General features: G+C 69.8%; 92 protein-coding genes, 2 pseudogenes and 1 riboswitch (1 of these 95 running past the window's edge). Of the genes and pseudogenes, 35 read left to right on the top strand and 59 right to left on the bottom strand.

Annotation, left to right across the window (positions count from 1 at the left end; all coding sequences use genetic code 11):
• On the top strand, positions 1–143 hold the end of the coding sequence (locus tag LXN57_RS12595; RefSeq protein WP_251798240.1) for a P-loop NTPase family protein. Its footprint begins 376 nt before the window's first position; the window shows 143 of its 519 coding nt (coding positions 377–519); its start codon lies off the left edge, out of view; it ends in the stop codon at positions 141–143.
• A 135-nt stretch (positions 144–278) separates the two neighbouring features.
• On the opposite strand, the gene LXN57_RS12590 is transcribed toward LXN57_RS12595, so the two are convergent.
• Genes LXN57_RS12590 through LXN57_RS12580 form a run of 3 tightly spaced genes read right to left on the bottom strand, consistent with a single transcriptional unit; the run spans position 279 to position 2,063 of the window.
• Positions 279–692 (bottom strand): pyridoxamine 5'-phosphate oxidase family protein, encoded by a 414-nt coding sequence (locus LXN57_RS12590; protein WP_251798239.1) that lies wholly within the window; start codon positions 690–692, stop codon positions 279–281.
• A 10-nt stretch (positions 693–702) separates the two neighbouring features.
• Positions 703–1,731, bottom strand: coding sequence for a hypothetical protein (locus LXN57_RS12585; protein WP_251798238.1), 1,029 nt, complete (start codon positions 1,729–1,731; stop codon positions 703–705).
• Positions 1,728–2,063, bottom strand: coding sequence for a PadR family transcriptional regulator (locus LXN57_RS12580; protein WP_251798237.1), 336 nt, complete (start codon positions 2,061–2,063; stop codon positions 1,728–1,730). Before LXN57_RS12580 ends, LXN57_RS12585 begins: the two co-directional genes overlap by 4 nt.
• A gap of 118 nt (positions 2,064–2,181) precedes the next feature.
• Here LXN57_RS12580 and LXN57_RS12575 point away from each other — a divergent pair, with 118 nt between their 5' ends.
• The 4 genes from LXN57_RS12575 (at position 2,182) to LXN57_RS12560 (ending at position 6,611) form a co-directional block, all read left to right on the top strand.
• Complete coding sequence (locus LXN57_RS12575; RefSeq protein ID WP_251798236.1) at positions 2,182–3,237, top strand: DNA glycosylase AlkZ-like family protein; 1,056 nt, start codon at positions 2,182–2,184, stop codon at positions 3,235–3,237.
• Positions 3,238–3,302: 65 nt separating this feature from the next.
• The gene (locus LXN57_RS12570; protein WP_308206614.1) at positions 3,303–3,647 is read left to right on the top strand and encodes an ankyrin repeat domain-containing protein; all 345 of its coding nucleotides are present in this window, start codon (positions 3,303–3,305) and stop codon (positions 3,645–3,647) included.
• Between the two features lie 125 nt (positions 3,648–3,772).
• Positions 3,773–5,815 carry an NAD(+) synthase gene (locus LXN57_RS12565; protein WP_251798234.1) on the top strand — a complete coding sequence of 681 codons (2,043 nt, stop codon included), beginning with the start codon at positions 3,773–3,775 and terminating at the stop codon, positions 5,813–5,815.
• Positions 5,816–5,942: 127 nt separating this feature from the next.
• On the top strand, positions 5,943–6,611 hold the full coding sequence (locus LXN57_RS12560) for a 4a-hydroxytetrahydrobiopterin dehydratase family protein (protein WP_251798233.1): 669 nt from the start codon (positions 5,943–5,945) through the stop codon (positions 6,609–6,611).
• A gap of 245 nt (positions 6,612–6,856) precedes the next feature.
• Here the strand turns inward: LXN57_RS12560 and LXN57_RS12555 are convergent, their stop codons facing one another.
• Positions 6,857–10,099 carry a GH92 family glycosyl hydrolase gene (locus tag LXN57_RS12555; protein ID WP_251798232.1) on the bottom strand — a complete coding sequence of 1,081 codons (3,243 nt, stop codon included), beginning with the start codon at positions 10,097–10,099 and terminating at the stop codon, positions 6,857–6,859.
• 165 nt (positions 10,100–10,264) lie between these two features.
• Between LXN57_RS12555 and LXN57_RS12550 the strand changes: the two genes are divergently transcribed.
• The gene (locus LXN57_RS12550; RefSeq protein ID WP_251798231.1) at positions 10,265–13,015 is read left to right on the top strand and encodes a putative bifunctional diguanylate cyclase/phosphodiesterase; all 2,751 of its coding nucleotides are present in this window, start codon (positions 10,265–10,267) and stop codon (positions 13,013–13,015) included.
• Positions 13,016–13,538: 523 nt separating this feature from the next.
• Complete coding sequence (locus LXN57_RS12545; RefSeq protein WP_251798230.1) at positions 13,539–14,762, top strand: MFS transporter; 1,224 nt, start codon at positions 13,539–13,541, stop codon at positions 14,760–14,762.
• A gap of 88 nt (positions 14,763–14,850) precedes the next feature.
• Here the strand turns inward: LXN57_RS12545 and cobF are convergent, their stop codons facing one another.
• Entirely contained in the window at positions 14,851–15,603 is a 753-nt protein-coding gene (gene cobF, locus LXN57_RS12540) for a precorrin-6A synthase (deacetylating) (protein ID WP_251798229.1), read from the bottom strand.
• Between the two features lie 44 nt (positions 15,604–15,647).
• A complete protein-coding gene (gene dinB, locus LXN57_RS12535) occupies positions 15,648–16,868 on the bottom strand; it encodes a DNA polymerase IV (protein ID WP_251798228.1) in 1,221 nt (406 codons plus the stop codon).
• On the opposite strand from dinB, the gene LXN57_RS12530 reads away from it, so the two are divergent.
• Together LXN57_RS12530 and LXN57_RS12525 are read left to right on the top strand one after the other, a co-directional pair.
• On the top strand, positions 16,858–17,301 hold the full coding sequence (locus LXN57_RS12530) for a cupin domain-containing protein (protein WP_438872866.1): 444 nt from the start codon (positions 16,858–16,860) through the stop codon (positions 17,299–17,301). The genes dinB and LXN57_RS12530 overlap by 11 nt on opposite strands.
• 138 nt (positions 17,302–17,439) lie before the next feature.
• Positions 17,440–17,826: an Hsp20/alpha crystallin family protein gene (locus LXN57_RS12525; RefSeq protein ID WP_251798226.1), complete on the top strand. Its 387-nt coding sequence runs from the start codon at positions 17,440–17,442 to the stop codon at positions 17,824–17,826.
• A gap of 42 nt (positions 17,827–17,868) precedes the next feature.
• Here the strand turns inward: LXN57_RS12525 and LXN57_RS12520 are convergent, their stop codons facing one another.
• The 13 genes from LXN57_RS12520 to LXN57_RS12460 form a co-directional block, all read right to left on the bottom strand.
• On the bottom strand, positions 17,869–18,495 hold the full coding sequence (locus LXN57_RS12520) for a carbohydrate-binding protein (protein WP_251798225.1): 627 nt from the start codon (positions 18,493–18,495) through the stop codon (positions 17,869–17,871).
• A gap of 2 nt (positions 18,496–18,497) precedes the next feature.
• The gene (locus LXN57_RS12515) at positions 18,498–19,556 is read right to left on the bottom strand and encodes an ABC transporter ATP-binding protein (protein WP_251798224.1); all 1,059 of its coding nucleotides are present in this window, start codon (positions 19,554–19,556) and stop codon (positions 18,498–18,500) included.
• Between the two features lie 14 nt (positions 19,557–19,570).
• The gene (locus LXN57_RS12510) at positions 19,571–20,659 is read right to left on the bottom strand and encodes an ABC transporter ATP-binding protein (RefSeq protein WP_251798223.1); all 1,089 of its coding nucleotides are present in this window, start codon (positions 20,657–20,659) and stop codon (positions 19,571–19,573) included.
• A gap of 49 nt (positions 20,660–20,708) precedes the next feature.
• Entirely contained in the window at positions 20,709–21,686 is a 978-nt protein-coding gene (locus LXN57_RS12505; RefSeq protein WP_251798222.1) for an ABC transporter permease, read from the bottom strand.
• Between the two features lie 161 nt (positions 21,687–21,847).
• Positions 21,848–23,590 carry an ABC transporter substrate-binding protein gene (locus LXN57_RS12500; RefSeq protein WP_251798221.1) on the bottom strand — a complete coding sequence of 581 codons (1,743 nt, stop codon included), beginning with the start codon at positions 23,588–23,590 and terminating at the stop codon, positions 21,848–21,850.
• Between the two features lie 31 nt (positions 23,591–23,621).
• Positions 23,622–24,647, bottom strand: coding sequence for an ABC transporter permease (locus LXN57_RS12495; RefSeq protein WP_251798220.1), 1,026 nt, complete (start codon positions 24,645–24,647; stop codon positions 23,622–23,624).
• Positions 24,648–25,257: 610 nt separating this feature from the next.
• Positions 25,258–26,163 carry a TIGR03619 family F420-dependent LLM class oxidoreductase gene (locus LXN57_RS12490; protein ID WP_251798219.1) on the bottom strand — a complete coding sequence of 302 codons (906 nt, stop codon included), beginning with the start codon at positions 26,161–26,163 and terminating at the stop codon, positions 25,258–25,260.
• Between the two features lie 9 nt (positions 26,164–26,172).
• Positions 26,173–27,594: an Hsp70 family protein gene (locus LXN57_RS12485; RefSeq protein ID WP_251798218.1), complete on the bottom strand. Its 1,422-nt coding sequence runs from the start codon at positions 27,592–27,594 to the stop codon at positions 26,173–26,175.
• Positions 27,595–27,700: 106 nt separating this feature from the next.
• Positions 27,701–28,405, bottom strand: coding sequence for a tetratricopeptide repeat protein (locus LXN57_RS12480; RefSeq protein WP_251798217.1), 705 nt, complete (start codon positions 28,403–28,405; stop codon positions 27,701–27,703).
• 21 nt (positions 28,406–28,426) lie between these two features.
• On the bottom strand, positions 28,427–29,077 hold the full coding sequence (locus LXN57_RS12475) for an SDR family oxidoreductase (RefSeq protein ID WP_251798216.1): 651 nt from the start codon (positions 29,075–29,077) through the stop codon (positions 28,427–28,429).
• 9 nt (positions 29,078–29,086) lie between these two features.
• Positions 29,087–30,133: a LacI family DNA-binding transcriptional regulator gene (locus tag LXN57_RS12470; protein ID WP_251798215.1), complete on the bottom strand. Its 1,047-nt coding sequence runs from the start codon at positions 30,131–30,133 to the stop codon at positions 29,087–29,089.
• A gap of 74 nt (positions 30,134–30,207) precedes the next feature.
• The gene (locus LXN57_RS12465) at positions 30,208–31,464 is read right to left on the bottom strand and encodes a DUF1996 domain-containing protein (RefSeq protein WP_251798214.1); all 1,257 of its coding nucleotides are present in this window, start codon (positions 31,462–31,464) and stop codon (positions 30,208–30,210) included.
• A gap of 53 nt (positions 31,465–31,517) precedes the next feature.
• A complete protein-coding gene (locus LXN57_RS12460; protein ID WP_251798213.1) occupies positions 31,518–33,299 on the bottom strand; it encodes a galactose-binding domain-containing protein in 1,782 nt (593 codons plus the stop codon).
• 274 nt (positions 33,300–33,573) lie between these two features.
• Here LXN57_RS12460 and LXN57_RS12455 point away from each other — a divergent pair, with 274 nt between their 5' ends.
• Positions 33,574–33,750 (top strand): hypothetical protein, encoded by a 177-nt coding sequence (locus LXN57_RS12455; protein ID WP_221382397.1) that lies wholly within the window; start codon positions 33,574–33,576, stop codon positions 33,748–33,750.
• A gap of 44 nt (positions 33,751–33,794) precedes the next feature.
• Here LXN57_RS12455 and cobN read toward each other — a convergent pair whose 3' ends face one another.
• A complete protein-coding gene (gene cobN, locus LXN57_RS12450; protein ID WP_251798212.1) occupies positions 33,795–37,370 on the bottom strand; it encodes a cobaltochelatase subunit CobN in 3,576 nt (1,191 codons plus the stop codon).
• 52 nt (positions 37,371–37,422) lie between these two features.
• Positions 37,423–37,496: riboswitch (cobalamin riboswitch) on the bottom strand.
• A 208-nt stretch (positions 37,497–37,704) separates the two neighbouring features.
• Here cobN and LXN57_RS12445 point away from each other — a divergent pair.
• The 4 genes from LXN57_RS12445 (at position 37,705) to LXN57_RS12430 (ending at position 43,071) form a co-directional block, all read left to right on the top strand.
• Positions 37,705–39,048 carry a ferredoxin-like domain-containing protein gene (locus LXN57_RS12445; protein ID WP_251798211.1) on the top strand — a complete coding sequence of 448 codons (1,344 nt, stop codon included), beginning with the start codon at positions 37,705–37,707 and terminating at the stop codon, positions 39,046–39,048.
• On the top strand, positions 39,048–39,665 hold the full coding sequence (locus LXN57_RS12440; RefSeq protein WP_251798210.1) for a precorrin-8X methylmutase: 618 nt from the start codon (positions 39,048–39,050) through the stop codon (positions 39,663–39,665). Before LXN57_RS12445 ends, LXN57_RS12440 begins: the two co-directional genes overlap by 1 nt.
• 94 nt (positions 39,666–39,759) lie before the next feature.
• Positions 39,760–41,346: a precorrin-2 C(20)-methyltransferase gene (locus LXN57_RS12435; RefSeq protein WP_251798209.1), complete on the top strand. Its 1,587-nt coding sequence runs from the start codon at positions 39,760–39,762 to the stop codon at positions 41,344–41,346.
• Between the two features lie 174 nt (positions 41,347–41,520).
• Positions 41,521–43,071, top strand: a complete 1,551-nt coding sequence (locus tag LXN57_RS12430) for a cellulase family glycosylhydrolase (protein WP_251798208.1) — start codon at positions 41,521–41,523, stop codon at positions 43,069–43,071.
• Here the strand turns inward: LXN57_RS12430 and LXN57_RS12425 are convergent.
• The 15 genes from LXN57_RS12425 to LXN57_RS12355 form a co-directional block, all read right to left on the bottom strand.
• Positions 43,005–44,312, bottom strand: a complete 1,308-nt coding sequence (locus LXN57_RS12425; protein WP_251798207.1) for a glycosyltransferase — start codon at positions 44,310–44,312, stop codon at positions 43,005–43,007. The two genes, LXN57_RS12430 and LXN57_RS12425, sit on opposite strands and share 67 nt — an antisense overlap.
• Complete coding sequence (locus LXN57_RS12420) at positions 44,281–45,528, bottom strand: glycosyltransferase family 4 protein (RefSeq protein WP_251798206.1); 1,248 nt, start codon at positions 45,526–45,528, stop codon at positions 44,281–44,283. The genes LXN57_RS12425 and LXN57_RS12420 overlap by 32 nt, the downstream gene beginning before the upstream one ends.
• Positions 45,525–46,778, bottom strand: coding sequence for a lipopolysaccharide biosynthesis protein (locus LXN57_RS12415; RefSeq protein WP_251798205.1), 1,254 nt, complete (start codon positions 46,776–46,778; stop codon positions 45,525–45,527). Before LXN57_RS12415 ends, LXN57_RS12420 begins: the two co-directional genes overlap by 4 nt.
• Positions 46,772–47,536, bottom strand: coding sequence for a hypothetical protein (locus LXN57_RS12410; protein WP_251798204.1), 765 nt, complete (start codon positions 47,534–47,536; stop codon positions 46,772–46,774). Before LXN57_RS12410 ends, LXN57_RS12415 begins: the two co-directional genes overlap by 7 nt.
• Complete coding sequence (locus LXN57_RS12405; RefSeq protein ID WP_251798203.1) at positions 47,533–49,452, bottom strand: putative glycosyltransferase family protein; 1,920 nt, start codon at positions 49,450–49,452, stop codon at positions 47,533–47,535. The genes LXN57_RS12410 and LXN57_RS12405 overlap by 4 nt, the downstream gene beginning before the upstream one ends.
• Positions 49,449–50,573, bottom strand: a complete 1,125-nt coding sequence (locus LXN57_RS12400; RefSeq protein ID WP_251798202.1) for a glycosyltransferase family 4 protein — start codon at positions 50,571–50,573, stop codon at positions 49,449–49,451. Before LXN57_RS12400 ends, LXN57_RS12405 begins: the two co-directional genes overlap by 4 nt.
• A complete protein-coding gene (locus tag LXN57_RS12395) occupies positions 50,570–51,385 on the bottom strand; it encodes a glycosyltransferase family 2 protein (protein WP_251798201.1) in 816 nt (271 codons plus the stop codon). The genes LXN57_RS12400 and LXN57_RS12395 overlap by 4 nt, the downstream gene beginning before the upstream one ends.
• Positions 51,386–51,463: 78 nt before the next feature.
• Complete coding sequence (locus tag LXN57_RS12390) at positions 51,464–52,240, bottom strand: L-type lectin-domain containing protein (RefSeq protein ID WP_251798200.1); 777 nt, start codon at positions 52,238–52,240, stop codon at positions 51,464–51,466.
• 87 nt (positions 52,241–52,327) lie between these two features.
• Positions 52,328–53,446 (bottom strand): aromatic ring-hydroxylating oxygenase subunit alpha, encoded by a 1,119-nt coding sequence (locus tag LXN57_RS12385; protein ID WP_251798199.1) that lies wholly within the window; start codon positions 53,444–53,446, stop codon positions 52,328–52,330.
• On the bottom strand, positions 53,443–54,579 hold the full coding sequence (gene solA, locus LXN57_RS12380) for an N-methyl-L-tryptophan oxidase (protein WP_251798198.1): 1,137 nt from the start codon (positions 54,577–54,579) through the stop codon (positions 53,443–53,445). Before solA ends, LXN57_RS12385 begins: the two co-directional genes overlap by 4 nt.
• A 39-nt stretch (positions 54,580–54,618) precedes the next feature.
• Complete coding sequence (locus tag LXN57_RS12375) at positions 54,619–56,988, bottom strand: GcvT family protein (protein WP_251798197.1); 2,370 nt, start codon at positions 56,986–56,988, stop codon at positions 54,619–54,621.
• Positions 56,989–56,997: 9 nt separating this feature from the next.
• Positions 56,998–57,954: an ABC transporter substrate-binding protein gene (locus LXN57_RS12370; protein WP_251798196.1), complete on the bottom strand. Its 957-nt coding sequence runs from the start codon at positions 57,952–57,954 to the stop codon at positions 56,998–57,000.
• Positions 57,951–59,912: an ABC transporter permease gene (locus LXN57_RS12365; RefSeq protein WP_251798195.1), complete on the bottom strand. Its 1,962-nt coding sequence runs from the start codon at positions 59,910–59,912 to the stop codon at positions 57,951–57,953. Before LXN57_RS12365 ends, LXN57_RS12370 begins: the two co-directional genes overlap by 4 nt.
• Before the next feature lie 55 nt (positions 59,913–59,967).
• The gene (locus LXN57_RS12360) at positions 59,968–61,002 is read right to left on the bottom strand and encodes a quaternary amine ABC transporter ATP-binding protein (RefSeq protein WP_251798194.1); all 1,035 of its coding nucleotides are present in this window, start codon (positions 61,000–61,002) and stop codon (positions 59,968–59,970) included.
• A 16-nt stretch (positions 61,003–61,018) separates the two neighbouring features.
• On the bottom strand, positions 61,019–62,512 hold the full coding sequence (locus LXN57_RS12355; protein ID WP_251798193.1) for a GMC family oxidoreductase: 1,494 nt from the start codon (positions 62,510–62,512) through the stop codon (positions 61,019–61,021).
• Between the two features lie 270 nt (positions 62,513–62,782).
• Here LXN57_RS12355 and LXN57_RS12350 point away from each other — a divergent pair, with 270 nt between their 5' ends.
• The 5 genes from LXN57_RS12350 to LXN57_RS12330 all read left to right on the top strand — a co-directional run bounded on the left by LXN57_RS12350 (position 62,783) and on the right by LXN57_RS12330 (position 68,460).
• The gene (locus tag LXN57_RS12350; RefSeq protein ID WP_251798192.1) at positions 62,783–63,535 is read left to right on the top strand and encodes a glycerophosphodiester phosphodiesterase family protein; all 753 of its coding nucleotides are present in this window, start codon (positions 62,783–62,785) and stop codon (positions 63,533–63,535) included.
• A gap of 403 nt (positions 63,536–63,938) precedes the next feature.
• On the top strand, positions 63,939–65,282 hold the full coding sequence (locus LXN57_RS48170; RefSeq protein WP_308206612.1) for a hypothetical protein: 1,344 nt from the start codon (positions 63,939–63,941) through the stop codon (positions 65,280–65,282).
• Positions 65,283–65,423: 141 nt separating this feature from the next.
• Positions 65,424–66,254 (top strand): siderophore-interacting protein, encoded by an 831-nt coding sequence (locus LXN57_RS12340; RefSeq protein ID WP_251798191.1) that lies wholly within the window; start codon positions 65,424–65,426, stop codon positions 66,252–66,254.
• A 33-nt stretch (positions 66,255–66,287) separates the two neighbouring features.
• Complete coding sequence (locus LXN57_RS12335) at positions 66,288–67,475, top strand: CynX/NimT family MFS transporter (RefSeq protein WP_251798190.1); 1,188 nt, start codon at positions 66,288–66,290, stop codon at positions 67,473–67,475.
• Between the two features lie 196 nt (positions 67,476–67,671).
• Positions 67,672–68,460: a class I SAM-dependent methyltransferase gene (locus LXN57_RS12330; RefSeq protein ID WP_251798189.1), complete on the top strand. Its 789-nt coding sequence runs from the start codon at positions 67,672–67,674 to the stop codon at positions 68,458–68,460.
• Positions 68,461–68,497: 37 nt separating this feature from the next.
• Here the strand turns inward: LXN57_RS12330 and LXN57_RS12325 are convergent, their stop codons facing one another.
• Entirely contained in the window at positions 68,498–69,451 is a 954-nt protein-coding gene (locus LXN57_RS12325) for a helix-turn-helix domain-containing protein (protein ID WP_251798188.1), read from the bottom strand.
• A 286-nt stretch (positions 69,452–69,737) separates the two neighbouring features.
• Here LXN57_RS12325 and LXN57_RS12320 point away from each other — a divergent pair, with 286 nt between their 5' ends.
• Positions 69,738–71,681, top strand: a complete 1,944-nt coding sequence (locus LXN57_RS12320) for a M4 family metallopeptidase (protein WP_438872865.1) — start codon at positions 69,738–69,740, stop codon at positions 71,679–71,681.
• 189 nt (positions 71,682–71,870) lie between these two features.
• Positions 71,871–72,389 carry a CAP domain-containing protein gene (locus LXN57_RS12315; RefSeq protein ID WP_251798187.1) on the top strand — a complete coding sequence of 173 codons (519 nt, stop codon included), beginning with the start codon at positions 71,871–71,873 and terminating at the stop codon, positions 72,387–72,389.
• A 416-nt stretch (positions 72,390–72,805) separates the two neighbouring features.
• Here the strand turns inward: LXN57_RS12315 and LXN57_RS12310 are convergent, their stop codons facing one another.
• Together LXN57_RS12310 and LXN57_RS12305 are read right to left on the bottom strand one after the other, a co-directional pair.
• A complete protein-coding gene (locus LXN57_RS12310) occupies positions 72,806–73,045 on the bottom strand; it encodes a DUF397 domain-containing protein (RefSeq protein WP_251798186.1) in 240 nt (79 codons plus the stop codon).
• 34 nt (positions 73,046–73,079) lie between these two features.
• Complete coding sequence (locus LXN57_RS12305; protein WP_251798185.1) at positions 73,080–73,928, bottom strand: helix-turn-helix domain-containing protein; 849 nt, start codon at positions 73,926–73,928, stop codon at positions 73,080–73,082.
• A gap of 229 nt (positions 73,929–74,157) precedes the next feature.
• On the opposite strand from LXN57_RS12305, the gene LXN57_RS12300 reads away from it, so the two are divergent.
• Positions 74,158–74,799, top strand: coding sequence for a GOLPH3/VPS74 family protein (locus tag LXN57_RS12300; RefSeq protein ID WP_251798184.1), 642 nt, complete (start codon positions 74,158–74,160; stop codon positions 74,797–74,799).
• Between the two features lie 71 nt (positions 74,800–74,870).
• Positions 74,871–76,397 carry an APC family permease gene (locus tag LXN57_RS12295; protein ID WP_251798183.1) on the top strand — a complete coding sequence of 509 codons (1,527 nt, stop codon included), beginning with the start codon at positions 74,871–74,873 and terminating at the stop codon, positions 76,395–76,397.
• Positions 76,398–76,554: 157 nt separating this feature from the next.
• On the opposite strand, the gene LXN57_RS12290 is transcribed toward LXN57_RS12295, so the two are convergent.
• From LXN57_RS12290 to LXN57_RS12280, 3 genes are all read right to left on the bottom strand, one after another.
• Positions 76,555–77,106: a GNAT family N-acetyltransferase gene (locus LXN57_RS12290; RefSeq protein WP_251798182.1), complete on the bottom strand. Its 552-nt coding sequence runs from the start codon at positions 77,104–77,106 to the stop codon at positions 76,555–76,557.
• A gap of 390 nt (positions 77,107–77,496) precedes the next feature.
• Complete coding sequence (locus tag LXN57_RS12285) at positions 77,497–77,973, bottom strand: Lrp/AsnC family transcriptional regulator (RefSeq protein WP_251798181.1); 477 nt, start codon at positions 77,971–77,973, stop codon at positions 77,497–77,499.
• A gap of 89 nt (positions 77,974–78,062) precedes the next feature.
• Positions 78,063–78,680: an NADPH-dependent FMN reductase gene (locus LXN57_RS12280; protein WP_251798180.1), complete on the bottom strand. Its 618-nt coding sequence runs from the start codon at positions 78,678–78,680 to the stop codon at positions 78,063–78,065.
• Between the two features lie 212 nt (positions 78,681–78,892).
• On the opposite strand from LXN57_RS12280, the gene LXN57_RS12275 reads away from it, so the two are divergent.
• A complete protein-coding gene (locus LXN57_RS12275; RefSeq protein WP_251798179.1) occupies positions 78,893–79,291 on the top strand; it encodes a DUF1801 domain-containing protein in 399 nt (132 codons plus the stop codon).
• A 101-nt stretch (positions 79,292–79,392) separates the two neighbouring features.
• On the opposite strand, the gene LXN57_RS12270 is transcribed toward LXN57_RS12275, so the two are convergent.
• From LXN57_RS12270 to LXN57_RS12255, 4 genes are read right to left on the bottom strand one after another with little or no spacing between them, the layout of a single operon-like run.
• Positions 79,393–80,154 carry an ABC transporter permease gene (locus tag LXN57_RS12270; RefSeq protein ID WP_251798178.1) on the bottom strand — a complete coding sequence of 254 codons (762 nt, stop codon included), beginning with the start codon at positions 80,152–80,154 and terminating at the stop codon, positions 79,393–79,395.
• Positions 80,151–80,918, bottom strand: coding sequence for an ABC transporter ATP-binding protein (locus LXN57_RS12265; RefSeq protein ID WP_251798177.1), 768 nt, complete (start codon positions 80,916–80,918; stop codon positions 80,151–80,153). Before LXN57_RS12265 ends, LXN57_RS12270 begins: the two co-directional genes overlap by 4 nt.
• Before the next feature lie 19 nt (positions 80,919–80,937).
• On the bottom strand, positions 80,938–81,780 hold the full coding sequence (locus tag LXN57_RS12260) for a DUF4097 family beta strand repeat-containing protein (protein WP_251798176.1): 843 nt from the start codon (positions 81,778–81,780) through the stop codon (positions 80,938–80,940).
• A gap of 29 nt (positions 81,781–81,809) precedes the next feature.
• Positions 81,810–82,316: a YlcI/YnfO family protein gene (locus LXN57_RS12255; RefSeq protein WP_251798175.1), complete on the bottom strand. Its 507-nt coding sequence runs from the start codon at positions 82,314–82,316 to the stop codon at positions 81,810–81,812.
• 130 nt (positions 82,317–82,446) lie between these two features.
• Between LXN57_RS12255 and LXN57_RS12250 the strand changes: the two genes are divergently transcribed.
• Both LXN57_RS12250 and LXN57_RS12245 read left to right on the top strand, forming a co-directional pair.
• Positions 82,447–82,776, top strand: coding sequence for a YciI family protein (locus tag LXN57_RS12250; protein WP_251798174.1), 330 nt, complete (start codon positions 82,447–82,449; stop codon positions 82,774–82,776).
• Positions 82,777–82,778: 2 nt separating this feature from the next.
• On the top strand, positions 82,779–84,005 hold the full coding sequence (locus tag LXN57_RS12245) for an RNA polymerase sigma factor (RefSeq protein WP_251798173.1): 1,227 nt from the start codon (positions 82,779–82,781) through the stop codon (positions 84,003–84,005).
• Between the two features lie 21 nt (positions 84,006–84,026).
• Here the strand turns inward: LXN57_RS12245 and LXN57_RS12240 are convergent, their stop codons facing one another.
• The 3 genes from LXN57_RS12240 to LXN57_RS12230 form a co-directional block, all read right to left on the bottom strand.
• On the bottom strand, positions 84,027–85,490 hold the full coding sequence (locus tag LXN57_RS12240; protein WP_251798172.1) for a benzaldehyde dehydrogenase: 1,464 nt from the start codon (positions 85,488–85,490) through the stop codon (positions 84,027–84,029).
• 146 nt (positions 85,491–85,636) lie between these two features.
• The gene (argG, locus tag LXN57_RS12235) at positions 85,637–87,049 is read right to left on the bottom strand and encodes an argininosuccinate synthase (RefSeq protein ID WP_221378934.1); all 1,413 of its coding nucleotides are present in this window, start codon (positions 87,047–87,049) and stop codon (positions 85,637–85,639) included.
• A 143-nt stretch (positions 87,050–87,192) separates the two neighbouring features.
• Positions 87,193–87,426: a TM2 domain-containing protein gene (locus LXN57_RS12230; RefSeq protein ID WP_251798171.1), complete on the bottom strand. Its 234-nt coding sequence runs from the start codon at positions 87,424–87,426 to the stop codon at positions 87,193–87,195.
• A gap of 330 nt (positions 87,427–87,756) precedes the next feature.
• On the opposite strand from LXN57_RS12230, the gene LXN57_RS12225 reads away from it, so the two are divergent.
• Positions 87,757–89,889, top strand: coding sequence for a methyl-accepting chemotaxis protein (locus LXN57_RS12225; protein WP_251798170.1), 2,133 nt, complete (start codon positions 87,757–87,759; stop codon positions 89,887–89,889).
• Complete coding sequence (locus LXN57_RS12220) at positions 89,886–91,439, top strand: chemotaxis protein CheW (protein ID WP_251798169.1); 1,554 nt, start codon at positions 89,886–89,888, stop codon at positions 91,437–91,439. Before LXN57_RS12225 ends, LXN57_RS12220 begins: the two co-directional genes overlap by 4 nt.
• A gap of 175 nt (positions 91,440–91,614) precedes the next feature.
• On the opposite strand, the gene LXN57_RS12215 is transcribed toward LXN57_RS12220, so the two are convergent.
• Positions 91,615–92,001, bottom strand: a complete 387-nt coding sequence (locus tag LXN57_RS12215; RefSeq protein WP_251798168.1) for a DUF4345 domain-containing protein — start codon at positions 91,999–92,001, stop codon at positions 91,615–91,617.
• Positions 91,998–92,798 (bottom strand): NAD(P)H-binding protein, encoded by an 801-nt coding sequence (locus LXN57_RS12210; protein ID WP_251798167.1) that lies wholly within the window; start codon positions 92,796–92,798, stop codon positions 91,998–92,000. Before LXN57_RS12210 ends, LXN57_RS12215 begins: the two co-directional genes overlap by 4 nt.
• 90 nt (positions 92,799–92,888) lie before the next feature.
• On the opposite strand from LXN57_RS12210, the gene LXN57_RS12205 reads away from it, so the two are divergent.
• Positions 92,889–93,881: an AraC family transcriptional regulator gene (locus LXN57_RS12205; RefSeq protein WP_251798166.1), complete on the top strand. Its 993-nt coding sequence runs from the start codon at positions 92,889–92,891 to the stop codon at positions 93,879–93,881.
• A 450-nt stretch (positions 93,882–94,331) separates the two neighbouring features.
• A complete protein-coding gene (locus LXN57_RS12200) occupies positions 94,332–95,549 on the top strand; it encodes an alpha/beta hydrolase (protein ID WP_285904615.1) in 1,218 nt (405 codons plus the stop codon).
• On the opposite strand, the gene LXN57_RS12195 is transcribed toward LXN57_RS12200, so the two are convergent.
• Entirely contained in the window at positions 95,525–96,952 is a 1,428-nt protein-coding gene (locus LXN57_RS12195) for an FAD-dependent oxidoreductase (RefSeq protein WP_251798165.1), read from the bottom strand. The genes LXN57_RS12200 and LXN57_RS12195 overlap by 25 nt on opposite strands.
• Before the next feature lie 691 nt (positions 96,953–97,643).
• Here LXN57_RS12195 and LXN57_RS12190 point away from each other — a divergent pair.
• A complete protein-coding gene (locus LXN57_RS12190; RefSeq protein ID WP_251798164.1) occupies positions 97,644–99,152 on the top strand; it encodes a hypothetical protein in 1,509 nt (502 codons plus the stop codon).
• Positions 99,153–99,355: 203 nt separating this feature from the next.
• Here LXN57_RS12190 and LXN57_RS12185 read toward each other — a convergent pair.
• Positions 99,356–99,796, bottom strand: a pseudogene (locus LXN57_RS12185) (DUF2786 domain-containing protein); the annotation flags it as partial.
• A gap of 35 nt (positions 99,797–99,831) precedes the next feature.
• On the bottom strand, positions 99,832–100,689 hold the full coding sequence (locus tag LXN57_RS12180; protein WP_251798162.1) for a DUF1963 domain-containing protein: 858 nt from the start codon (positions 100,687–100,689) through the stop codon (positions 99,832–99,834).
• Between the two features lie 266 nt (positions 100,690–100,955).
• On the opposite strand from LXN57_RS12180, the gene LXN57_RS12175 reads away from it, so the two are divergent.
• A complete protein-coding gene (locus tag LXN57_RS12175; RefSeq protein ID WP_251798161.1) occupies positions 100,956–101,435 on the top strand; it encodes a GGDEF domain-containing protein in 480 nt (159 codons plus the stop codon).
• Here the strand turns inward: LXN57_RS12175 and LXN57_RS12170 are convergent.
• Positions 101,417–101,761, bottom strand: coding sequence for a hypothetical protein (locus LXN57_RS12170; protein WP_251798160.1), 345 nt, complete (start codon positions 101,759–101,761; stop codon positions 101,417–101,419). The genes LXN57_RS12175 and LXN57_RS12170 overlap by 19 nt on opposite strands.
• Positions 101,762–101,827: 66 nt before the next feature.
• Between LXN57_RS12170 and LXN57_RS12165 the strand changes: the two genes are divergently transcribed.
• Positions 101,828–102,103, top strand: coding sequence for a hypothetical protein (locus LXN57_RS12165; RefSeq protein ID WP_251798159.1), 276 nt, complete (start codon positions 101,828–101,830; stop codon positions 102,101–102,103).
• A gap of 39 nt (positions 102,104–102,142) precedes the next feature.
• On the opposite strand, the gene LXN57_RS12160 is transcribed toward LXN57_RS12165, so the two are convergent.
• Complete coding sequence (locus LXN57_RS12160) at positions 102,143–103,663, bottom strand: hypothetical protein (protein WP_251798158.1); 1,521 nt, start codon at positions 103,661–103,663, stop codon at positions 102,143–102,145.
• A 268-nt stretch (positions 103,664–103,931) separates the two neighbouring features.
• On the opposite strand from LXN57_RS12160, the gene LXN57_RS12155 reads away from it, so the two are divergent.
• Positions 103,932–105,104, top strand: a complete 1,173-nt coding sequence (locus LXN57_RS12155) for a plasmid pRiA4b ORF-3 family protein (RefSeq protein WP_251798157.1) — start codon at positions 103,932–103,934, stop codon at positions 105,102–105,104.
• A gap of 108 nt (positions 105,105–105,212) precedes the next feature.
• Here the strand turns inward: LXN57_RS12155 and LXN57_RS12150 are convergent.
• Positions 105,213–105,902 (bottom strand): annotated as a pseudogene (locus LXN57_RS12150) (DUF2786 domain-containing protein); the annotation flags it as partial.
• Between the two features lie 1,029 nt (positions 105,903–106,931).
• Here LXN57_RS12150 and LXN57_RS12145 point away from each other — a divergent pair.
• Complete coding sequence (locus LXN57_RS12145) at positions 106,932–107,129, top strand: helix-turn-helix transcriptional regulator (RefSeq protein WP_251798155.1); 198 nt, start codon at positions 106,932–106,934, stop codon at positions 107,127–107,129.
• 951 nt (positions 107,130–108,080) lie between these two features.
• Here LXN57_RS12145 and LXN57_RS12140 read toward each other — a convergent pair.
• The 3 genes from LXN57_RS12140 to LXN57_RS12130 form a co-directional block, all read right to left on the bottom strand.
• Positions 108,081–110,117 carry a response regulator gene (locus LXN57_RS12140; RefSeq protein ID WP_251798154.1) on the bottom strand — a complete coding sequence of 679 codons (2,037 nt, stop codon included), beginning with the start codon at positions 110,115–110,117 and terminating at the stop codon, positions 108,081–108,083.
• Positions 110,118–110,224: 107 nt separating this feature from the next.
• Positions 110,225–113,104 carry a hybrid sensor histidine kinase/response regulator gene (locus LXN57_RS12135; RefSeq protein ID WP_251798153.1) on the bottom strand — a complete coding sequence of 960 codons (2,880 nt, stop codon included), beginning with the start codon at positions 113,102–113,104 and terminating at the stop codon, positions 110,225–110,227.
• A 1,291-nt stretch (positions 113,105–114,395) separates the two neighbouring features.
• The gene (locus tag LXN57_RS12130; RefSeq protein WP_251798152.1) at positions 114,396–115,001 is read right to left on the bottom strand and encodes a DUF5317 family protein; all 606 of its coding nucleotides are present in this window, start codon (positions 114,999–115,001) and stop codon (positions 114,396–114,398) included.
• Positions 115,002–115,343 lie beyond the last annotated feature (342 nt).

Genomic DNA, 115,343 nt, shown 5'->3' with positions numbered 1-115,343 from the left:
AGTCGTTGCTCTATTTCCACATCGGATCGTTCCGCCGCAAGCAGGCCCGCATGCGCCACTGGCACGCCAGCCCCGGCTTTCCCGAGACGGTGCTGCTGCGCTCCCCAGCCGAGCTGGAACGCTGGGTGGACGGACTCAGGTAGCCGGGCGCGGGTACAGGTCGAGCTCAGCCACCGCCTCGGCCGCGGGCACCCGTCCTGGCCGCCGGCCAGCCAGGCCAAGCGCGGCCGGACGCGGGCTGGTTCGGGTCGACCAGGGGCGTGACGGTCGCGGTCAGGTCAGCCGGCGTATCGGTTGACCGACGAAGGACGCAGCACGATCCGGACCAGGCCGGTCTCGCGCCACTCGTCGAGGAGCCGGCGCTGCTGCTCGTCGAGCGTGCCCCAGTAGCGGTCGGCCAGGCGGGCCGCGAGCTCGGGACCGCCGTCGTCGTGCAGGGTGACCGTGCCCTCGACCGCCACCCAGTGCTCGGGCTCGCCGGTCGGGGCGGCCACGACGACCGAGGCGCGGGGCTGCTCACGCAGGCGGTCGAGCTTCGGTGCGCCCGGCACCGAGAACATCTGCAGGTCGCCGTCGGCGGTCACCTCGAACCACACCGGCCGCGGCGACGGCCACCGTTCACCGCGCGGCGCGACGGTGAGGTAGGCGTACAGCGGCCGGTGAAGCAGCGCAAGATCCCCATCACGGAACATGCGGGTAACCCTATGCGGTCACCGGGGCCGGGGCGGGGTGCCGCCTGAGTAGCAGCACCCAGGCGCCGGCGGCCAGGACGAGACCGACCACCGCGAGCTCGAGCACCATCCACTTCGGACCGTAGGACCAGTACGGGCCGGGGTGGAAAGCGCTGTGCACGGTCCACACCAACCGATCGGTGGGCCTGAGCACCCGCCCCACGTTCACCCACAGCGCCAGCGCGGGCAGGGCCAGGGTGACCAGCGCCAGCCCGGTCAGGACGGCAACGGACCGGCGGCGGCCCGGCGACAGCGCGCGCATCCGGTAGGCCCCGGACGCCGTCAGCAGCCAGCCGGCGATCAGCCCCAGCGCGGCCCCGGCGAGCATCAGCGGGCGCATCGCGCCGGTGTCGGCCGGCCAGAACTCGGCGCTGATGGTGCCGTGCTCGGGTGTGACGTGGCCGCTGACCTGCATGGTCAGCCCGTCGCGGGTGGCCTCGAAGACACTGCCCGACGCGGACAGCTCGATCGTGGCCCCGGTGACCGGGTCTTCGGTGAACGACGACATGGGCACGTTGCGGATCGCGGTCACCGACCAGCCGTCGGCCGTCAGCCGGGCCTGGGCGGCCTCGGGCGTGAAGCTCGGCGCGTCGACCCCGCCGGTCGCCAGGGTCGTCCACCAGGGCGAGGCCGAGCGGTCCATGCCGAACTCGCCGCCGCCACCGCCCGCCGCGTGCCGGGTCAGGGCCTCGATCCCGGCGTCGCCCGGCAGGTCGGTGAACGTCTGCTCGGCCACCCAGGAACCCGCGGCCGCACCGAAGGCCCCCGTGACCACGGTGATCAGCACGGCGGCGACCCACACGAGCGGGCGCCCGGACGGCAGCCGGAAACGCTGTCGCAGCCCGCTGCGGAACAGGTGCCAGACGTCGGACGCGCTGGGCCGGGTCTGGCCCGGTGGCGCCATCTCGAGCAGCGTGGTGACGATCTCGGTGCCGTGGCCACGCCGGTAGGGACCGGGGTAGGCCAGCAGCAGACGGTGGTAGCGGCGTTCGAGCGTCACGCGGCACCCCCGCCGAACGACACCTGCGGGCGGCGGCGCAACTGCTGCTCGGCCGCGGTGGCGTTGCGGCGCAGCCGCTGGATCTCGGCCGAAAGCGCCCCCGCGCCACTGTCGGTGAGCCGGTAGTAGCGCCGCAGCCGGCCGTCGACGGCCTCTTCGCGGTCGACCTCGATGAGGCCCCGCTCGTCGAGCCGGTCGAGCGCGCCGTAGAGCGTGCCCGCCCGCAGTTTCACGTCGCCGCCGGACAGCCCGGCGACCGCCTGGATGACCCCGTAGCCGTGCAACGGCTGCTCGGCCAGCGCGGCGAGGATCAGAAAGGTGGGTTCCTGCATGGCGACGACAGTACGGGCGACGATATATACCGTCAAGCGAGCACTGGACGGACGGCCCGGCCGGCCCGGCCGAGGTGGGAGCTGCTCGGCCGGCGGTAGCTCATCTAGGGTCTGGTGGATGGTCGAGCTGAGCCGTCAGGAGGCGCGCCGCATCGCGGTGCGTGCCCAACTGCTCGACGCGCGCCGCCCGGCCGACCTGTACGACGTGATCAGCCGGCTGACGTTCCTGCAGTACGACCAGACCGCCGCGGTCGCCCCCAGCGCCGACCTCGTGGCGTGGAGCCGGCTCGGCCCGGGTTACCGGATGTCGGAGCTGGCCGAGGGCCTCGCCGACCGCACGTACGTCGAGTTGCGGGGCCTGATCCGCCCGATGGAGGACATTCCGCTCTTCCGCGCCGACATGGCCGCCCACGCGGCGCCCGACTCGCAGTTCGGCCACCCCGGCGCGCAGCACTGGGTGGACGCGAACGACAGGTTCCGGCTCGACATCCTCGACATCCTGGACGTCGACGGCCCGGTGCCGCAGACGTCCATCCCGGACACGGCGCAGGTGCCGTGGGGCTCGTCGGGCTGGAGCAACAACCGCAACGTCAGCATGATGCTCGAATGCCTGATCGTGCGGGGCGAGGTCGCGGTGGCCGACCGCGACGGCCGGGAGCGCCTGTTCGACCTGGCCCGCCGCGTCTACCCCGACGAGATGGTGCCCGGCCCCGAGGCCACCAGGATCCGGGCCGAGCGGCTGCTGCGGTCGCTGGGAATCGTCCGGAAGAGCGAGGCCGGTGAGCCGGCCGTGATCGAGGGCGTGCGCGGCCGCTGGAAGGTCGACCCGGCCTTTCTCTCCGGCGGGTTCGAGGGGCGTACGGCGTTGTTGTCCCCGCTCGACCGGTTGATCTTCGACCGCAAGCGGATGGCCGACCTCTTCGAGTACGACTACAACCTCGAGATGTACAAGCCGGCCGCCCAGCGCCGCTGGGGCTACTTCGCCCTGCCGATCCTCAGCGGCGACCGCCTGATCGGCAAGCTCGACGCCACCACCGACCGCAAGCAGGGCGTCCTGCGGGTCGACGCGATCCACTTCGACCAGCCGGCGCCGCCCGCCGTCGAGGCCGAGGTCCGCCACGAGATCCAGGACCTGGCCCGCTGGCTGCACGTCGGTCTCGACCTGCCCGCCTGAGGCGCGGCCGATAAAGTGCGCCTGTGGCTGAGCTGGATGAAGAGACGATCGCGTACGCCCATCGAATGTTCGACCTGGCCCGCGCCGGCGCCACCGAGGAGCTCGCGGCCAACGTGACCGCGGGCCTGCCGCCCAACCTCACCAACGACAAGGGTGACACCCTGCTCATCCTCGCCGCCTACCACGAGCATCCCGGCACGGTGGCCGCCCTGCTGGAGCGGGGCGCCGACCCCGACCGGGTCAACGACCGGGGCCAGACCGCCCTGTCGGCCGCGGTCTTCCGGCAGAGCGCCGAGACGGTGACGACCCTGCTCGCCGCCGGCGCCGATCCCGACGCCGGCACCCCGTCCGCGGTCGCCACAGCCGAGTTCTTCGAGCTTCCCGAAATGGCCGCGTTGCTGCGAAGCTGACCGGATGGCTCGGTGGCGACCGTCGTGGCCCCTGGTTCGCCTGGTCGCTGCCGCGCTGCGACAAGGTCGACTCGCCCCTGCTCTGACCGGAGGAATTTGCGCGGCCCGTACCGGAGAATGGGGCGGTGAACTTCCGATCTCTCTACCAGCACGGGTTCGCCCGGGTCGCCGCGTGCACCAACCACGCCGCCATCGCCGACCCCGCCGCCAACGCCGAGGCGATCCTGCGTACGGCCCGCGAATGCTCGGACCAGGGCGTGGCCGTCGCGCTCTTCCCCGAGCTGGGGCTCAGCGGCTATTCGATCGAAGACCTGCTCATGCAGGACGCGCTGCTCGACGACGTGCTGGCCGGGCTGCGCACGGTCGTCGCCGGGTCGGCCGAGCTGCTGCCGGTGCTCGTCGTCGGGGCCCCGCTACAGCACCGCAACCGGATCTACAACTGCGCGGTCGTCGTGCACCGCGGCCGGATTCTCGGCATCGCCCCGAAGTCGTACCTGCCCAACTACCGCGAGTTCTACGAGAAGCGGCAGATCGCGGCGGGCGACGACGAGCGCGGTGGCAGCTTCACCCTCGACGGGCAGCAGGTTCCCTTCGGCACGGACCTGCTGTTCGAGGCCGCGGACGTGCCCGGCCTGGTGGTGCACGTCGAGATCTGCGAGGACATGTGGGTCCCGATCCCGCCGAGCGCCGAAGCGGCGCTGGCCGGGGCGACCGTGCTGCTCAACCTCTCGGGCAGCCCGATCACCGTCGGCCGGGCCGAGGACCGCAAGCTGCTGTGCAAGTCGGCGTCGTCGCGCTGCCTGGCCGCGTACGTCTACGCCGCCGCCGGCCTGGGCGAATCGAGCACCGACCTGTCCTGGGACGGGCAGACGATGATCTTCGAGAACGGCGTGCTGCTGGCCGAATCGGAGCGGTTCCCCCTCGACGACCTGGCCTCGGTGGCCGACGTCGACCTCGACCTGCTCCGCCAGGAGCGGCTGCGGATGGGCAGCTTCGACGACAACCGGCGCACCCACGCCGACCGGACTTCTCAATTCCGGCCCGTACGGTTCGAGCTGGACCCGCCGACAGCGGACCTCGGCCTGCGGCGTCGCATCGAGCGCTTCCCGTTCGTGCCCGCGGACGTGCAACGGCTCGCGCTGGACTGCTACGAGGCGTACAACATCCAGGTCGCCGGCCTGCAGCAGCGGCTCGCGGCGATCGGCAACCCCAAGGTGGTCATCGGCGTCTCCGGCGGTCTCGACTCGACGCACGCGCTGATCGTGGCGGCGCGGGCGATGGATCGGGCCGGGCGCCCGCGCAGCGACATCCTGGGTTTCACCATGCCGGGCTTCGCCACCAGCTCCGGTACGAAGGACAATGCGCTCCGCCTGATGCGGGCCCTCGGAGTGACGGCGGCCGAACTGGACATCACGTCGACGGCGAAGCTGATGCTCACCGAGATGGGCCATCCGTTCGCGTCGGGCGAACCCGTCTACGACGTCACTTTCGAGAACGTGCAGGCCGGGCTGCGCACCGACTATCTGTTCCGCCTGGCCAACCAGCGCGGCGGCATCGTGCTGGGCACCGGTGACCTGTCCGAGCTGGCGCTGGGCTGGTGCACCTACGGCGTAGGTGACCAGATGAGCCACTACAACGTCAACGGCGGCGTGCCGAAAACGCTGATCCAACACCTGATCCGCTGGGTGGTCAGCGAGAGGATCTTCGACGCCGAGGTGGGCGAGGTGCTCACGGCGGTGCTCGACACCGAGATCAGCCCCGAACTGGTGCCCGGAGCCGAACTGCAGTCAACGGAAAGCACGATCGGCCCGTACGCCCTGCACGACTTCGCGCTCTTCCACATCCTCCGCTACGGCATGCGCCCCTCCAGAATCGGCTTCCTGGCCTGGCACGCCTGGCACGACGCCAGCACGGGCGCCTGGCCACCCAACTTCCCCGCACCGAAGCGGGTGTCCTACGACCTGCCCGAGATCCGCCACTGGCTCGAACAGTTCTGCCGCCGCTTCTTCGCCTTCGCCCAGTTCAAGCGCTCCGCCATGCCCAACGGCCCCAAGGTCGCAGCGGGCGGTTCCCTCTCCCCGCGGGGGGATTGGCGCGCCCCGTCGGACGGCAACGCGAACGCGTGGCTGCGCGACCTGGAACGCTGGGACAAGGCCACCGACCTCTGACCGGCCGCTACTGTCCTCTCCAGCGGCAGCGGGCGGCAGGCAGCGGCAGCGGCAGCGGCAGCGGCAGCGGCAGCGGCAGCGGCAGCGGCAGCGGAAAATTGTCGTAGGGGCCTGCGAGGATCTCGGCATGGAAAAGAGGCTGAGCCGCCAGGCGGCGTCGGATGCGGTTGACGGCCACGGGTGGCGGCTGGTGCTAGGGGCTTTGCACAGCTCGGTCGGGGTGAGTTCGCTGGCCGAGTCGGTCGAGGTGGCCTCCCGGGCGGTGGCGGCCTGTGGCGGACACGCCGATGGGCATCTGCGGGCCGATGTCCGGGCTGACCGGGTCGTGCTCACGGTGCAGACGCTCGCGATCGGAGCGGTGACCGGGCGAGACGCCGAGCTTGCCCGGGCGATCACGGCGGCCGGGCTGAAGACCGAGCCGGGCGCCGGCCAGAGGTCCGTTCAGCAGCTCGAGATCGCCGTCGACGCGCTCGACATCGCGTCGGTCCGCCCCTTCTGGCAGGCAGTGCTGGGCTACGCCGACGAGCCGGGCGCCGACGCCGACGGCCCGCTGGTCGACCCTCTCGGCCAGGGCCCGGCCCTCTGGTTCCAGCAGATGGACGAACCTCGCCCCCAGCGGAACCGCCTGCACTTCGACATCTCGGTGCCGCACGACGAGGCCCCTCACCGCATCGAGGCCGCTCTCGCCGCGGGCGGCCGGGTGCTGTCCGACGTCCGGGCCCCGTCGTTCTGGGTGCTGGCCGACCCCGAAGGCAACGAGGCCTGCGTGACGACTTGGCAGGGCCGCGACGTGTAACCCCCATGCCGACCTCGCGCAGCGCCCAAGACTGCACCCCATCAGCGGGTCAGACCGCGCCCGCGGACCAAGGCCGCCGCCCCTCGAAATTGCGCGGGGCCGCACGGCGCCCACGCGACGCCGCCGGGGCTATCAGAATCACGCTCAGGGCTCGATGAGAACAACTTGGTCGGTTCGATGCTGCGATCTGGCGTCCGGAGCCGGATCCGCCCGATGGGCCGACCGAGTAACAGTTCGTCGGGCCCTTAGGTCAGAGTCACGGCATAGACGTAGACCCGGGGATCGGCGGGCAGAGTGATCGAGCGAATCTGCTTACCGGCGCTCAACGGAATCCGGGCCCCGAAGAGGGCCACCGGCGGGCCGTCGACCCCTTGACCGGCCTTGATGCGGTGGGGCATCGAGAGGACGGCCGTGGTGCCCGGGGCCGCCGTGCCGCCGCACCAGTCGGCGACGGTCAGTGGCGTCGACGCGTACGTGCCGTCCGTGTAGCCGACGGTGACCGAGGTTCCCACGGGACCGTTGTGGCTCGTGAGCACGAGGTTCGCCGCGGTTCGGGTGGCAGGCGCCAGCAACAGGGTCTGCCCGGTCGCGGGCACAAAATTGGGTGCCGTGCCAGTGGGGTCGGGGGCGTCGTAGGTCACGCCGGACCACGTCACGGGACCAGCCGGGGGCAGCAGGGCGGCGTCGTAGCTCCAGCCGCTGCCGTCGAAGTTGCCCTGGGCGGGGGCGGCCACCGTTGCCGTGCCGTCGCGGGAGCGGGCGGACGCCAGGGTGACCGCGCACTGGCCGGCTGCTGACGATGCGGCGCAGCCGACGGGCGTTGTCACTACCAGGCCGGCCGACTTCTGCAGGGTAGCCCCGGCCCCGGTCACCGTGACCGCGAGGGGGTAGGTGCCCACGGCGGCGCCCGTGGGGGCGGTCACCGTGACCGTCGCTGTGCCGGAAACTGGCATGTTCTGTGACGTCAGCGTGCCGGGCTGGCGAACCGTCGCCGTCCAACCGGCGGGGGCAGCGGCCGATACCCGCGGTGTCAGCGACGTCGGCGCCTGGCCTACCAGGTCGACAGTGAAGTTGGCGGAGCCGCCGGGAGGCAGGGCCGCGGTCGGCGGGCGGAGGGTGGCGTCGAGCCGGGTGCGGTTGTCGGGGGCGGCCTGGTTGACCGACGGCGGCTCGGCGTCGGCGGACGTTCCCCAGGAGGACGGGGCTGAGCCCAGCGTGTGGGCGATCGTGCCGCCCGCGCCGATCGCTGACCACGGCACCCAGTTCCTGGTCAGTTCGGCCCCGTTGACCTGGGCCCGTTGGATGTAGCGGTTCTGGTCGGAAGCGCCGGGGGCGGTGATCGTCAGCGGGCCGCCCTTCAGGGCCAGCGTGGCCGAGGCGAACTGGGGGCTCGAGACGGCCAGGAAGTTCGCCCCGCTCATCGTGGGATAGAGGCCCAGCGACGAGAAGACGTACCAGGCGCTCATCGTGCCCAGGTCGTCGTTGCCGGTCATGCCGTCGGGACCGCTGGTGAACAGCGTCATCGCGGCCCGGACGACCGTGGCCGTCTTGGCGGGGGCGCCGGCCCAGTGGTACATGTACGGCGCGAGCAGGTCGGGCTCGTTGTTCGGGTTGTAGGTGGCCTTGGCGTAGTAGTCGTAGGGGCTGGCGATCCACTCGGTGCGCGCGGTTCCGGCCGGGTCGTTCAGCAGTTTCGCGTACGCGAAGAAGTCGTCCAGGCGGCGCTCGGCTCCCCCGCGGCCGCCCATCAGTCGCACCAGCCCGGCCGGGTCCTGCGGCACCAGCCATTGGTACTGGTAGGCGCCGCCCTCGTGGAACTGCTGGGACGCCGCCACCGGGTCGTACGGGGTGAGCCACGTGCCTTCGACCGTGCGCGGCCGGAACTGCTTGGCCGAGGAGTCCCAGAGGTTGCGGTACCACTGGCCGCGGCCGGCGAAGAGTTGCGCGTCGGCGGTCCGGCCGAGTCCGGCCGCCATCAGGGCGAGCGAGGCGTCGGCGGCCGCGTATTCGAGCGTGGCCGACGCCGGGTGCACGCAGTCGTTGTCGCCGCCCTTGTGCACGCAGTCCGAACCGAGCCGCAGCCCGGACGGGATGTAGCCGCGGTCGCTGTAGTACCGGATCCCCGTACGCCCGTTGTAGGGCGACCCAGCCGGCGGCTCGCTCAGCGCATTGGCTCGCAGCAGCGTGTAGGCCTCAGCCTCATGCCCCGCCAGCAGTCCCTTGGACCAGGCCTCGACGAGGAACGGCGTCACCGGGTCGCCGGTCATGATGTTGGTTTCGCTGTTGACGAGCGCCCAGCGGGGCAGCCAGCCGCCGTCGCGGCCGATCGCCAGCACGCTGAGCGCCACGTCGCGAGCGACGTCCGGAGTGAGCAGTTCGAGCAACTGGTTCTGCGGGCGGTAGGTGTCCCAGAGCGAGAAATTCTGGTACGGCGTGTAGCCCACCGCCTTGTGCACGGCGCGGTCGAAGCCGACGTACGAGCCGTCGACGTCCCCGGCCAGGTTGGGGTGCAGCAGCGAATGGTAGAGCGCCGTGTAGAACGCCGCGCGCCTCTCCTGCGTACCGCCGCCGATCTTGACCTTGTCGAGCGCCGTCACCCACGTGGCGCGCAACGCCGCCCGGGTCGCGTCGAAGTCGTAGCCGCTGGTCTCGGCGGCGAGGTTGGCCCGTGCGCCCGGCAGTCCCGTGTACGACAGTCCCACCTTCACCACGACGTCCCGGTCGGCCGAGGCGTCGAACGTGACGTACGCGCCGTTCGAGCCCGGTCCGGCCGCGTCCCGGCTGCCGTCGGAGCGGGTCGAGCCCCGCCAGGTGCCGAACGCGGCGAACGGCCGGTCGAACGAGGCCGTGAACCAGACGGTGTGGGCGTCCTTGCCGGCGCAGAAGTTGCCCGCCTCGACCCGTCCCTCGATCGTCCGGTCCCCCACCACGTGGATCTCGGAGTCGAACACGGACTGGTTGGCCTTGCCCGTGTTGAACAGGATGTTGGCCGCCCGGGTGGCCGGGAACGTGTGGCGCTGCCAGCCGGTGCGCTCGGTCGCGGTGAGTTCGGCCCGCACGCCGTACGTCGGGAGCCCCACCCGGTAATAGCCGGGCGACGCCTGCTCGTCGTCGTGGCTGTACGCCGACCGGTAGATGTTCGGGTCGACGCTGGTGATCGCGCCGGTGGTCGGCATGATCGGGAGCTCGCCGGCGACACCGCAGCCCACGCCGGACAGGTGCGTCTGGCTGAAGCCGTAGATCGTCGACTGCTTGTAGTCGTACCCGCCCTGGCCGCCGGTGTCGGGGCTGACCTGCACCATGCCGAAGGGCGCGCCGGCCCCGGGGAAGGTGTTGCCGAAGTTCTGGGTGCCGACGAAGTTGCGGACGAGATCCACCGGCGCCTCGGCGGCGGCCGCTGAAGCAGCGGCGGCGGGCGCGGCGGTGGAAGCGGTGGCGGGCGCGGCGGCCAGACCGGCGACGAGAACGGCGCTGAGCAGCAAGTGCATGGATGAACCTCCCGTGACAACGTTGTCACCAGGAAGTTACGTACGTCAATGCCTTAGCTCCGGATTTGCCTTCGAGAACTGCTCAAGGTCGCCCCTGCGTTCCCGATCTAGGCGCTACGACCGCCCACCTCGGGGTGGCTTCTCGGTGGACCGGAGACACGTCTGATGGCAGCCAGCACCTCAGCACGGACCGGGAACCGGCCACCGGCCGGGTGGTACGCGCTCTGCGCCGTGGTCGGGTTCTTCGTCGTGGCGTTCGCGCTCGTCCTGAGCACGGGAGCCGGCGGCGCCGGCTTCGGTCTGCTCGTCTCCAACTTCGGTCTGTGCTTCGCCGCGATCGCCGCGGCCGTGGGGTGCCTGTGGCGGGCCCGGCTGTTCACCGGGCGCATGCGCTGGGGCTGGGCCCTCGTCGGCCTGGGCGTGCTGAGCTGGAGCCTCGGCCAGGCCGCGGCCTGCTGGACCCAGACCGTCCTGGGCCGCGAGGTGCAACTGCCGTCCCAGGCCGATCTCGGCTACCTCGGCATGGTCCTGCTCACCCCGATCGGCCTGCTGGTGCTCCCGAGCCGCACCCAGGCCCTGGCCGGCCGGGTGCGCAGTGTCCTCGACGGCCTCATGGTCGCCGCCTCGCTCGTGCTGATGGCCTGGATCTTCGTGGTGCAGCCGCTGCTCGACGCCGGCCAGAGCGGCCCGCTCGCCCTCTACGTCAGCCTCGCCTATCCGCTGGGCGACGTGGTGATCGTGACGATGGTGCTCTACATGCTGGCCCAGCAGCGCCGCGGCGGCCGCGCCTTCAACGAGCTCGCGCTGGTCGGCGCCGGCATCGCGGCGTTCGTGGTCTCCGACATCGGGTACGCCTACCTCAACCTGCTCGGCAGCTACAGCCCCGGCGGCGTCACCGACGTCGGCTGGTTCACCGGGTTCTCGCTGATCCTGGTGGCCGCGCTGATGCCGGTCCGCCGCAACGACGAGTCCACCGAGGCGGACAGCGGGCAGCCGGTCGGCATCCTGCTGCCGTACGTGGCGGTGCTCGCGGCCCTGTTCACCTCGGTCGTCTGGTACGCGACGACGGGGCACAGCAACGGTTTCGTGGCCTACACCCGGTCGATCCTGATCCTGCTGATCGTCGGCCGCCAGCTGCTCACGCTGCGCGAGAACCGCAACCTCACCCGTACGCTCGAAGCCCGCGTCGCCGCCCGCACGGCCGAGCTCTTCGCCAGCGAGCAGCGCTTCAAGGCGCTGGTGCAGCACAGCTCCGACGTGGTCACCGTGGTCAGCCCCGAGGCCGACCTGCTCTACCAGAGCGAGTCGGTGCAGCGGGTCTTCGGCTACCCGGCCCGTTTCCTGCACGGCCGCCGCCTCACCAAGCTGCTCGACCCCGAGTCCGGCCTCCGGCTGGCCCAGGCGCTGCGGCAGGTCGCGGGCCGGCCGTACGCGACGACCGTGCTGGAGCTGACCGTCCAGCACCGCGACGGCCGGCGCCGGCAGGCCGAGATGACCATCACCAACCTGCTCAGCGACCCCAGCGTGGCCGGCCTGGTGCTCAACACCCGCGACATCAGCGAGCGCAAGGAGCTGCAGGACCAGCTGGTCCACGAGGCGTACCACGACGCGCTGACCCAGCTCGCGAACCGCGCGCTGTTCCGCGAGCGGGTCGGCGACGCGCTGCGCAACCGCCCGGACGCCGGTGAGGTCACCGTGCTCTTCCTCGACCTCGACGGCTTCAAGGAGGTCAACGACAGCCTCGGCCACCTGGCCGGCGACCAGCTGCTCGTGCAGGTGGCGGACCGGCTGCGGGCCTCGGTGCGCGAGGGCGACATCGTGGCGCGCTTCGGCGGCGACGAATTCGCCGTGCTCATCGAGTCGGACCGCGGCGGCGATGACGCCGAGCAGGTCGCGCAGCGCATCATCGACGTCCTCGAGGAGCCGTTCGCCAGCGACAGCCGCGACATCCACGTGCAGGCCAGCATCGGCCTGGCCGCGGCCGGCATGCTCGCCGACGGCGAGGCCGACGGCGCCGAGCAGCTCATGCGCAACGCCGACCTGGCCATGTACAAGGCCAAGTCGGCCGGCGGCAGCGGCTACGCCAGCTACGACCCCGAGATGCTGTCGGGCCTGGTGGCCCGGCTCGAGCTGGAGGCCGACCTGCGGGTGGCCCTCGAACGCGACCAGCTGAAGCTGCACTACCAGCCGACCGTCGACCTGGGCAGCAGCGAGGTCATCGGCTTCGAGGCGCTGGCCCGGTGGATGCACCCGACGCGCGGCCTGATCCCGCCGGCCGAGTTCATCCCGATCGCCGAGGCCACCGGGCTCATCGTCCCGCTCGGCCGCTGGGTGCTGCGCGAGGCGTGCCGCCAGGCCGTCGAGTGGAGCAACGCGGGCGACGGACGCCCGGTCAAGATGGCCGTCAACGTCTCGGTCCGCCAGTTCGACCGCGAGGACCTGGTCGACGTGGTCGCCGAGATCCTCGCCGAGACCGGCATGCCGGCCGACCAGCTGTGCCTCGAGATGACCGAGAGCGTGCTGATGACCGACACCGACGACAACCTCGAGCAGCTCGTCCGGCTCAAGGCGCTCGGCGTCACGCTGGCCATCGACGACTTCGGCACCGGCTACTCGTCGCTGGCCTACCTGCGGCGTTTCCCGGTCGACACGCTCAAGATCGACCGCTCGTTCGTCGAGCGGCTGGGCGCCCTGACCGACGACACCGCGCTGGCCGACACCATCGTGCAGCTCGGCAAGAGCCTCGGCATGGCCACCGTGGCCGAAGGCATCGAGGAGTTCGGGCAGCTCGCCGCGCTCCGCGACATGGGCTGCCACTTCGCCCAGGGCTACTACTTCTCCCGTCCCGTCCCGGCCGCCGAAGCCGGCCGGCTGTTCCTCGAAGGCGCCGACCCCCGGCTGGAGATCCCCGCGTGACCTCGTGGCCCACCCCGCTCGCCCCCGCGACGCTCGGCGGGATCGTCGACATGCCCACCCCGTACCTGGTCACCGACCTGGACACGGTGGCCGCCCGGCACGCTTCGTTCCGCGCCGCGCTGCCCGGCGGCTCGAACTGCGGCCGTCCCCATGCTCTCCATCTTCCTAAGCCAGGAAGCAACAGACACGACTTAGGAAGATGATGCCATCTTCGAGGAAGAAGCGGGTACCACGTGTTTGAGCAGCTCAAGGTGCAGACAGCGGGTTCACCTGACGCCGCCGATCTCCTGACTTCACCGTGGCAGCTCCCGCTTAGGAAGAAGCTTGCGTGTATCGGGAGTGCTGGAAGGCGCGGCAAACCGGTTGACGGGGCGGCTTTCAGGCTCAAGCATGGCGGCATGACAACTGCGTGTGGCATCGCCTCGTTTGTCCGGTGCCCGTCGGCGTCTGCGGGCTGATGACCCTCTAGCAGCAGCGAACCACCCCGGCACCGGGACGACCTTCGATCCCGGAGTAAGCGCGCATGTCCTCGTATCGTCTTTATCTGCTTGTCTGTGGTGTCGGCTCGTTCGCGTCGACCACCGCCTTCACTCTCAATCTCGTCTATCAGGCGACCGTCGTCGGGCTGTCGCCGCTTCAGCTCGTCCTCGTCGGCACGCTCATGGAAGCCGTGTGCTTCGTCGCGCAGGTGCCGACGGGGGTGATCGCCGACCGGTACAGCCGCCGGCTCAGTGTCATCGTCGGCTACCTGCTGATGGGGGCCGGGCTGATCGTCTGGGGCCTGTTCCCGGTGTATGCCGCGATTCTCGCCGGCACCGTGATCTGGTCGATCGGCGTGGTCTGCGTCGACGGTGCCGAGGAGGCCTGGGCCGCCGACGAGATCGGCCCGGACCGGGTGACCAAGGCGTTCGTACGCGGTGGTCAGGCCCAGCAGGCGGGCTCGCTGTTCGGCATCGTCGCCGCCGTCGGGCTCACGGCGATCGCGCCGGCCCTGCCCATCGTGGCCGGCGGGGTCATCACGCTGGGTCTCGGCGTACTGCTGGTGGTTGTCATGACCGAGGACAACTGGCGTCCGGCGCCGGTCGGCTCGTGGCGGTCGATGCACCGTCAGGTGGTCGACGGGGTGCGAACCGTGCGGCACAGCACGGTCCTCGCCGCCATCCTCGGCGCCGCTCTTTTCGCGGGCATGAGCAGCGAGGGCTTCGACCGGCTGAGCCAGCCGTTCCTGCTGCCGTTCCTCGGCGGCCACCCGGTCGAGCTGGTCTTCGGCGGTCTCGCGATGATCGCCGCGCTGGGGTCGATCGTGGTCACCGGCCTGGCGGGCCGATGGATCGACGCCGTACGCCCCCAGCGTGTCGGCCGCGTGCTGGCCGTCGTTCAGGCGCTGACGGCTCTCGGCATGATCGGCCTCGGCGGGGCCGGTCACTGGTGGGTGGCGGTCGGGCTCTATCTGGGCGTACGCCTGATTCGTGACTCGGCCCAGCCGGTGCTCAACGTCTGGCTGGTCTCGGCGACCGCTCCCGGATCCCGGGCGACCATCTTCTCGATCGTGTCGCAGGCCGACGCGCTCGGTCAGGTCGCGGGTGGCCCGCCGGCCGGCTTCGTGGCTCAGCGCCGCACGATCGGCGCCGGCATCTCGGTGGCGGGACTCTTCGTGCTGCCCGCCGTGGCCCTGTTCGCCCTGGCCGCGAAGCGCTCCCCGGCGCCGCGGGCGGAAGTCGTCGCAGAACCGGCGACGACGCCGTAGCCGACGCGGCAGCCGGAGCAGCGCGCCGCAGCCGCAGCGGCGACGGGAAGCAGCACGCCGCAGTGGCGGCCGGAGGAGCGCGCTGCTGCTACTGCGACGGGCGGCGCAACAGGTACGTGTCCATGATCCAGCCGTGCTGGTCGCGTGCGGCGGAGCGGGTCTCGACGATGTCGTCGGCGACCTCGGACACGCGGCCGGAGCGGAGGATCTCGTCGGGCGTGCCCACGTAGGCGCCCCAGAAGATGTCCACGTCGGGGTATGCCGTGAAGGCCTGCTGGGCGTCGAGCATGACGACCACGTCGTCGACGCCCTCGGGCCAGCCCTCGGCCAGCCGGCGGCCGGTCGTCACCTGGTACGGCCGGCCGACTCGGTTCAGCGGCACCCGGTGTTTCGCGGCGAGCGCCGACACGCTGCTGATGCCGGGGATCACCTCGTACTCGAACTCGATGGTCCCCCGGGCGAGCACCTCGTCAAGGATGGCCATCGACGAGTCGTACAGGGAAGGGTCGCCCCACACCAGGAAGGAGCCGGTCTCGCCCTCGCGCAGGTGCTCGACCAGCAGCTCCTCGACGACCAGGGCCCGGCGGCGCCGCCAGTCCCCGACCGTGCCCTCGTAGTCCGCGGGGGTGCGGTCCCGGTCGGGGTCGCGGCCGGTGACCATGCGGCGGGTCGGCTTGGAGTAGCCGCGGATGATCCGCTCCCGCAGGTCGATCATGCTCTGTTTGAGCTCACCCTTGTCGAGCAGGAAGAACACATCGGTACGCCCGATGGCCTTGGCCGCTTGCAGGGTGAGATGGTCCGGGTCGCCCGCGCCGATCCCGATCAGACTGATCTTCCGCACCCGCACCAGTGTGCCCGACACCCCCGGCGACCCCGTCGACGGCCTCAGTCGGGGAGGATCGGGACGGACGGGCCCAGTTCACGGCCGATGGTGGCGGCCCGGCTCAGCGAGGACGAACCGAAACGGTCGCGGACCGCGTCCATCGCCACGTCGAGACGGTCGTCGCCCACCTCGTCGAACAGCGACGGCTGCACGTGGCCGTCGCCGTCCAGGTTGCTCATGGCCACGCCGACCAGGGTCAGCCCGCGCTCCTGGATCAGCGGCAGCGCCTCGTGCAGCAGGTCGCGCGCGGTCGAGGCGATCGCCCGGGTCTGCATGGTCGCCTTGAGCAGCGAGCGCGAGCGGGTCGCCCGGCCGAAGTCGTCGAAGCGCAGGCGCACCGTGACCGTGCGGCCGGCCCGGTGGGCGCTGCGCATGCGGCGGGCCACGCGGTCGACCAGCGCGTCCAGCGTGGCCTCGACCTCGGTGAACGGGCGGGGCCGGCGGCCCAGGGCGCACTGCGCGCCGATCGAGCCGCGCCGGTGCCCCACACGCACCCGCCGGGGGTCTCGGTTCTGCGAGAGCGCGTGCAGGTGGCGGCCCGCGCCGGGGCCCAGCATCGAGACCAGGGCGGCCTCGCCGATGCGGGCCACGTCGGCCACCGTGGTGATGCGGTGTTCGCGCAGTTTGGCCGACGTGACCGGGCCGACACCCCAGAGCCGCTCGACCGGCAGCGGATGCAGGAACGCCAACTCCTGGCCGGCCGGCACCTCGAGCAGGCCGTCCGGCTTGCCGACGGCGCTGGCCACCTTGGCCAGGAACTTCGTGCCCGCTATGCCGACCGTGATGGGCAGGCCGACCCGGGTGCGCACCTCGGCGCGCAGGCGGGCCGCTATCTCGCGCGGGGTGCCGCTGACTCGCAGCAGGCCGCTGACGTCGAGGAACGCCTCGTCGATGGAGATGCCCTCGACCAGCGGGGTGGTGTCGCGGAAGATCTCGAAGACCGCCTTGCTGGCCGTCGTGTAGGCCCTCATGCGGGGCGGCACCACGACGGCCCACGGGCACAGCGCCTTGGCCTGGCTGACGCCCATGGGAGTGCGGACGCCCCGGGCCTTGGCCTCGTAGCTGGCGGCCAGCACCACCCCGCCGCCGACCAGCACCGGACGTCCGCGCAGGGTGGGGTCGTCACGCTGCTCGACCGACGCGTAGAAGGCGTCGAGGTCGGCATGCAGGATGGCCACGGCGACACTATAGAACACCTGTTCGAAAACCAGAATGATCGGCATGACGAGACCACCCCTGGCCGAGCGGTTCGACCTGCAACCCCACCCCGAGGGCGGCTGGTACCGCGAGACGTTCCGCTCCGAACACACCTTCCAACCGGACGGGTACGCCGGTCCGCGCGCCGCCGCGACCGGCATCTACTTCCTGCTGCACCCGGGCGAGCGGTCGGCCTGGCACGTCGTACGGTCGGACGAGCTGTGGTTCTGGCACGCCGGGGGCCCGCTGACGCTGCGCTTCGGCGGTGACGGTGAGCACCCGGCCGAGGAGAAGACCGTCACGCTCGGTGTGGGCGACGGCCACCAGCCGCAGGTGCTGATCCCGGCCGGCGTGTGGCAGGCCGCGGAGCCCGCGAGCACGGACTACGTGCTGGTCAGCTGTGTCGTGGCCCCCGGCTTCGACTTCGGCGACTTCAGGCTCGACGACAACAGATCGTAACGAAGTATTCGTCCGGATCGTGACGCCGGTCATGTACCTCGGGGAATTCGGGGACCACAATCTCCGTTGGTCAGAAGCGGCCCCGGGCCTACCCCGTCCGGGCCGAAGCAGAGAAGAACTCCGCCTGGAGGAACCACCATGTCGCCTCACGGCGCGACGGTTCGGGAGCTCGACCAGCTCACCTGCCGCGTGTTCGACAGCACCCGCAGCTCCGGGGCGCGGCTCGCCGCGTACCGGATCGACGGGACCTTCTACGTCGACATCGACCTGCCGGGAATCGACAAGGCCGGTATCGACATCTCGGTGGACGACGGCGTCCTGACCGTCCGCGCGGAGCGTCGTGCGGGTGCGGCCGGAAGCGCCGCCTCGATCGCGGGCCCGGCGACCCGCGAGGTCGATCTCAGCGAGTCCGAGTCGCTGGACACCGACCGCCTCGAGGCCCTGTGCGACAACGGAGTGGTCACCTTGCACATTCCGGTCGTCCACGAGCCTCGAACGAGCGAGTTGGCGGCCGTAGCCGCCTGAGAGAGAAAAGCCGCCCATCCAGCCCCTGGATGTGCGGCTTTCTCAATGCACCAACTGCAGCCAGTTGAGATTGAGGAACTCGCTGCCGTCGTTACGCACGAAGACCAGAAAGACCGTGTGCTTGCCGGTCGTGGGCGCGATGTCCACCTGGTCGGTGCGCCACTTCTGCCACCCACCCGTGCGCGTGACGTTCAGCGTCCCGATGGCCGGCCGGTCGGCGCCGTCGAGCCGGATCTCCATCCGGCCGCCCTCGGCGTCCGACGCCACCCGCACGTCGAGCTTCGTGGCCGCCACCGGGCCGAAGTCGACCCCGTCGATGCGCAACTGGTCGCCGTCGGCGATCCAGCCGACGTTCTGCCCGCCGCCCTCGTCCTCGGTCGGCTGGGCCTCGATGCCGGTCAGCTGGTCGGCCGCCTCGGCCTCCAGCCTCGGATAGACCGTGGGCGTCGGCGCCTCGCTGGTCGGCGGCGCGGACGGGGCTGACGACGACGGGGGCAGCGACGACGGCACTGCGACGGGGGACGCCACGGCCGGGGCCGGCGTGTCCTGCCAACGGCCGAGGCCGTAGCCGGCGAGCACCAGGCCGAGCCCGGCCAGCGCGATCAGGGAGCGCTGCCGGACCCGGTGGGCCTTGGTGCGATAGACGGAAGGGCTGGGCGGCGGAACCAAGGTCAGGCCGTCTCCGCGAGGATCGACTCGGCCGGCGGCTCGGCGAAGTGGCAGGCCACGCGCTGGGCCGGGGCCCGCTCGATCAGCGCCGGGTCGTCGGTCGCGCAGACGTCCTGGGCCTTCCAGCAGCGGGTGCGGAAGCGGCAGCCGGACGGTGGGTCGACCGGGCTGGGCACGTCGCCGACCAGGCGGATCCGGTTCTTCGCCGGGACGCCGCGGACCACGCCGATGTCCGGCACGGCCGACAGCAGCGCCTGTGTGTACGGGTGCTGCGGCTTCTCGTACAGGGCGTCGCGCGGGCCCTCTTCGACCACGCGGCCGAGGTACATGACGGCGACCCGGTCGCAGAAGTGCCGGACGACGCCGAGGTCGTGCGCGATGAACACGAACGCGATGCCGAACTCCTTGCGCAGGTTCTCGAGCAGGTTCATGACCTGGGCCTGGATCGACACGTCGAGCGCGGACACCGGCTCGTCGGCCACGATGATCTTCGGGCGGGCCGCGAGCGCCCGGGCGATGCCGATGCGCTGCCGCTGGCCGCCGGAGAACTCGTGCGGGTAGCGGTTGTAGTGCTCGGGGTTGAGGCCGACGACCTCAAGCAGCTCCTGCACGCGGGACAGTTCGCCGCTCTTGGGCACAATGCCGTGCGTGCGCAACGCCGTGCCCACGATCGTGCCGACCGTGTGCCGCGGGTTCAGCGACGAGTACGGGTCCTGGAAGATCAGCTGGATCTCGCGGCGGTACGGGCGCAGCTTGCGCTCGGACATGTGCGCGATGTCGACACCCTGGTAGCGGATCTCGCCGGCGGTGGGCTCGAGCAGCCGGGTGATCAGGCGCGCGGTCGTGGACTTGCCACAGCCGGACTCGCCGACGAGGCCGATCGTCTCGCCCGGCTGCACGGCCAGGTCGACCCCGTCGACGGCCTGCACCCACTGGGTCTTGCGCGCCAGGAAGCCTTCGCCCTTGGCCTTGAAGTGCATCTTGACGTTCTGGAGCTCGAGCAGCGGGGCCCCGGGCACCGACGGAACGCCGGACTTGGCGGTGGTGGCAGCAGCGGTCATCGTTTTGGTCCCTCTTACGGCAGCCGGGGCAGAACTTCGGTTTCGAAGATCCTGTCGGGATCCTTCAAGTGGCACCGCGAGGTGCGGCCCAGATCGGCCGTCCGCGGGATCAGGTCGGGCCGCAGGGTGGCGCAGAGGTCGTCCGGCACGCGATCCTTGAACTCGCAGCGCGGGTGGAACGGGCAGCCGGACGGCACGGCCAGCAGGCTGGGCGGCGAGCCGGGGATCGGGTGCAGCGGCTGCGGTTCGCCGGTCAGCGCCGGGATGCTTTCGAGCAGACCCCACGCGTACGGGTGCAGGGGCTCGCCCAGAATCTTGTTGACCGGGCCGTGCTCGACCGCGGTGCCCGCGTACATGACCAGGATGTCGTCGGCGATCTCGGCCACCACACCCAGGTCGTGGGTGATGAAGACCACCGCGGAGCCGAAGTCGCGCTGCAGGTCGGCGATCAGGTCGAGGATCTGGGCCTGCACGGTCACGTCGAGCGCCGTGGTGGGCTCGTCGGCGATCAGCAGCTTGGGGTCGTTGACCAGCGCCATCGCGATCATCGCGCGCTGCCGCATGCCGCCCGAGAACTCGTGCGGGTACTGGTCGACGCGGCGACTCGGGTTGGGGATGCCGACCCGGCCCAGCATGTCGATCGCGCGGGCCTTGGCGGCGCGCTTGCTCACGTTGTTGTGCGCCCGGTACGACTCCATGATCTGGTTGCCGACCGTGAAGTACGGGTGCAGCGACGACTGCGGGTCCTGGAAGATCATCGCGGCGTCACCGCCGCGGAAGCCCTCCAGGTCCTTGTCGCTCATGTTGACGATCTCGCGGCCGCCGACCTTGATCGAGCCGGTGATCCGGGCGACCCGGCGGTCGTGCAGACCCAGGACGGCCATGCTGGACACGCTCTTGCCCGAGCCCGACTCGCCGACGATGGCCAGCGTGCGGCGCAGCGGGACCGAGTAGCTCAGGCCTTGGACCGCCCGCACCAGGCCGTCGGCCGTCGGGAACTGCACCTGCAGGTCGGTGACCTCGAGGTAGGCCTCGTCGCCGGTCGCCGCCTCGCGGGGGGCGCGGCTCACCGTCTGCGGGACTCCGGTGGTCTGGTCGCTCATGCTGCCGCCTTCGTGCTGCGGGACGTGGATAGCGGGGTACGGACCGGGATCATCCGAGCCGGACCCGCGGGTCGAGGATCGTATAGACGATGTCCACAACCAGGTTCATAGCAACAAGCACCACCGACCCGATGAGCACGCCGCCCATGAGCACGGGTAGGTCGTACTGTCCGAAAGCCCGCAGAGTGAGCAGGCCGAGGCCGGGCAGGTTGAAGATGCTCTCGGTGAAGATCGCGCCGGTGAGCTGGAACGCGAGGTCGATGCCGAAGATGGTGACGACCGGGGTGAGACCCGCCCGCAGGCCGTGGCGGTAGACGACCCGCCGGCGGCTGATGCCTTTGGAGGTGGCGGTACGGACGAAGTCCTGCCCGAGCGCCTCGATCATGGAGGCGCGCGAGTATCGGGTGTAGGACGCCGCGTTCGTCACGCCGATCGTCAACCAGGCCGCGAGCAGACCACTGGCCCAGGCCAAGGGATTGTCGAGGAACGGGTGATAACCCGAGTCGGGCAGGAAGGTGGCATAGAGGGCGACCAGCAGGGCGAAGACGAAGTACGGGATGGCCTGGACGACCAGCGTCGTGCCGACCACGAAGCGGTCGAGCGACGTTCCCCGCACCTGGGCCGCGATCGTGCCGCTCAGGATGCCGACGATGAGGTAGACGACGGCGCCGCCGATGACGATGGAAATGGTCACGGGCAGGGCCGCGCCGATCAGCTTGGTGACCGGCTGACCGAGCGTGTACGAGTAGCCGAGGCACGGCGCGTCGCAGTGCCGGACGACGCCGCCGGTCGAGTATTCACGCCCGACGACGATGCCCTTCATGTAGAGGGCGATCTGCTCGATCTTGGGCTGGTCGAGGCCGAGGCTGGCCTCGATGTCGGCGACCCGCTCGGGCGTGCAGCGGGGGCCGCAGATGACACCGGCCGGGTCGGTCGGAGCGAAGAAGAACAGCGCGAAGCTGGCCACCAGCGTCACGATCACGACGGAGATCGCGCTCAGGACGCGTTTCAGGATGTACAGCAGCACCGCTTGCTCCTCTTTCATCACGGCGCCGGGGATGGTTTCCCGGAGTTCGATCGGACGCGCGTGGAGTGACCACGGGCGCCGGAGGTCTTTATCTTGCGCCCGGGGTGGCCCGGCCTGCGCTGCGGCAGGCCGGACCACCCCGGGTTACAGCAGGTGGAGCGTCAGCTCTTCAGGTACATGTTCACGAAGAGCGGCATACCCATGGTCGGGTCACCGGCCGTGGTGCCGACGTTGGTGCCCTTCACGACCGCGAGCTTGTCGTAGTAGGTCGGGAGCGCGACGTACAGCTCCATGACCTTCTTGTCGAGCGCGGCCCACTTGGCGGTCGACTCCTCCGCCGGCAGGTTGGCGATGCTGTCGATCTCGGCGTCGAGCGCCTTGTCGCTCAGCATGCCCCAGCTCTGGCCGTCGCTGATGCTGTGCGTCTGGAACAGCACCGGGAACCAGGAGCCACCGGTCGGCCAGTCGGAGCACCAGCCGGCCGGGCTCTGGCCCATGTTGACCGGGGCGTCGTAGTCGCCCTTCTTGCTCCGCAGGTCGGCGGTGGAGACACCGATCGGCTTGACCTTGAAGCCCGCCTTGGTCAGCGCGTCGGCCCGGATCTGGCTGACCTGCTGGGTGAGCGGCTTGGTGTTGTCGAAGTAGTAGCTCAGCTCGAAGCCGGCCTTGCCGGCCGCCTCCAGCATCGCCTTCGCGGCCGCCGGGTCACCGGCGCCGGAACCGGCCAGGTCCGCGACCGGGGTGTACTTCTCGTAACCCTGGACCGAGGGGGGCATGACCGTGCTGGCCGCTTCGGCGACGTAGTCGTTGAGGCCGGCCGCCTTGTAGAGCTGGTCGTACGGGTACGCCTTGGCGACAGCCTTGCGGACCTCCAGCGGGATCTTCCGGGTGTCCAGCTGCCAGACGATGGTGCAGGAGCTCTGGCCCTGGACCAGCTGCTCACGCTTCTCGCCGGTGAGCTGCGGGATCAGCGACGCGTCGAGCTCGTCGTAGTTGATCGAGTTGGCGTCCTGGCCGTTGCTGTTGAGCACGGCCTGCTGCGACTTGATGGCGTCGCCGCCCCACTGGAAGTTGAAGCCGTCCAGGTACTGGTGACGCACCGGGTCGGTGTTCGGGTCCCAGTTGGTGTTCTTCTCGAGCACCAGCGAGGTGCCGGCCTGGTAGGTCTTGAACTTGTAGGGGCCGGTCGCCAGGGGCTTGTTCTTGTAGTCCTGCCGGGTGTCCTTCTCCTTGGGGATCGGAGTGAACATCGGGAAGGTCATGTAGAACGGCAGGTCGGAGAACTGCTTGGCCAGGTGGATGATCAGGGTGTCGGTGCCCTGGGTCTCCACGCCGGCGTAGTTGTCGCCGTCCTTGTACGGGCCCTTGTACTTGTCGCCGTCCTTGAAGTACTGCAGCTGGTACGTCGGGCCGTTGACGAAGACGTCGTGGGCGAACGACCGCTTGATCGCGTACGCGAGGTCCTCGATCTTGACCGGGGTGCCGTCCTCGTACTTGATGTTCGGCTGCATCTTGAAGGTCCACGTCAGGTTGTCAGCCGACGGGGTGCCCAGGTCGGTGAGGTCCGGGACGAGAACAGCCTTGCCGTCGCGGATGTCGAACTGGGTCGGCGTACGGAACAGCGTCTTGCCGATCTCGTTCGAGTCGACGTAGTAGATGTCCGTCGGGTCGAAGGTGTTCGGCGTCGTCTGGGCCACGACGTTGAGGACGCCGCCCGGGCGGGCGCCCTCGATCTCCTTGGCCGGCCCCTTGGCGTTGGGGTCGGTCGCGTTGACCTGAGTCGTGATCTTGTTGCTGTCGCCGCTGCCTTCCGTGTCGTTGTTCGACGACGGGCTGCTGCAGCCGGTCACACCGAGCGCCAAGGCGGCGGTGGCCGCAATGGCAACGTTAAATCGCCTTGCCATTTCTCCTCTTCTCATACTGGGCGTCACCACGTCACCGTCGGGTGCGGGGATCGAATGCGTCACGAATCGAGTCGCCGAGCAGGCTCAGCGCGAGCACGAGGATCGTGATGGCGGCGACCGGGATCCACAGGTAGAGCGGATCGGCCCGGTACCAGTTCTGGGCGGCGGCGATGGTCAGGCCCCAGGACGGCGTGGGCTCGGTGAGCCCGACGCCGAGGTAGGTCAGGCCCGCCTCGGTGACGATGTACGCCGGAAGCGCCATCGAGACCGAGATGACGATGGGCGCCACCAGATTGGGCAGGAGCTCCTTGAAGAGCACCTTGCGGGTCGGCACGCCGAGCACCTTGGCCGCGGCGATGAACTCCCGCTCGCGCAGGCCGAGCACCTCGCCGCGGATCAGTCGTGCGAGGCTGGCCCAGCCGAAGAAGGACAGCACGATGATGAGCGCGTAGAAGCGCACCTGGGCGACCTGGTCGTTGCCCGCGTTCTCGGTGTTGCCGACGAACACGGCCAGCAGCGCGGCCGGGACGGCGATGGCGAACAGCAGGTAGGGCAGGCTCAGGACGAAGTCGATGAGCCAGGACAGGATCCGGTCGATCCAGCCGCCCAGGAACCCGGCGACGAGGCCGACGATCACGCCGATGATCGTGGTGATCACGGTGACCGAGCCGGCGACGATCAGGGACGGGCGGGCGCCGTAGACCCAGCGTGCGAACAGGTCGCGGCCCAGTCGCGGCTCGACGCCGAACCAGTGCTCGCTGTTCGGCGGCACGGTCGGGAAGCCGTACTGGTCGATCAGGTCCTGGTTGAGCGTCGTCGGGTCTTGACCCTCGAGCTTGGCCAGCAGCGGCGCGAAGATCGCGATCAGCACGAAGAAGAGGAAGATGCTGCCGCAGATCACCGCGACCTTGTCCTTGCGCAGGCGCGCGAGGGCGATCTGGGTCGGCGACTTCCGCCGGGTGTCCACCTTCTTCACGGACTCGCCGGTCGGCGCCCCAATCGGGTCGGTCGGCGCGCCCTTGCGGGAGAGCTCGGCCTCTTCGATCAGCGGTTCCAAGCGTCGGTCACCTCCATCGGACGACACACCTCACATGCGTCGTGCGTGAGAGGTATTCGGATGCTGCGCTGGGAAAGGTAGCCCGGATCTCGGTCATAGGAAATGAGTTGACGCATCGAATGAATAACAGCCCGCTGAAAGCGTGGGATGACGGACGTCACAACCGACCTCGGTGCGGGAGGGCGCGAAGCGCCACTCCCGCGGACAAAACACCCGTAACGGTGATCAACTTAGCCTCCAATGTCCGTTATGGAAAGTCAGAGGGCAATCGTACTGTTGCGCAAAGTTGTCGAAGTCATCCTCGCCGCCGGGCCGTCCGCTGTTTCGAGTCCGTTTCCTGAGGGTGTCGATCTTGGCAGCGAGCGGCCGTGGTTTCCTACGGCGAGGGTCGCCCGATGGCGCAAGATCTTCGGTGGCTGCGCCATCACGGGGTCGTATCGACGGCCATCCCGCCCTTCGGAACGCGGTTCCGTGGTGGTCTGTGCTGTCTCGGCGTGTCGCCCGGGCTACGCGGCGTAGACCCGGGAAAGGTCGCCATACGGAGACGACGGCCATTCCGATAACGAATCGGGGTGCCATTCGCGGCCCTTTCCGGACTTCGAAGTCGGTCTTAGCCGGACGGGGCGAGCACGGTGAGGATCTCCTCGGCGCGCTCGCGGGCCACCCGGCGGTCGGCCCCGGGGCTCCCGATCAACGGGTCCCAGTTGAGATCGTAGAAAAGCTCGGTCACGCCCGCTTCGGCGTACAGCTGGGCGCCGGCACGGATCTGTGCCCAGTCGCCGGAGAGCGGCACCGCGTCGTCCCGCCGGCCGGGCCGCACGACGGCGCGGACCACGATGCGCACGGCATCCGGGTCCCGGCCGGCCTCCTCGGCCGCCCGCCGCACGATCTGGGCGCCCCGCGCGATCTCGTCGAAGGTGAGCCGGCTGCTGCTCACCCAGCCCGCGCTCAGCCGCCCGGCCCGGCGCAGCGCGATGTCTGCCGTGCCGCCGAGCAGCACCGGCGGGCCGCCCGGCTGCACCGGCGGCGGCGCCATCGTGCTCGGCGGCACGCGGTAGAGCTGCCCCTCGAACGAGGCCACCGGGTCGTTCCAGAGCGTGCGCAGCACCTCGAGGTATTCGCCGAGCCGGCGGCCGCGCGGGTGCGGGTCGGAGCCGGTGGCGGCGAACTCGGGCGCCGACCAGCCGGTGCCGAGCCCGAGGTCGAGGCGGCCACCCGACAGCACGTCGAGGGTGGCGGCCTGCTTGGCCAGGTAGGCCGGCGAGACGTACGGAATGTTGATCACCGCGACGCCGAGCCGGACCCGGCTGGTGCGCGCGGCGGCGAAGGTCAGCGCGAGCAGCGGGTCGAGCACACTGCGGTAGACCGGCGGCAGCTGCTGATCGGCGCCGGCCAGCAGCCGCTGGAACGACCAGAGCCCGTGATAGCCGAGTTGCTCGGCCCGCTGTGCGAAGACGCCCAGCGACTCCGGGTCGGCCCACGCCCCGGCCACGGGCGCGCCACAACTGATCAGCATCGGGCCAGATTATCCGCAGTGCCGCTCGTACTCGGCGGTCAGCGCCCGCCCCAGCTGGGCCAGGCGGGCGTCCGGGGCGGCCGCCTGCACGGCGGTGATGAAAGCCCCGTATGCCGTGGCCAGCCCGTCGAGATCGACGTCCTGCAGCAGAATCATGTACGTCGCCTCGGCCACCCGGCGGAAGTCGGCCGGGGTCTCGGCGGGCGGCCCGGCTGGTCCGGGCGGGTCCGGCGTCTCGACCGGTTCCTCGGCGTCGGGGCCGACCTCGGGCACCGCCATCTCGGACCGCAACCGCAGGCCGGCGCTGAACAGCCCGACCGGCGAGCCCTCGAACAGCGAGGCCGGCTCGTAGTCGCGTGCCACCAGCCCGGCGCCGCGGGCCACCATCTCGTCCGGGTCGAGGTCGGTGCGGATGCGGGCCGAGCCCCAGCCGAGAAAGGCCGCCAGCCGCTCGCGGATGGCCGGGATCCGGGTCGAGCCGCCGGCCAGCACCACCTGGTCGATGTCGCCCCAGCCCACGCCGTGCACGGTGCGGGCGGCCGCGATGGCCTCGCTGAGCAGGTCGAGCGAGCGCTGCACGTCCGGCTCGATCATCGCCTCGAAGGCCCGCCGGGTGAGCGGCACGCCGGCGCTGACCGTAGCGGTCAGCGCCGGCAGTTCGAGCGTCGTGGTGTCGGCGTCCGAGAGCTCACGCTTGCGTATCTCGGCCTCCCACCGCACCCGCTGCCGGATGGCCGGGTCCTGGCGGAGGTCGACGTGATGCCGTTCGCGGATCTGGCGCAGCACGTGGCCGACGATCAGCTCGTCGAAGTCGTCCCCGCCGAGCAGCTGGTCGCCGGCCGTGCCGAGGACGTCGACCGTGTCCGCGCCGACCCGCACGACCGAGGCGTCGAACGTGCCGCCCCCGAGGTCGTAGATCGCGTACGTGCCGGGCCGGGCGTCCATGCCGAGCGCCATCGCCGCGGCCACCGGGTCCTCGACCAGCCGGCGCACGTTGAGCTGAGCCAGCCCGGCCGCCTCGCGCAAGGCCCGCCGCTGCGCCTCGCCGGCCACGGCCGAGACGGTGATCACCGCGTCGTGGATGGGCTCGCCGACGAATGCCTCGGCCTGGCGCTTGAGCTCGATCAGCAGGTAGGCGCAGATGTCGCGGGGCAGGTAGGCCCGGCCGCGGAACCGGACCCGGTCGCCGCTGCCGAGCCGGCGCTTGATGCCGGCGATCACGTTCTCGGGGTCGCCGGCGGGGGGCGCCCCGGCCACCACCTGGCCGTTTCTGTCCTGGCCGACCGAGGCGGGCATGGTGGTCGCGCCGCTGGGGCCACGGATGACGAACGGCTTGGCGCCGTCCCAGACCGAGACCGCACACGAACTGGTGCCGAGGTCGATCCCGACCACACGGTGGAAAGAGGGATAGGCATCGGGATGCTCGGTCAAGGCCGCCCCCTGTGACCAGCAGTGCTCGGTGAACGCCAAATTAACGGCTTAACAGCACTGATCACGATCGATCCGTCGGCAATCCGACTGAGGCTGGACAGCCGGGTCAAGCGGCCGCGCGCTCGGCGTCGGCCAGCGCGTGCTCGGCCCAGCCGATGCGCTGGCCCGTCAGTCCGGCCTTGCGGGCCTGGTGGACGGCCTCGCGCAACAGGCGCAACGCCTCGGGTACGTTGCCGGCGGCAAGTTCGGCCTCGCCCAGGGCCAGCGTGCCGGTGGCGATCCGGCGCGGGTCGCCGTAGCGTTCCCGCAGCACCTGGGACATGCGCAGGTGGCGCAGCCCGCGCTCGGCGTCGCCGGCGACGAAGACGTGGAAGAAGCCGATGTGCCGGTGCACCTCGGAGCGCACCATCTCGTCGGCGTAGCTCTCGGCCAGAACCAGCGCCTCGGTGTAGTACGGCATCGCGGTCGCCCAGTCGCCGCGCAGCACCTGGTGCACCAGGCCGAGGCCGAACAGCGACTCGGCAGCGCCGGCCGGATCGCCGGCCTCGCGCTGGATGCGCAGCGCCGCGGTGAACAACTGCTCCTCGGTCGACCAGTCGGCGCGGGTCAGGTCGCCACCGATCGCGGCGAAGTGGGCCAGCATGCCCAGCCGGGTCAGCGCGGCCGCCTCCTCCACCGGCTGACCGTCGTCGCAGGCCCGCCGGCGGGCGCCCTCGAGCATCTGCCACGCCGGCAGGAAGTCGCCGGTGCGGAAGGCCGCCTCGAGCATCGCCTCGCTGCCCGCCGCCAGCAGTGCCCCTGCGGTCTCCATGGACGCTACGTTAGCTTCTCATCACACTCCGGCGCGGCGCAGAGCCTCATCGATGGGGGTCGACCCACCGAAGAGCTCGAACGTCACCCCGACGGTGGCCGGCGTGGTCAGGCAGGCGGCCACCACCGCGGCCACGTCGTCGCGCGACACGGGGCCCTTTCCGCCCAGTTGCCGGCTGACCGTGACCAGTCCCGTGCCGGGCTCGTCGACGAGGTGGCCGGGCCGCACGATCGTCCAGTCGAGGCTTCCGAGCGAGGTGACGTACGCGTCGGCCTCGGCCTTCGCGGCCAGATAGGCACCCATCGTTTCGCCCCCGGCCGCCGGGTCCTGGGCCCCGATCGACGAGATCATGACGTAGCGGCGCACACCCTGCTCGACGGCGGCGTCGGCCAGCTTCACGGCCCCGCCGAGGTCGACCGTCCGCTTACGCGCGGGCCCACTGCCCGGCCCGGCGCCGGCCGCGAAGACGACGGCGTCGGCCCCCTTGACGTACGGGGACAGGGTCTGGTCGTTCTCGAGGTCGCCGAGCACCGGGACCGCACCCACCGCCTGCAGGTCGGCGGCCTGATCGGGCTTGCGGATCAGGCCGCGGGCGGTGTGCCCGGCCTCGGCGAGGATGGCGAGCAGACGGAGGGCGACCTGACCGTGGCCGCCGGCGACGAGGATGTCCATGCCCCCAACCTATGCCGACTCGCGCACCACCAGCGTGGGATGGAACGTGACCGAGCGCGGCAACCGCCCCGGGGTGCCGATGTGGGCCATCAGCACCTCGGCCATCTCGGCTGCCATCTCCTCGACCGGCTGGCGCACGGTGGTCAGCAACGGGCGGCAGTCGAGGGCCGCGCTGCTGTCGTCGAAGCCGACCACCGCGATGTCCTCGGGCACCCGTCGGCCGAGATCCTGCATCGTCCGCAGGGCGCCCTCGGCCATCAGGTCGTTGGCCACGAAGAGCCCGTCGACCTCGGGGTGCTCGGCCAGCAACCGCCGGGCCGCCGCCTCGCCGCCGGCCCGGGTGAAGTCGCCCTCGACCGTCGGCACGTCGGCGAAGCCACGGTTCGCCAGGTAGGACCGGAAGCCCTCGAGGCGGTCGAGCCCGGACGGTATGTCGAGCGGGCCGCTGATGGTGGCGAGATGCAGGCAACCCCGGTCGAGCAGGCGTTCCGCGGCCAGCCGGGCGCCCAGCCGCTGGTCGACGTCGACGTAGCTGACCGCTATGGGCGAGGTCGGCCGGGCCGAGACGACCGCGGGGATGCCCAGCTCGTGCACCTGGCGGGGCAGCGTGTCCTGCTCGTGGCTGCTGATCAGCAGCACCCCGTCGACATGGCCCTGGCGCAGGTAGCGGATCACCTGGTGGTGGTCGGAGGAGTCGGTCGGGATGACGACCAGGTGGATGTCGTGGGGGCGCAGCGCCCCCGTGGCGCCCGCCGTGATCCGCCCGAAGTAGGGGTCGGTGAAGATGCGGTTGAGGAAGGAGTGGTTGTCGGGGCGGTCGGGCTCGCTGATCACCAGCGCCACCGAGTTCGACCGGCGGGTCACCAGGCTGCGGGCGGCCACGTTGGGCACGTAGCCGGTCTCGGCGATGGCCCGCTGCACCATCTCCCGGATCTTGGCGTCGACGCTGGGGGCGCCGTTGATCACCCGGGAGACGGTCGCGCGGGACACCCCGGCCGCCTCGGCGACCTGGTCCATCGTCGGATGTTGCCCACCGCGCACGGGCCGGGTTGTCATGCGGTCCGTTATAGCAGCGAGGTGCGGACGGGTGCCGCCGCCGTCGGGTCCTCCGCCGGCGACACCCGTGGTCATCAGGGACGTCCGTCGGCGCCGCACTTGACGATGACGCGGATGCAGTCGTTCACCCGCCGCGCCAGCTCCGCCACCGGCCAGGCGTTGAAGAAGTCGCCGTGCATCGTGTAGCCCGGGCCCGAGGCCAGCCGGAAGTTCGCCGGGTTGCCGTTGACCGGGTACCGCATGACCTGCCGCAGCTTCGGCACGACGACCGGGTGGCTGGGCGGGCAGGCGTTGTTGACCGGGTACGCCATGTGGCTCTTGTGGTCGGGCGAGTCGAGGTTCACGCCGTCCCAGCAGTGCGGGAAGTCGAGGTACGACTCCAGCATCGTGCCCGGCGGGCAGGTGACGAAGTCGTGCGACGAGCCGACCTCGCCGGAGTGCAGGCACGACCAGCGCGAGAGGGTGTTGTCGTTCGGCCCCGTCGCCTTGGCGTTGCCGGCCACGATCCGCAGGCCGAGCGGGAACGGCTGGGTCTGCGCGATCAGGTCGTCGCGGACGCCCTCACCCAGGTAGTAGAAGATGCCCGTCGTCGGCTCGACCGGGGTGTTGCCGTTGTAGAAGGTCGGGATCCAGTACGACGACTTGTCGATCGACGGGTTGCAGTTGCTGTTCGCGTTCAACAGGTCCTGCGTGGTCGAGAACGCGTTGGTCACCTCGCTGCCGAAGAAGCTGTGCATGTGCGAGGCGCCGGGCAGGCCGGGGAAGATGATCGGGTCGTCCGGCAGGCGGTGGCTGTACGGGCAGTCGGCCAGGAACTCCGCGACCCGCACGGCGCCCGGCGGGATGGTCGGCGTGGTCGTGCCGCCACCACTGCCGTACACCTGGAACTCGGTCAGCGAGACGCCCCACTGGGTGGCCCGTGCGGTGGTCTCGAGCCGGACGTAACGGCCGGTGCTCGTGGCGGTGATGGTCTGGCGCCCGCCCGTTCCGTTCGTGGTGCTGTGGATCGTGCTCCAGGACGAGCCGTTGGCCGAGACCTTGACGCTGAAGGCCCGGGCGTACGCCGACTCCCAGTTGAGCACCACCGACGAGACGGTCGCGCTCGCGCCCAGGTCGACCTGCAGCCACTGGGGATCGCTGAAGGCGCTCGACCAGCGGGTGCCGAGATTGCCGTCGACCGCGTTGGACGCGGGGAAGGCGGCCGACTCGGTCGAGCTGGCGGTGGCTGTCTTTCCTTGCGAGATGAGAGTGTCCGCGGCGCTCGCCTTGGTCGCGACGACCAACAGAGATGAGACGAGCAGAGCCGCGGCGAACATGACCTTCTTACGCATGATGCCGCCCTCGGGGGATGGACCGGGGCCCGGCGAGGGCCCCGGCCGGACGATCACTGGTAGACGCGCACGTAGTCGACGAGCATGCGGGACGGGAACGGGGTGGTGGCGTCGATCGGACCGGGGAAGTCGCCGCCGACGGCCAGGTTGAGGATCAGGTAGAACTTGTGGTCGAAGATCCACGGGCCCCGGGTGTTCTCCACGGTGTCCTTCTTGGCGTCGAAGACCTGCCGGCCGTCCAGGAAGAACCGGATGCCCTTGCTGTCCCACTCGGCGGCGTACACGTGGAAGTCCTGCGACAGGTCCACCCCGGCCGCGTTCTTCTGGCCGTACCCGCCACCGCCGTTGTAGGCCGGGGCGTGCAGCGTGGTGTACATCTCGCCGGTGTTGCGGCCGAGGACCTCCATGATGTCGATCTCGCCGTTGTAGGGCCACGGGCGTCCGCTGAGGAAGTCCTCGCCCATCATCCAGAACGCCGGCCACAGTCCGTTGCCCTTCGGCACCTTGATGCGGGCCTCGAACCGGCCGTACTGGGCGCTGAACTTGCCGCCCGTGTTCATCCGGGCCGAGGTGTACTGCCGGCCCTGGTAGTCCTGCCGGCGTGCCTCCATGACCAGGTTGCCCGCGCCGTCGGTCTGGGCGTTCTCGCTGTTCGGCGTGTAGTACTGGATCTCGCCGTTCTGCGGGACGCCCGGGTCGTAGGTCCACTTGGCGGTGCTCGGCTTGGTGCCGGCGGCCTCGTTGAAGTTGTCCTCGAAGACCAGCCGGGAGGCCGGGAACGTCGGGTCGGCCGGCTGAGCCGGCGGGTTCGCCGGGGCGCCGCCGGTGCCGTAGACGCTGAACTCCCACAGCGAGTAGCCGTAGGCGCTGCTGCGGACGGTGCCGTACATCCGCACGTAGCGGCCGGCGCCGGTGGCGTTGATGACGTCCTTGAGGCCGTCACCGGTGGTCGTGGTGTAGATCGGCGACCAGTTGGCGTTGTCGTTCGACACCTGGATCTGGTACGACCGGGCGTACGCCGGGTCCCACTGCAGCACGACCTGGCTGATCTGGGCCGTGGCGCCCAGGTCGACCGAGATCCACCCCGGGTCGACCCAGCCGTTGGTCGAGCTGGTGGCCCAGCGGCTGGCCGGGTCGCTGTCGAACGCCTTGTCCGGGCTGCACGGGTTGCAGTTGACGTCGTTCTGCCAGGTGCTCGCCTGCGCGGGCTTGTTGTAGGACAGCAGGCGCGCGGTGCCGCCGGGCGGCGGGGTGGTCGTGGGCGGCGGCGTGGTCGTCGGTGGTGGCGTGGTCGGCGGCGTGGTGCCGCCCGAGAACACCTGGAACTCCCAGAACGAGTAGCCGTAGATGGACAGCGCGCGCTCGGTCAGATTGATCCGCACGTAGCGGGCGGTGCCACTGACCGCGATGCTCTGCTGACCACCGGCGCCGGTCGTGGTGGCGTACGCCTGGGTGTAGGTGCTGCCGTTGGCCGAGAACTGGATCGTGAACGCCTTGGCGTAGGCGCTCTCCCAGTTGATGGCGATGCGGCTGACCGCGGTCGGCGCGCCCAGGTCGACCTGCCACCACTGGCTCGCCGAGTACGAGCTGGCCCACCGGGTGCCGGCGTTGCCGTCGACCGCCTCGCCGGGCTGGTAGGCGCCGGCGACCTCGGTGGACGAGGCGGTGGCGGTCTTGCCCTGCGAGACGACCACCTCGGCCGCCTCGGCGTTCTGGGTGGTGGCGACGAAGAAGGCGGCGAGCAGGCCCACGAGGGCCGCGCCGAGAGTGAGAATCCGGGCCGGAGACAGCCTGCTGCGAGGCGTCCCGAGCCCGTCCAGGACCGGGGATGTCATGGAGGGACTCCAGGGAATCGGGGATGTGTCAGAGCGATTTCGGCCGGGGGAACGGCGTGTGAAAGCGCTCTTTGTGATGTCACTCTGAACCGGCGTGTCGGCGAGTGTCAATGCCTGGTCGCAGCCCGGGAAGCGCTTTCTCAGAAGTTCCCGCAGGTGGGAGCGGCAACGGCCGCCCCGGTTCCGGAACCGGGGCCAGGTTTCGCGGAGGGCGCGAAACCCCAGGGGGACGAGCCAGATGGTGTGAAACCCGAGACAGGTACGCTTTCCGGCCATGACCGACACGAACCAGCCCTCCGGCCGGCACGCCGCCAAGCCGGACGACCTCGGCAACCGCTCGACCGTCAACATCAAGCGGTTCCTCGAGAAGGACGAAGAACTCGAGCGCCAGGCCAACGAGCTTCGCTCCAGCGGCCGGCACGCGGCGCCCGAAGTCCAGCCGGAGAGCTGATCCCCACGGGAGGCCGCCCCGGCGGCCTCCCCACGCAACCCGCCCTAGTGGTCTTCGAGGTCGCCCTCGGTGTCGAGGTAGAGCTGCTGCAACGCGTTCAGCGTCTCCGGGGAGGGCGACTCCCACAGCTTGCGCTCGGACGCTTCGAGCAGGCGCTCGGTGATGCTGTGCAGGGCCCACGGGTTGGACTGCTGGAAGAACTTCTGGTTCTCGGGGTCGAGGGCGTAGGTGGCCGCCAGCTGCTCGTACATGTAATCGGTGACCACGCCGGCGGTGGCGTCGAAGCCGAACAGGTAGTCGACCGTGGCGGCCAGTTCGAAGGCGCCCTTGTAGCCGTGGCGGCGCATCGCGGCGATCCAGCGCGGGTTCACCACGCGGGCGCGGAAGATGCGGGCGGTCTCCTCGGTCAGGCTGCGGGTGCGGGTGGCGTCCGGGTTGGTCGAGTCGCCGACGTACGCGGCGGGGGCCTTGCCGGTCAGCGCGCGGACCGTGGCGATCATGCCGCCGTGGTACTGGAAGTAGTCGTCGGAGTCGGCGATGTCGTGCTCGCGGGTGTCGATGTTCTTGGCCGCGATGTCGATGCGCCGGTACGCGTTCTCCATGTCCGGGCGGGCCGGCACGCCGTCGAGGTCACGGCCGTACGCGAAGCCGCCCCACACGGCGTACACCTCGGCCAGGTCCTTGTCGTCGCGCCAGGTGCGGCTGTCGATCAACGGGAGGATGCCGGCGCCGTACGCCCCCGGCCGCGAGCCGAAGATGCGGGTGGTGGCCCGGCGCCAGTCCCCGTGGTCGTCGCGGTCGGCCAGGGCGTGCTCGCGGACGAAGTTCTGCGGCTCGTCGAGCTCCGCGATCATCCGGAAGGCGTCGTCCAACATGGCCACCACGTGCGGGAAGGCGTCGCGGAAGAAGCCCGAGATGCGGACGGTGACGTCGATGCGGGGGCGGCCGAGCTCGTCGCGGCCGATGGGCTCGAGGCCGGTGACCCGGCGCGAGGCGGGGTCCCAGATCGGACGTACGCCGATGAGAGCGAGGATCTCGGCGATGTCGTCCCCGGCCGTCCGCATGGCGCTGGTGCCCCAGGCCGACAGGCCGACCGACCGGGGCCAGTCGCCGTAGTCCTCGCGGTAGCGCTTGAGCAGCGACTCGGCCATCGCCTGGCCGGTCTCCCAGGCCAGCGCGCTCGGGATCGCCTTGGGGTCGACGGAGTAGAAGTTGCGCCCGGTCGGCAGGACGTTGATCAGCCCGCGCAGGGGCGACCCGCTCGGACCGGCCGGCACGTACCCGCCGTCCAGCGCGTGCAGCAGATTGCCCAGCTCGTCGGTCGTGCGCTCGAGACGCGGCACGACCTCGGTGGCCGCGAACGTCAGCACGTCAACCACCCGCGGCACGTCCATCGGATCACCGTCGTCAAGAATCCCGCTGAGGACGACCTGGACAATCCGGTCGACATGCTCGGCGTCGACCGGCCAGCCTGCCTCTTCCATCGCGGTGACGAGGGCGTGCGCGACCGCCTCGACACGGTCGGTCCGCGCCGTGGACGCGTCCTCGGGCAGGCCGAGCGCCTCGCGCAGGCCGGGCAGGGCGGCCACCTTGCCCGCCCACATCTGGCGGGCCCGCAGCATCGCCAGCACCAGGTTGACCCGGGCCTCACCCTGCGGCGCCGCGCCCAGGATGTGCAGCCCGTCGCGGATCTGCACGTCCTTGACCTCGCACAGCCACCCGTCGACGTGCAGGATGAACTCGTCGAAGTCCTCGTCGCCGGGCCGGCTCTCCAGCCCCAGGTCGTGATCCATCCGTGCGGCCTGGATCAACGTCCAGATCTGCGCCCGGATGGCGGGCAGCTTCGCGGGGTCGAGCGCGGCGATGTTCGCGTGCTCGTCGAGCAGCTGCTCCAGGCGGGCGATGTCCCCGTACGACTCGGCCCGGGCCATCGGCGGGATCAGATGGTCGACCAGCGTCGCGTGGGCCCGGCGCTTGGCCTGCGTGCCCTCGCCCGGGTCGTTGACCAGGAACGGATAGATCAGCGGCAGGTCACCCAGGGCCGCGTCGGTGCCGTCCGAGGCCGACATGCCGACGTTCTTGCCGGGCAGCCATTCCAGGTTGCCGTGCTTGCCCACGTGCACCACCGCGTGCGCGCCGAACTCGTCAGCCACCCAGCGGTAGGCCGCGAGGTAGTGGTGCGAGGGCGGCAGGTCGGGGTCGTGGTAGATGGCCACCGGGTTGGCGCCGAACCCGCGCGGCGGCTGCACCATGACGACGACGTTCTCGTCGCGCAGGGCGGCCAGCACGATGTCGCCGTTGTCGACGTAGAGCTCGCCCGGCGGCGGGCCCCAGTGCTGCTCGACGCCGGCGCGGAAGTCGGCGGGCAGGGTGGCGAACCACCGCTCGTACGCCGAACCCGGGATCCGCACCGGGTTGCCGCTGAGCTGTTCCTCGGTGAGCCAGTCCGGATCCTGGCCGCCGGCGGCGATCAGCGCGTGGATGAGCCCGTCACCGTCGTACTCGCCGAAGGAGCCGATCCGGTAGCCCCGGGAACGCATCGCCTCGAGCAGGGCCACCGTGGAGGCGGGCGTGTCGAGGCCGACCGCGTTGCCGATGCGCGAGTGCTTGGTCGGATAGGCCGACAGCATCAGCACGATCCGCCGCTCGGTCGCCGGGATGTGCCGCAGCCGGGCGTGGGCCACCGCGATGCCGGCGACGCGGGCCGCCCGCTCCTCGTCGGCGACGTAGACCGACAGCCCGTCGGGGTCGATCTCCTTGAACGAGAACGGCACGGTGATGATCCGGCCGTCGAACTCCGGGATCGCCACCTGGGTCGCCGCGTCGAGCGGGGACAGCCCGTCGTCGCTGGCCTCCCACTGCGCCCGGCTGCTGGTCAGGCACAGCCCCTGCAGGATCGGCACGTCCAGCCCGGCCAGCACGCCGACGTCCCAGGCCTCGTCGTCGCCGCCCGCGCCCACGGTGGCCGGCTTGGTGCCGCCGGCCGCGAGCACCGTCACGACCAGGGCGTCCGCCTTGCGCAGCTCGATCAGAAGGTCTTCCGGCGCCGTACGGAGGGAGGAAGTGAACATCGGCAGCGGCCGCCCGCCCTTGGCCTCGACCGCACGGCACAACGCCTCGACGAAAGCCGTGTTGCCGGCCATGTGGTGGGCCCGGTAATACAGCACCGCGACCGTCGGCCCGGTAGCGGTCGTCTCGCGCGGCAGCGGCCCCCAGTCCGGCGCGGCCTGCGGAGGGGCAAAGCCGTGACCGGTCAGCAGCACGGTGTCGGAGAGGAAGTTGTAGGCCGCGGCCAGGTTGTCCGAGCCGCCCTGAGCCAGGTAGACGTGCGTCTCCGCGGCCACTCCGGCGGCCACCGACGAGAGCTTCATCAGGTCGGCGTCCGGCGCCTGCTCGCCACCGAGCACCACCACAGGAATCGACCCCCCGAGCAGGGCGTCGAGCCCCTCCTCCCAGGCCCGGCGCCCACCCAGGATGCGCACGACGACCAGGTCGACCCCATCGAGCAGAGCCGACAGGTCGTCGACGCCGGTGCGGGCCGGGTTGGCCAGGCGCCACGGCGAGCCGCTGGCCCGGGCACTGAGCAGGTCGGTGTCGGACGTCGACAACAGCAGGAACACGCCAAGCTCCCCTCGGGGTCCGCGCCCCGGGTAGTAGAGATCACGGCGACCGGAGTTCCTGGCTCCCAGGCCGTGGCAGGCCTGGTGACAGTGGCGGGACCGCGCCGGACTCACACCGGCTTCCTCCGCGGCGTCGCCGCTCGTGGGTTCCCACCCTTCCGGGCCCGCCTGTCCCCCGTCAAGGAGGGGTGGGTCGTGTGATCATCCCGACCCGAGGCTGCGGTCCTGTCGGTAAGCGAACGTGGTATCCGGGCCATCTCAGGAAGAGCCGACCATGTGATCATCCCAACCCGAGGCTGCGGCCCTGTCGGTAAGCGAACGTAGTATCCGGGCCGTGCCCGCCCGTAACTCCGACATCGATGCCTGCCCTGGCGCGTTGCGTCTGCACTCCGCCGCAGACGGCCCGTTGGCGCGGGTCCGGCTGCCCGGCGGGTTGCTGACGGGCGAGCGGCTCGCCGTTCTGGGCGAGCTGTGCGCCGAGTTCGGCGATGGTCACCTGGAGCTGACGTCCCGGGCGAACGTCCAGCTCAGAGCATTGCGGGTGGCCGACCCGGCGGTGCTTGCGGTCCGGCTGTCGGCCGCCGGCTTGCTGCCTTCGGAAACCCACGAAACTGTACGGAATGTAGTCGCCCCGCCGTTGGCCGACAGCACACTCCGCACACTCGTCGAGCAGCTCGACGTCGCTCTCTGCGCCGACCCTGCCCTGGCCGCCCTGCCCGGCCGTTTCCTGTTCGCTGTGGGCGACGTTTCCCTGGCCGCCGACCTCGCCGCCGTTCCCACCGGTGGCGAGTTCACGATCCTGTTCGCCGGCCGCGACCTCGGCGTGCGCGTTCCCGTCGACCAGGTAGGTCCCGCTCTGCTGACCGGCGCCAACGCCTTCCTCACCGAGCGCGCGGCCACCCCCGTCGGCGCTCCCGCCTGGCGCTTGCACGAGCTACCCGACGGCCCTGACCGAGTAGCCGAACGCGTCGCCGCCGCCCTGGATCTCCCCCGCCCCGTCCCCGGCCCCGACCCCGAGCGGCCCTCCGCACTTTCGCTCCCGGTCCCCGACAGCGAGGCGGCGGCGTTGGCTGGGGCACTACCGATTACCGGCAGCAACGCGGCAGCGTTGGCTGGGGCACTACCGGTTACCGGCAGCAACGCGGCAGCGTTGGCCGGGGCACTACCGATTACCGGCAGCAACGCGGCGGCGTTGGTCGGGCTGCTGCCGCAGGCGGATGGCCTCGTGGCGGTCGGGGCGCTGGTGCCGTTGGGGCGGCTCGGCGGGGCCGCGTTGCGGCTGCTCGCCACCGCACGGCGGCTGGTCGTCACGACCGCGCGCGGGGTGATCGTGCCCGATCTGACGCCGGAGGCGGCCCGGCGCTGGGCTCGCGCGCTGGCCGAGGCCGGGCTTGAAGTCGAGGGCACCTCGCGCTGGGTCGGGGTGACCGCCTGCGCCGGGCGGCCGGGCTGCGCGAAGTCTCTGGCTGACGTGCGAGCCGATGCCGATGGCGCCAGCGCGTACTCCGACGGCCTGCCCGTCCACTGGGTCGGCTGTGCCCGCGGGTGCGGCAGCCCTTCCGGCCCGCACGTGCGGGTCGAGGCCACCCCCGACGGTTACGCCGTGACCCGGCAGCCGGGCGGGAAGACGTACACCGGCGACCCGGCCCGCGCGGTCGCCGCCGCGAGGAGGAACTGATGGAGTACGAGAAGGACGGCGCCGAGATCTACCGGCGTTCCTTCGCCACGATCCGGGCCGAGGCCGACCTGACCGGTCTGCCGGTCGACGTGGCCCGGGTCGCGGTCCGGATGATCCACGCCTGCGGCATGGTCGACCTGGTGCGCGACCTGGCCTACAGCCCCCAGGTGGCCGCGGTCGCCCGCAAGGCGCTGCTCGCCGGCGCGCCCGTGCTCTGTGACGCCGAGATGGTGGCGTCCGGCATCACCCGCAAGCGCCTCCCGGCGGCCAACGAGGTCATCTGCACCCTGCGCGACCCGTCGGTGCCCGCCCTGGCCGACCGGCTCGGCACCACCCGCAGCGCGGCTGCTCTCGACCTCTGGCTCGACCACCTGGAGGGCTCGGTCGTCGCGATCGGCAACGCCCCCACCGCCCTGTTCCGCCTGCTCGAGATGATCGCCGCCGGCGCCCCGCGCCCGGCCGCCGTCCTGGGCATCCCGGTCGGTTTCATCGGCGCCGCGGAGTCCAAGCAGGCCCTGGCCGCCACCGACCTGGAACACCTGGTCGTCCGCGGCCGCCGGGGCGGCAGCGCCATCACCGCCGCCGCCGTCAACGCCCTAGCCTCAGAGGCGGAGTGAAGTGACCACCCCCACACCAGTCGCCGCGACGAGCACCGCCCCCACCGCCGCATCAGCTTCGGCGCCCGTTGACGAGGACGACGGCCGTGGAGGCGTGTCGACCGGACCTGCCGAGGGCGGCCAGGACGAGGCTGCCGGCGGAAGCGGCCGCCTGTACGGCGTCGGCGTGGGTCCCGGCGACCCGGAGCTGATCACCCTCAAGGCGGCCCGGCTCATCGAGAGCGCCGACGTGGTGGCCTACCACGCGGCGCGGCACGGGCGGAGCAACGCCCGCGCGATCGCGGCCGGTCTGCTCCGCGACGGGCAGATCGAGGAACCGCTGATCTATCCGGTGACCACCGAAACGACCGACCACCCGGGCGGCTACCAGGGCGCGATCGACGAGTTCTACGCCGAGGCCGCCGGACGGCTGGCCGCGCACCTCGACGCGGGGCGCGACGTGGTGGTGCTGGCGGAGGGCGACCCGTTCTTCTACGGGTCCTACATGCACATGCACAAGCGTCTGGCCCACCGCTATCCGACCGAGGTCGTGCCGGGCGTCACGTCGGTCAGCGCCGCCTCGGCCGTGCTGGGCCGGCCGCTCATGGAGCGCGACGAGGTGCTGACCGTACTGCCGGGCACCCTGCCCCCGGCCGAGCTGGCGGCCCGCCTGGCCGGCACCGACTCGGCCGCCGTCATGAAGCTCGGCCGCACTTTCGACGGCGTCCGCGAGGCCCTCGCCAAGGCCGGCCGCCTCGACGACGCGTGGTACGTCGAGCGCGCCACCACCGACCGCGAGCGCAGCGCCCCGCTCACGGACGTCGACCCCGGCTCGGTTCCGTACTTCTCGCTCGTCCTCCTGCCCAGTCCCGCCGCGACGGCATTCGTTCAGGGGGAAGGCGCCAGAACGGCCGGACGTGCCGCCGCGGAAGACACCGCCGGCGGCAGTACGGGTGGGAGCGTCACTGTTGTCGGGCTGGGGCCGGGCGACCCGTTGTGGCTGACGCCGGAGGCAAGGGCTGCGCTGGCGGGCGCCGACGATCTGGTGGGCTATCTGCCGTACCTGGAACGGGTGGCAACCGGGGCGCACCAGCGCAAGCACCCGTCCGACAACCGGGTCGAGGCCGAGCGGGCCGCGTTCGCGCTCGATCTGGCCAAGCGGGGGCGGCGCGTGGCCGTCGTCTCGTCGGGGGACCCGGGCGTGTTCGCGATGGCGGCGGCGGTCCTCGAAGTGAGTGAGGACCCGCAGTGGAAGGACGTGCCCGTGCGGGTCGTCCCGGGGCTCACCGCGGCGCAGGCCGTGGCGAGCCGGGCCGGCGCGCCGCTGGGGCACGACTTCTGCGTGATCTCGCTGTCCGACCGCCTCAAGCCGTGGCCCGTCGTCGCGGCGCGGCTCGGCGCGGCGGCCGCGGCTGACCTGGTCATCGCCGTTTACAACCCGGCCTCGAAGACCCGCCGCGAGCAGCTCGTCAACGCCCGGGAGCTGCTGCTCGAGCACCGTGACGCCGACACTCCGGTGATCGTCGGGCGGGATGTCGGCGGCCCCGCGGAGGCCGTCCGGATCACCACGCTGGGCGACCTCGATCCGGCAACCGTCGACATGCGCTGCCTGTTGATCATCGGCTCGTCGCAGACCCGGGCCATCCAGCGCGGCGACGGCAGCACCTTCGTCTACACCCCCCGCCACTACCCCGCCGAGTAGGCCCAAGCACACCGCAGCCGGCGCCGATCGAGGTGTCCGGCCATTGCACCCTGCCCGCTCCCCGCGGCAACGCCAATGCAATCCAGGAATTCGACACCGCGAAACCGTCCGACCGATTGAGGGGGTCGCTCCCACACACCATTCCGCACCTCGAACGAAGGGCACCGACCCACCGTGATCTCGCCTTGCCGCCGCGCCGTAGTTTTGGCCTCGTCGCTGCTCCTGGGCCTTGCCCTGCCGCACCCCCCGGCCACCGCGGCTGCCTCGAAGACGACGACGAAGACGCCCACCGCCACCGTCAAGTCCGTCATGAAGACCAGCTCCCCCGTCCAGGCGACCGTCAAGACCGAGACCCTCCCCACCCTGGCCTCCCGTCTGGCCGCCGTGAAGACCGCCAAGTCGCTGAACTACTACCCGTCCGGCGGTGGCTGGACGAAGATGTGGACCGACTGGAACCCCGCCAAGATCGACGCCGACCTGGCCAAGGCCGAGGCGCTCGGCGCGGACAACCTCCGCGTCATCATCTTCCCGAGCACCTTCGGCTGGCCGAAGCCGTGGAACGGCTACCAGGACCGGCTGGCCACGCTGGTCGGCATGGCCGCGGCCCGCGGCATGACCGTCAAGTTCACCCTCTTCGACTGGTGGAACGGCTACGGGGAGGTCGCCAACAGCATCTCCTGGGTCAACACCGTGCTGACCCGCTACAAGGACGACAAGCGCGTCATCGCGTTCGAGCTCCAGAACGAGTTCAACGCCAGCGACACCGCGGCCGTGGCGTGGGCCCGGAAGATGGTTCCCGCGATGCGCTCGTCGTTCCCGACCATGCCGCTGACCTTCTCGGTGGACGGCACGTCCGGCGTCCCGGGCATGGCGAAGATCAAGTCTGCGCTGGCCTCGACCCCGATCGACTACTTCGACTTCCACTTCTACGGCAACTCCGAGCGCGCGCTCGCGGTCATCAAGAACGCGCAGGCCACGGCCGCGCCGTTCCCGATGGTCATCGGCGAGGTCGGCCTGAACACCCTGCAGAACACCGAGGGTGAGCAGGCGGCGTTCCTGGCCCGGGTCTTCGAGGCGGCGGAGGCGGCCGGCGTGCAGTCGGTGGCGCCGTGGACGCTGAACGACTTCACCCAGGGCGCCATCCCGTCGTCGGCCGTCTCGCGCATCCCGGCCCAGTACAGCTACGGCCTTTACCGGGTCGACGGCACCGCCAAGCCGGCCGCCGCGGCCGTCAAGGCCGGCTGGACCAACACCGCCATGCCGGCGTCGCTGATGGACCCGAGCTTCGAGTCGAGCGCGGGCCAGACCCCGTGGCGGGCCTTCATGCCCGAACTGGGCCTCGCGGTCAAGACCCAGTCGGCGGCACGCACCGGCAAGTGGTCGATCAGCCTCACCAGCACCGGCAAGACCTCGGCCGGCTCCCCGTCGTACCGGGTCTCGCCCATCGCCCCGGTCAAGGGCGGCCAGAAGTGGCACGCCGAGGTGTGGGCCCGCGGCAACGCGGCCACCGGCACCACCCAGATCGCGCTGAGCTGGTTCGACATCAAGGACAAGTGGCTCGGCGGCAGCTCGTCGACCTGGCTGCCGGTAGGCACCACCGGCTGGACCAGGCTGGTCGTCGACGCGGTCGCCCCGGCCGGCTCGACCAGCATGCAGGTTCACCTCAAGTCGGGCGCCAACAAGGGCACGGTCTGGTTCGACGACGCGGTGATCTCCGCGTCCTGAGCCACCCGCTCCGCAGGCGACGGCCCCGCGCCGGAAGGCAGCGCGGACGTGAGACCGATCCGGGCGAACAGGCGCGAGAAGGCGGCCACCGACTCTTCCCACGAGGAAGGGTCGGTGTGCCGCCTTCCGACGTTCTCCGAGGCGCGGGTGATCGCCTCGGCCAGGGCGGGCACCGAGCCGGCCGAGACGAAGGTCGTTCCCGAGTACTTCCCGGCCGCTTCCACCAGTCCCCCCACCGCCGTCACCACCACGGGCAGCCCATGGCTCATCGCGATGTGCAACGGCCCGCTGGCCGAACTGCGCCGGTAGGGCAGCACCACCATGTCGGCCGCGGCGAAGAAACCGTCCACTTCGGAGTCCGTGACGTAGCGGTTGACGAACGTGATGCGGGCGGCGGCCGGGGATTCGGCGATCATCGTGGCCGGCAGCGTCCAGCCCTCCCACGTCTCTCCCACGACGGTCAGCGTGTAGTGCGAAGGCAACCGCCCGAACGCCTCGATCAGATCCTCGAGGCCCTTGTACGGCCGGATGGTGCCGAAGAAGAGCAGCCGGCAGGGCTCGCCGGCCGAACGCGGGTGGGGAGCCGGGCCGCCTCGAGGAGCAGCACCGGAGTGCGCAGCCGGGTGCTCGTGGTGGTCGAACGGTCCGTGCAGCACGACCTCGTCCGGCACGTCGCCCAGGTCGTACGTCGCCCGCAGGGCAACCCGGTCGAAGCGCGAGTGCACCACCACCCCGTCGGTCCGGCGCAGCAGCGGCTTGATCAGCTTGCGGCAGTAGAGGGCAGCCCATCGATGCTGCGCCTCCCCGGTGTCCTGCACCTCGTGGAACTCGATCACCACCTTGATCCCGGCCAGCCGCGCGACCAGGCAGAGCACGAGGTACGAGTGCAGCACCGTCCCCGTCCACCACTGGAAGACGATCACCGAGGGCCGGAACGAGAGCAGGAACCGCGCCGCCCGGATCAGGCTGGGCACGCCCCACCAGTCGACCCCGTCGAACACGTGCACGGAGGGGTCGTACGAAAGCTCACTCAACTGACGACCCACCCGACCGCGCCCCGGATAGAGCCGGGTAGGCAGCAGCTGTCGCATCAGGATCGTGCCGACCCGATAGTCGGCGGCCAGCGCGTTGCTGAGCCGGCAGGTGTAATAGCTGATCCCGGAGAGGAACCGCCAGCCCGAGCCGACGACCACCACCCGGGGGCGTTCGTCAGCGCCGGGCGGCGGTGGCGATGCAGTCACGGTAGACCTCCTCGATCTGCGGAACGACGCGCGCGGCCGTGTAGTCGAGCCCGCGCTGGTGCCCGGCCACGCGCAGCCGCGCGGTCAGGGCGGGGTCGGTGAGCAGCCGCGACAGGGCGGCCACGAGCGCGCCGGGGTCACCCACCGGCACCTGGAGGCCGCTCTCGCCATCGCGGATCATGGTGGCCAGGCCGCCGGCGTCGGTGGCGATCAGCGGCGTGCCGGCCAGCAGCGCCTCCACGGCGACCTGGCCCATCGGTTCGAGGACGGACGGCACCACCCCGGCCGCCGCGTGGCGCCAGGCCGCCATCACCTCGGGGTGCGCGACGTTGTGCCGCACCACGACACCGGGCGGGATCGGCGGGGTGTCGGTCCGCGGCGTGCCCAGGCAGACCAGGGCGGGCGGCGGGTCCGGCTGCTGCCATCCGGCCAGCAGTCTCGCGTACGCGGTGAAGAGCACATCGATGCCCTTGTGCGGCCCGAGCTGCCCGACGAACAACAGGTAGCGCCCCTCCGGCAGCCACGCCGGCCGGGGCGTGTCCCGGGCCAGCGCGTCGAGGCCGTCCGGCACCAGGCTGCTGATCACCTGGACGGGCACGTCGCCGGGCAGCCGCCCGTTGATGACACCGTCGGCCACGGCCGTCGAGATGGCGGTCAGCGCGTCGATGCCCCGGTGCCGGTGGGCCCGCAGGGCCGCGGTGAGCAGCGCCGACCGCGGCCACCCGTACTGCTCGCTCGCGCACGGCACGCACCGGCCGAGCCGCGGCCCGCCGCAGGGACGGCCCGCACGCGCGTACGTCTTCTTGACGCACGTGAACCCGAAGTCGTGGGCCGTGTGCACATGCGGCCGGCCGTCGCGCCCGTAGCGCAGCGGCAGATAGCTGTACATCATCCAGTCGTGGCTGTGCACGACGTCGTAGTCGCCGCTGCGCAGCACCCGCCGGATGGCCGCGGTGGTGAGCGGGTCGGCCGTGGTCGGGTGGAACGGCTTGGCCGCGTCCTGGTTCATCCCGGGCAGCAGGGTGTTGGCCACGCTGCCGACGCGTTTCACCCGTACGCCGCGGATCGTCTCGTCGTGCCCGGCGAGCGGCGTCGCCAGCGTGAGCACGGTGACCTCGTGCCCGCGGCGCACCAGTTCCTCGCTGCTGGTGGCGATGCTGCGTTCGAGGCCGCCGATCACCGGCGCGTACAGGTTGGACAGGTGCAGGATCTTCATGCGGCGGCGGCCCCTCTTCGGCGGACGGAACTGACGGCGACGGCCACCGCGCCCACGGACTGACCGACCAGCCAGGCGATTCCGGCGGCCTCGATCCCGGTGCCGGGCAGCCACAGCCAGGTGAGGGTCAGGCAGGTGGTGGCCATCAGCAGGTTGAGGCGCAGGCAGCGGCGGAACTGACCGAGCGAGCGCCAGTGCGCGACGACGAGGTTGGTGATGGCGTCGGGCAGCGCGGCCAGCACGAGGATGCGCAGCAGCACCCCGCCCTCGGCCGCGAAGCCCGGGCTGAACAGGCCGAGGATCCAGTCGCCGGCGAAGAACAGCAGCAGCGCGGGCGGCCCGGTCACCGCGAGCACGACTGCGGCCGCCCGGGGCAGACCGGCCGGCGCCGCGTTGGTCCGCTCGGCGTAGAAGGCCGAGGCCACCGCGGGCGAGACCATGAACAGCATCGAGGCGGTCATCCAGGCGACGTAGAAGTGGCCGTTGGCCTCGGGCCCGAGCCGCGCGGTGACCAGCACCGGCAGCAGCGCGGTGGGGCCGGCCTGGGCCAGGTTGATCAGGTGGTGGCCGCCCAGCGAGCCCTGGACGTGCCGCAGTTCGGCCCCGATCCCGGCCGCGCCGAGCCGGGCGCCGGGGCGCAGCCGGGGCAGGCTCGCGATCACGGTGTACGCGGTGACGGCCACCGACGGCAGCGTCCAGGCGAGCAGCACGACCGACGCCCCGCCGTAGCCGGCCCAGGTGAGCACCGCCAGCGTGACCAGCTTGCCGCCGGCCAGCGCCAGGTTGCGGGTGAGCATGCCGTGGCTGGCACGGTGGGCCACGAAGACGTTGTCGAGCAGCGTCGACGCGGTCAGCGCGACGGCCGTGACGACCAGCGCGACCAGGCCCGACGAGTCCCGCAGGAAGGCGAAGTGCCCGCCCAGCGCGGGCAGCACGAGGCCCGCGGCGGACGAGACGAGCGCGGTGGCGCCGCAGCCGAGCAGCAGGCCGGCGCTGACGATCCGCGACCACTCGCCGACCCCGGCGCCCGGCAGCCGCTGGATGAACATGTGCCCCAGGCCCAGATTGGACACCATGCTGACGACGGCCGCGATCGAGATCAGCGCGGTGGCCGTGCCGATCGACGGCTGGGCCAGCTCGCGCGCGGCCAGCAGCCAGTAGAGGTAGCCCAGCCCGGCGGCGCCGGCCGTGCTCGCCATGATCAGGGCGCTGTTGCGGGCCAGGGAGTCCCGCGCGACGGTCTTCAGCACCGGCGCTGTCCCGGCCCGTGACCGTAGAAGACGGTGCTGGTGGCGCCCAGGCTGATCTCGATGCGGTGCAGGCAGTTGTCGGGCGGGGCGGGCACGAAGACGTCGACCGAGCGGGTCGTGCCGGGCACGACGGCGAGCGCCCGGCCCGAGACGAGGCGGGTGCCGACCCGTACGCGCAGGGGTTCGGTCGCGGCCGGACGCCCGGCGCTGCTCACCCGCACGGGCACGTGGACGCCACGGGCCGGGATCGCGACCGGGCGGTCGATGTCGCCGGCCCAGCCGTTGAGGGCCAGGCTCGTGTAGCCGGGTTGCGGCGGGTGCGGCAACCAGTCGTACGCCTGCAGGGCGAGAAACCCCACGACCAGGGTGAGAAGGCCGGGGATGGCGACGGCGGCGACCGTGCGCGGCAGGCGCGGATCGACCGGGGCCCCGTCCGCCCGCTCCCGCAGCAGGACGATCACGCCGAGCACGGTGGCCAGGACGGCGAGCCCGACGGCCAGCGCCCGGGGCCGGATCAGGATGCCCGTCGCGTGCAGCGTGATCGCCAGGAAGGGCAGGCTGACCAGTCCGGCCGCGGCGGCCAGCCCGATCCGGGTGACCGTCGGCATCGCCTCGCCGGCCAGCGCGCGCAGCCACAACTCGCCCAGGGCGATCAGCGCGGCCAGGCAGAGCGGGGTGAGCACCCAGGGCGGGCCCCCGGCGAACCCGAGCACGGCCAGGGCGGCGTAGGCGGCGGCGAGGATCCGGGGTGTCGTCATCGCGCGGCCCTCCGCAGCGAGGCGAAGTCGAACCGGTAGATCGCGATGTTGCCGCTGTCGTAGATCTTGATCGTCCACGGCATCCGGTCGAACTTGGTGAGCTGACCGAGCGTGAACGCGGGCTTGTCGCTGTGCGGAACCGGCTCGTTGGTCTCGAAGTAGATCTGGATCTCCGGCACCTCCCGGGCCATCCGCCGGTCGACGATCAGGTAGGTGAACCGCCACGAGCTGAGCTGCTCGATCAGCCGGGGCGAGAGCTGCCGGCCGGGCTGGGCGAGGTAGAGGTCGTAGGTGGGGAACGACACCGAGCCGGTGACCGGTCGCTGCCCGCCGAACGATCCGAAGATCAGCCCGGAGTAGCGGTCGGCGACGATCCGCAGATCGCGGCCCTGGGTCGAGCGCAGCCAGGCCGACGCGGCGGACACCTCGGGGATCGCCGAGCGGGTGTCCGAGCCGAAGACGGGCGGGCCCGGGAAGCGGTAGGACGGGTTCATCCCGGCTGCGGTGTTGCCGACCATGACGACCGCGCAGACCGCGAGCAACGCTGTGCCGCTGTAGAACGGGGCCCGGTCGAGCAGCCAGATCACCACCGGCGCCACGACCAGCGCGATCCCGAGATAGCTGAAGGCCCACGAGCGGCGCGCGCCCTCGGCCCCGCTCGGGGTGAGGATCAGCAGCGCCGCCGGGAAGTAGCACGAGCCGAGCACGAACATGGTCAGCGCGCCGTTGCGCGACACCGCGTCACCCTCGCGCCGGCGGCGCAGCCACAGGGCGGCCGCCAGCATGCCCAGCCCCGCGACGCCCTGCGCCCCGAACGCCGCGGCCCGCTCCCACCAGGGCGCGATCGACTCGCGGAACAGGGTGCGGCCGCCACCCCCGCCCTCGCCGGCCATCCCGGCGAACTGGTCGAGCGCGCGGGCCAGATAGGGGTCGAGGTAGCCGGCGGTACGCGGCGCGACCACCCACAGGTAGGACACGACCAGCACGGTGGCTGCGGCGGTGAGCGCCCAGGCGGTCCAGGTGACGGCGCGCGGGTTGATCCGGCGCAGGGCCCGGGCCGTGGCCACCACGCAGAGGATCAGCATGATGCCGAGCAGTCCGAGCGCGGTCAGGTGGTGGGTGGCGATGGTGGCCGCGGAGAGCATCACGGTCACCGCCGACCAGCCGAGCCGGGCCCGGCCGGCCGGCCCGCGCATCGCCCGGTGCAACGCGACCAGGGTCCACACCAGCAGCGGGATGGCCAGGGACTCGTACCCGAACTGGGTGTCGAAGAAGAGGAACGAGCTGTTGAGGCTGTAGACGATCGTGGCGACCGCGGCGATCCGGGCGTCCTGCCAGATCTCCTCGGCCAGCACGGCCACGCCCAGCACCACGAGCAGGTGCGCCACCATCAGCACGAGCAGCGCGCCGTGCCAGATCGAGACGCCGGTGAGCCCGCTGATCGCGGCCACCGCCGAGTGCAGCCCCGGGAAGTCGCCGACGACCTTGACGATCGGGTTCTGCTCGAAGAGCCGGCCGTCGAGCAGGATCTCGCGGGCCTGGCGCCAGTGGGCGAACTCGTCGTGATAGAGCGGCCCGTCCGGCGTGCGCAGCAGTTTGGGCAGGTAGGTGAAGCCCGCGTACGCCGTCAGCACTGCCACCCGCAGCCGTGCCCCGGTCCCGCGGCGCACCAACCAGTAGACCGCGGGCAGCGTGAACACCAGCATGCCGGCCCAGAAGAGCGCGAACTGCCGGCCGGTGTCCCACTCGGCGGCACGGTTGGCCGACACCAACAGGGCGGCTCCGGCCGAGCCGGTGACGACCAGGGTGGCGGCACAGATGACGGCCGGCCGGCGAGACGCCGTCGGGGCGGCCTCGGGCGGGCTCGCGACGGCAGCGCCGGTTGTTCTGCCGGGAGCCGGCCGGGTCAGAGTCATCGGTCGCCGGCTCCGGCGCCGGCCTTGGCCTGCTGGATGATGTGGACGGGCGGGGCGACGCTCGCGTAGATCTCCCGGGTCGCCAGCACGACGTCGCTCCAGGTGGGCAGCGCGTTGCGGCCGTGCTCGGCCCGGGCGGCGCCGGCCGCGACCCGCAGCGTCTCGGCCAGCGCGGCCTCGTCGTCCGGGTTGACCAGCCAGAGCGGCGCTCCGGGGGCGACCATCGCGGCCAGTTCCCGGTGCGCCGGGATGAAGCTGGCCACGGTCGGGATGCCGGCGGTCAGCGCGTCGGCGACCGCCATGCCGAACGCCTCGTGGCCGGACGCCGAGACCACCGCCGCGGCCGACGCCATCCGGGCGTGGAAGGCGCCGTCGGGCAGCCGGCCGTGGAACACGACCCGGTCCGGCCCCAGACCGAGCCGGGCCGCCAGGTGCTCCCACTCCTCGCGGGCCGGCCCGGCGCCGACCACGTCGAGGCGGTGGTCGGCGGGCAGGTGGACCATCGCCTGGATCACCCGGTCGACCCGCTTGTAGCGCTCGAGCCGCCCGACGCAGAGGATGCTGCGTCCCGGCTCGGGCCCGGCCACCAGGTCGGGCGCCGGGTCGGTGCCGTTGGGCACCACCACCAGGCGGCCCCGCGCCTCCGGGAAGTGGCTGCTCAGCAGGTCCCGCTCGGCGCGGGAGACGCAGATGATCCGCCCGGCCCGGGCCACGATCCGCCGGCCCAGCGGCCGGTAGATCGGGTGCAGCGCCGCACGCAGCCGGCTGTGGCCGGTGCCGTGGTAGTGCGGCGTGAACACGAGCGGCGTGCGGTTGGTCAGCGCGGCCGGCAGGGCGGCCAGCGCGTGGTAGCTGTGCGCGTGCAGCACGTCGTAGCGACCGGCGTTGCGCCGCAGCCATAGCCACAATCCCGCCGACAGGCGGTAGTTGGACGCCTTGACCGTGAGCGGGAACCGGCGGACCAGCACCCCGTCGATCGAGTCGACCGAGCCGTGGGTGTGCTGGGTGAGCACCTCGACCTCGTCGCCGGCGGCGACCAGCGCGGCACAGAGCCGCCGCACGTGCGTCTCCACGCCGCCGATGTCGGGGTGGTAGGCGCTCGTGACGACGCCGATCCTCACCGCGTCCGCTCCGCCGCGGGGAGGCCGGCGGCCCGCCGCCGGCGGGGCCACTCGCGCGCGATGGTGCGCAGCACGCGCAGACCGTCGGTGAACGCGTTGAGGTTGCTCTCGCCGTGGATGCGCTGCTGCTCGTAGCTCGGCACCTCGACGATGCGCAGCCGGGCGCGGGCCGCGCGCAGGGTCAGCAGGGTCTCGATCTCGAAGCCGTCGCCCCACAGCCGGCCGTCGGCCGAGGTGGTGCTGTCGAGCGCGAAGGCGTCGAGGTGCCGGGCCCAGAACGCGTTGTAGCCGTAGCAGAGATCGCTGTAGCGGGTGCCGAAGAGCAGGTTGACCAGGGCGCTCAAACAGCGGTTGCCCCCCGAGCGCAGCCGGGTGATGTCGGCGCTGCCGCCGGCCCCGGCGAAGCGGGAGCCCTTGGCGAAGTCGGCGCCGGCGCGCAACTCGGCGATGAAGCTGGGGATCTCGCGCGGGTCGGTGGACCCGTCGGCGTCGATCATGACGATGATATCACCCGTGGCGGCGGCGAAACCGCAGGCCAGCGCGTTGCCCTTGCCACGGCGGTTCTGCTGGACGACGCGGATGCCCGGCATCAGGCGGCGGGCGACGTCGACCGTGTCGTCGGTGGAACCACCGTCGACCAGGATGACCTCGTCGACCGCGGGCAGGGCGGCCATCACGTGGGGCAGGTTCAGCGCCTCGTTGAGCGCGGGGATGATGACGCTGACCAGGGGCTCTCCGGCCGCGACGAGCATCGGCGGCGGAAGCTCGGTGCCCGCTCCGGCCTCCGGGCGGGTGTAGGGGACCGTGGACATGACTTCACTCCAAGACTCGGTGGGGTCGTGCGGAAGGCGCCCGCCGGCGCCGTTCACCGGAACCGGCGGGCCACCTGGTCAGGCGCCGGAACCCTGAACGGTCCAGGAGTAGATGTCCTGCTTCGACAGGCCGGTGCCGGTCGACGCGGTGAATCCGATCCAGGCCTCGGTGTCGCGGACGTGCGCGGCGAGGTCGATCTCCCGCTCCAGCACCAGCTGTTCGATCGAGCCCGCGCTCAGCGACTTGACATAGACGCTCAGCAGCGACGACTCGGCGTCGTAGACGACCCGGGCGTTGAACGGCTTGCCGAACAGCGGGATCGGGGCCTCGGCCGTGTCGGTCTGGTAGTCCGGGTTGCCGCCCAGCACGACCGCGAGGTGGTTCCCACTCGGGTCGTACGGGTTCTGGTAGGTGTCGAACTCGACGGCCAGGCTGGGCTCGATGCCGCGGTAGCCCAGGCCGCCGCCCCAGCCGCCGAGCGCCCGCGGTCCCTTGGTCTGCACGACGAACGCGATGCCGTCCGCGCCCGGCCGGAAGTGGTGCAGGTAGACCTTGAACGCGGACTCGAAGGACTGCGTGACGTCGAGCTTCGAGGACGCCCAGGCCGAGCCGGACTGGCGGTAGCCGCCCGGGGTGAGCCGCAGGATCTTCTGCCGGGCCTTGTCGCCGGACGACAGGATCAGGTCGGCCGCGCCGTTGCGGTCCAGGCTCTTCGAGGCGCCCTTGAAGGTCGGGTAGTCGATCAGCGGGTCGTCGTCGGCGGCGGAAGCGGGTGCTCCCGATGCGGCTATCGAGAGGGTCAGGGCAGCGGCGAGGCCACCCCGCACCGCCCTGGAGGAACGTGAGGAAGACACAGTTCTGCGCTCCAATTCGGATATTTTGCCCCACTAGGACGTGGCCTAAGGTAGGGCAGCGCGCAGAACCGCGTGACCGAGACGATGCTATTTATCCCGAATAGTAGGCACTCGGTCCGTTAGCCACGAATGGAACGCCCCGATGTGGTGCTCGCTCGGAACGAGCACACCCCCGCGCGCGTACGCCCGGGAGGCCATCGACGGCTGACAGCGCTCACACGCCTCGAAGTCCTGCCGGTTGACCCGGTCGAAGAGCTCCACCGAGCGGCTCAGGTCGGCGCCCGAGGCCACCACGTCGGGCCGGAACAACCAGTCACACTCGACGATCGTGCGGTCCACGGCCAGCGGGTACATCCGGTGGAAGATCACGTGGTCGGGCACCAGGTTGACGAAGACCTGCGGCTTGACCGTGATCGCGTAGTAGCGCCGGTCCTGCTCGGCGGCGAGGGAGTCGATCGTCGCCACGCCGGGGCGGCCGTCCACGGTGAAGCCCTCGACGTCCCGGCCGAACTCGGCGCCGTGGCCCACGTAGTACTGCGCGGCGTACCCCCCGGCGAACTCCGGCAGCACCTGCACCAGTTCGGGGTGGATCGTCGAGCAGTGGTAGCACTCCATGAAGTTCTCGATGATCAGCTTCCAGTTGGCCGCCACGTCGTACCGGATCCGCCGGCCCACCTCGAGCGAGTCCAGGCCGTAACGGTCGATCGCGCCGAGATCACCCAGGCGCTCCACGCACGCGCCCATGACGTCCTGCTCGAAGCTCGGCGGGTCGTCGGCCAGGCACACCCAGACGTAGCCGAGCCACTCGCGCACGTGCACCGGGCGCAGGCCGTACTCCACCCGGTCGACGTCGGGCATCTTGACCAGGTTGGGCGCGGCCACGAGCTTGCCGTCGAGGCCGTACGCCCACGCGTGGTACGAGCATTTGAACGTCCGCTTCACGTTTCCCGAGTCCTCGACGCAGACGCGGGCGCCGCGGTGCCGGCAGACGTTGAGGAACGCCCGCGCCCGCCCGTCCGCCGAGCGCGTGATGATCAGGTTCTCCCGGCCGACCTCGACCGTGCGGAAGCGGCCGGGCGTGCCGACGTCGGCCCCGCGCGCGACGCAGAACCACATCCGCTCGAAGATCGCCTCCTGCTCGCGCGCGAAGATCGACGGGTCGGTGTAGTAGTGGCCGGCCAGCGTGGGAATCAGGGATGAGGTCACCGGAACCGCCTCGGGTCGAACAGGCCGATCGGATGGACGGTCGCCCCGCAGGTCGCCAGGTCGGCCAGGATCTCGCCCACCACCGTCACGAACTTGAACCCGTGGCCCGAGAAACCACAGGCCACGGTCACCGACTCGTGCTCCGGATGGCGGGCGACGACGAAATGCTCGTCCGGGGTCGTGCTGTACATGCAGGGCTCACCGCGCAGGAACCGGCCGGGCAGATCGGGCAGCCGGCGCCCGCAGTAGTCGGCCATCTCGGCGATCTCGTTCGCGTGCGCCTCGGTGTCCAGCGTGTCCGGTGTGGTCGGCGTGCCCCGGCGGAAGAACGCGATCTTGGCGCCCCCGTCCGGCCCGTCGATCGCCGGGAAGCCGTAGATCTGACCGCCCTCGGCGTCCTCCCAGATATAGATCGGATGGCGGTCGGGCAGGAACGGCTCGACACCGCCGCGCGGCTGATACCAGTACTGCACCTGGCGCTCGATGCGGAACTCGATGCCCAGATCGGCCAGCAGCTCGGGCGCCCACGGCCCGGGCGCGAGCACCAGCTGGCCGGCCGTGTACGAGCCCTGCCCGGTGGTCACCCGCACCCCGTCGCCGGCCGGTTCCCAGCTCGTCATCGGCTCATGGAAGCGCAGGTCGGCACCGTGTTTCGTGGCGAGCTGCAGGTTCGCGGCCACGGTCGCCTCGGGCCGGACGAACCCCGCCCGGGCCTCGAACAGCGCGATCTCGTCGGGCTGCGGCGCCAGCGTCGGGAAGCGGCGGCGCAGGTCCTTGGCGTCCAGGATCTCGTGCTCCAGGCCCCACTGCTCGGCGCTGGCCCGGCTGCCGGCGACCGTCCGGCTCTCCGGGCGGCCGATCATCACGCCGCCGGTCAGCGTGATCACGTCCCGGCCGGAGTCGGTGGCGAGCTGGTCGAACAGGTCGTACGCGCGCAGCAGCAGCGGCACGTACTCGGGGCCCTCGAAATACGACTGCCGGGTGACCCGGGACCCGCCGTGGCTGGCCCCGCGGTCGTGCGCCGGGCCGTACTTCTCCAGGCCCAGCACCCGTTGGCCGCGCGCCGCGAGCTGGAAGGCGGCGGCGCTGCCCATGCCGCCCAGACCGACAACAATCACGTCGTACGCCGACATGGGCGCCTCCTGTCGTTCAGGCAGTTCTTCCGGCTGTTCTCAGGCGCGGAGCCGTTCGTGCCGAGGGTCGAAGAGCGGCTCGGCGGCGACGGTGGCGCGGAGCCGGCGGTCGAAGTACCCGATCGACACCTCGGTGCCGGGCACGGCCAGGGCGGCCGGGAGCCAGGCGTACGCGATCGGCGCCCCGACGGTGTGGCCGAAGGCCGCGCTGGTCACGAAACCGACCGGGTCGCCCCCGGCATAAACCGGCTCGCGTCCCATCGGCACGGCGCCGGCGTCGTCCAGCAGCAGGCAGGTCAGCAGCCGCTCGGGTTTCTCGTCGAGCGCGTCCTTCCCGAGGAAGTCCCCGGCGTCGCCACGCACGGCAAAACCCAGGCCCGCCTCGTACGGAGTGTCCTCGGTGGTCATGTCGGCGCCCCACAGCCGGTAGCCCTTCTCGAGGCGCAGGCTCGAGAAGGCGGCCCGGCCGGCGGCGACGATGCCGAGCTCCCGACCGGCCTCCCACAGGGTGTCCCACAGCTTGAGGCCGCAGTCGGCGCGCGTGTAGATCTCCCAGCCCAGTTCCCCGACGTACGAGAGACGGAGCATCGTGACCGGCACCGTGCCGAGGTAGCCCTCCCGCGCCTGGAAGTAGCGGAAGCTCTCGCGCGAGACGTCGATGTCGGTGAGCGGGGCCACCAGGTCGCGGGCTCGCGGCCCCCAGACCCCCAGGCCTCCGGTGGCGCCGGTGATGTCGCGTACGTGGACGCCGGGAGCGTGTCCGCGCAGCCAGTGCAGGTCGAGCGGGCCGTTGACACCGATCTGGAAGCGCTCCTCGCCCAGCCGGGCCACGGTGACGTCGCTGCGCACCTTGCCGGCGTCGTCGAGCAGCAGCGTGTACGTCACCGAGCCGACCGGCTTGTCGATGTTGTTGCTGGTCAAGGCCTGCAGGAAGCGCACCGGGCCGCTGACCTCGAGGCGCATGAGCGGGGTCATGTCGTAGAGGGCGACCCGCTCGCGCGTGGCCCGGGCTTCGGTCCCGGCGATCGGCGACCAGTGGCGGCTCGACCAGCTGTCCCGGTCGCTCGCCGCGGGCTCCTCGTTCGACGCGTACGTCCCGTTCGACGCGTACCACAGGGGCCTCTCCCACCCCGCGGCCTCGCCGAACACCGCTCCCAGCTCGACGTGCCGGGCGTGGAACGGGGTGGTGCGGACGTTGCGGACGCTGGGCGGGTCGAGCGGATGGACGATGTCGTAGACCTCGACGAAGCTGCGGATCGACCGTTCCCGGGTGTAGGCCGGCGCCAGCTGGGCCGGGTCGAAGCGGTTGAGGTCGCACTCGTGCAGGTCGATGCTCGGGCGGCCGGTGACCAGCCACTCGGCGACCGCGCGGGCGGCGCCGGCCGAGTGGGTCACCCAGATCGCCTCGGCCACCCAGAACCCCGGCAATCCGGGCGCCTCGCCGAGCAGCGGGAAACCGTCGGCCGTGAACGAGAAGACGCCGTTGAAGCCGGCCGTCCGTTCGACATCCTTGACAACGGGCAGAAGGTCGCCGGCGGCCGCCCAGGATTCGGCGAAAGTGCCGGGGGTGAACGGGAGCATCGACGGGTGCGCACCGCCGGCCAGTTCATCCAGGCTCACCGGCATCGGCTCGTGCAGATACGAGCCGATGCCCAGGCCCGCGCCGTGGGCCCGGAAATAGAGGTCGCGGTCCTGATGTCGCACGATCGGCATCGTGTCCGCGGCGCCGGCGGCGCCGGTCCGCACGTACTGGTGGGCCATCGGCAACAGCGGGATCGTGACGCCGGCCATGGCCCCGATCCTCGGCCCCCAGAAGCCGGCGCAGCTGACGACGATGTCGGCTGCGAAGGTCTGCTCGTCCGTCCGCGCGCCGGCGATCCGCCCGTTGGCGGTGATCAACTCGACCACCCGGGCCTGGCCGACAAACCGGGCGCCGTTCTCCTGCGCCCGTTCCGCCTGCCGCTCACCGGCCTTGACCGCCTCGGCCAGGCCGTCGGTCGGCACGTGCAGGCCGCCCTCCAGCCGGTCCGTGTCGAGCAGGGGAAACAGCTCGGCGCAGGCGGCCGGGTCGATGATCCGGGAGCCGATCCCCCACGACTGGCCGAAGCCGAAGCGGCGATGCAACTCCCGCATCCGCTCCGGCGTCGTCGCCACTTCGAGGCTGCCGACCGGCCGGAAGCAGTCCAGCCCGGTCAGCTTCTCGACGGTGTAGCGGGCCATCCGGGCCATGGTCCGCGACGGGTTGGTCTGGAAGACGAGTCCCGGCGCGTGCGAGCTGGAACCGCCGGTCACGAAGAGCGGCCCCTGCTCGAGCACGGTCACGTCGGTCCAGCCGCGCGCGGTCAGCTCATCGGCGAGGGCGCAGCCCACAATGCCCGCGCCGATGATCACAACCTTCGGTCCAGTCATGGCGGCGTCTCAGCTACCCGCCGGGATCCAGGGCTTCCACGTGCTCTCGTGCTCGTTCACCCACTTCTCGGCCGCCTGCTCGGCCGACATGCCCTGGTTGGTGAGGTAGTCCGAGACGAGGTTCTGGTCGTCGTTGGTCCACTGGAAGTTCTTGACCAGCTGATAGGCGGTGCTGTTGCCGTCGGCGAACTTCTTGCTGGCGATCTTGTCGAGCACGTAGTCGGGATAGTCGCAGGCCACCTTCTTCGGGTCCGCGTCGCAGCCCTCCTTGTACTCGGGCAGCTTCACCCGCACGTACTTCTCCTTGGCGAACAGCCACTGCGGCTCATAGAAGTAGAAGAGCAGCGGCTTGGTCTGCGCCGAGGCCTGCTGGGCGGCCTTGATGATCGCCGCCTCGCTGCCCGAGTAGACGACGGTGTAGTTCAGCTTCAGGTTGGTGACCAGCGCCTCGTCGTTGGTGACGAAGGACGGATCGCCCGCCAGGAACTGACCCTTGCCCTTCGACTCCGAGGTCTTGAACAGGTCGGCGTACTTGTCGAGGCTCTTCCAGTCGGTGATGTCGGGATACTTGTCCACCATCCACTGCGGCACGTACCAGCCGATCACGCCCTGGTTGCCTGTCGGGCCCACCTCGACCGCGACCTTCTTGTCCTCGATGTAGGTCTTCTTGAGGTCGGGATGCCCCCAGTTCTCGACGATCGCGTCGACCTCGCCGGTCTCGAAGCCCTGCCAGGCGATCTCCTCCTTGAGCTCCTTCTTCTCGACCGTGTAGCCCATCTTCTTCTCGAGCAGGTAGGCGATCACCGCGGCGTTCGCCTCGTAGCCCACCCACGGGTTGATCGCGAGGTTCACCGTGCCCTTGGCGCCGGCGCTCGGCTCGTCCTCCCCCGCCCCCGAGGTGGTGCCGCCGCACGCGGTCAGGGTCACTATCAGCGCCGCCGCGGCGGCCGTTCGCAGAGTTCTCATCGACGAGGTCCCTTCGAGTGGTGGAAACCCTGGGTCAAGCGGTCGAGCACGATGCCGAGCAACACGATGGCGAGTCCGGCGGCCAGGCCCTGGCCGAAGAGCTCGCGCTGTGAGAAGCCGGCGACGACGTCATATCCGAGGGCCCCGGCGCCGACCAGGCCGCCCACCACCACCATGGCGAGGACCATGACGATCCCCTGGTTGGCCGCGAGCAGCAGGCCGCCGCGGGCCATCGGCAGCTGCACCTTCCAGAGCAGTTGGCGCGGTGTCGAGCCGGCTGAGAGCGCGGCCTCGACGACGGTCGGCGGCACGTCGCGCAGCCCGCGTTCGACCAGGCGCACGACCGGCGGCACGGCGAAGATGACGGCGGCGACGATCGCGGTGAAGCGGCTCGCGCCGAAGAGCGCCACCGCCGGCAGCAGATACACGAACGACGGCATGGTCTGGGCGGCGTCCAGCAGCGGACGGATTCCGGCGGCGAGGCGATCGTGACGCGCGCAGAAGACACCGATCGCGACGCCGAGGACCATCGTCAGCACGATCGCGACGAGCACCGTGGCCAGGGTCTGCATCGAGTGCTGCCAGAGGCCCAGGCCCGCGATCCCGGCCGCGGCCGGCGCGGCGATCACGGCCGCCCGCCAGCCGCTGATCAGCGTGCCGAAGGCGGCCACAACAGCCACGAAGAGCCACCACGGCGTCGTCACCAGCACGGTCTCGAGGGGATCGAGCACGCCCGCGCTGATGCCGTTCTTCAGGCCCTCGGTGGCGTCGTACCAGTGCAGTTCGATCCAGCCGACCAGATCGTTGACCGGCGCCGCGAACGAATAGCCGGGCAGATCCTCGGGGTTGATCTTTATGGCGGAGATCAACACGATGGCGACGAGGGCGAGGCCCACACCGATCCAGCGCCACCGGCGCTGCTGGTCCGTGCGGTGAACGCGGGTGCGCCGGGCGGCGTTCGTCGTGATCCGGTCGAGCACCACGGCCAGGATCACGATGGCCAGCCCGGCGTCGAAGGCCGCGCCCACGTTGACCCGCTGCAACGCGCTCACGATGTTCTGGCCCAGGCCGGGCGCGTCGATCAGGGCGGTGATCACCACCATCGACAGCGCCAGCATGATCGTCTGGTTGACCGCGAGCGCGATCGTCGTCCGGGCCATCGGCAGCCGCACCTTGCTCAGCAGCTGCCACCGGGTCGACCCGAGCGCCGTGGCCGCCTCCACCGCCGTGGGCGACACCTCGCCGATGCCCAGCGCCGTGATCCGGATCGTGGCGGGCACCGCATAGATCATCGTAGCGATCACCGCAGCCGGCTCCCCGATCAGGAAGAGCAGCGTCATCGGGGCCAGGTAGGCGAAGGTCGGCATGATCTGCATGACGTCGAGCACCGGCCGCAGCGTCGCCCCGACCCACCGCACCCGGGCCGCCAGGATCCCCAACGGCACGCCGATCAGCACCGAGAGCAGCACCGCCGAGACCGTCAGCACCAGCGTGTCGACGCTCTGCTCCCACAGCCCCAGCACCCCGAAGGCGAGGAACCCACCCAGCGCCAGCAGTCCCGTGCGCCACCCGGCCAGCACCGCGCCGATCGCCGCCACCGCCGCCACCAGGCCGGCGAAGCCGAGCCCGGTGAGCGCGGCGTGCACGCCGTCGACCAGCAGCCGCACGCCCAGCCGCAGGTAGTTGAGGCCGTAGAGGAAGACCGGGCTGGTGTCGCGATTGGCGTCGACCCAGTCGCGCACGCTGTCGAAGAACCGGAACGCGGCCGCGTCGCTGCTGTCGGCCGCTCCGTCCGTCCGGAACACCAGATGGGCCACCACGGTCACGGCGACCAGAACCACGGCCACCGTCCGGCTCCGCAACCGGCCGCGCCGACGGGGAACGGCCGTGTCGCTCGCCGCCGTCAGCAGGCGCCCGCCCGGCTGCAGCACCGGAGGCGGCGGAACCGTCGCGGTCATGCGCGGCGCCTCCCCGATCCGGGCCGGTTGCCTCGTACGGCCGGTGGGCCGGGGCTCATGCCGGCACCTGGCGGTGGTGGCTGATCAGCGCGGGGAGCAGCTGGTCGGCGTCGATCACTCCGAGCCGCTCGCGGCCGTCGACCACCGCGATGGGGCGGTCGGAGCGGAGCACCCGGTGGACCGCGTCGCGGATGACCGTACCGTGGCTCAGGGGTTCGTCCTCGCAGAGCTCGCCCGGGGCCGGATCGCGCATGATCCACCGCAGCGTCAGCACGTCGGAGCGGGGCACGTCGCGGACGAAGTCGGCCACATAGGAGTCGGCCGGCGCCCCGACCAGCTCTTCCGGCGTGCCCACCTGCACCAGCCCGCCGTCGCGGAGGACGGCGATCCGGTCGCCCAGGGTCAGCGCCTCGGCCAGGTCGTGCGTGATGAAGACCAGCGTCTTGCCCACCTCGGCGTGCAGCCGGCGCACCTCGGCCTGCATGTCGCGGCGGATCAGCGGGTCGAGCGCGCTGAACGGCTCGTCGAAGAGCAGCACCTCCGGATCGCCTGCGAGCGCCCGGGCCAGGCCGACCCGCTGCTGCATGCCGCCCGAGAGCTGATCGGGGTACTGGTGCTCCTGTCCCTCCAGGCCGACCAGGGCCAGCGTCTCGGTGGCCCGCCGGTGCCGCTCGGCCCGCGGCATGCCCTGGATCTCGAGGCCGTACGCCACGTTGTCGAGCACCGGACGGTGCGGCAACAGCCCGAAGTGCTGGAACACCATCGCGACCTGTCGGCGGCGCAGCTCCCGCAAGCGCTTCGGGCCCATCGCCCGCACCGATTCGCCGCCGATGCTGATCTCGCCGCTGGTCGGCTCGATCAGCCGGGTCAGGCAGCGGACCAGCGTCGACTTCCCGCTGCCGGACAGGCCCATCACCACGAAGACCTCACCCGGCCGCACGTCGAAGCTGACATCGCGTACGGCGGCCAGGCAGCCCGTCCGGGTCCGCAGCTCAGCCGGGGAAAGCTCGGCCAGCGGCGTACCCACGACCCGGTCGGCTCGAGGCCCGAACACCTTCCACAGATCCGCTACCGCGATCATCGGTGTCATCCCGGTCCCCTGGTCCCTAGTGTCCGGTCAGCTCGGCCTGGATCAGGTCGGCCGCTCGTTCGCCGATCATCAGCACGGTCACCATCGGATTCACCGAGGGCATGAGCGGGAAGATCGAGGCGTCGGCGATCCGGACGTTGGGCACGCCGCGCAGCCGCAACTCGGGATCCACGACCGCTTGCTCGTCCGCGGCGGCGCCCATCCGGCACGTGCCGGCGGGGTGATAGACGGTGTGGTGCGCGGCTCGCCCGTACGCGGAAAGCTCTTGATCGGTTCGCAGCGCGGGCCCGGGCGCGATCTCCCGGGCGATCCACGACGCGAAGGGCTCGGTCGCCGCCACCTCCCGGGCCAGGCGCAGCCCGTCCACGATCGTCCGCTCGTCGTAGCCCTCGGGGTCGGTGAAGTAGCGGAAGTCGAGCAGCGGCTTGGTCGCCGGGTCGGCGTCGGCCAGGGTGAGCCGGCCGGCGCTGCGGGGACGGGGCACGTTGGGCGTCATGCCGAAGCCGTGTTCGGGCACGTCGTAGCCGAGCCGCTCGGTGTTGAACGTGAACGGGATCTGATACAGGTGGAACATCAGGTCGGGACGCGTGGCGCCCGGCTCGCGGCGCACGAAGAGTCCCGCATCCGAGTCCATGGCCGACATCGGCGGGATCGGGCGGCTCGCCTCCCACAGGATCAGCGACTCCGGGTGGTCGAGCAGGTTCTCGCCGACGCCCGGCAGGTCCCGTTGCACGGCGATGCCGAGCTTCTGCAGCTCGGCCGCCGGCCCGATGCCGGACAGCAGAAGCAGTCGCGGAGTGTCGATGGCGCCCGCGCACAGCACGTATTCATGTCGTGCCTTGATGAGCTTGGTCGTCGTGCCGCTCCGGACCAGAACGCCCTTCTCCGGATCGAGGTGGAACGCCCAGTGCTCGGTGTGGATCGTCAGGTTGGGCCGGTCGAGATGCGGGTGCAGGTAGGCGACCGAGGCCGAGGAGCGGACGCCCGTCTCGGGGTAGTAGCCCACGGGGAAGAACCCGACGCCGTCGGCAAACGGCGCGGCGTTGAAGTCCTCGTGGATCGGGACCCCCAGGGCAGTGTGACAAGAAGTGACGAAATCCTCGGTCAACGGGTTGCGGTCACGCTCGGCTACCGGGGTGATGTTCACCGCCAGCCGCTTCCACAGGGGCGCCATTTCCTCGTACGACCACCCGGTGGCGCCCGCGTCGACCCAGTCCGCGAAATCGCCGGGCGGTGGCAGAAAACTGATCATGGTGTTGTGCGACGAACAGCCGCCCAGCACCCGCGCCCGGGCATGCCGCAGATGCGAGTTGCCGCGCGCCTGCGGCACGATCGGATAGTCGTAGTCGTACTCGCCCTCGAGCAGGTCGAGCCAGTTGCGCAACCGAAGAATCGCCTGGTCACCCACGTCGGAAGGCCCGCCCTCGACCACGCCGACGCGCAACCCCGGATCGGCCGACAGCCGCGACGCAACGACCGACCCGGCCGTACCACCGCCGATGATCACCACGTCGTACTCGATGGTTTCCAGTGTGCGCCACCTTCCGCCGAGCCGTGGACAAAGAATCATCAGTCCCGGTGGCGTCGGTCAATGTCAACAACAGACTTTTACCTCAGTGCAACAAAGGCAGCCCCATAGATCAAAGTCTGGGCTGCGCTTATCAGCCGTTTTGTCGCCGCCGGCCATCCGGTCGCGACACCGGTGAGTCCTGCGCCGCTCCGGGCCGGATGACGCCGCCTCCCCAGCGGCACGTGATCGGGGCGGCCCTACGATCGGCTCGTGCCCTTCCTCGACGCCCCGACGCCCCTGGCGTTCGCCCACCGCGGCGGCGCGGCCGACGGCGACGAGAACACGGTCGAAGCCTTCGAGCGCGCCGTGAAGCTCGGCTACCGCTACGTCGAGACCGACGTGCACGCCACCGCCGACGGCGTAGCGGTCGTCTTCCACGACTCCACCCTCGACCGCGTGACTGGCCAGGCCGGCCGCATCTCCGACCTGACCTGGTCCGGCCTCCAGTCCGTCCGGATAGCCGGCGCCGCCCTCGTCCCCCGCCTCGACGAGGTCCTGGCCGCCTGGCCCGAGATCCGCTTCAACATCGACATCAAGGCCGACCCGGGCGTGGCGCCAACCGTCGACACGATCCTGCGCTCCGGCGCCGCCGACCGCGTCCTGCTGGCTTCCTTCAGCGACCGCCGCCTGGCCGCGGTCCGCGCACTGGCCGGCCCGGCGATCGCCACGTCCATGGGCTCCCGGTCGGTGACCCGCCTGCGCTTGGCCTCGCTGATCGGCGCACCCCTGCGCCTGCCCTCGTCGGTGGCCGCCGTCCAGGTCCCCCCGCGCCTCGGCCGGATCACCGTGGTCGACCGCCGCTTCCTGGCCCTGGCCCACCGCCTGGGCCTGCAGGTCCACGTGTGGACGATCGACGACCCCGCCGAGATGATCCGCCTGCTGGATCTCGGCGTGGACGGCATCATGACCGACCGCCTGACAGTCCTCCGCGACGTGTACCGCGCCCGCGGCATCTGGCCCTGACAGCGCTCCGCGCGGGCGCCGGCCGACCGGCGGAAATTGCCGGAGAATCGCGCCGATAAGCTGCGGGAACCGTTTTCCCAGCTTGTTCCAAGGCGCATCCGGTCTACCATGCATTACATTTCTTGGTGCGGACCCGTCGTCGGCCGACCCCGGAGCGTCACCGGAGGGCCCAGCGAAGAAGTCCCAGCTCAGCCAAGTTTTTGCGATCTTGGTTGAACCCTGGACATCGGCCGTTCGGAGGATGCCGAGGGTTCGGCGGGTCACCCATATTTTTTCTTTAAGTCTGGGCTAAGAATTCATCAAGTTCGCTGGCGGAATTGCATTCCGACGGGGTGGCTCTTACCGTCGGGGAGCCGGTCGGAATTTGGGCCGGGTGGATTCCGCGAAGATTGAGGTATGACGCATGCGTAGGTCTGCTTACCGCCGCGCGGCCGCCACGCCGTCGGGACGCAACCGACGGTTGTTCGCGGCCGGAGCGGTGATCGCCGCCCTGGGTGCGGCCGTCGGCTTCGCCTCGCTGTCGGGCGCCGCCGAGAACGACCGGCCCGAGGGCAGTGGCGCCGGCAAGGTCGTCAACGGCCAGGTGATCCTGACCGACACGTGTGTCGACAGCAATCTGACGCCGCACGACGGCTTCCAGCTGGGCAGCCGCTGTGTCTCCACCGAGTTCGGTGAGATCGGCGAGGCCAAGGACAACCCGAGCCTGCTGATCACCGAGGCGCCCGTCGCGGTCGCGCCCAACACGCCGTTCTCGCTGAAGGTCAGCACCCGCAACCTGATCCGCGACCGCTTCCTCGCGGCCGGCAAGGGTGGCTACTACGTGGAGAGTTCGGTGCTGCGGGGCGGTCTCGTCCGCGGCCACTTCCACACCGCGTGCCGCATGCTCGAGAACACCAACGAGGCGCCCCAGCCCGACCCGGTGCCGGCCTTCTTCGTCGCCACCGAGGACAGCAAGGGTGGCGCCACCCCCGACGAGGTGACCATCGCCGTGCCGGGCGTGCCGGCCGAGGGAACCGCGCAGTGCGCCTCGTGGGCCGGTGACGGCTCCCACCGCGTGCCGATGATGGTCCGCGCCAATCAGACCCCAGCGATCGACTCGGTCCGCATCACCGTCCGCAACGGTGGCGGCGGCGACAACGGCGGCGGTAACAACGGCGGCGGTAACAACGGCGGCGGCGACAACGGGGGCAACGGCGGTACGCCGGGCAACCCCAACAGCACCGTCGCGCCGACCAAGCCGACCAAGCCCCCGGTTAACAACCCCACGGCGCCGACGGTGAAGGACGACTTCACCCCCGACCCGACCAAGCCGGCCACCACGACCAAGCCGACCACCACGAAGGCTCCGGCGACCACCAAGCCGGCCACCGGCGGCAACGCGAACAGCGGCAATGACAGCGACAACAGCGATAACAGCGACAACGCGAACGAGAACAACCAGAACGAGGCCCCGCCCGCGACGAAGGCCCCGAAGCCGCGCGCGAGCAGCAGCAGCGCGGCCGCGGCGGGCGGCAACGACTACACGTACGAAGACGGCCAGTTCAACTCCGGCAACAAGGCGCCCGTGGCCGAACAGGTCGCCCAGGTGCAGGCCGAGAGCGCCAAGAAGGACGACGGCAGCCTGCTCGCCAAGACCGGCAACAATACGGTCGCGGTGGTCGGCGGCGCGGCGGTCCTGCTGATGATCGGCCTGATCATCATGGCGCTGACCCGGCGCCGCCGCCTCCCGGGCAGCACCTGGGAGTAACCGGCACGAGAACGAGGGGCGGTCCGCGGTTCGCGGGCCGCCCTTTTCGTGTGCCGAGAATCCCGCCGGCACCTGCGATCGGAAAAGTGAGGGTAACCTTACCAGCCGACGACCCGGTAGGCGAAGGAAGAGGGTTCAGCAATGGCTGACAGGCCGGCACGGGCGGCGACCGAAGCGGTCGTCAGCCGGGTGGAACAGCTCACCCCGCACATGGTCCGGGTGGTGTTCACCGGCGAGGGCCTCCGCGGCATCGAGGCGGGCTCCTGCACCGACCACTACGTCAAGGCGCTGTTCCCGTTGCCGGGTGTGGTCTACCCCGAGCCGTTCGACATGGGCCGGATCCGCGAGACGGTGCCTCGGCCGGATTGGCCCGCTGTCCGCACGTACACGGTCCGCAAGTGGCTTCCGGCCATCCCCGAGATGTGGATCGACTTCGTGGTGCACGGCGACGAGGGCATCGCCGGCCCGTGGGCTGTGGCCGCCAAGCCGGGCGACCCGTTCCGTTTCATGGGCCCGGGCGGCGGCTACGCGCCCAGCGCCGACAGCGACTGGCACCTGCTGGCCGGCGACGAGAGCGCTCTGCCCGCCATCGCGGCCGCGCTCGAGGGCATGCCGGCCGACGCTCCCGTCCGCGCGTTCATCGAGGTGGAGGGCGCCGACGAGGAGCAGAAGCTGGAGTGCCCGGGCGACGCCGAGATCACCTGGCTGCACCGCGGCGGCCGCCCGGTCGGCGAGGCGCTGATCGAGGCCGTCCGCGCGTACGAGTTCCCGGCCGGCCGGGTGCAGGCGTTCGTGCACGGCGAGGCCAACTTCGTCAAGGATCTGCGCCGCTACCTGAAGAACGAGCTCGCCATCCCGATGGACCAGCTGTCGATCTCGGGTTACTGGCGCCGCGGCCTGAACGAGGACGGCTGGCAGAGTTCCAAGCGCGAGTGGAACCAGCAGGTGGAACAGGAGCAAGACCGGTCGTGAGCCGGGTTTCGGGCAGTCGATGATGTGTAAGTGGTGACTGCGTCCGTAGACCTGACCAAGAAGAGCAGCCGCCGGGTCGCCCTGGTGGCTCTGCTGCTGGCCGCGGTGAACCTGCGGCTGGCGGTGACCAGCGTCGGCCCGGTGCTCGACGAGATCCGCGACGGCCTGGGCATGAGCTCGACGATGGCGGGCCTGCTCACCTCCGTACCGGTGGTGTGTTTCGCGGCAGTCGGCCTGACCGCGCCCCGCCTGGCCCGGCGTTTCGGCGCCTCGCGGGTGATCCTGGTCGGCCTGGTGGTGCTCGCGGCCGGCCTGGCGGTGCGTCCGTTCGCGCCCGGCACCGTGCTCTTCCTGCTGCTGAGCCTGGTCGCGCTGGCCGGCATCGCGGTGGTCAACGTGCTGCTGCCATCGGTCGTCAAGGAGCGCTTCCCGGACCGCGTCGGCGCCACCACGGGCCTCTACACGGTCGCCCTGAACGTCGGCGCGACCACCGCCGCCGCGACCACCGTCCCGCTCAGCGAGCACGCGTTCGGCGGTGACTGGCGCCTCGGGCTGGCCTGCTGGGCCGTGGTCGCCGTGCTGGCCGTGCCCTCCTGGCTGCCGCTGGCCCGCGAGCCGATCGTGCGCACGGCCGAGGTCACGACCGAGGTTCCCGTACGGCTGAGCCGCACCGCGGTGGCCTGGGCGCTGGCAGTCTATTTCGGCATGCAGTCGACCTCCGCGTACGTGATCATCGGCTGGCTCCCGCAGATCTACCGCGACGCCGGCGTCTCGGCCGAGGAGGCCGGCGTGCTGTTCGCGGTCACGTCGTTCCTGGGGGTGCCGCTGGGGTTCGCGCTTTCCGCGTACGCCGGCCGCGTGCGCAGCCAGAGCTGGATAGCCGTCGGCCTGGGTGTCTTCGGCATCGCCGGGTACGGCGGTCTCTGGTACGACCCGGCGGCCGCCCCCTGGCTCTGGGCCGTGCTCCTGGGCATCGTCAACACCGCGTTCCCGCTGGTCCTGACGATGATCGCCCTCCGCGGCCGCACCCCCGCCACGGTCGTCAAGCTCTCCGCCTTCGCCCAGAGCGTCGGCTACGTCTTCGCCATCCCCGGCCCGTTCCTGGTCGGCGCCCTGCACGACGCCACCGACGGCTGGCGCGCCCCGCTGGCGCTGATGGTCCTGCTGATGGTTCCCCAGATCATCGCCGGTTACCTGGCCGGCCGAGACCGTCAAGTCTGAGCCCCGCCGCCCTGTGGACGACCGCAGCACCCGGTCACCCCACCCATCCCGCTGTGGACAACGCTCCGCGTCCCGCCTTCCCCGCCGCCTACTCTCCCCCTGTCCCTTGGGTGGGCGGGGGAGGCGGTGGCACCCAGCAAAATCCAACGAGCGATCAGGGGTCGATTCCGCGGGTCGGGTGGGGCAGAGTCGGCGCATGACCTCAGACGTCTGGGAGCTCGGCGCCGCCTACGAGGCTTATGTCGGCCGCTGGAGCCGCCAGGTCGCTGCCGAGTTCGTTGGCTGGCTGGGGGTGCCCGCCGGGGCCCGTTGGCTGGACGCCGGCTGCGGCACCGGGGCGCTGACCAGCACGATCCTCGGCGGTGCGGCTCCCGCCGCGGTGATCGGGGTTGATCCGTCCCGCAGCTTCCTGCGCACAGCGCCGGCCAACCGGGTGGCGGGGGACGCGGCGGCCCTTCCACTGCGCGGCGGGGGCGTCGATGCCGTGGTCAGCGGGCTGGCGCTCAACTTCGTCCCGCGGCCGGAGCGAGCGGTCGCCGAGTTCGTGCGCGTGGCCGGCCCGGGAGCGATCGTGGCTTCATACGTCTGGGATTACGACGCCGGAATGCGCATGATGCGCCACTTCTGGGACGCGGCGGCCGAGGTGGTCCCGGCCGCCGCCGACAAGGACGAGGGGCCGCGCTTCCCGATCTGCCGCGAGCCAGCCCTGCGCGACGCGTGGAGCGCGGCGGGTCTGGACGACGTCGTCACGCGCGCGATCGAGATCCCGACCGTCTTCGCCGGCTTCGACGACTTCTGGCAGCCCTTCCTGGGCGGGCAGGGCGCGGCCCCGGCCTACCTGGCCACGCTCACCACCGCCGAGCAGGCCGCTATCCGCGAACGCCTGCGCGCGACCCTGCCGACGGCCCCGGACGGAACGATCCCACTGACCGCGTCCGCCTGGGCCGTACGAGGCCACAAACCACCCGCCCGGCACACCAGCTGACGGCCATGCGACACGGCCGCCGAGCCGGCTGGAGGCGTCAGGCGGCCAGGTCGGCCCATCCGCTGGACGCCGGCTCGTCGAACCGCCAGCGCAACCGGATCTGGCTGGTCAGCAGCAGTTCGCGCAGGCGCAGCGTGTAGACGACCGTGCCGTTCTCACCGGGCGACTCGGTCGGCGAGAAACCCTTGATCCCCGCGTACGAAAGGCTCTCGGCACTCACCTCGGCGCCCATCGAGGCCGGCAGCCGCAGCGACATCGTCAGCGCCCGGGTCGGGAAGCGAATGTCGCGCTGGAACCACTGGCCCCACAGGTTGGCCGGCACCCGGTACGAGTAGGTCACGCGCGTGCGCTCGCCCGGATAGAGCGGGAATCGCGCCCTCGCGTTGCCGAAGACCAGAACCATTTTCAGGTACGCGTCGGAGGAGCGCGTCACCCGCACCTCCATGGGCTCCGGGCGGTCATCGCCCACGGAGGCCTGGAAGTCGAGGTCGGAGAGCTGCAGCGGGCTCTCGTGGTAGAGCTGGCGGGAGACGCCGGGCTGGTCGGGGAAGCGGTCGACGTCGACGCGCACCGGGTAGCACGTGACGGGCCTGTCCCCCACGTTGCGGACGACGCGCTCGACCCGCGAGGAATACCACCCGTCGGCGTACGCGAGGGTGGCGTTCTCCTCCTCGATGACCAGGGTGGCCGGCAGCATCGGGCTGGGTTCGTAGTCGCTGCGGACGACCGGGACCGGTGTGGGCTCGCCGGCGGCCTGCCGGCACTGCTCGTACCGCGAAATGATTTCACCCCCGCTCGCCAGGACCGCCTCGGCGCGGCAGGCGAACTCGAAGGTCGGGTGGTGGCGCAGGCTTTCCACGTGGCTGATGTAGGACGGGTGGTAGCCCATCGACGCGGCAAGCTGCTTCTTGCTGAGGCCACGACGGGTCCGCCAGGCCGTGAGCACCTGGGCGAACGCGGTACGGGCCGCGAGCTCGAGTTGTGAGGTCATCACACACTCCTGAAGGGACGCTGTCCGGTCATGATGCCTGACCGGAGGGGGCCCTGCCAGAGGAGAGCATGTCACTTTACGAACTCATCAGATTACACAGTGCGAACTTGAATGCACGTTCACCCGGTTGGATCATGCCCGGCCTGCGCGAAGGCGCAAGGGTTTTCCCTGATTCGGCGACGCCCATCGATGCCTAGCGTCTCCTCAAGTCTTCCGACGAAAGTCGAATGTCCTCCGATGTGACTTGAGCCCGTTCCCACCCCCGGGACGGGAAAGGAGCACCCGCGTGAAACGTCGAACCCCTCTGATCATCGCGCTGGCCGCCGGAACCGCGGCCGCCGGCGCCATGGTCGCGGTCACCGGGCCCGCCACCGCGGCGCCGCAGGATCCCGCAGCCGCCGCGACGCTGGCCGCGAACAAGGCCGACGCCCTGGTCGCGAGCCGTCCCTCGATCCTGCACGCCGGCTCGAACGAGACCTTCCTGCGGAAGAAGGTCATCCAGTCGTCGGGCCTGAACTACGTGCCCTACGAGCGCACCTACAACGGCCTTCCGGTCCGCGGCGGTGACTTCGTCGTGGTGACCGACGCGGCCGGCCGGACCAAGGCCACCTCGGTCGCGCAGAGCAGCCCCATCGGTGAACTCTCCACGGCCGCCAAGATCACGAGCGCCGCCGCGGCCACGACTGCCCGGGCGCAGCTCAAGACGGTCAAGGACGTCGAGGGTACGAACCTCGTCGTGCTCGCCGAGGAAGGCGAGGCCGCCGCGCTGGCCTGGGAGACCACGGTCGCCGGCGCCGGCGCCGAGGGTCCGAGCCGCCTGACCGTCGCTGTCGACGCGGCCACCGGAGAGGTGCTGCGCACCACCGAGCACGTCACCGAGGCTGCCGGCACGGGCACCGGCTGGATCAACGGGGCCGTCGCGATCGACACCACCCAGTCGGGTTCGACCTACACGCTGCAGGACCCGAGCCACACCGCGATCCGCTGTCAGGACGCCGCCAACAACACGACATTCAGCGGCTCGGACAACGTGTGGGGCAACGGCACCGGCACGAACAAGGAAACGGGCTGCGTCGACGCCTTCTACGTGGCGCAGAAGCAGTACGCGATGCTCTCCTCGTGGCTCGGCCGCAACGGCCCGAACGGCAGCGGCGGCGCGTGGCCGATCCGGGTCGGCCTGAACGACCAGAACGCGTACTACGACGGCACCCAGATCCAGATCGGCAAGAACACCGCCAACCAGTGGATCGCCTCGGCCGACGTGGTCGGTCATGAGCTGGCTCACGGCATCGACGACACCACCCCCGGCGGCATCTCGCGCTCGGGCACCCAGGAGTTCGTCGCCGACACCATCGGCGCGGCGACCGAGTGGTTCATCAACAACCCCAACGACGCCCCCGACTACCAGGTGGGCGAGGAGGTCAACCTGGTCGGCAGCGGCCCGATCCGGTACATGTACAACCCCTCGCTCGCGGGTGACAGCAACTGCTACTCGAGCAGCACCCCCGGCTCCGAGGTGCACGCGGCGGCCGGTCCCGGCAACCACTGGTTCTACCTGATGGCTGAGGGCACCAACCCCACCAACGGGCAGCCCGCCAGCACCCGGTGCAGCGGCTCGGGCGCCATCACCGGCCTCGGCATCCAGAACGCCATGAAGATCATGTACAACGCGATGCTGATCAAGACTTCCAGCTCCTCGTACCTGAAGTACCGCACCTGGACGCTGACGGCGGCCAAGAACCTCTTCCCGAACAGCTGCACCGAGTTCAACACCGTCAAGGCGGCCTGGGACGCGGTGAACGTGCCGGCCCAGACGGCCGACCCGACCTGCACGGGCGGAGGCACCACCCCGCCGCCCACCACCACCCCGCCGCCCACGACCGGCTGCTCGGGCACCAACGCCACCGACGTGACGATCCCGGACGCGGGCGCCGCGGTGAACAGCGGCATCACGATCAGCGGCTGCGCCCGCGCCGCCTCGGCGACCTCGACGATCGCGGTCAACATCGTCCACACGTACCGCGGTGACCTGCGGGTGGACCTGGTGGCTCCGGACGGAACGGTCTACAACCTCAAGCCGACCTCGACCTCGGACAGCGCCGACAACGTCAACACGACGTACACCAAGAACCTGTCGAGCGAGACCGCGAACGGCGCCTGGCAACTGCGGGTGCAGGACACGTACGCCCGCGACACCGGCTACATCAACACCTGGACCCTGACCGTCTAGCCCTTCCCGCACTGCGGGGCCGGCGCATGCGCGCCGGCCCCGCCTCTTGCGCTGCCCTTTGAACAGGACATTTCGCCTCCGCCGGTAGCGGCTGCGTTGCCTCGCGTTGCCTTCCGGGTCCCCTTCTTCATCCGATCGTGCCCGCCCCGATCGGTACCGGTGACAGACACCGAACGAGAGGGCACACCCTTGAAGCGTTTCGTCCGCCGCGCCGTCGTCACCGCCGCTCTGATCGCCGTACCCACCATGGTCGGCGCCCCCGCTTTCGCGGCCGCCACCGCCGGTACCCCGAAGAAGAAGCCCGCGGTCGCCGTCGACCAGGTCGCGTACGAGACCGAGGTCGTCAAGCTGACCAACGCCGAGCGCTCCACCCGGGGCTGCAAGGCCCTCCGGATCGACGACCGCCTGATCGCCTCCGCCCGTGCCCACAGCACGGACATGGTGAAGAACCGCTTCTTCGACCACACCGGCTCCGACGGCAGCAACTTCGTCACCCGCGAGGTGCGGGCCGGCTACCCGAAGCGGGACGCCGCGGCCGAGAACATCGCCTACGGCTACAAGACCCCGCAGCAGGTCGTCGCGGCCTGGATGAACAGCGCCGGCCACCGCAAGAACATCCTGAACTGCGCCAGCACGGCCGTCGGCGTGGGCCTCGTCCGCACGTCCAGCGGCACCCCGTACTGGACCCAGAACTTCGGCCGCGGCTGACGCTGATCTTCCGGGGTGCCACCGCCTCCCCCGCCCACCCAAGGGAACAGGCGCTCACCCTACGCACATCACCGGCACACCGATCGAGTTATCCACAGCGAAATGCCGCACAGCCCGGGCTGTGCGGCATTTCCGCCTTTCCCCACGAACCGCGAACGCGGACCGCGAACCACCGACCGTGCATCGCCCGGCAACGATGCATCGAACGGAATTTGTCCGCGCCCCGAACATTCACCGAATAGGGTGACGGGCACGAAAAATTCCGCGCCTCCGAAACGGCGCGGAAATGTTATTCAGAGTACGGGTGCCGCGACACTTGGTGAGCAGAGCCACGGCACCCGGTAGAACTCACGCCGGAGAAGTTGACTTTGCGTAGGCACTTCCCATCGGTGCGTGCCTATCGGTAGGCTCGGCTATCAGGAATGGAGGTCGAATTCGCCATCCTTGGCCGAGTCCACGAAGGCCGTCCACTCCGCCGGAGTGAACATCAGCGCAGGACCGGAGCGGTCCTTGCTGTCCCGGACGGCGACGCCCTGGTCGAGGAAAGCCACCTCGACACAGTTGTTACCGCCGTTGCCGTTGCTGCGGCTGGCCTTCTTCCAGACCGCAGCGGTGAGAACTGCAGCATTTGGCTGGTGCGTGAGCAACTCAAGCACCCCCCTTCGTATGCGGTTGTCTTTCTCGAGGGCACTACGCGACGAGCAGGCTCTCGATCATCTTGATGGTCATTCGGGCATCCAGCGCCCGGGCACTCAAACGCTCGAACTCTTGCCGGTAACGGGCAACCTCGGAGGGTTGCTCCTCGTAGTAGTCTCCCGCAAGACCTTCAAGATAGACAACATCCAAATGGGTGGTCTCCCGGAACTCCAATAGCGCCGCCGAACCGCCGAGGAACGTGTGCTCACCAGCGCTGAACGGCAGAATCTGCACCAGCACATTCGGTAATTGGCCGACCTCGACCAGGTGCCGAAGCTGTTCGTTCATCACTTCGTCACCGCCCACCACCCGCCGCACCACCGATTCGTCGATGATGGCGGTGAGTTCGAGGGGCCGCTCGCCGCGCAGCCGGCTCTGCCGGGTGAGACGCAGATTGACGCGGCGGTCCGTCTGCTGTGAGGACTCGTTCGACCGGCCGGTGCGGATCAGCGCCCGCATGTACGCCTCGGTCTGCAGGAGCCCCGGCACGATGATCGGTTCCCAGGCCCGCATGGCAGCGGCCGCCGCTTCCAGGCCGACGAAGTTGCCGGGACGCATGATGTCCCGGTAGTCCGTCCACCATGTTCGCTCGCGGGACAGCCTGGCCAGTTCGACCAGCGCCTCCCGATAGTCCTGATCGCCCACGCCGTACAGCGTCAGGAGATCTTTGACGTCACGTGGCGTCACCGCAACGCGCGCGGTCTCGATGCGCGTGACTTTGGCAGCGTGCCACTCGAAATGCCTCGAGACGTTCTCTTGCGTCAGCCCCGCGGCCTCACGGCACCGCTTGAGTTCCGCGCCCAGACGGCGACGGCGCAGGGTTGGCCCTTCATCAACGGACACCTGGACTCCCTCGGTCCTGATGAGACCGATAGTACGGGTCAGGCCTCCATGATCCAAACACGGCGCACCAAACAAAAAGTACTAGCCTTCTTGTATTGGCCCTTCGGCCGGGTACATGATGCGCGGACATCGAGTCACAGCGTTTTGTACCCACAGTGATCATCGCGGCCACGATGGCACTGGCAGATCTGACCGAAGAACCAGACGTTGTCGTAAGGGGCGTGGCGGCGTGTTGGCTGACCAGTATTTCCTGATCGCACACGAGGACCGCACCGGCCGGTCCCGACTCCATCCACGTGCGACCGGCCTGGGCCTGGCCGCCGCACTGCTCGGCGAGCTGATCCTCGAAGGACGGATCGGGATCTCGGACGGAGATCTCCTCATCCTCGACCGGCATCCTCCGACGGACGCGCTCGCGCACGACATTCTCGACCTCCTGATCGCACAGCCGCAACACCGGGACGTCCGGGTGTGGCTGGCCTTCCTCTCGCAGGACGCGGCGATCAGGGTCGGGGAACGACTCTCCCGGCTGGGAGCGGTCGAGCCGGTCACCCGGCGGCGCATGTTCTCGGCCACCGAGACCCTCTATATGCCGAACAGCGCCGCACAGCGCAACGCCGCCGCCTGGGCGCCCGCCCGGCTGGCCAATCTGCTGGTCCGCGGCATCGGCATGAACATCAGTGACAGGGTGCTGATCGGCCTGGTGGCTGCCACCGGGCTCACCCGGCACGTTCTCTACGACTTCGAGGCACACCGGCACGCTTTCCAGTCGCTGCCCAGCGCCGTGGGGTCGCTCCCGTCAGACCTTCGGGAGCTCGTCGAGTACACCGAGGCCTCCGTGGGCTCGGTCGTGACAGTCGGCCGCAGGTGAGCGGCACTGGGCGCCACCATCTCGGGCGCAACAACTCTGATCATTGGGCCGGAAGGATGCTCGTGTCACGTATGGAACCCGAAGAGCCGGACATCGTCTCGAAGGCGCTGGCCAAGAACAGGCTGGGCGTACCTTCGGTGGTGTTCTTCGGCGTGGCGGGCGCGGCGCCGCTCACCGTGATCATCGGTGCGATCACGACGATCTACGCGATCATCGGCAGCACCGCGGTGCCGATCGCCTACCTCGTGACGGCGGGTCTGCTGTCCCTGTTCACCGTCGGCTTCGTCGCCATGAGCCGGCACATCGTCAACACCGGCGCCTTCTACTCGTACATCAGTCATGGTCTGGGCCGGGTCATCGGCGTGGGCGCGGCGTTCGTCGCGCTGCCCGCCTACTCACTCATGCAGATCGGCCTCTTCGGGTTGTTCGGCTCGGTCGCCAGCGGCATTCTGGCGGCGTTCGGCTTCACCGTGCCGTGGTACGCCTGCGCGATAGCGGCGTGGTTCGCCGTCGCGATCCTCGGACTGCTCTGGGTCGACCTGAGCGGCAAGGTCCTGGCGGTCCTGCTCGTTCTCGAGATCGCCATCGTGATCATTTATGACCTCGTGATGATCAGCAACCCGGCCGACGGTCACATCACGTTCTCGCAGTTCTCCCCGGCCCCGCTGGCCACCCCGGTGGTCGGCATCCTGCTGGTGCTGGCGATCGCGGGCTTCGTCGGCTTCGAGGCCACGGTCGTGCTCTCCGAAGAGGCCAAGGACCCCAAGCGTACGATCGCCCGGGCCACCCACATCGCGGTGATCCTGGCCGGCGTGCTGTGCGCCCTCTCGGCCTGGGCAATGTCGGTCAGCACGGGGCCCGATCAGATCGCCGCCCGAGCCGCCCAGCACGAGACCGATCTCGTGTTCACGCTCGTCGGGCCACACCTGCCGAGCTTCCTGGTCGACATCGGCTACGTCCTGTTCCTGACGAGCGTGTTCGCCGCCCTGCTGGCGTTCCACGCCGCGGTGTCGCGCTACCAGTTCGCCCTCGGGCGCGAAGGCGTGCTGCCGGCCGCGTGGGGGCGCACTCACCCCCGTACGGGCGCTCCGCTGCTCGGCTCGATCACGCAGAGCGTGCTGGCGATCATCGTGCTCAGCCTGTACGCGCTCGTCGGCTCCGACCCGCTGGTCTTCGTGTTCGCGTGGCTCACCACGATCGGCGGCCTCGGGGTGCTGATCCTCATGTGGGCAGCCTCGGCTTCGGTCCTGGCGTTCTTCATGAGGAACAGGCGCGGCGAGAGCTTCTGGAAGGCGTACGTCGCACCGGCGACGGCCTTCCTGCTGCTCACCATCGTCCTGGCCGCGACGTGCATCGGATTCGGCGAACTGTTGCAGGTCGACGGGAACTCGCCGTTCCAGTGGCTGATTCCGGCGCTCTATCTCACCATCGCCCTGGTCGGCTTCGTCTGGGCACTGATCATGCGGGCCGCGCGACCCGAGGTGTACGCGGCAATCGGCCGCGGCACCGAGGGGCGGGTGAATGTCGTCCCCGATAGTTCAACGCTGCGGGCCCTGCACGCCGATCCGGTGGGCGCCCGCAGCGGTTATCCCTACTGAGCTTTCCCACGCCGGTTCCCCCACCGCGAGGGAAGGAAAGGAACACACGTTGGAACGATGTGGAGGTCGCCTATGACCTGAAGGTTTCCCCCCAGCTCCGCGGCAGACCGTCACCTCTCGGGACGGCCTGCCGCGCTGTGTGCGGGGGTCTTCGGGCTCAGGCTGCCGCGGGGAACTCGTACAGCCAGTACGACTGCTGGTCGATGCGGGTGAACTTCATGTTGTCGCTGAGCCGGCTCACCATCATCCGGAACACCCGGGACATCCGCCGCACCTCGTCGTTGTGGTTGCAGATGTCGAGGCAGACCAGGCCGTTCTGGGCCGACGCCACCATGTACATCTGCTCCACCAGCTGGCCGAACGCCTCCCGGCCCTGCGCGTGCGGGCTGACCGCGACGAAGCCGATGTACCAGATCTTGTGAGCGTTGTACTGCTCCGGCCAGTGCCGCTCGAAGTATTGCGGTGCGATCAGGGGCACCGCATCGAGATCGTTCGTGTACGTGGCCACGCCGCAGATCGTGCCGTCGTCATCGAGGGCGAGATACTTGTCGACCCGGGTGTCCGCCATTACCGCGTCGAACTCGTCGCGGGTCATCAGGTGCCGCTGCACAGCCAGGTGGTTCAGCTCTTCGAAAGCATCCCGGTACATGGTCCACATTGTTTCGTGGACGGCTTGGTCGGTGATCCGGTCGATGACTTTGATAAGCATGTCGGCTCCCCCGCAGGCCGCCGCCAGGTCGGCCCGCTTGTCGCACTCATCTTGATCGATGATTGTTGACCATCACTGTACGAAGCGTGACCTCGTTACGACAATGCGTAGGGTCCGATTGAATGTGCCAATTCATCTACCGGACGTGCCGAGTGCCCGTTTTGGTGTGCAACTTGCAATCATCGGCGAGGATTCGTCCCTCGGCCCAACAAAGTGTTCATGACTGCGAGTACTAGACACCGTGCGTATTACCCCTGGTCCAGGCTCTGTGGATCGTCCACCCGGAACTGTCGCCGGGATCGCGCGCCAATTGATCAAACGATCAAGTGCGCAATCGCGAACAACCGCGGATCAGCGTAATGCCTTTACGCCACCGATGACAGAGCGTGACTAATCCGGGTTCGAGGTATGCCGGCGCAGCAGGCCGTCGACGCTGTGCGGAGCGACCTCGTGCAGCACGATCGACGTCGACGTGCGGACGACGCCCGGGGCGGCCACGACCAGGTTGGTGATCCGGTAGAGGTCGGCCGTGTCCTTGGCGACGATGCGGACCAGCAGGTCGCCGTCGCCGGTGGTGGCCAGGATCTCGACCACCTCGGGGATCCGGACGATCTGCTGGGCGGCCAGGTCGCCCTGGCGCTGGCTCAGCGACAACGTCATGAACGCCATCAGCGGATAGCCGAGTGCGGCCGGCTCGACCCGGCGCGAGTAGGCCCCCAGGGCGCCCGAGTCACGCATGCGCCGCAGGCGGGCCTGCACGGTGTTGCGCGACATGGAGAGCCGCTCGGCCAGCGCGACCACGGTGGCGTCGGGGTCGGCGTCCAGGGCCAGCAGAATGCGCGCGTCGGTCGCATCCAGAGATCGCATCGTTGCCATCCTCCCCCGTCGCCGCCCATTCTCGCGTTCACTTGGGCCAACGACGCAGGAGGGTCAGCCGGCCCGGACCGCGGGGCGGGTCAGCGGTTCGTCCAGCCCGGTGCGTCGCGGCGCTCGATCACCGGGAAGACGCTCGAGTAGTGCTGCCAGGCCGGGCGTGGCGGGGCCTGGGTGAGGGCGAGCAGCCGGGCCAGCCCCTGCAAGGCGTCCAGCAGAGCCTGATGCAAGCGGGGATCGGTGACCAGGCCCTGGTGATCAACGGCCGCCGGGTCGATCGGGAGCCGGATGCAGGCGGCCCGGAGAATCTTGGCGCTGGCATGATCTAAAACGGTCTCGAGGGTGGCGCGAGCGCCGTCGTCCTCGTTCGCGTGAGCCACCGACAACCAGGCGACCGGCTTGCCGGCGAGCAGGTCGTCCTCGATCAGCCAGTCGAGCAGGTTCTTGAGCGCGCCCGGGATCGAGCCGACGTACTCCGGGGTACTGATCAGCACGGCGTCGGCGATCCGCACCTGGTGACGCAGCAGCACGACGGTGTCGTGCGGTTCCGGTTCGCCCGGGACGTACGCGGGCACGTTGCGCAGGCCCTCGAACAGGCCGGCGTTGATGTCGTCGGGCGCGTACCAGGCGGCGGTGCGCAGGGCAGCGGTGTGCAGGGAATCCTCGCGGGTGCTGCCCGAGACCAGCAGGATGCGCGTCATGCCGCCGAGCCTAGAACCCCCACGTTAAGACGAGTCGCCGCGCCCACCTGGATCATGCCCGCGCGGATCGCACCGAAGCGGATTCGCGGCGTGGATCTTGCTGGTGCGCCACCCTGACCCCCGCCCACCCGGGGCAGTCTTTATTTTATTGCGGCCGACTGGGAGCGGATCGGGTTGTCCACAGCGGGGCGCGGTTGTGCGAGGCTGCGGTTGTGGACGACGACGTCGCGAAGTTTCTGGACAGTGTCGGCGATGAGCAGCGGCAGCGGGACGCTCGGCTGCTTGTCGCACTGATGGGCGAGGTCACCGGGGAACCGGCGGCGATGTGGGGCAGCAGCATCATCGGCTTCGGGTCGCGGCACTACAAATATCAGTCGGGGCGCGAGGGCGACGTGGCTGCGATCGGGTTCTCGCCCCGCAAGGCGCAGACCGTTCTGTACCTGACGGGCTACCTGGAGGCGTACGCGGATCTGCTCGAACGCCTCGGGCCGCACACCCACGGCAAGGGCTGCCTTTATCTCAAACGGGTCGACCAGGCCGACCAGTCGGCGCTGCGCGAGATCATCGCCCGCTCCTTCGCCACCGCGAACAGTCTGCGGCAAGGAGAGTAGGCCCGGACCGCCGAAACGCTGGGAACAGGCGGCTGCCGGCCGCCTCCGTCGGTTGACGGATTCGACCGGTAGCCAGCGCCACGTCATCGACGTGGCGCGACTCAGGCGATCTTGCGGCGGTAGGCCGACATCGCGAAGAAGTAGGCCACCACCAGGATGCCGGCGCACCAGGCGAGGGCGATCCAGATGTCGTTGCCGACCGGCTGTTGGTCCCACAGGGCCCGGATCGAGTTGACGATCGAGGTGACCGGCTGGTTCTCGGCGAAGACCCGCACCGGGCCGGGCATCGTCTCGGTGGGGACGAAGGCCGAGCTGATGAAGGGCAGGAAGATGATCGGGTAGGAGAAGGCGGCCGCACCGTCCGGTGTGGAGGCGGAAAGACCGGAGATCATCGCCACCCAGGTCAGGGCGAGGGTGAAGACGGCCAGGATGCCGGCCACGGCGAGCCAGGAAAGGATCCCGGCCGAGGTGCGGAAGCCGATGGCCAGGCCGACCAGGATGATGACGACCACCGAGATCGCGTTGGACACCAGCGACGTCAGCACGTGCCCCCAGAGCACGGACGACCGGGCGATCGGCATGGAGTGGAAGCGCTCGAAGATGCCGCCCTGCAGGTCGTTGAAGAGACGGTAGGCCGTGTACGAGATGCCGCTGGCGACAGCGATGAGCAGCACGCCGGGCAGCAGGTAGTTGGTGTAGTTGTCGGTGCCGGTCTGGATCGCCCCGCCGAAGACGTATCTGAACAACAGCAGGAACGCTATGGGCATGACCGTGACGGTGATGATCGTGTCGACGCTGCGGGTCACGTGTCGTACGGAACGCCCGAGCATCACGCCGGTGTCGTTGAGGACGTGGGTTGTCATCGCTGCTTCTCCTTGCCGACGATCGCCAGGAAGATCTCTTCGAGGGTGGGCTGCCGTTCGACGTACTCGACCTTGGCCGGCGGCAGCAGCTGCCTGAGCTCGGCCAGCGTGCCGGAGACGATGATCGTGCCCTGGTGCAGGATCGAGATCCGATCGGCCAGCTTCTCGGCCTCGTCCAGATACTGGGTCGTGAGGAAGACCGTCGTCCCGCCGCCGGCGAGCTTCTGGATCTCGTGCCAGACCTCGATGCGCGCCTCGGGGTCGAGCCCGGTGGTCGGCTCGTCGAGGAAGATGACCGGCGGGTCGCCGATCAGGCTCATGGCGATGTCGAGGCGGCGACGCATGCCACCGGAATACGTGGCCACCCGGCGCCCGCCGGCATCGGCCAGGCTGAAGCGTTCGAGCAGGTCGTCCGCGACCTGGGCAGGATTCCTCACCCGTCGCAGCTTGGCGATCATGATGAGGTTCTCACGACCCGAGAGGATCTCGTCGACCGCGGCGAACTGCCCGGTCAGGCTGATCGACTCGCGCACCGCGGCCGGCGCCGACGCCACGTCGAAGCCGTTGACGCTGGCCGTGCCGCTGTCAGACTTGAGCAGAGTGGCCAGGATCCGCACGATCGTCGTCTTGCCGGCGCCGTTGGAGCCGAGCAGGGCGAAGATGCTGCCGCCGGCCACCGTGAAGTCGACGCCCTTGAGCACGTGCAGGTCCTGGTAGGACTTTGTCAGTCCGGCGACTTGAATCGCCGGGTTCCGCGTTTCCATAGGGGATTCCCTCTCCGTCTCAGGAACGGTGGATGGTGATGTCGCCGTACGAGGTGCGGCCGCGGACCTCGACGGTCTCGGCCGCGCCCTCGGGCTTGGTGGTGTTGTCGAGCTGGTTGCGTACGTGCCCGAAGCTGGTGTTGAGCTCGAGCCAGGCCGCGGTGCCCTCGGCGATGCCGACGTCGAGGTCGCCCATGGCGGTGCCCAGCACGACCGAGCCGCGGACCACCTCGCCGACGTGGATGGCCCCGTTGGCGGTCTTCGCGTCGACGCCGGCGCCGGCCCGCTCGATGTGGATGTCGCCGTTGGCCGCCCGCACCCGAAGGTCGCCCTCGACCGCGTCGATGGTGGTCTCGCCGTTGGAGTTCTTCACGACCGCGGTGCCCGCGACCTCACCGATCTGCACCCTGCCGGAGCCGGTGGAGATGTCGGCGGATCCGGTGACGCGACCGGCGGTGGCCCGGCCGGCCGACGTGCTCATGCGCAGCGGGCCGGTGTGTTCGACGCTGACGTCGCCGGCCGCGGTCTTGAGCCGGCACTCCCCCAGCCGTCCGGAGCAGCGGAGGTCGCCCGCCGACGTCTGGGCCGTCACGCGGGAGCCGGTCGGCAGTTCGATGGTGACGTCGACCGACCGGGTCTTGCGGGAGAAGTCGAAGAGGCGCTTGGGGCCGATGACCCGCAGCGTGCCGTCGGCGAGGTCGACGCGGACCTGGCCGGCGGCCGCCACGTCGGACTCGTCGGATTCCTCGCTCGGGCGAACCTCGACTGCGGTGTCCGTGCGCTCGCTCGCGGCGATCCGCACGTTGCCGACGCTGAGCTCGACAACGACAGAGATCGATGCGGGGGTGTCGAAAATGGGCATGGTTGTCCCCTCTTTCCGGGTCGGGCGGGTTATCGGACCCAGCCGGTGAAGCTCTGCGCGCTCTTCTTGCCGGCGGGGGCCTCGGGAGGGGCCTCTGAGCCTGAGCGCTGAAGCCCGGCCGCGGCGGCACGCACCAGCCAGGCGTTGACCGAGCGGCCCTCCTTGGCCGCCGCCTCTTCGATGGCCGCCTTGAGCTGCTCCGGCATGCGGACGTTGATGCGGGTGGCCGGCCCGTCCTCGGCGATGACCGGGTCGGCCTCGGGGGCGGCGGGCGCCGCGGGAGCGGCCTCGGCGGCAGGCACCGTCACGACGAAGTTCGGGTCGCGGCCGCGCAGCCGCAGTTCGACCGAGCCCGGCGCCAGGTCCCGGGTGATCTCGTCGGCGGCCGCCGACAGCGCGTCGAGCAACGTCATCCGGATCGCCGACTCGAGCGAGCCGGTGAGGCGTTCGACCAGCGCTCGCGATTCCTCACCACCGGCTTCGGCCAGCGTGGCGAACTCGCGGCCGAGGTTGCTCACATAGGTCGTCAGGTCCATGACACCACTATGGCACCATCATGGCACCACTGCAAGCCTCTTTGGCACCACGATGGCACCGCGGCGGTTCTGTCGGATCGGGACAGCGTCGTTCGTAGTACACACATCAGTGAGACGACAGGAGAGAGCCATGCAGTATCTGGTTTCCGTGATCGACGACAAGTCCGGCTCCGCCACCGAGGATGAGATGACCGCCATCGACGCGTTCAACGCCGACGTCCGGGCGGCGGGTCACTGGGTCTTCGCCGGCGGCCTCAACGCGCCCAGCACGGCCACTGTGATCGACAACCGCGGCGCCGAGACGCTGTTCACCGACGGGCCGTTCCTGGAGTCGAAGGAGTACATCGCCGGCTTCTGGATCTTCGAGGCGCCCGACCTTGACGTGGCGCTCAAGCTCGCCGCCGGCGGCTCGAAGGCCTGCAACCGCCGGGTCGAGGTCCGGCCGTTCTTCGGGGAGTGAGCGTGACCGATGCGCACGAAGCGACCACCCGGGCCCACCACCAGGAGTGGGCCCGGGTGGTCGCCGCCCTGACCAAGCGCTTCGGCGACCTCGACATCGCCGAGGAGGCGGCGGCCGAGGCGTTCGCGACCGCGGTCGAACGGTGGCCGGCCGACGGCGTACCCCCGAACCCGGGCGCCTGGCTCACCACCACCGCCAACCGCAAGGCCATCGACCGGATCCGGCGCGAGAGCAAACGCGACGACAAGCAGCGGGAGGCGCAGATGTTGCGCGACGACGACCCGCCCCAGCCACCCGGCGCCATCGAGGACGACCGGCTGCGGCTGATCTTCACCTGCTGCCACCCGGCGCTCGCCCTGGAGACCCGGGTAGCGCTGACGCTGCGCCTGGTCGGCGGCCTGACCGTGGCCGAGATCGCCCGCGCCTTCCTGGTGCGGGAGACAGCCATGGAACAGCGGATCACCCGGGCCAAGGGCAAGATCAAGGCGAACCGCATCCCCTACCGGGTGCCCTCGGCCGAGGATCTGCCGGTGCGCGTGTCCGGTGTGCTGGCCGCGCTCTTCCTCGTTTTCAACGAGGGCTACCTGGCGACCGGGTCCGGCACCGATCCCGTACGCCGGGAACTGACCGCCGAGGCGATCCGGCTGACCCGCCTCATCCGGGCCCTGATGCCCCGCGACGGCGAGGTGACCGGGCTGCTGGCGCTGATGCTGCTCACCGAGGCCCGCCGCACCGCCCGGATCTCGGCCGACGGCGAACTGGTCACGCTGGGCGAGCAGGACCGCGGCGCGTGGGACACGGCGCTGATCGCCGAGGGCCACCACCTGGTCCGCGAACGCCTGGCCACCGGCGAACGGCCCGGCCGCTACCAGATCCTGGCCGCGATCAACGCCGTGCACACCGATGCCCGCGACGTCCGCGACACCGACTGGTCGCAGGTGGTCGCCCTCTACGACCAACTGGCGCGGATCGACCCCTCACCGATCGTCGTCCTCAACCGGGCCATCGCGGTCGCCGAACTGGACGGCCCCGACGTGGCCCTGGCCGCTGTCGACCGCCTCGACGAGAAGCTGGCCGGGTACCACGCCTTCCACGCGACCCGCGCCGACCTGCTGCGCCGCCTCGGGCGAAGCGGCCAGTCGCGTGCGGCCTACGACAGGGCCATCGAGCTGGCCGGCAACACCGCCGAGACCGCCTACCTGACCCGCCGCCGCGACCAGCTCGGGTAGGCGCCGCACGCCCGCGGCGATTCAGAAGGGGTAGGTCGCCGGTTCGCCGCGCACGGTGATCCAGCGGGTCTCGGTGAAGGCGTCGATGTTGGCCGCGGCGCCGCCGAAGCGGGCGCCCGTGCCGGAGGCGCCGACGCCGCCGAACGGGGCATTGGCCTCGTCGTTGACGGTCTGGTCGTTGATGTGCACGATGCCGGTCGGGATCCGGTCGGCGACGGCCAGGCCGCGCATCACGTCGCGGGTGACGATGCCGAGCGACAGGCCGTACTCGCTCGCGCCGGCCAGTTCCACCGCCTCATCCACCGAGGAGACGCGGGTGACCGGGGCGACCGGGCCGAACACCTCTTCGGCGAAGGCGGGCGCGGTCAGCGGCGCGTCGGCCAGCACGGTCGGACGGTAGAACAGCTCCTCGTACGTTCCACCCGCAGCGATCTTGGCGCCCTGACCCGCCGTGGCCGTGACCATGCCGTGGATCTTGTCGCGCTGGCCGGCGTCGATGATCGGGCCCAGCGCGACCTGGTCGGTGGCCGGGTTGCCGACGGGCAGGTGCGCCGCCTTGTCGGCCAGCCGTTCCACGAAGTCGTCGTAGACCCGGGCGGCGACCAGGTGCCGGCCGGTGGTCATGCAGATCTGCCCCTGGTGGAAGAACGATCCCCAGGCGGCCAGGTTGACCGCGGCGTCCACGTCGGCGTCGTCGAGCACCAGCAGGGCCGAGTTGCCGCCGAGTTCCAGGTGGGCCCGCTTGAGATGCTTCCCGGCGAGTTCGCCGATGCGCCGGCCGACCGGGGTCGACCCGGTGAACGAGATGACCCGGACGTGGGGGTCGGTCACCATCGCCTCGCCCACGTCGGCGCCGCCGGGCAGCATGTGCAACAGGCCGGCGGGCAGGCCGGCCTCCTCGAAGATCCGGGCCATCAGCGTGCCGCCGGTGACCGCGGTGCGCGGGTCCGGCTTGAGGATCACCGCGTTGCCCAGGGCCAGGGCGGGCGCGACCGAGCGGATGCCCAGGATGATCGGCACGTTGAACGGCGCGATGACGCCGACCACGCCGGCAGGCACGCGGCGGACCATCGAGAGCCGCGGTTGCTCGGAGGGCAGCAGCTCACCGATGGCCCGGCTCGGCAGGCTCGCCGCCTCGTAGCATTCCTCGGCCGCGACGTGCAGAGCGAACCCGGCCATGCCGGGGACAGCGCCGACCTCGCGCACGTTCCAGTCGGAGATTTCGGCCGCGTTCTCCTGCCAGAGGCCGCCGGCCTTGCGCAACACTGCGGCCCGGGCTGGATGCGGCAGCGCGGCCCACTCCTTCTGGGCCTCGGCGGCGTGGACCGCGGCGTCGGCGACGTCCTGCGGGTCGGCCCGGCCCATCCGGCCGAGCGTCGCCCCCGTGGCCGGTTCGACGACGGGGTAGTCGCCGCCCCCGCCGGGCACCCAGGAGCCGTTCTTGAAGATCTTTCCCTGCCAGTCGACGCTGTCGAGCAGTCCCACAGCGCACCTCCCCTTGTCAGATTCGAGCCGAGGGTTCCCGTGCCTGTTCTTTATCCCCGAGATCGCTGATCCGCACCAGCGGGCCGAGCAAACCGGCCCGCCTCTCTGATCGAGGCGGGCCGGTGTTTGGGATCGGTGTGGGACCGTCAGTCGGTGCCGGATTCCATGGCGGCCTGGTCGAGCAGGTCGTCTTCCACCGGGACGGAGCCGCGCGAGGCGATCTCTTCGGCGCCGCCGGCGGGCAGTGCGCCGACCAGGCCCTGGGGGCTGCCGACCATGCCGAGCCGGGCGTACTGCTCGAGCTTGGCCCGGCTGTCGGCGATGTCGAGGTTGCGCATCGTCAGCTGGCCGATCCGGTCGGCCGGGGCGAACGCCGGCGTCTCGGTGCGCTCCATCGACAGCTTGTCGGGGTGGTAGCTGAACGCGGGGCCGGTGGTGTTGAGCACCGAGTAGTCGTCGCCGCGGCGCAGCCGGAGCGTGACCTCGCCGGTGACCGCGTTGCCGACCCACCGCTGCAGGGACTCGCGCAGCATGAGCGCCTGCGGGTCGAGCCACCGGCCCTCGTACATGAGCCGGCCCAGCTTGCGGCCGTCGTTGTGGTAGCTGGTGACCGTGTCCTCGTTGTGGATCGCGTTGACCAGCCGCTCGTACGCGATGTGCAGCAGCGCCATGCCGGGCGCCTCGTAGATGCCGCGGCTCTTGGCCTCGATGATCCGGTTCTCGATCTGGTCGGACATGCCCAGGCCGTGCCGCCCGCCGATCGCGTTGACCTCGAGCACCAGGTCGACCGCGGAGCCGAACTCTTTGCCGTTGACCGTCACCGGGCGGCCCTCGACGAAGCCGACGGTCACGTCTTCGGTGGCGATCGCCACGGCGGGATCCCAGAACCGGACGCCCATGATCGGGTCGACCAGCTCGATGCCCGCGTCGAGGTGTTCCAGCGACTTGGCCTCGTGGGTGGCGCCCCAGATGTTGGCGTCGGTCGAATACGCCTTCTCGGTCGAGTCGCGGTAGGGCAGATCGTGGGCGAGCAACCACTCGCTCATCTCTTTGCGCCCGCCGAGCTCGGTGACGAAGTCCTTGTCGAGCCACGGCTTGTAGATGCGCAGCGACGGGTTGGCCAGCAGACCGTACCGATAGAAGCGCTCGATGTCGTTGCCCTTGAACGTCGAGCCGTCGCCCCAGATCTGCACCTGGTCTTCCAGCATGGCCCGTACGAGCAGCGTGCCGGTGACGGCCCGCCCCAGCGGCGTGGTGTTGAAGTAGGTGCGCCCGCCGGAGCGGATGTGGAACGCGCCGCAGGCCAGAGCGGCCAGCCCCTCTTCGACGAGGGCCGAGCGGCAGTCGACGAGGCGGGCCAGCTCGGCGCCGTAGGCGATGGCGCGATCGGGCACGGACGTCACATCGGGCTCGTCGTACTGGCCGATCTCGGCCGTGTAGGCGCAGGGCACAGCACCCTTCTCACGCATCCACGCAACCGCCACCGACGTGTCGAGGCCACCGGAGAACGCGATGCCGACCCGCTCACCGACCGGAAGAGAAGACAGAACCTTGGTCACACGAGGATTATGCACCATCCCGCATTTTCATGCGAGCCGACACCCCGGGCGCCGGACACCCGATCAGGAACTGGCCGGCGGGAAGAACGACGCAGGCCCGGGCCCGCATGTCGTCATGCGGGCCCGGGCCGGTCAACCCGTGGTCAGCGCGCGAGCGGAAGGCCCTGCTTGTCGGAGAACTTGCCGATCGCGATCATGATGAAGTCGATCAGCGCCCAGACGCCGAACCCGCCGATGGTGACCAGCATGAGGACGCCGGTGCCGATCTTCCCGACGTAGAAGCGGTGCACACCGAGCGCACCGAGGAAGAAGCTGAGCAGCAACGCGACAATCCAGGACTTCTGGCCGGTCGCAGCAGCAGTGGTGGTGGCAGTCATATCGAAATTCCGTCCCTAGATCAGCATGAAAAGCCGCCGCACCATAGCGAACGTCGATGGCCACACACAACACCCGACAGTCACGGACCTCAGCTCGCCGGTGTGCTTCTCGGCCAGGCCCAGGCGACCCGCGCGATGAAGGTCTGGTCCACCGCGAAATCGGTGCCGGACACCGTGCCGGCGAGCGCGACGAAGTGGCGGCTGTTGTTCCGGCGCTCCTGCGGGCCAGCAGATGGTCGGAATCGCAACCCAATGCTCACTGACCGAGCCGTCAGCTCCCATGCCGGCCGACCGAAACGGCTGGTACAACATCCAGGGTGAGGAGCAGGCATGCCGGATTCGAAGTTTTCTCCGTCCACGGCGGGGGTCGAGCAGGCGGTCGACGTGGCGCAGCGCGCCGCCGACGATCGGGGAAAGATCACGGCCCTCAACCGCTCGCAGGCGGTGATCGAGTTCGATCTGTCAGGCACGATTCTGGACGCCAACGAAAACTTCCTGGCAACGGTGGGCTACACCCGCGAGGAGGTAGTGGGTCAGCACCACCGCATGTTCGTGCCGGAGCAGGAGGCCCGCGGGACGCAGTACCGCGAGCTCTGGGACGCGCTGGGCGAAGGCCAGTTCCGGTCCGGGGTGTACACCCGGGTGGCCAAGAACGGCCGGAAGGTGTGGCTGCGGGCGACCTACAACCCGATCCTCGGCACCGACGGCCGGCCGGTCAAGGTGGTCAAGTTCGCCGCCGACATCACCGCCGACCGGCAACGCACCGCCGAGTTCGAGGGCAAGATCGACGCGATCAGCCGGTCACGGGCGATGATCGAGTTCGACCTGGACGGCACGATCCTGTCCGCGAACCAGAACTTCCTCGACACCATGGGCTACACCCTCGACGAGATCGTCGGACAGAACCACCGCATGTTCATGCCACCCGGCATGGCCGACTGCCCGGAGTACGCCGAGTTCTGGAAGCACCTGACGCGCGGCGAGTTCGAGTCCGGTGAGTTCAAGCGGATGGCCAAGGGCGGCCGGGAGGTGTGGCTGCTGGCGTCGTACAACGCGGTACTCGACGCCGAAGGCCAGCCGGTCAAGGTGTTCAAGTTCGCCGCCGACATCACCGAAGAGCAGCACCGCACCGCCGAGTTCGAGGGCAAGATCGCCGCGATCAACCGGTCCCAGGCGGTCATCGAGTTCAACCTGGACGGCACGATCCTCACCGCCAACCAGAACTTCCTCGACACCATGGGCTACACCCTCGACGAGATCGCCGGACATCACCACCGCATGTTCATCGACCCGTCCGAGGCTTCTGGGGCCGCGTACTCGCTGTTCTGGGAGCGGCTGGCGCGCGGCGAGTTCCAGGGCGGGGAGTACAAGCGCATCGCCAAGGACGGCCACGACGTGTGGTTGCAGGCCACGTACAACCCGATCCTCGACGCCGAGGGCCGGCCCGCCAAGGTGATCAAGTTCGCCGTCGACGTCACGGCCGCGAAGCAGCGCACCGCCGAGTTCGAGGGCAAGGACACGGCGATCAGCCTCGCCCAGGCGGTCATCGAGTTCGATCTCGAAGGCAATGTCCTCGCCGCGAACGACAACTTCCAGCGCACCATGGGCTACAGCGAGCGCGAATTGATCGGGCAGCACCACTCGATGTTGTGCCCGGCCGACTACATCGTCTCGCCCGAATACCGCGACTTCTGGCACCGGCTCGCAGCCGGTGAGATTCACAGCGGCCGCTTCCACCGTGTCGGCAAGTACGGCCGCGAGGTGTGGATCCGGGCCAGCTACATCCCGATCCGCGACCTGCACGACGTCGTCTACAAGGTGGTCAAGTACGCCTACGACATCACCGACCAGGTTCTGCTGGAGCACCAGCTCGCGACCAAGACCCACGACATGAAGGCGTCGGTGACCGCGCTGACAGCGGCGATCGACGAGATCACCGCGGCCGCCACGCAGGCCACCACCCTGGCCGACACCACCCATCACAACGCCCAGGAGGGCTACGAGGAACTCCGCAAATCGATCGACGCCATCGACCTGATCCAGAAGTCGTCGGAGCAGATCGCGGCGATCGTCACGGTGATCGGCGAGATCGCCGGCCAAACCAACCTGCTCGCGTTCAACGCCTCCATCGAGGCAGCCCGCGCCGGCGAGCACGGCATCGGCTTCTCCGTGGTCGCCGGTGAGGTCCGCAAGCTCGCTGAGCGGTCCTCCGCCGCGGCCCGCGAGATCACCCAGCTGATCCACGAGTCCGCCGGCCGGGTCAGCCAGGGCGCCACCGTAAGCCAGCGTGCGCAGAGCTCGTTCGGGCAGATCCTGTCCAACGTCGGCGAGACCAGCGACACCATCCGGCGGATCGCGGCCTCGACCGAGGAGCAGCAGACCGTGTCGCACCACGTCGCCGAGCTCATCAACGACCTGGTCAACAGCAGCAACACCGACCAGCACGACCGGGCCGCGTCATGACACCAACGGCCGTCTCCACCCTCTACGGCGTCTTCCGCACCGGGGGCCTGCGCATGGCGCTGCCGTTGGAAGAGCTTCGTGAGGTCATCGTCCGGCCTGCCGAGTTCAGCCCCCTGCCCACCGCCGGGGTGGGGCTGCTCGGCGCGGTCAACCTGCGCCACATCGTCATTCCGGTGCTCGATCCGTGCCTGCTCGCCGGGCAGCCGTCAGCGGCCGAGACGGGCGAGGTCATCATCATCGTCTCCAGCGAGGGCCGGCTGTTCGGCCTGCTCGCCGACGCCATCGAGGGCTCCACCCACGTGGCCGCCGACGCCCTGCTCGCAGTGCGCATCGGCGGCGGCGTGCCGGCCCTGTTCTCGCACACCTTCGAACGCGCCGACGACCGCGCCGTCGTCGCGTTGCTGGACGCCGCCACCATCGTCGACACGCCGGCGATCCCCGTCGTTGCCGACCCGGCCCAGCAGCCGGGCACGCCCGCCCCCGTGACCGCCTCGGGGGCGGCGCAGGCGCAGGAGCCCCGCCGCACCCTGCTGATGTTCGAGTGCGGCGGCACCGGATTGTCCATCGACGTCACGCACGTGCACTCCGTTGTGCCCGACCTCGAGCTGCACTCCTCGCCCCTGGACGGCCCGATCTGCCGCGGCGTCGCTCACCTCGACGGCCACGCCGTCCCGGTCATCGACCCCATCACCCTGCTCGGCCTGGGACTGCAGCCGGGAACCGAGACCTACCGCGGGGTCGTGGTCTCCATGCCACAGGGCCTGATCACACTCACCGCGACCGACGTCACCGACATCACCACCGTGCCCGCCGACGACATCCTGCCCATCCCGAAGCTGCCGAGCCCCGACCACGCCCTGCTCGCCGGGCTGCTCACCACCGACGATCGCCAGTACCTCGTCCTCGATGGGCAGGCACTGCGCGAGAACGCCGAACTGGCCGCATTCGGAGCGCTGAACCTACGCCTCGACTCGCAAGCCTCCCCGGCCGATCCGCCGCCGGGCGACACCGACGCCGCCGGGCGGGATGAGCACAGGGTCATCCCGAGCGTGCGCAAGTTCCTCACGTACAGCATCGGGGTCGAGGCCGCCACGCCGCTGGAGCAGATCGACGAAATCCTGCCCTACCCCAGCCACCACCTCAGCCTCGACGAGGCCCCGCTGATCGGCATGTTCACCCACCGCCGCACCACAATTCCGCTGATCAACCTGCCCGTGCTGCTCGGGCGCCCCCACACGCCTGACCCCGGCACCGACCGGGTGCTGTTGGTGACCGTCGCCGCCGGCACCACCGCCGGGCTCGTCGTCCCGGAACTGCACGCCATCGAGCAATCCGTCTGGGAGGAGTCCGCCACGACCACCAACGATCTGCTGCAGCGGCGGCTGATCGGCATGGGCACACCCGAGGACAACAGGCTCGTGCCCCATTTCGACCTCATCGCCATCGCCACCGAACACCTCGGCGGGCACCTTGTCCGGGCGGGAGAGCGCGGCTCCGCATATGCCGGACAACGCGGGACCCGCGATTCCGCAACCTCCGTCATGAGCTGACAACCTGCTCGACGGCGCCACACGTCGTCGAGGGACGGACGCGGACCCTCCAGGTCCGGCCGTGTGACCGCGACCCCGAGGTTGATCGCCGGCCGGACCCTCGCCAAGGTCGGCGTCCGCCCGTTCCGACTCGAAATCGTCCTCAGCGCTGTCGTTCACCGGCAGACCCACATGGCTAGGTCGGAGCGATGGGCCGCCTGGTCAGGACATGAAGGCAGGCCAAGCCGAGCAGCAGCTCCACAACGCCGCCCAGGATCAACCCGCTGTTCGGCGCGCCGTCGACGATACCGCTGTACCCGCGTGCCAGCGCGTATGCCAGGTAGACAGCGCCCCCGGCGGCCGCCGCGGTGAACTCGAGCCGGGCGACGATCGCGCCGGCGACGAGCAGGACGCCGACGGCCAGCACGGCGGCTCCACTGGCCCGCGTCTCGCTGTAGAGGCTCGGGTCGTCCGCCATGGCGATGCCGTACTGCCCGCGGAACGCCGCCGGCAAGAACAGCAGTGCGCCCCCGATGTAAAGCGCCACGGCGCCGGAGACGAAGAGCGTGACCCGGCGGATCACCGCCAGGCCCCCGCAGCCTCGGCCGCCGCGCAGTAGTCGGCGAAGCTCCGCGGTTCGCGGCCGATCGCGTCCTGCACACCGGTGCCCAGGTGGGCATTGCGACCGTCGAAAACCTCGGCGCAGAGGTCGGCGAGGAACTCCCCGTACGGGTGTTCGGCGAGCGCGGCCCGGAATTGCGCGTCGGTGAGCGGCATGTACCGCACGGGACGGCCGGACGCCTCCGTGAGCATGGCGGCCGCGTCGTGGAAGGTGAGCAGTCGCGGGCCGGTCACGTCGTACACGCGTCCGGCGTGCCGTTCGTCAACCATCGCCGCCGCAGCAACGTCGGCGATGTCTTCGGCGTCGACGAACGGTTCGGGGGTTTCGCCGGCGGACAGGGCGATCGTGCCGTCCACGACGTCTTGGCGCAGGTCGCCCTCGTCGAAATTCTGCGCGAACCAACCGGCCCGCACGATCGTCCAGCCGAGGCCGGATTCGCGGATGATGTCCTCGCAGTTCTCCGCCTGGTGTTCGCCGCGGCCGGACAGCAGGACGAGACGCTCGACCCCTGCGGACGCGGCCTTCTCGGCGAACGCCTCGATGACGCCGGGAGCGCCCGGCACGGCGAGGTCGGAGTAGTAGCAGACGTAGGCCGCGTCGATCCCTTCGAGGGCGGCTGACCAGGTCTCTGGGCGTTCCCAGTCGAAGACGATGTCGGTGCGGCGGGATACACCGCGGACGGGGTGGCCGAGGTCAGTGAGGCGGCTCAGGATGCGTCGGCCGGTCTTGCCGGTCGAACCGATGACAAGTGCGCTCATGTAGTCCAGCCTGGCCCGTACAGGAAGGATGTCCAATCATCAGAGAGCCTGAATTCTTTGCAGAACGTCCTGCACGGTGGATAGTGAAGCATGACCCGACGGACCGTCCCGCCACCCGCCGACCCCCTCGGCGAGGCATTGCATCTACTCCGCATCACCGGCACGCTCTACTGCCGCGCCGAATTGACCGCGCCCTGGGGTGTCGCCGTCCCCCATCTCGACGGGCTGATGGCGATGCTCGTCGTGACGCACGGCGAGGCGGTGCTGGAGGTCGACGGCCTGCCGTCGCTGACGCTGCGCCCGCAGGAGCTGGCACTGATCCCGCACGGAGTGCCACACAAGATCCGCAGCGCGCCCGGCGCGCCGACGCTGCCGCTGTTCGAGCTGCCAGTGGAGCAGATCAGCGAACGCTGCGAGCTGATGCGCCACGGCGGCGGGGGCGCGCTCACTCGCATCACCTACTGCTCGATGCGCCCCGACCATGTCACCGCCGATCGTCTCGTCGCCCGGCTGCCGCGCGTCCTGCGGCTGAACACCTGGGCCGACGACGGTGGCTGGCTCCAGAGCACGCTGAACCTCATCGGGACGGAAGCGGCAAGACTGCGGCCCGGTGGTGAGACCGTGCTGACCCGCCTCGCCGATGTCCTTGTGGTGCAGGCGATCCGCAGCTGGCTCGACACCGCCCCGGAGGCTCGTCAAGGCTGGCTCGCGGCGCTACGCGACGAGCACATCGGCCGGGCGATGGCGGTGCTGCACCGTGCGCCGGAGGCGCCGTGGACGGTCGAGTCCCTCGCCGGGGAGGCCGCCATGTCCCGCTCAGCGTTCTCCGCCCGGTTCACCGCTCTGGTGGGTGAGCCCGTGATGCAGTACGTGACGCAGTGGCGGATGCAATTGGCCCGCACTCACCTGCAGCAAACGAGGGAGCCGCTGTCGCAGATCGCGCGCCGCTTCGGCTACGCGTCGGAGGCCGCCTTCTCGCGTGCGTTCAGCCGCACCTTCGGATCGCCGCCGGGCAGGTTCAGGCCGCCCCATGGACAGCCGCCGAACGTCTCCGAGCTTCGGCACGGGCTACGAGTTCCTTGACTTCCGTCTCGAACACTTCCTCCTTCGCGGGGCGGCCCAACGGCCGAGCCGGATTCAAAAGGACGAACAGGGGACTCGGCCTCCTGAGTGGACATGACGAGAGGCCGCCGTTCGCTGTGCGGGTCTCCGGGGCGATCTGGCCGGCAAGCCGCCGGATCGCGCTGTTGTCCGCTTGCACATAGCCAACGGCAACGGTAACGGCGGTGCCAGTCTCGGCACATGCTCGTCGAGCGCGCACCTGCCACGGCGCCGGACGGTCCCACGCGGCCTCGGACTACCGCACCCTGTCGGGGTCGTGTGCTGGCAGGTCTTCGGATTCGCGGGCTCAGCCGGTCTCTCGATCTCCTACTGGCCGCCACTTCCCGGGCATCGAATTCAGGGTTCGATGGCGGCGGTCGTTCTGCTCACCGTTGCGGGCCGGACCAGCACGGGCGATAGACTTCCGGCATTGTGGGAGACAGGTATCGCTTCGGTGAGTACGAACTGGACACCGGCCGCCATGAGCTCATTCACGCTGGCAAGCCGGTCCACGTGGAGCCCCGTGCCCTCTATCTCCTATGCCATCTGGTCCACAACCGGGATCGGGTGGTAACGAAGAACGAACTGCTGGACGAGGTGTGGGGCGACCGGTTCGTCAGCGAGGCCGCCCTCACCACGGGGCTGAGGACAGCGCGCCTGGCCGTCGGGGACACCGGCAGCCAACAGCAGATGATCCGCACCGTGCATCGCCGCGGCTACCAGTTCGTCAGCCCGACCACGCCGGTGAACATTCCGGCTGCGAGCGAGACCCGCCAAGCCTCCGGCCGCCGGCCGGACATCCCGGCCAGCACCCACCGGCAGACGATCCGGTTCTGCAACGCAGAGGACGGCACCCGCATCGCGTACGCGACAGCCGGGTCGGGGCAGGACCTGCTCAAGGCCGCCAACTGGATGACACACCTCGACCTCGAATGGACCACTCCGCTGTGGTCGCACTGGCTCAACGCCCTCGCCCGCAACCGGCGACTGACCCGCTATGACGAACGGGGTTGCGGTCTGTCCGACTGGGCGGTGCCCAGCTTCACCTTCGACGACTGGGTCGACGATCTCGAGACCGTGGTCGACGCGATGGGTCTCGACCAGTTTCCGTTGCTCGGCGTGTCACAGGGCGGCGCGGTGGCGATCGCCTATGCCGTGCGCCATCCCGAGCGGGTCAGCCGGTTGATCCTCGCGGGCGCATATGCACGTGGACGACAGGTCCGCGCCTCGAATGACGCCGAACGCGCCGCGGCGGCGCTCGACCTGGACCTGGCCCGGGTGGGGTGGATCCACCAGGATCCCAGCTTCCTCCGGGTGTTCGCCTCCCAGTTTCTGCCGGACGGCACACCTGAGGAGTGCGAGGCCTTCATCGCCTTCCAACGGCAGACGACCTCACCGGAGAACGGGGTGCGCTTCCTCGAAGAATTCGCCAATATCGACGTTTCCGATATCGCACACCGGGTCGAGTGCCCGACTCTGATCATCCACTCCCGCCACGACGCCCGGGTCCCGGCCTCGCAGGCGAGTGAGCTGGCCGCCCTCATCCCGGACAGCCAGTTGGTCTTGCTGGAGAGCCGGAACCACCTGCTGACCGCCGCCGAGCCGGCTTGGGCCGAATTCCTGTTTCAGATCGACGAATTTCTGGCCTGATCCTGGCGACCGCTCCCGGTACCTGGTCCTGGTCGACGTCGCCGCCCCGCCATGGCACCGTCAGTGGCCGGCCGGTTGTCGCCCTCGACCGGGGACCGGCGAGATGACAGCAGAACCCGAACGATCATGGCTGGGGTCATCAGTGCCGCCGGACGGGCCATCAAGTTCTGCACCCGGACCATGCGGCGAGCGACCGGGACCGAGGTGTGACACGCTTGGATCACCCTGCCGAAATACCGGTCGACGATCTCGGCGCCGATGGTCCCGGCTATGCCGGAGCGGTGCCCCGTGAAGGCGGGCCCGGCGGCCATCCGCCACGGCATGTCGACGGCCTTCGCCGCCCGCCGATAGAAATCCCGTGGCAGCGACGGGGAAGTACGGCCATGCCGCTCGATGGCCTGACCCAGCGCTCTGGCCTGCATGGCAGCCGTTGACATCCCCTGCCCGTAGATGGGGTTGACACTGCAGATGGCGTCTCCCAGCACGACGAATCCCGCCGGAGTGCGCCGAAGCCGCTCCACGTGGCGGCGCTGGCTGGTCGCCAGCCCCTGCACCAGGACCGGACCCAGTGCCTGGGAGCGAGTCAGGATATCGGCAAGAACGGGTGCGGGCAGGGCCCTGGCGAACTCCTCGAACTCTCCCGGATCGGTCGGAAGCGCCTCGCCGGGCGCGGCACCGAGGGTGACGATCCATCGATCGCCTTCCACCGGCAGTGCGGTGCCCATCCGGTGTACGCCGGCCGGGTCACCGAGGATGAAGGCCGGCACGTCGTCACGTCGGTCCGGTCGCCGGCGCATCAGCCGGGTCCCGTAGGCCACGTCGATGGGGACGGCGGAAATCTCAGGCGCGGGATAACCGGCGTTGGCCAGATGGTCGAGGAACCTGGTGTTGCGACCGGTGCATCCGACAACGAGGTCCGCCCGGTGCTCTGCTGCGTCGGAGCGGACGCCGACCACCCGGTCAGCGTCCAGGATGAGACCGTCGACCGCCACGTCGTCGGCGATGGACACGTTGGGCCGCTCCAGCAGTAGCTGCCTGCGGATCGCTCTCTCGAGCAGCGGCCTGCTCATCGACATCCCGGGATGGCCGGGGTCTGGCCGCACCCAGTAGGCACCTCCCTGATGCCACAACACATCTCTGGTACGGAAGGGCACCGCTCCACCCGCCAGGAGGTCTTCGGCAAGTCGGGGGAACCAGAGGTTCAGCAGTTGCTGGCCGGCGGTCAGCAGCACATGGGCGTGCCGGCCCTGGGGTACGCCACGCCGCACGACCGCCTCGTCGGGTAAACGGTCGCGTTCCAGGATCGTCACTCGGTCGAAATGGTCACTCAGAACCCGTGCAGTCACCAGACCCGCCACACTCGCTCCGATGACGATCGCCCTGCCACCGCGGCGCTTGTCCATCCTCGGTCACCCCACTCTGGCTCGTGCCGATCGGCGTGCTCAACCGGGCATACCCGAGAACGACGGACCGCCTCGCCGGATCTTTCACCACCTGTCGGGCCGACTCTTGACGGAGATCTGAGATTTCCCTGAGGGGAATATGAGCAGCGGATCTGTTGATGCGCATGCGATCGGGTGTGACCCATCTGCTGTCCGCCCAGGACACCAGTACCGGCATCGCCCTGCCCGCAGCCGACGCCAAACCGGCCGATCCGCGAATGGATCCGTAGTGAGTGGCTCATCGAGAACCAGGTACACCACGTTGCCCGAGCCACCCGCCGGGCCAACCGTCGCCCACACGACCTCGTCACCGCCGTCACAGCAACCCGGAACGCAATGACCCTGCCCAACGCCGTACCAAGTTGGCCGACCCCGATCCGGCAACGGCCCTGACCTCCTCCCCGCGTCCATATGGGCGGAGCCGCCTGCAAACGGTTCACCCATTGTCAGCTTCTCGACACCACCCGCCGACACTCCCTCATAACTGCTGTTCAAGGCCCTGACAATTCGCCTCAGAAGTCCCCCAGAAGCTCCTCAGGATTCACGATCCTTTCGGCGCTTACGGTCCTTCCAGCACTCAGTCGCACTCATCGACGTCACTGTCGAATCACCGAATGCGGCCTCTACTGATCACCATGAGGAGTCGAGCACCATGCGCAAGACGACGGACCCCACCACACCGGACGGCACCGGCACCCGCCGCGGCCTCCGGAGACGGCACAGCGTCCTGGCCGGTGCGCTGGCCGCGGTCGCCTTCACCCCTGTGCTGACGGTGGCCACGCCGAGGCCCGCGCAGGCTGAGTCGTGCTCGGCCGCCTTCAGCCACGTCGTCAACGCGATCGGCGTGCTGCCGGTTGTCGGCGGGTACGTGTCCGGGCTGGCGAACTTCATCGAGGGGTTCACCGGAAGCTGGGACTGCGCCGAGGGACGCAACCTCCTGGAGGAGCTCAACCGGGTGGCCCGCGCGCAGGCCGAGATCGTCTTCAACCAGAACATGCAGGAGATCTTCGACGACGACATCCAGGACCAGATCGACATCCTGGCCGCCAACAGCTACCCGGATCAGACGACCGACGCCAACCGCGAGGCCCTCGTGGACGACCTGGACGCTGCGTGGAAGAAGTTCAGCTCGTCGGAGCAGACCGGCCGGAACCTGAGCTACCTGGCCCTGCCCTCGATGAGTGCGCTGGCGGGGGTGAAGATGGCGACCCTGACCCAGGCGATCCAGTACGAGACGCTGCGCGTCGACAAGTGGCGCACCCTGCAGAACAACCGCATCCAGGAAGCGACCCAGAGTCTGAGCTACCTGACTCAGCTGGAGTCGAAGCTGAACACCGCGGTGAACAGCCGGTTCGTCCGTGGCTCGCACACGATCAGCACCGCCTGCGGACAATTCAGCTGCTCCACGCGATTCAAGATCTACGTGAAGGACAACGAGGACGGCTCCTGGGTCTGGAGCAGCCAGGAACTCTTGTCCGGCGGCATCGCCCCCAACCCGGCTCAGGACGCCGCATTGAACGCGGCGATCGCCACCGCGGACAGTGTGATCGGCCAGGAGCGGGCGAAGATGCGCAACGCCTACCTCACCACGAAGTACCAGCAGATCAAGGCGGCGCTGACCGCACACAAGAATTCCCCGGCGCACCCGGTGTTCCACACCCGCGGCTCGGTCTGCAACGACGACCAGTACGTAATCCTGCGCGCGCTGGACCAGGATCTGACCATCCGTGCGGGCAGCGGTCCCGTCGAGGAAAGCGGGCTGGTTCTGTCCGGCACGCTGGCGGAAGCGTTCGCCGACCACGACGCCCACTTCAAGATGATCCGGTTCGGCAAGTCGTTCATGCTCAAGGCCCGCGACGCCGACCTCACGGTGAACGTGTGGGGCGGTTCGCAGCAAGGCAACCGGCTCAAGCTGCATGGTGACCAGGCGTACGCCGAGGACCACCCGAACTCGTTGTTCCACGTCTTCCTGATGGCCGACCCGCAACGGCACGACGAGCTGATCCTGAAGGTCAGCGACCAGGACCTGACCGTCAACCTGTCCAGCGGGCAGCAATCCGGTTCGACGGTACGGCTGTTCAGGAGCTTGACGGCGGCGCAGTCGGACAGCTATTCCCGGTTCCGGTTCGCCTGCTACCCGGTAGCACGCCGCGCGGCGTGACCTGACAGAGAGTCCGCGATCGGCCGCGGCAGCCGGAGAGGCTGTCGCGGCCGACAGGTGCCCTGGCCAGCCGGCCACGACCGCCACGTGCACAGGAAGAACGCGCGTTTGAGCTCCCATGTTGCGACCCCTGGCGAGCCCATTGCTGCAGGTCGGCGGGATGGACGGCGGCGGCGGGGCACGAGAGGGGGTAGGGGGTGAATTCATTCGTGGGCGACCTCTTGCCGACCGTGTAATGAGGCCCGGTCGGCGGCGGCCCGGCCCGATGCCCAACCCTGCCGGTTGTTGATGGTCGTCGCGTGGCGTGTCAGCTGGGGGAACAGTTTCTCGAACGCGTCGCGTACCGCGTCGTCACGGGCCGCGAGCACAGGCAGTAGCTGCGTGCTGCCCGCGGACTCGGCTGCTTCCTGGCCGACCTCGTCGGTGGCGGCGCTGAGTCGTTCGCCGATCCGCGATGCGTACGCCGTCAGGAACGACTGCCGGAATGAGCGGGTGGTGTTGCGCCCGTACTCGTCGGTGGTGGTTTTGGCCTGGGTCATCGCCCTGGTCGCCTGCACGAGCAGCGACGTGAACAGCAGTTCGGTGGAGTCCAGATCCATACCGAAGCCGACGACAGGGGTAAAACCGAACCGCTTCGCCCACAGGTTGGTATGCCGGAGCGACCGCCAGCCCGGCAGTTCTAGCCGCTCTCGTAGTGGACCCGAGCAGCATCCCAGTTGCTCTCGGTAAGAGCCTGCTCGTCGATCAGGAATGAAAAGTCGCCCTCACCGAAGCAGAGACCCACCGGGTCCACAGCTGGATGGGAGCATCTGAGCTGCAGCAGCAGCCGTTCGTTCGGCGAAGCGACACTATCCTGGCCCCAGTCCGGCCAGCCCAGGACCCGCGCCTCACCAGACCTCAGCGCCGTCATCTCGCCGAACGCAAGCAGCGCCACCAGGGTCGGATCGTCATATCCGGTACCAGCCTCGACCACGTCGAACGCGTGCGGCAGGATCAGCTCCGTCTCGAAGCGCACGCACACCGGGCCGAACAGCCCTTGCCGGCCGTAGCTCGCTGACCACTCCGCCGCGAATGCCACCAAGTCGTCAGGGGCGGCGAGTTCGCCCACCTCGACACCCGCCGGCGTCCATATCACCTTGGCCGGATACTCGTCGTCGTCACCCGGTTCTGGCAGGGCGAAGAACGACAACAACCCCTCACTCGGCAGCTTGGCGCTGTCGCCGGACGAGTCGCCGAGTCGCCGGCCCACGTCGGCGAGATCGATCTGGCCAAGAAACCACAGGCAGCGACCGTCCACAGCGCGTGGCCACACCGCGCCCGTGGGAAGCTCGGGAAACCCGCCGAGCCGACTGCACCGCGGCTGAACCGCCTCGCCCCGCCGCAACTCGGTACGCGCGCAGACACGCAGGTCGCTCAGGAGCCGGTCACGTACCGGTGCCAAGACACCCATGTTGTCGATCAGCGTTCGCCACTTGTCGACCTCCATGCCGAAGCCACGACGTAAGACAGCGAGGTGAGCCTCAACGGTCGACTCCATGCTCCCGTGCTCCTCCTTTCAGAAGCAATGATCCAGTCCCGCACGACTGACGCCGCCACGGTAGGGCACCTCGGCCAGCGACCAACTGATGGATGGGCAGCCCCTACCCCCGTAGTCCGATCGACCCCGAGCGGACGCAAAGCAATCGGCTGAACGGCCGCGCCGATCATCGAATCGCTCGGCCGTCACCCGCGAGTCTTCGCCACAAGGCGTGACACTCGGAGCTTTACCTCAGGCGTCTGCCGGCCCAGTCGACAGGGCCGGGCATGCGGCGGGAAATACAGTGGGGCATGCAGGGACATATCGTCCCCCTGCTCGCCGCCGCGTTGCTCAGCCTGATGCACGGCGGAGTCGGGGGTCCGTTCGGCCCGCTGATTCCGTTCTGCGTAGTGATCATCGCGCTGCGGGCACGTCCGCAGCGGTTCCTGGTCGTTTCCGCTGTCGGGCTGATCGCATACTGGGTCGTTGCGCTGCTCGGGGAGCCAGCGCCACCCGGGTACGCCGTCGCCTGCACCCTGGGCTTCGCCGGCGTCTCGTACCTCTGCCTCAAACACACCGCCGCGCTCGCCTCGCTGCGGCGGCGGCTCGACCAGGTCTCCATCACCGATCCACTGACCGGCGCGCTGAACCGCCGTGGCTTTGACGTCCGTCTGGAGTCAGAACTCGCTAACGGTCGTCCGGTGACCCTGCTTCTGGCCGATCTGGATCTCTTCAAGCAGGGACTACCTCAGGCGTCAGCACTCTGACGTTCGTCGCTACGCGCCGCCGGTTCACCATCTCCGCCTCCTAGCCCTTCGGCCCCTTCCTCGAGGTTGGCCCCTCCGCCGCCGGCGCCACCCTGACCCCGGCGGACGACACGGAGACGCTCGACGCGCTTCTGGTCGGCGAGGTAGAAGGCATCCGGCCGGGCGGAGAAGACCAGGAGCAGTACGCCGAGTTCCTGCGCAGCCGTCGGCTCGGCAACACCGTCCGGCAAGCGGCCGGCCAGGCCCCGCCCGGTCGTACGCTCGCACGGCTGAGCGCGGACACCGCGGCCGAACAGTTCGCCCGCCGGCTGCGACGACTCGGCCACGACGACAGGCCGGCCGGCGACGCGTCGGGCGAGGGCACCGCCGGCGCCACCGACCTCGCTGCGGAAATGGCCGACTCATGGTCCCCGCGCGAGTACCCCAGCTTGTATCCGGCCTGCTCGCCGCACAAGGTCGCCGCAGTAGTACTGCACCTGCGCGACTTCTACAAAGCCGACTTCGCCGCAGAACTGGTCGCGATACTGCCCGAGTGGATCCGGTTCCTCGCCGAACACACCGGCATGACAGCTGACCTGACCAAACGCTGCGTCGCCTACGCCACCGGCGAACTCCGGTTCCCGGGCCTGCTCGACGAGCACGGACGGCCCAGCCTCATGACCCAGTAACCGAATGACAACACCAGCGTCATGCCTGCAGTGCCCAGCTCAGGGCCGCCCCGTCGCCATCGGGCCAGCCGACGTCGCATCGTCCGGCTGACCGGCCACGGGCGCGTGTGCCCCTTCAGCGAGAAGGCGTTGGCGGACCAAGTAGCGGCCAAGATCGGTGAGGCCGACGGTCAGACCGGGCCGGGGGTTCAAGGCCCATGGCGCGACGCCGATCGCAGCGGTGCGGTGGTCGTTGACGTGGTCGCCGATGCCGGCAACGGTGACGGCGCCATGGTCGGCCAGGTCGGAAAGGGCGTTGCGGACGACCGCGGCGGCCAGTCCGGCAAACAGCGCGGGATCGCCCGGCGGGAGGCGGCGCTCGTACTCGTCGAGCAATTGGTCGATCATGGTGTCCAGGACGGCGGGTTCGCCGCTTGCTGTAGCGGTGTACAAGATGCCGAGGAACCGGGGCATCCAGGGCCTCAGCCAGTCACGTAGGTGCTCGCCGTTCTTCGGCGCGATCGCCGGCGCTGGAGGATCCAGCAACTCGTCGGCCAGATCGGACCAAAAGTCGAGGACCTGTTCCGGCTCTGCGGCACCCGCCAGTGTGTTCGCGATGAGACTCGCGCCTGAGCCGGCGAGGACTCGGGTGCGGCGGAGCTGAATGACGTCGAACTCGATCGCCAGCCGCCATATTCGGGTGAGAGCCGGCGTCCCGCCTGTTCGGTCGCTGGTGGCCGGCAGATCGAGCGCGGCGAGCAGCATCGGCACGTCGGCCTTGCGGGGCTCGCCGCGATCGTCGACGGTCTTGCCCCCGCCGGTCCACCCGGCTAATACCGCGAGCCGGGTGAGCCAGCCAGCCCCGTCAGTGGCCACCATCCTGGCCAGGTCGGCTGCCTCGGGCAGCGCGACGGGCGGGAACTGCGCCTGCCGCTCGCACCCGCAGTCACAGCCCAGGTCCGGCCAGACCAGGTGCTTCGCGGCTGGCGCGGCGTGCCCGAGCATCGCGACCTGACCGTCGTGGATGAGCAGTTGCCCGGTGGCATAGCCGGGGCGCTCGTCCATCACCTCGCCCAGGACCGCGCGGCGGCCCTCGAAGTCTCGGGCGTTGAATCGCTGCGCCCAGGCGTCAAGAGCCGCGGGTTCGGCGTCCAACGGTATCCCGTCGGCGAGGATCGCGTGGAATACGCGTTTCGCAAGCCGCCACCGGGTTGTGTCGGCCATCGCGCTGGGATACCTGGGCGCGAGCCGGTCCAGCTCCTTGAGCAAGGCCGGCACGCGGGTGCTGGCTGGGTGCAGCCGGTCAGTGGCGTCGAGGAAACGCAGAAAGATCCGGATAGTGTCCAGGCCGTACTCGGTGAGATCCCAGTTGTCGACCTGCCGAGGCACGACATATGCCATGAACAGGTCGTGAACGTCACCGCTGCGCCAGCGGGTCGGATCCGGCCGATCAAGGTACTGCGCGCGTCCCTGAAGCAGGATTGTGATCCGTTCCCGCCACCGTGTGCCAGCTTGGCCGCCCGGGGCGAGCCCCGCAGCCGAAGCCCACTCCGCGAACTCGTCGATCACCGTCTGCTGCAAGCGAGGCACCGAGCGACCCTACCGCCGGCGCCTCGCCCGCCCGCAGCGGCACGCCAGGACCGCTCGCCGGGGCCAGCCCGCGTGCGCGTCGCCGTACGGTTGTTGTCGCAGCTGTCGATAATGACGATGACGCTCGAGAGGTTTACTGCCCATGCTTGAGGACGATCTCGCCGCCGTGGCAGCTTCCACACCTGCGCTAAGGCAGGTCACCGCTTTGACACGGTGGGTCGGACAGGGCCGCAAGCTAACTCAGACCGGACAGCTGACCATGGCCGACGCCCGCCATCTGGTCAGTCTGCTGGATACAGGCGACGAAATCGATCCCGTCATCGGCGAGCGGGTGTTCCGTACCCGCAGCAGCGCTGAGCTGCCTGTCCTCGCGATCGTGGTGACGTGGGCCAAGGCCGCGGGACTCGTCCGCGTCGTCCACGGCCGGCTGGTCCCGGTGAAGAAGAACCAGCGGCTGATCGATCGGCCGGCCCAACTGTGGAACCTCATGTTCGCCGCCTTCGACCAGCTCGGACCGGCAATCTGCTCCGCCGGCTGGTTCCAGTCGCTGCTTGGCGACAACTTCGCCGACGGCATCGCCCTCCTTTTCCGCGGCATCGCGGACGGCGGCGGTGCCGCGCCCACCGGCGCGGTGCAGGAGGAGGTCTGGTCTGCGCTCAGCGCGCGCTATTACCTGGACGACGCCACGACCGAGCAACTGACTCGCCTGCGCAAGACCACAGACAATGACGTACGCCGCGCCGTAGCCGGTCTGGTGACCCTCGGCGCGCTCGCCGAAGAGGACGCCGCAGCCGGGACGCTACGGCTGACGCCGTTGGCCGAGTGGGCTCTGCGCTCCCGGTACGGCGCCGCCGCGCCCGGCGACCAGATCGCCCAGCTCAAGGTCACCCTGCTGGACGCCGAACCGCCGGTGTGGCGCCGCTTGCTCGTGCCCGCGACGATCCGCCTCGACCGGCTGGACCGGGTGATTCAAGCAGCCATGGGCTGGACCAACTCGCACCTGCACATGTTCATCCACCCCAGCGGCCGCTACGGTGTGCCCGACCTCGACTTCCCGCTGCAGGACGAACGCCGCACGACCCTGCGCGATCTGGCCGATCGAGAAGGCGAAACCGTCGGGTACGAGTACGACTTCGGCGACGGCTGGGACCACGAAATCGTGCTGGAACAGTTGCTGACCGCTGAGCCCGGCGGCCGGTACCCCACCTGCACGGCCGGGGCAAGCGCCTGCCCACCGGAAGACTGCGGAGGTGTTCACGGCTACGCCGACCTCATCGCCACGCTCGCCGATCCCACCCACCCCGAACACCAGCACCTGCTGGAATGGCTCGGCATCGAGAAAGCCAGCGACTTCGACCCAGCGCACTTCGACACCGCCGACGCCAACCGCCGACTCGACACCGTCATACTCGCCGCGACCCGCACCGCCTGACCAGGCAAGCGCCGCGGGCGTCGGCCACGCATGCGGGCGACACTCCGTACGGCCGGCAGCGACACCGCGAAGAGCGAAACCGGCCGCTGCCGGGGCCGCCAGTGGGGTTCACTCGTGGGCGACCGCGTGCCGGCCGTGCAATGCTGCCCGGTCGGCGGCGGCCCGGCCCGACGCCCAGCCCTGCCGATTGTTGATGGTCGTCGTGTGGTGCGTCAGCTGAGGGAACTGTTTCTCGAACGCGTCGCGTACCGCGTCGTCACGGGCCGCGAGCACCGGTAGCAGCTGGGCACCGCTGGCCGAGCCGGCCGCTTCCTGGCCGACCTCGTCGGCCGCGGCGCTGAGCCGTTCGCCGATCCGCGACGCGTACGCCGTCAGGAACGACTGCCGAAACGAGCGGGTGGTGTTACGCCCGTACTCGTCGGTGGTGGTTTTGGCCTGGGTCATCGCCCTGGTCGCCTGCACGAGCAGCGACGTGAACAGCAGTTCGGTGGAGTCCAGATCCGCACCGAAGCCGACGACCGTGGTAAAACCGAACCGCTTCGCCCACACCGCCCGGCAACTGTTCGCCTCCGCAACGACCTGAAGCAGCAACGACTTCGGCGCCTCATACGGATTGTCGACCGCGACCCGGCGGGTGACCGGCCGGTCGCGTTCCCCACTCGCGGCCACCAGCAGGGCATGGTCGATCCGGTGCCGGGCCATCAACTCCTGCGCCTTGGCCGTGAACGCGTCGGCCTCCTGCGGGAAGTCGGTGGACTCCGCCTTGGCCAGCAACGCCCGGACCCGATCCAGCATCCGCCTTCCGCTTGGCCTTGTGCCGTTCGCGACTGTCCTTACCCACTGATCTCCGCCCGATCTGGTCACGGTGCGGCGGCGCGCACCTCCTGCGGGCAGGCCATCGGCCTGCCGCTTGACCCCTTGGCCGCGAGGGCCGCAGAGGCTCCGAGCTCAAGGGCGGCCGCTTGCGGCCGTCGCTTGCGACGCGAAGCGCCCTTGACCTCGGAGGAGGGGCCCGGACACACTGCGCGCCGCCGCGCCTGGCATCTGACGGCCATGACTCGCGCTGCGGCCCGGCGCGGCAGCTCGGCCGCCTCGCCCTGGCCGCTCCGGTTGGCAGCCGGCCGAACCCTCAGCCCCAACCCACGCTGTGAGCCTGTCGTCGCCGCGGCCCGATCCACTCCTGCACGCCAGCCGACGGGCTGCCTGCGTGTCGGTCGTGTGCGCCAGCTAAGCGACCGGCACGCGCCCAGGCGGCGGCGTGAGCGGCCCGTCTCGGGCCGCTTTAAAGACGTACAGAAACTCTGAACAGAATCAAGACAGCATCAAGCCCAGACATCGCTTATCGAGGCAGCCATCGCGCAGTCGGCACAGCCCTGGCTATGGTTCGCTCTGAGAGTTGCTGGACTCAGAACTGAGCAAGTCGACACGACGGTCACCAACGACTGGAAGCTGGCGTCGCGGCGACCCGCAGCACTCTGCCACTTGTGCTGGCGGGATGTCGGCCTCGACTAGGAAGAAGGTCAGAGCCGCTGCCAACGCTTCGAGTTTGTCGTCTTCGATGAAGGCGTAGCCGCTTTTGGAGATACAGTCGGCAACTCTTTGAGCAATGTGCCGCATCGGCTCATGGTCTTGCGCGCTCAGCATGTAGGCCTCCCGAAATTTCGTCCGGCTTGCGCGTGCAGGGCTTTGGCGCGCTTCGCGTACGGCGAGACAACTGATCAAGGCCGCATACCCGCACGCCTTCCCGCGACAGTGCCATACAGTTGTCTGGTAGACAACCCCCCGATTGACAGTTAGACAACGCCTGCCGTCGGAGGATCGGCGCCCATGGACGAGGTTATGGCTGCCGCCGAGATCGCCGACTACCTCGGTGTCACACGGCAGCGCGTCGCCGTGCTGGTTGATCGGGCCGACTTCCCGGAGCCCGTCGCGCATCTGTCCGTGGGTCGAATCTGGCGTTCCTCTGACGTGCGGCGCTGGGCGGCCCAACGGCCGAGCCGAATTCAAGAGGACGAGCAGCAATAGAACGGGCGCCTGCCCCAGGAGCTCCGGGCCAATGGCTCTCGCGGCTTCTACCGTCAACGACAAAATCGCTGGGCTCAGACGGCCATCGACGGTAGTCACCCAGTTAGTCACCCGACGCGACACCAGCTCGCAACTCTGGTTCGCACGCCGGCACCGGACCGCGGGGCATGGTCACCGCACCGTGGGGTTTCAGGGGGCTCGGCCCCCTGAGCAGATATGACGAGAGGCCGCGGTTCGCGCTTTTCGCGAACACACGGCCCCTGCATCTCGTGGACCATACGTGGCAGAATAAGAACCGCGTTTTCCCTGTTCAGGGGCCATCTGTGACCGTCGCAGCGGTTCGGTATCGCGCCGCACCGGCAAGATCGTGAGCGGACCGCGAACCTACGTCGCGTTGCGTGACTGCGCGGACCTTCTCCTGGCTGCCTACCTCTACCGCTTCGCGCTTCGCGACAAGCGCGCGGCTGAGCCGAGGGGTTGAGGGTTGTTCTCGATCATCCAGGTCACCTGGTTGCACCGGCGGCACTCCCCACATGGCCACGATTGCGCTTTATCGGCGGCATGTGAGTAAGCCGAACACGCGTGAGAGGTGGTTCGCTTAAGTAATTTATGGGGAGTATTTCCAAGGTGCCGTTCCCGGGCCAGCCTGCGTACAGGGGAGCGCGACAATCTCTCGCTGGTCTGCCCCTCGCCCGTGACCCTCCGGATGGGGCGGGAGGTCCTTCGGCTTTCCCCTCGGGCTTCGCCCCCTGCCGTTACCAGCAACGCACGCCAAAAGCGGGGCTAGGCATCGAGCACGCACCCGGAACTGCGCTGCCGACGTCATGTCGGCCCTTGTCCTTTGGTGGGCACGACCGTTTCGGTGGAAGCAGCGTATAGGTAGTTGACCAGTGCTGTTGATCGGGACTGCCGACCTGCAAGATCAGTTTGGAAAAGCTCAGTGAGGGTGGTTTAGATCGCTGGTGTGTTGAGCGTGGTTCGGACCGTGTTTAGTAGGTCGGCTTCGGTGAAGGGTTTGGCGAGGAGCGGCAGGTGGGTGTTCAGGGATCCGTTGTCGGTGATGATGTCGCCGGCATAGCCGGACATGAGTAGTGCTTTGGTGCCGGGTCGGTGGCTGAGCAGGTGGGTGCAGAGTTCGGTGCCGAGCATGCCGGGCATGACGACGTCGGTGAGGACGAGGTCGATCGGTGCGTGGTGTTTTTCGACGGTGTCGATGGCTTGAGGGCCGCTGGATGCGGTGAGGACGTGGTATCCGGCTTTGGTGAGGATGCGTGCGGTGATGTCGCGGACGCCGTCCTCGTCGTCGACGACCAGTACGGTCTCCGCGCCGCCGCCGGCGGTGGGTGCCGGTTGCGTTGGAGTCTGGGTGGGGGTGTCGGTGGTGGGGAGGTGGATGACGGCGGTGGTGCCTTGTTGGGGGCTTGAGGTGAGGTGTAGCAGGCCGCCGAGTTGGTTGATGATGCCGTAGACGGTGGCCAGTCCGAGGCCGGTGCCTTGCCCGCGGGGTTTGGTGGTGTAGAACGGTTCGACGGCGCGTTGCAGCACGTCGGGTGTCATGCCGTGGCCGGTGTCGCTGACGCTGAGTCGTGCATATTTTCCCGGTGGCAGGTCGGGAGAGTCACCGGTTTCGCCGGTGTCGACGTTGCGGGTGGTGACGGTCAGGGTGCCGCCGTCGGGCATGGCGTCGTGTGCGTTGAGGGTGAGGTTGAGCAGTACTTGGCTCATGTTGGCTGGTTCGGCTTGTACGGGCCGCAGGCCGGGGTCGAGGTGGGTGATGACGCGGATGTTCGGGCCGAGGGTCGTGTGCAGGAGTTCAGTGGTCTCCCGGATCGCTGCGTTGAGGTCCAGCGGCGTGGGGTTCATCAGTCTGCGGCTGCCGAAGGTGAGCAGTTGCTGGGTGAGGCCGGTGGCTCGCTCACCGCCGGTGCGGATGTTTCTCAGGTCGCTGAGAAGCTCTGCGGTTGTTCGCTCGTCGAGGGTGCCGGCCGCGGCCAGGTCGCTGATGGTCTCGGTGAGCAGGGTTTCATAGCCGAGGACGGCGCCGAGGATGTTGTTGAAGTCGTGGGCGACGCCACCGGCGAGGTTACTGAGGCTTTGGATCCGTTCGGTGGTGCGGGCGTGTTCCTCGGCTTCGTGGCGGCGTTCGGCGTCTCGGCGGGCCTGTTCGGCCTGGGTGATTGCCGTGACGTCGTCGACGATGCAGATGAAGCCGCGGGTGGCGCTGTCCTGCTGCAGGGGCTGTAGTTGGACGTCGAGCCAGACTGCGGTGCCGTCGGGTCGCTGGATCTGGCTGCGGTGGCGAAGTTGACGTTGGGGCATGTCGCTGCTGATGACGGCGAGTAGTTCGGAGTGCAGGTCGTCAGTGGTGCAGGTCATCCATTCGCGGCCGAGCAGGTCGTCGGGATACATGCCCATGATGGCGGCGAATCGGGCGTTGATGTAGTGGGCGGCGCCGTGGTCGTCGCCGTACGCGATGCCGATGGGTGCTTGCTCGGCGATCACGCGGAATCGTTCCTCGGTGTCGGCCAGGGTTTGGTTGGTCTCGGCCAGTTTGTCGGTGACCGCCCGCAGATGTGCTGCCTGGGCGCGTCCGGGGTCGAGGGTGGCCGTCGGATCGTGTCCGGTCCTCAGCACGTCGTCGACGGATTGCAGCAGTTCGTGCGGGTCGGCGGACTTGAGGATCACTTTGTCGATGCCACAGGCTTCGGCGAACGGCTGGGCTTCCTCGGGGAGATAGTTCGCGGTCAGGAACACGATGGGAATACGGGCGGTGTCGTCCGCGGAGCGTAGTTTCTGGGCCAGTTGGTAGCCGTCCACGCCAGGCATCAGCACGTCGGTCAGCACCAGGTCGGGATGCTCTGCGTGGGCGAGGTGCAGCGCGTGTTCCGCGTCGGGCGCCTCGATGACCCGGTGGCCCCGGTATCCGAGCAGGTCGCGGGTGAGACGCCGGCTAACGGCCTGATCGTCGACGACGAGCACCGTAGCCATGTCACTCCTCGGACAGTGAAAGCTATCAGGACATAATTCTCGATAGACCCTTATGCCATATTAGAAGGGAATCGGCCCGTGCGTACGGTCCGTTCGATAATCGTTGGTCAGTGATCGTCGATGACCTGCCGCAGGTACTGCTGCAGGCCGTGAAACTCGTCCCGCAGCTGATGCAGGACCGGGCCGGCGTGGCTCAGGTCGCTACGGCGGCCCTGATCCTCCAGAGACTGGCACAGCGAGGCGATGCTGCCGGCGCCCAGGCTGCCGGCGGCGCCGCTGAGGCGATGCGCTGCGGTGATGACGGCGTTCGGGTCGTTGCCCGGAATAGCCTCGTTCAGGGCTGCTAGTTGCAGGGGCCCGTCGTCGAGGAAGGAGGTGATCATGGCAGTGAGGGTTTGCGGTGTGACGTAGGAGCGCAGCTGCTCGAGCCGGGTGGTCACCTCCGTCACCGCGGCCGCCGGTTCGGCTGGTGTCTGGTCCTGGTCTGCTGGGGCGTTGGCCACAGGGTCGGTGTGCCAGCGGCGGACAGCTGTGATGAGGTCGTCCGGATCGTAGGGCTTGGTCAGGTAGTCGTCCATGCCGGCTTGCAGACACCGCTCACGGTCGGACTTGAGTGCCGCAGCCGTCAGTCCGATGATCGGAGTCCGCCGACTCGGTGGACCATCGTTGTCCACCTGGCCGGCATCGTTGTGTTGTTCCTGCGCTCGCCAGCGGCGGGTCGCTTCATAGCCGTCCACGCGCGGCATCTGGCAGTCCATCAGCACGACGTCGTACGGGCCTCGGCCGAGGTACTGCAGCGCTTCTTCGCCGTCTCGGGCCACATCGACCTGGTATCCGGCGCCGTCCAGCACGCCGGTGGCAACCAGCTGGTTGGTGTCATTGTCTTCCACCAGCAACACCCGGCCCTGCTCGACGAGCGGCTGCGAGGAGGGCAACGCATGCTGCTCCGTGCTCTGCGGGGACGACGCGCCGGCGGCCAGGCAGATCAGTGCGTCGAACAGCTGTGATTGCTGCACCGGTTTCGTCACCGTGCAGGTGATGCCCGCTTGCTCGGCGACTGCGGTCGGCACCGGATCCGTCGACAGCAGAATGACCGGTACGGGAGCGATGTAAGGGTCGCTGTGGATACGCGCCGCTACCTCGAGGCCGTCTTCGCCGGGCATGACGTGGTCCATCAGCACGACGTCGAACCGCTGATCGACATCGGCTGCCTCCTGCAACTGCTGCAGCGCTTCGTTGCCGGACGCCGCCGTCGAGGGATGCATCTTCCAACTGCAGAGTTGTTCGCTGATCAGGCGCCGGCTGGAGGGATTGTCGTCGACGATCAACACGCGCCAGTTACGCAGGCGGGCGGTCACGTCCGAGGCCGCCTCCTGCTCCGTAGTGTCACGCCGAAGGGAAACCTCGCACCAGAACGTGCTGCCCTGTCCCGGCTGGCTGTCTACGCCGACCCGGCCGCCCATCGCATGGGCCAGTTCCCGGCAGATCGCCAAGCCCAACCCGGTGCCCCCGAACCGGCGGGTCGTCGAAGAGTCCGCCTGGGTGAAAGCGCCGAACAAACGGTCGCCGTCGGCCGGGTCGACACCGATCCCGGTGTCGGTCACCTCCAACCGCAGCTGAACCCGATCGTCCGACGGTTCAAGCCCTACCACTGGCGTCAGAGACGTCACTCCCGCCGGCCGGATGGTGATGACAACCTCTCCGGATTCGGTGAATTTGATGGCGTTGGTCGTGAAGTTCAGCAGAATCTGCCGTAGCCGTACCGGATCGCCGCACACCCACGCCGGCAGCGCCGGATCGCATATCCCGAGTAGTTCCAGGTTCTTCGCGCGAGCGTTCTCCCGCATCAGGTCCAGAACGTCTTCCAGCATCGCGCACAGATTGATCGGCACATCATCGAGGACCAGCGCGCCAGCCTCGATCTTGGAGAAGTCGAGGATGTCGGTGATCACCGCGATCAAGGCCCGTCCTGCCGAGCGGATGCTTTCGGTGTAGCGGCGCTGCGTGTCGTCGAGATCCGTCTTCAGCAGCAGCCCGGTGAGCCCGATGACACCATTCATCGGCGTCCGGATCTCATGACTCATCGTCGCCAAGAACTCCGACTTCGCCTCGGTCGCCGCCAGCGCCTCGTCGCGGGCCGCCCCGATGACGTGCACCGACGTGTTCACCGCATCAGCTAGCTCCGCGAACTCCGCCATGCCCGAGACCGGCGCCCGAGACTCCAGATCCCCGGCCGCGACCCGCTTCGCCGCGCCGATCACCCGACCGATCGGCCTGACGACGGCAAGCGTCACTACCAAGCCGACCCCCGCCGCCAGCAGCACACAACCCGCCACACCCCACAAGATCAGATTCAGCGTACGAGCGGCATTCGCGGCACTCAGATGCTCGTACTCCTCCAGCCTCTCCAACTCGTTGTTCCGTAACTGCTCCACCAAACCCTCGATGACGGCCATGTCATCGGCGCCACGGCCGGTCAGCACGACCCGCTGAGCGGCAGTAAAGCCTGCGGTGCGACGCACCTGGATCGACTCGGCGAGTTCGGCCAGTTTGCTCCTCAACGGGGCGTCCAACCGCTGCACGAGCAGCCGCTGGCCAGGATCGTCACTGACCAGCACCGTCAACGTGGCAAGATCGCCGTCCAACGCCGCCACGGCACGCTGATAGGGAGCCAGATAACGCTCCTGATTCGTCAGCAGGAACCCGCGTTGACCCCGCTCGGCATTCAGGATGTCCCTCCGAACGGCCGCGATCTGATCCAACACCTGCCGGTTCTTCCGGTAGGCCCCCTGGTCGTGCACAAGTGCCTCGATACGGAAATACGAGATCGCCGCAATCACACCCAGCCCCAGCAACACCGTCAGATAACCGGCCGCCAACACCTGACGCACCGTCACCCGCCACCGGCGACCCGACCCGTCCCGCCCGCGCGCAACGCCCACCCCGCCACTGATCTCCTGACGCTCGCCAGAACCTTCGCCATCCACGCGCCGAGACTAAATCCCTTCCAGCATCTTATGTGGCGTTATCCCCCCATCCATCAGCTCTGCCGCGTTCATCCCTACGGGCCGGCCGGACAGGTTCCGCCAGTGAACGGACGCAGTCGAGCCGCCGACAAGGACAGCCGCCACAACCTGCCGGAGGCGGCTCCGTGCCTATGACGAGTTTGGGCTCCGCAGCTACCAGGGCGTGATTAGCTGTCAGGGTGGACACCACCACGCGCGCCAAGGACCACGTGCGCCAGGTGTTGCCGGATTCTCTCCAGGGCTTGGATGCAACTCTATTCGGCGGGCCCAGCGCGGATTCGTACGCGGGCTGGAAGTCACGAGTCAAACGGTCCACCACTCAGGGCGCGACGAGACTTGGACCATTGCGGCCCTCGATGTGCTGCCAGCCGTCGGCTACGGCACCCGACCGAAGGACGCGCGCGCCCGACCCACTTAGCATGACCAGGGCCGTGTGGCCGCCCGAGATTTCGTCGACCGTTCTTTGGTACCAGACGATCTGGGTCAGCTCTAGGTCGATCACGTCCGCCGAGTTGTTGAGTCGGTGGAATCTGGCTCCGCGGAAACCGTGCCCCGGAGGTTTCGCACGGTCACAGGCGCCTCAGCCGACTGAGAGTTCCTAACCTCGTTGATTTGCAGTTCTACAAAGCTCCCGGCCTCGCTCACATGCCGATCGTCGCCGACCTCGTCCACGGAATCAATCTCGGCAGGCACGACTCGGCGGATGTACTCACATCGGCATGTCCGTGCGTCAGCCGCTCGCCTCGCCGTGACGCTGCGTAGCGCGCGGATCGCGGCACATCAATGCGCCGGAAATGGTGCGCCGAGGTGTCCTCGCCGCACCGACCGCAAGCCCTGCCGCTGCCGAGCAGGACTGACGAGGGCCAGGCAGCGGCAAGCCGAGCGTTGTCGGCGACATGAGATTGAGGTGTTGGCTCTGACCGTCCCGCCGAACCGGGCCGGGTCCGGCCGCGCGGCCAGTGGCGCCGCCGGACCGCCCGCTGTTCGCGGGGTTACCCCGCGATCTCACTCGGTGCGCCGATGGTGTAGAGCAGCAGCGCGAGGGTGGCCAGGGTCAGGGCAGTCAGCACGATGCGCTGCCAAGAGAGTGCGCGAGCCATGATTCAGCCTCCAGGTTGGAATGTCGATCAGGCGGTCGATGTACAGGACACGACCGTGTAGAGCAGAGGTGCCAGGGTGATCAAGGGTGCCGGCCGCCGCCGGGTCACAGTGCTGTCATAGGCGCGGTCCTTCCATCGGTTCGGGGTTGGCTTCACACCGCCGCCGCCGCGGGCACGCCGAGGGCGGCCGGCTCCTCGTCGCGGCGGCCGCGACGCATGACGAGGATGACCAGGGCGCAGGTGCCGCCGCCGATCAGGACGTCGCCGGGGCTCGCGACCTTGCGGACCACCGGTACCGGGATGACGTCGCCGAGCGCGGCGAGCCGGGTCGAGGTGTCGGCCGGCAGGTTCTTCGGACTTTCGAGGCCGGGTGGCAGGCCGACCTTCGCGGATGCGGCCTGGTCGTACGGCATCCGGCCGTTCAGCCCGATGACCAGGGCGTTCATCGACGCGCCGAGCACGATCGCGACGCCGGTTATGCGGATCGCGGCCGGCCAGTGGCTCAGGTTGACTGCGAGCCAAGCGAGCACGATCGCGAAGACCGGCACGAGCATCGAGATACCGAGCGCGTCCTCGACGAGGCGCCGCACGTCGGGCGCGAAGTACTGCGCGAACTGAACGGCGGCGGCCACCCAGACCAACCACAACGCGCGTACCCGGACGGCCTGGAACCCGGAAAGGCGTCCGCCACCCAGGTAGCCGAGCACCACCCCGGCAACCGGCGGTGTGACGGTGAGCAGAAAGAAACTGAAGGACACCGCGCCTCCTCCGGTCTGCTGAAGAGTCCGTATCGTCGTTTCTATGCCTGCGGCGGACCGGACACTGCCGCCAACCCGACAGCCGCCACTGCCGGACACAATGGACGACAGGAAATCGCGGGACGGCTACGCTGGCCGGCCCGCCGCAGGAAGTCGGCGCGTACTCAGCCCTGCGGGTGAAGTCCTGCCCAGAGCCGTCGGCGACTCATGCCCAGGCCCGCCGTCGTCGCCGGCCACAACCTGGATGGCGAAGACGCGCGCGAGACAGCGCTTGCGACGTGAGGGCCAGCGGGAACGTCGGTCATGCTCGGACCCGGTGAGCGCCCTCGGTCTTGGCAGCAG

The sequence above is a fragment of the Paractinoplanes hotanensis genome (assembly GCF_023717965.1).
In the GTDB taxonomy this organism is placed as follows: domain Bacteria; phylum Actinomycetota; class Actinomycetes; order Mycobacteriales; family Micromonosporaceae; genus Actinoplanes; species Actinoplanes polyasparticus.
Note: the sequence above shows the minus strand (reverse complement) of the source record. Positions and strands in the feature narration are given on the sequence as shown.

Excerpts from the sequence above, each read along its gene's own strand:
- LXN57_RS12260 (WP_251798176.1), bottom strand. The coding sequence starts at position 81,780 with ATGCCCATTTTCGACACCCCCGCATCGATCTCTGTCGTTGTCGAGCTC.
- LXN57_RS12590 (WP_251798239.1), bottom strand. The coding sequence starts at position 692 with ATGTTCCGTGATGGGGATCTTGCGCTGCTTCACCGGCCGCTGTACGCC.
- LXN57_RS12280 (WP_251798180.1), bottom strand. The coding sequence starts at position 78,680 with ATGACGCGCATCCTGCTGGTCTCGGGCAGCACCCGCGAGGATTCCCTG.
- solA (WP_251798198.1), bottom strand. The coding sequence starts at position 54,579 with ATGTCGGCGTACGACGTGATTGTTGTCGGTCTGGGCGGCATGGGCAGC.
- LXN57_RS12175 (WP_251798161.1), top strand. The coding sequence starts at position 100,956 with ATGCGGCGGGAAATACAGTGGGGCATGCAGGGACATATCGTCCCCCTG.
- dinB (WP_251798228.1), bottom strand. The coding sequence starts at position 16,868 with ATGCCGATCATTCTGGTTTTCGAACAGGTGTTCTATAGTGTCGCCGTG.
- LXN57_RS12460 (WP_251798213.1), bottom strand. The coding sequence starts at position 33,299 with ATGACATCCCCGGTCCTGGACGGGCTCGGGACGCCTCGCAGCAGGCTG.
- LXN57_RS12580 (WP_251798237.1), bottom strand. The coding sequence starts at position 2,063 with ATGCAGGAACCCACCTTTCTGATCCTCGCCGCGCTGGCCGAGCAGCCG.
- LXN57_RS12375 (WP_251798197.1), bottom strand. The coding sequence starts at position 56,988 with ATGACTGGACCGAAGGTTGTGATCATCGGCGCGGGCATTGTGGGCTGC.
- LXN57_RS12290 (WP_251798182.1), bottom strand. The coding sequence starts at position 77,106 with ATGCTTATCAAAGTCATCGACCGGATCACCGACCAAGCCGTCCACGAA.
- LXN57_RS12560 (WP_251798233.1), top strand. The coding sequence starts at position 5,943 with ATGGAAAAGAGGCTGAGCCGCCAGGCGGCGTCGGATGCGGTTGACGGC.
- LXN57_RS12575 (WP_251798236.1), top strand. The coding sequence starts at position 2,182 with ATGGTCGAGCTGAGCCGTCAGGAGGCGCGCCGCATCGCGGTGCGTGCC.
- LXN57_RS12205 (WP_251798166.1), top strand. The coding sequence starts at position 92,889 with ATGACCCGACGGACCGTCCCGCCACCCGCCGACCCCCTCGGCGAGGCA.
- LXN57_RS12500 (WP_251798221.1), bottom strand. The coding sequence starts at position 23,590 with ATGGCAAGGCGATTTAACGTTGCCATTGCGGCCACCGCCGCCTTGGCG.
- LXN57_RS12180 (WP_251798162.1), bottom strand. The coding sequence starts at position 100,689 with ATGGAGTCGACCGTTGAGGCTCACCTCGCTGTCTTACGTCGTGGCTTC.
- LXN57_RS12510 (WP_251798223.1), bottom strand. The coding sequence starts at position 20,659 with ATGAGCGACCAGACCACCGGAGTCCCGCAGACGGTGAGCCGCGCCCCC.
- LXN57_RS12220 (WP_251798169.1), top strand. The coding sequence starts at position 89,886 with ATGACACCAACGGCCGTCTCCACCCTCTACGGCGTCTTCCGCACCGGG.
- LXN57_RS12325 (WP_251798188.1), bottom strand. The coding sequence starts at position 69,451 with ATGACCTCACAACTCGAGCTCGCGGCCCGTACCGCGTTCGCCCAGGTG.
- LXN57_RS12465 (WP_251798214.1), bottom strand. The coding sequence starts at position 31,464 with ATGCGTAAGAAGGTCATGTTCGCCGCGGCTCTGCTCGTCTCATCTCTG.
- LXN57_RS12190 (WP_251798164.1), top strand. The coding sequence starts at position 97,644 with ATGCGCAAGACGACGGACCCCACCACACCGGACGGCACCGGCACCCGC.
- LXN57_RS12470 (WP_251798215.1), bottom strand. The coding sequence starts at position 30,133 with ATGACAACCCGGCCCGTGCGCGGTGGGCAACATCCGACGATGGACCAG.
- LXN57_RS12405 (WP_251798203.1), bottom strand. The coding sequence starts at position 49,452 with ATGACTCTGACCCGGCCGGCTCCCGGCAGAACAACCGGCGCTGCCGTC.
- LXN57_RS48170 (WP_308206612.1), top strand. The coding sequence starts at position 63,939 with ATGCGTAGGTCTGCTTACCGCCGCGCGGCCGCCACGCCGTCGGGACGC.
- LXN57_RS12515 (WP_251798224.1), bottom strand. The coding sequence starts at position 19,556 with ATGACCGCTGCTGCCACCACCGCCAAGTCCGGCGTTCCGTCGGTGCCC.
- LXN57_RS12475 (WP_251798216.1), bottom strand. The coding sequence starts at position 29,077 with ATGGACATCCTCGTCGCCGGCGGCCACGGTCAGGTCGCCCTCCGTCTG.
- LXN57_RS12455 (WP_221382397.1), top strand. The coding sequence starts at position 33,574 with ATGACCGACACGAACCAGCCCTCCGGCCGGCACGCCGCCAAGCCGGAC.
- LXN57_RS12265 (WP_251798177.1), bottom strand. The coding sequence starts at position 80,918 with ATGGAAACGCGGAACCCGGCGATTCAAGTCGCCGGACTGACAAAGTCC.
- LXN57_RS12140 (WP_251798154.1), bottom strand. The coding sequence starts at position 110,117 with ATGGCTACGGTGCTCGTCGTCGACGATCAGGCCGTTAGCCGGCGTCTC.
- LXN57_RS12370 (WP_251798196.1), bottom strand. The coding sequence starts at position 57,954 with ATGAGAACTCTGCGAACGGCCGCCGCGGCGGCGCTGATAGTGACCCTG.
- LXN57_RS12550 (WP_251798231.1), top strand. The coding sequence starts at position 10,265 with ATGGCAGCCAGCACCTCAGCACGGACCGGGAACCGGCCACCGGCCGGG.
- LXN57_RS12525 (WP_251798226.1), top strand. The coding sequence starts at position 17,440 with ATGTCGCCTCACGGCGCGACGGTTCGGGAGCTCGACCAGCTCACCTGC.
- LXN57_RS12195 (WP_251798165.1), bottom strand. The coding sequence starts at position 96,952 with ATGGACAAGCGCCGCGGTGGCAGGGCGATCGTCATCGGAGCGAGTGTG.
- LXN57_RS12555 (WP_251798232.1), bottom strand. The coding sequence starts at position 10,099 with ATGCACTTGCTGCTCAGCGCCGTTCTCGTCGCCGGTCTGGCCGCCGCG.
- LXN57_RS12165 (WP_251798159.1), top strand. The coding sequence starts at position 101,828 with ATGGCCGACTCATGGTCCCCGCGCGAGTACCCCAGCTTGTATCCGGCC.
- LXN57_RS12440 (WP_251798210.1), top strand. The coding sequence starts at position 39,048 with ATGGAGTACGAGAAGGACGGCGCCGAGATCTACCGGCGTTCCTTCGCC.
- LXN57_RS12255 (WP_251798175.1), bottom strand. The coding sequence starts at position 82,316 with ATGGACCTGACGACCTATGTGAGCAACCTCGGCCGCGAGTTCGCCACG.
- LXN57_RS12155 (WP_251798157.1), top strand. The coding sequence starts at position 103,932 with ATGGCCGACGCCCGCCATCTGGTCAGTCTGCTGGATACAGGCGACGAA.
- LXN57_RS12330 (WP_251798189.1), top strand. The coding sequence starts at position 67,672 with ATGACCTCAGACGTCTGGGAGCTCGGCGCCGCCTACGAGGCTTATGTC.
- LXN57_RS12365 (WP_251798195.1), bottom strand. The coding sequence starts at position 59,912 with ATGACCGCGACGGTTCCGCCGCCTCCGGTGCTGCAGCCGGGCGGGCGC.
- LXN57_RS12225 (WP_251798170.1), top strand. The coding sequence starts at position 87,757 with ATGCCGGATTCGAAGTTTTCTCCGTCCACGGCGGGGGTCGAGCAGGCG.
- LXN57_RS12490 (WP_251798219.1), bottom strand. The coding sequence starts at position 26,163 with ATGCTGATCAGTTGTGGCGCGCCCGTGGCCGGGGCGTGGGCCGACCCG.
- LXN57_RS12285 (WP_251798181.1), bottom strand. The coding sequence starts at position 77,973 with ATGCGATCTCTGGATGCGACCGACGCGCGCATTCTGCTGGCCCTGGAC.
- LXN57_RS12480 (WP_251798217.1), bottom strand. The coding sequence starts at position 28,405 with ATGGAGACCGCAGGGGCACTGCTGGCGGCGGGCAGCGAGGCGATGCTC.
- LXN57_RS12210 (WP_251798167.1), bottom strand. The coding sequence starts at position 92,798 with ATGAGCGCACTTGTCATCGGTTCGACCGGCAAGACCGGCCGACGCATC.
- LXN57_RS12530 (WP_438872866.1), top strand. The coding sequence starts at position 16,858 with ATGATCGGCATGACGAGACCACCCCTGGCCGAGCGGTTCGACCTGCAA.
- LXN57_RS12420 (WP_251798206.1), bottom strand. The coding sequence starts at position 45,528 with ATGAAGATCCTGCACCTGTCCAACCTGTACGCGCCGGTGATCGGCGGC.
- LXN57_RS12410 (WP_251798204.1), bottom strand. The coding sequence starts at position 47,536 with ATGACGACACCCCGGATCCTCGCCGCCGCCTACGCCGCCCTGGCCGTG.
- LXN57_RS12230 (WP_251798171.1), bottom strand. The coding sequence starts at position 87,426 with ATGACTGCCACCACCACTGCTGCTGCGACCGGCCAGAAGTCCTGGATT.
- LXN57_RS12340 (WP_251798191.1), top strand. The coding sequence starts at position 65,424 with ATGGCTGACAGGCCGGCACGGGCGGCGACCGAAGCGGTCGTCAGCCGG.
- LXN57_RS12250 (WP_251798174.1), top strand. The coding sequence starts at position 82,447 with ATGCAGTATCTGGTTTCCGTGATCGACGACAAGTCCGGCTCCGCCACC.
- LXN57_RS12545 (WP_251798230.1), top strand. The coding sequence starts at position 13,539 with ATGTCCTCGTATCGTCTTTATCTGCTTGTCTGTGGTGTCGGCTCGTTC.
- LXN57_RS12395 (WP_251798201.1), bottom strand. The coding sequence starts at position 51,385 with ATGTCCACGGTCCCCTACACCCGCCCGGAGGCCGGAGCGGGCACCGAG.
- LXN57_RS12295 (WP_251798183.1), top strand. The coding sequence starts at position 74,871 with ATGGAACCCGAAGAGCCGGACATCGTCTCGAAGGCGCTGGCCAAGAAC.
- LXN57_RS12270 (WP_251798178.1), bottom strand. The coding sequence starts at position 80,154 with ATGACAACCCACGTCCTCAACGACACCGGCGTGATGCTCGGGCGTTCC.
- LXN57_RS12145 (WP_251798155.1), top strand. The coding sequence starts at position 106,932 with ATGGACGAGGTTATGGCTGCCGCCGAGATCGCCGACTACCTCGGTGTC.
- LXN57_RS12360 (WP_251798194.1), bottom strand. The coding sequence starts at position 61,002 with ATGACACCGATGATCGCGGTAGCGGATCTGTGGAAGGTGTTCGGGCCT.
- LXN57_RS12570 (WP_308206614.1), top strand. The coding sequence starts at position 3,303 with ATGTTCGACCTGGCCCGCGCCGGCGCCACCGAGGAGCTCGCGGCCAAC.